Genomic DNA, 115,343 nt, shown 5'->3' with positions numbered 1-115,343 from the left:
GGGTCTCGACGATCGATGCCGCCGGCAATGCCAATCTGGCGCCGTTCTCGTTCTTCACCGTGGCAAGCGTCAATCCACCGGTGCTGGCCTTCAGCCCGCTGCGCAACGGCGAAGGGCGTACCAAGGACACTCTCGACAACCTCGGACAGGTGGCGGAATGTGTCATCCATATCGGGGGCGAGGCCATGAGCGAGGCACTCAATCTCACCAGTGCCAGCCTCGCGGCCAGCGAGGATGAATTCGCCCACGCCGGCTTGAACAAGCTAGCCATGCCGCCGCTGCAGGTCCCCCGCGTGGACGGCGCGCCGATCGCCTTCGGTTGCCGACTCCGCGACATCATCCATCTGGGAGACCAGCCCCTGTCCGGCTCACTGGTGCTCGCCGAGGTCGTGGTGGTCCATGCAGACCCCGAGGTCTGGGATGGCCGCCATGTCGACAATGAGGTGCTGCGCGCCATCGGGCGCATGGCCGGCAGCGATTATGCGCGCACCGACAGTCTCTTCAGCCTTGAGCGACCTGCCTGATCAGCCTTGAGCGACCTGCCTGATCAGCCTTGAGCGGGCCGAAACGCAGAGCGGGCCTGTCTGATGACAGGCCCGCTCAAGATGCTCTCGTGACTCTGGTGACTCACCTATCCCGCATCATTGCCCCAGAGGATTGACGGTGGCGGGGAAGCTTCAGCGCAACCCCGGCAGCAGGTACTTGTCGAGTGCCTGACGCACCGAAGGCAGCAGGATATCGGAGTGCATCACCAGCTCGCGCACCAGCTCCTGCAAGCCGGGCACCCCGACTTCCACATGCTTTCTCAACGCCATGCGCGCACAGGTGTCCGCGCAGGCATGTTCGGAAATCTGCACGCCCAGTGCCACCAGCCGCTCACGAAAGTCTTCGTGATCAATCAGCTCCACGATCATCATCGTCATTCTCCTTGCTCGCGGACGGCGGGCATTGTCATTGGTATTGACCCACTCTGTTCTGAGCATGGCCCTTCTGAGGATAGCCGAAACGTGCGGCGAGCCGTCTCCGACATTCTGGTCAGACCGAGGCACGCCCTGCGTATCCGCCAGCGCCACTGCCATAGGCATTTGCGCCAGACGGGCCCTGCCCTTTCCTTTCCTTTCCTTTCCCTCCTCTCACCTACCCTCGCGTTCAGGTGTCCAGACTGGCCGAAGCAGATTCGGCTCTGGCCAGGCGGCAGGCGGCGTACTTGAACTCGGGGATCTTGCCCACCGGGTCCAGCGCCGGATTGGTCAGCAGGTTGGCGGCGGCCTCGGCGTAGCAGAATGGCACGAAGACCATGCCGGCCGGCGTCAGCGGGTCCGCGCGGGTGGCCAGCGTGATCTGACCGCGCCGCGTGGTGATCGAGAGCGCCTCCCCCGCCGCGATCCCCAGTCGCTCCAGCTCGACGGGGTTGAGCGTGGCCACGGCGGCAGGTTCCAGACTGTCGAGCACGTACGCGCGGCGCGTCATCGAGCCGGTATGCCAGTGCTCCAGCTGACGGCCGGTGGTCAGTACCGTCGGATAGTCGTCATCCAGCGTCTCATCCGGCGGCGTGGGCCAGGTCGGCACGAATCGGGCCCGACCGCTGGCGCGCGGGAAGCCATCGCCGAACACCACATCCTCACCCTCGCCTCCCGGCGTCAGGCACGGGTAGGTCACCGAGTTCTCCTCGGACAGCCGCGCCCAGTCGATGTTGTCGAGGGAATCCATGCCCTGCTGCATCTCGGCGTAGATCTCCTGCGGCCCGGCGTAATCCCAGGCAAGCCCCATGCGCCGCGCCAGCTGCTGGGTGATCCACCAGTCCGGCTTGGCCTCGCCCGGGGCACGCAGTGCCGCCCGCCCGCGCTGCACCTGGCGATTGGTGTTGGTGACGCTGCCGTCCTTCTCCGGCCAGGCGTACGAGGGCAGCACCACATCGGCGAACTGCGCCGTCTCGGTGACGAAGATGTCCTGCACCACCAGATGCTCGAGATGCGCCAGCGCGCTGCGCGCGTGATCGAGATCCGGGTCCGACATCGCCGGATTCTCGCCGAGGATGTACATGCCGCGAATCTGATCGGCATGGATGGCGTGCATGATCTCCACCACCGTCAGGCCCGGTGTGGCCGAGAGCGGCGTATCCCACAGCGCTTCCAGTCGCGCGCGCGCCGCCGTGTCACCCACCGGCTGATAATCCGGGAAGACCATCGGAATCATCCCGGCATCCGAGGCGCCCTGGACATTGTTCTGCCCGCGCAGCGGGTGCAGGCCGGTGCCCTCCCGCCCGACATGGCCACACACCAGCGCCAGCGCGATCAGACAGCGGGCATTGTCGGTGCCGTGGGTGTGCTGCGAGATGCCCATGCCCCAGAAGATCATCGCGCGCTCGGCCGTCGCGTACTCACGGGCCACGGCGCGAATCTCCTCGGCCGCCACGCCGCACAGTGGCGACATCGCCTCCGGCGTCAATGCCGTGACGTGCTCCGCCAGGGCAGCGAAGTCCTCGGTATGCGCCTCGATATAGGCCTGATTGGCCAGCCCTTCGGTGATGATGACGTTGAGCATGGCATTGAACAGCGCCACGTCCGCCCCCGGCGTGAACTGGATCGAGCGATGCGCATGACGCCGCAGCGCCAGCGCGCGCGGGTCGATCACCACGATGCGCGTGCCTCGCCTGGCGGCGCGCTTGAAGAAGGTGGCGGCCACCGGATGATTGACGCCCGGGTTGCAGCCGGTCAGCACGATGAGGTCGGACTGCTCGGCCTGCATGAAGGAGGCGCTCACGCCGCCCGAGCCAACGCCTTCCATCAGCGCCGCCACTGAACTTGCATGACACAGCCGCGTGCAGTGATCGACATGATTGGAGCCGAAGCCGGTGCGCACCAGCTTCTGGAACAGCCACGCCTCCTCGTTGGTGCACTTGGCGCTGCCGAAGCCCGCCAGGCTATCGGGGCCATGCGTTCGCTTGAGGCGCATGAGCCCCTCGGCCGCGACCTCGAGGGCCTCGTCCCAGCTGGCCTCACGGAAGTGGGTCAGCGGGTGGGCGGGGTCAAAGTTCGCATCCAGCCCCTTGGCCACGCCGTCACGGCGGATCAGAGGGCGAATCAGGCGCTCCGGATGACGCGGATAATCGAAGCCGAAGCGTCCCTTCACGCACAGGCGTCCGTGATTGGAGGGGCCATCACGACCACTGACCGCGATGATGTTGTCGAGCCGCGCATCCGCGACCGGCTGACGGTGGCTGGTCGCTTCGCGAGTGATCGCGTCTGAGGGCGCACTGAGCTCTCGGACATCCGCCAGCGTCGCGGCCTGCTGGCCTTCGCCGACCAACGCCCCGCCGCTGCCACGACTGACCTGATACTCCAGCTGACAGCCCACGCCGCAGTACGGGCAGACGGAGGCGACGCGCGCATCGACGGCGGCGCTGTCGCCATGGCCTTGCTCATCCACCTGGGCGGCAGGCATCAGAGCACCGGTCGGGCAGGCCTGCACGCACTCGCCACAGGCGACGCAGGTGCTGTCGCCCATCGGGTCCTCGAGATCGAACACGATGCGCGTATTGCTGCCGCGCCCCGCCAGCCCGATCACGTCATTGACCTGCACCTCGCGACAGGCGCGTACGCACAGGCCGCAGCTGATGCAGGCGTCATGATTGACCGCCATCGCGGCATGGGAGTGATCGAGAGCGCTGGCCGGCGTCGGCAGCCACTCTTCAACCGTATCCCCCAGCCACTCACGGACCGTCTCGCGGGCACCGCCCAGCGTCTCGCGAGCGTGCCCGACATCCACCGCCAGCAGCTCGGCCATCGCCATGAAGTGACTGCTGACATCGGGGTTATGGGCCTCGGCTGGCATGTCGGCGGCGAGCAGTTCCACCACCATCGCGCGCGCCGCACCCGCCCGCTCAGAGCTGGTACTGCGCACCACCATGCCCGCGCGCGCCTCGCGGATGCAGCTGGCGGCGAGGGTGCGCTCGCCGACGATCTCGACCATGCAGGCGCGACAGTTGCCATCGCCGCGATACTCCGGCGCTTCGCTGTAGCAGAGGTGGGGAATCGTCTCGCCGGCACGCCTGGCGATCGTCCACAGCGTCTCGCCGGGATAGGCCGTCACCTCGGCACCATCCAGGGTGATGGTGAAGCCATCCTCGCGCAGCGGCTGATCATCCGAAGGCGAGTTGCCGAGTCCTGTCAGCGCATTCATGCCTCACCTCCCGTGGCGTCAGCCGCATGGCTCGTGGCGATCAAGCGCACCCCGCTGCTGGCGAGGGTCTCCCGGAAATCCTTGAGCAGGCCGAGTACCGGATTGGGCGCGGCCTGCCCCAGCCCGCAGATCGAGGCGTCCATCATCACCTGCGACAAGCGCGTCAGCAGCGCCTCGTCCCATTCATCGCCACTGAGCGCCGCCAGCATCTGGCGCGTGCCGACGCGACACGGCGTGCACTGGCCGCAGGACTCGTCCATGAAGAAGCTCATCAGATTGCGTGCCACCGCCGCCAGGTCATCCTGGTCCGACAGCACCACCACTGCGGCCGAGCCGATGAAGCAGCCATGGGCCTGCAGGGTGTCGAAGTCCAACGGCAGGTCCGCCTTGCTGGCCGGCAGAATGCCGCCGGAGGCCCCACCGGGCAGATAGGCCCGCAGGCGATGGCCCTCGGCCATGCCGCCGCCGTATTCCTCGACCAATTCATTGAGCGTGATGCCGGCCGGTGCCAGGTACATGCCCGGGCGTCTGACGCGCCCGGAGAGCGAGAAGCTGCGCAGCCCCTGACGCCCCTGGCGTCCGGCTGCCACGTATGGCGCGTGCCCTTCGCGATGGAGCCGCGCGATCCAGTAGACCGTCTCGACGTTGTTGACCAGGGTCGGGCGTCCGAACAGCCCGCACTGGGCCACGAAGGGCGGACGCTGGCGCGGCTTGCCGGGCTTGCCTTCCAGCGACTCGATCAGTGCCGATTCCTCGCCGCAGATATAGGCACCGGCGCCACGCCGCAGATGGATGAAGCCGGGCGCGACGAGGCCTGCGGCTTCCAGCTCCGCGATGCACTCGCGCAGCACGTCATTCAGGGTCGGGTACTCGTCGCGCAGGTAAAGGTAGAGCGCCTCGGCCTCGATGGCATGCGCACTGGCCAGCGCGCCCTCGAGGAAGGTGTGCGGCTCACGCTCCAGATAGCAGCGGTCCTTGAAGGTGCCGGGCTCGCCTTCATCGGCATTGATCACGCAATAGCGCGGCCCTGTCTCGGCACGCACGAAGCCCCACTTGCGAAACGTCGGGAAGCCCGCTCCGCCCAGGCCACGCAGACCGGCCTGTTCGATCATCTGCGCCAGGTCATCGATGCTGACCTCACCGCCCTCCAGCGCGGCGAGCAGCCCATAGCCGCCACTGGCGCGATATTCCGCCAGCCGCGGATAGTCGAGACTCGCGGCCGGCGCGGCATGCACATGGCCCTCGGCGATCGCCGCCGTGACACCTTCCACGCTGGCATGGCCGAGATGGCAATGCCCGACCTCCGCCACCGGCGCACTGTCGCAGCGCCCCATGCAGGGTGCCCGCAGCACGCGCACCTGTGCGGGGTCCAGACCCGAGGCGAGACCGGCGCGCAGGGCCTCGGAGCCGGCCAGCTGACAGGACAGCGAATCACAGACGCGCACGGTCAGTGCCGCAGGCGGCATCTCGCCATCGCGCACCACGGTGAAATGGGCATAGAAGGTGGCCGTCTCGTAGACCTCGGCCATCGGCAGGCGCATCCACTCGGCCAGCGCACGCAGATGGGCCAGCGTCAGATAGCCGACCTCATCATTGAGCACGTGAAGATATTCGAGCAGAAGGTCACGCTGCGCCGGGGCATCGCCCAGCAGGCGCTGCACCTCGGCCCAGGCCTCGGCATCCAGCGGGCGGCCGCGCAACTGGCTGCGCGAACGGCGACGAGCGACGGGGGTCGGCTCGGTCAGGGTCTCAGGCGTCATGGCGGCACCACATTGTTATCGTTATGAACTGGCGGAGCGTGCGGTCGAGACAACGGCCTGGCTGGACCGTAGACGCGTCTGTGTGAAGGTGGACGCTGTCCGGCAGGTCCGTCACGCCGGGCAGGTTCCTTCACTGTAGATCGCAATCTACAAAGCGGGCAGAGCCGCGACAACCGCCTCCCCCGCCGAATCGCCTCGCATGTCAGTCACGCACATGTCGGCGTCGTATCCAGCTAACTCGCCCTCGCCCAGCCCTCACACAATCACCGAGGCCCGACGGCGACCTGTCCCGCAGTCAGACTCGCCACCGCGCTCTGAATTGCCACTCCACCCCCTTCCCTCATCGCAGCCACGGGAGACACCCGCGACAACGCCTCGACTCGCCCCACCCGCCCTGCTCGGATGGCGACACCAATAACAACATGAGGTCACCACATGTCATCGAATCCGTATGACACGGACTACGAGATCGGCCAGGACAATGTCCAGGTCATGGGTCTCGATGTGCATAACCCCGTCTTCGCGATCAGCGCCGTGCTGATCGTCAGCTTCATCCTGTTTGCCATCGTCTTCCCCGCGGGCGCGGAAAGTGCCCTGGGCGGCGCCAAGGCCTGGTCCATCGCACATGGCGACTGGCTGTTCATGCTGGCCGGCAACCTCTTCGTGCTGTTCTGCCTGCTGCTGATCGTGCATCCGGTGGGCAAGCTGCGCCTGGGCGGCCAGAAGGCGACTCCGGAGTTCTCGACGCATTCGTGGTTCGCGATGCTGTTCGCCGCCGGCATGGGCATCGGTCTGATGTTCTGGAGCGTCGCCGAGCCGGTGGCCTATTACACCAACTGGTACGGCACGCCGCTGAATGCGCCTGCCGGCACGCCGGAGGGCGCACGCGCCGCGCTGGGCGCCACCATGTATCACTGGGGCCTGCATCCCTGGGCCATCTACGCCGTGGTGGGTCTGTCACTGGCCTTCTTCACCTACAACAAGGGCCTGCCGCTGACCATCCGCTCGGCGTTCTACCCGATACTCGGTGAGCGCACCTGGGGCTGGATGGGGCATGTCGTCGACATTCTGGCCGTGCTGGCGACCATCTTCGGGCTGGCGACGTCGCTGGGGCTGGGCTCCGCCCAGGCGGCATCTGGGCTGGATTACCTGTTCGGCATCGGCGATGGCCTGCCGACCCAGATCGCGATCATCATCCTGGTGACCCTGGTCGCCATCTACTCGGTCAGTCGTGGCCTGGACGGCGGGGTGAAGCTGCTCTCCAACATCAACATGATCATCGCCGCCGTGCTGATCATCTTCATCCTCATCTTCGGGCCGACGCTGGCCATCCTCACGGGACTTGGCACCACGACACTCAGCTATGTGCAATACCTGCTGCCGCTGTCCAACTGGATCGATCGCCCGGACGAGAGCTGGTTCCACGGCTGGACCGTCTTCTACTGGGCGTGGTGGATTTCCTGGTCGCCGTTCGTCGGCATGTTCATCGCGCGTGTCTCGCGCGGCCGCACGGTGCGCGAATTCGTCACCGCCGTGCTGCTGGTACCGACACTCGTCACCATCGTGTGGATGTCCGTCTTCGGGGGCACGGCGCTGGAACAGGCCATCAATGGGGTCGGCGCGCTGGCCAACGGCATCGATTCCGTGTCACTGGCCATGTTCCAGATGCTCGACAACCTGCCGCTGTCCGGCGTGGCGTCCTTCATCGCCATCCTGCTGGTGCTGGTGTTCTTCGTCACGTCCTCGGATTCCGGCTCACTGGTGATCGACTCGATCACTGCCGGCGGCAAGGTGGATGCGCCGGTCAGCCAGCGAGTCTTCTGGGCGGCGATGGAGGGACTGATTGCCGGTGCCCTGCTGTACGGCGGGGGAAGTGCCGCACTCGGCTCATTGCAAGCCGGTGCCATCGCGACAGGCTTGCCGTTCACGCTGGTACTGCTGGTGATGTGCTATTCGCTGTTCCGTGGTCTGATGCAGGAAAGGAAGGCGCAGGACGCGCTCGCCCGACCGGTCACCGGCGCCTGACATGCGGCGCTGACGGATCATGAGCACAAAAAAACGCCGCCCCCGGCAACCGGGGGCGGCGTTTTCATTGGATGACCCGAACGTCATCCAGGCAAGATCAGGAGTTTTCCTGAGCCAGCTTCTGCACCTTCTTCATCAGGTCCGGGTTGTTCTGCACCGCTTGACCGATGGAGTTGAAGGTCGCGACTTCCAGACCGGAGTCCTCGACCGCGCTGACCATCTCGTCATTGGCTTCCTGACGGACGCTCTGCTTTTCGGTCTCGTCGTCAGCTTCCTGCAGCTTGCCGGCGAAATCCTGGGAAATGCGTGCGATCTCCTGAGAGGCAGCAGCGAACTGTTCCAACTGCGCATCGCTGAAGTCACCGGCCTGAGCCTGTGTCGCCTGAGCAGGAGCCTGACCCTGGGCCGGTGCGTCAGCAGCGAACGCCGGCGCAGACATCATGCCCGCAGAGATCAGGGCAGCCGTCATGTATGCAGTCATCCGTTTCATTGCAACCTCCAGTCGTTCATTGATCATCAAAAAGTGATTACACCAACTCAGACGGACACCACGGCCGGATGTTCAATCTTTCGTGTAACTGTTTGAAAAACATTCGGATAACTCTGGATACAACTGTCGCAAACGAGCAACGAAAAGACCACCAAGCCCCGCATGGCAGGCCTCCTGCGAGCTGGACACCCATACAAGCACCGAGTTGCCCGAGAAAGATCGGGCAGACACTTTCCGTCATCTGGCAGCCATCCTGTCAGACAGCAGGCGTCATGTCCGTGCAGTTACCGCTGATATATCCCCCCGTGCAGTACCACACAAACCGCCTGCACAAGGTCGGCAAACTGGTGCAGACTGACATAACCTGACATCAGGCCCCTGCGTTGCGGTCCCATGCCGGACTGTCCTGCATTCTTGCCCCACGCCGCCGGAGGACTGTCATGTCCCGATATACGCCGTCTTCGCCCTCGCGCCGCTCGTTGCCGCGCCACATCGCTGTCCGGGCAGCATTCGCCCGAGGAGTGAGTCTGTGCCTGCTGGCCGGACTGTTCACGAGTCTCCCCGCCCAGGCCCTCAGCCTGCTGGATGAGAATCCGCAGCTGAATGCGCCCGCCGAGACTTCCGCAGGTGCACCGCCACCGCCCTCTCCTCCAGACACGGTAGACACCACCATGACCGCCGCCAACGTCGACCCCGCCGCCAATCCGCTGCTGGGCGAGACCTGGAACCGTCGCTCGCTGGTACTGATCGCGCCGGATGAACAGGACCGTGAGCTGGAGCGCCAGCGTGATGAGCTGCGCGCCACGCGTGGCGAGATGCAGCAGCGCGATGTCACGCTCTATACGCTGATGGGCACGCGCGGCATCCACGATGGCGTGCCGATGAGCTTCGAGGAGGTTCGTGCCCTGCGTGATGCCATGCAGCTGCGCGAGGGCGCGCCCTTCACCGTCATCCTGATCGGCAAGGACGGTGGCAAGAAGATGCAGCTGGAGGGGTTCGTCGCACCGGACCAGATCTATCAGGTGATCGACAGCATGCCGATGCGCCAGCGCGAAGCCGGCGAGGCCACCCGTCAGACCTCCTCGGGCAGCGAGGAACATACCTCGCCCGCGCCGTTGGATGACGAGGATTGGCAGTGGGATGAATGACACGCCTGAACGACGAAACGCCCCTGCCAGCCGAGCTGACAGGGGCGTTTTCATGTCTGCGCAGCTTCAGCGCAGCACGCCTTCCTCGCGCAGCAGCTTGAGGATTTCCGCTGCGCCCTCCTCCGCACTCACGCCATCCAGACGCTTGCCGCTGCCACCCTCGGCCTTGGCGGCCGCGGCCTTGAAGCGGTCCCGCGCGCTGGTCGCCTTGATGCGCTTCAAGCGCTTGGGTCGCTTGCGAGCCGGCGCGATGGCAAAGGCCTCCGCCACCGCGTCATGGGCAAGCTCACCGCTTGCCAGTGAGGCAAGTTCACCCCGCCGCGCCTGCGCGAAGGCCGACTGACGTGCCGCCGGCGCGGCGGCATCGACGCTGACAAGTGCCGGCAGCTTCACCCGCAGTCGCCGCCGCTGACCACGCGGCAAGGCCTGCAAGGCGGTGAGATGCGCGCCATCGCAGCTCTCGATCGCGACGATACCCTCCACCAGCGGCCAGCCGAGGCTCTCCGCCAGCAGATGCGGCAGCAGGCCACTGCCCTCGCCGGTCTCACTCTGGCCACCGCACACCACCAGCTGCGGTGCCGCCTGCTTGAGGCGCGTCACCAGCAGCGGCCAGACATCGATGACCGGTTGATCGGCAGCCGCCGCCTGCGGATCGACAGCCGTGAGCGGTTCAGCTTGAAGAGAGTCAGGCGTCACCAGCGTCAACGACTCCAGCCCCATGCCCAGATAGCCACGCAGCGCCTGGTCCTGCTCGCTGCCGGGCGCGATCTTGCTGCCACTGGCGTGCCAGGCGCTGAGGCTGACGGCACCGGGTGCCGACCGGCGCTCCAATGCCAGACACAGCTCCAGGGCGCGGGCGTCCTGCTCGGCGCGCCGCAGACGCCCCGAGACCGGGTGCTGCCCCAGCGATACCAGACTCACGACCTCAAGCGGTTCCGAGGCCTGCTGCGCAATGGACGAATGATCTGCCTTCATGTCCTTCTCCTTTCTCCTGTCGCAGGCGCGAGTTCAGGCCGCGTCGGCGGCAAGCGTAGCGGATGACGGGCTGGATGACGGGTTGGAGGACGGGTTGGAGGACATAGCGGGCGCAGTAGACGACTGACCCGCCGCCGAGGCACCACCTGCCGCCTGGGCGTCACCACCGGCACCGCGTTCGGCCTCGAGCTGCTGACAGAGCCTGGCGAGGATCGCCCCGGCATCGCCGATCACCGACAGATCCGCGCGCTTGACCATGTCACAGCCGCCATCGAGATTGATCGCCACCACCTTGTCGCAGCGCTGGATGCCCTGCAGATGCTGGATGGCCCCCGAGATGCCCACCGCCACGTACACCCGCGCCGTCACCCAGGTACCGGTGGCACCGACCTGACGGGCACGCGGCATGAAGCCGTCATCCACCGCCACCCGCGAGGCGCCTTCGGTGGCGCCCAGCAGACTGGCGGCACGGTGGAAGCCATCCCAGTCGCGAATGCCGTTGCCCGCCGAGAGAATGAATTCGGCCTCGCCCAGCGCGATCGCGGAGGGATCGACCGCTACCGGGCCAAGATCCTCGATCACGTCTGGCACGGCGTGCGCGGTGCTGGCTGCCTCCCACTCAAGCGGCAGCGCGGCGTGGCGCACATCTTCCACCGGCTCGGCGCATTCCGCCTCGCACAGCAGGATACGGGTCAGCGCGCGGGTCAGGTCCTGCTGACCATTGCCGCTGCGCCCGGTGACGTTCACCTCGGCAAGCTCGCCACGCCCGATGGCCGCAAGCTCGCCCTCGAGTTGATAGACATTGCCGCTGGGCCGCGCCAGCGCATCGCCCGTGCACAGCAGGCGCGCCCCGAGACGTCGGCCACGCTCACCGCCGCCAGTGCGGGATTCCGGCAGCAACCACAGCCGTGGTGCCAGGCGTGTATCAATGGCCTCAAGCTCCGCCAGCTGGGCCAGCGGCGCGTAACCATCGTGGACACTGTCGGCAAAGTGCAGCCAGCGATCGGCACCTGCCGCGCCGAGTCCGACACTGTCGGCGGCGTCACCCTCCTCACGCAGCGTGCCGAAGGTGACGGCCAGCACCGCGCCCTGATGGGCGGGGTCGGCATCAGCGATCTGACGCGCCAACCCCAGCACATCGCGGTCGTGGCTCGAGAGTCGCCCGCCGGTCATGTCCGGCACCACCGCGATCAGGAAGGCAGGTGATGCGATCTCGACCAGCGGCAGCACGCGCGCCTTGGCAACGACGGCGGCCTGACCGGCACCTGCCGCGACAGGCCCGGAGCGGCCACTGCGATCGATGCGTTTGCGGCCATTGGCGGCGATGAAGTGGCCGACGTGGGGATTGCGACGCATCACGCCCTTCGGGCCCATCCAGCGTTCCTGAGGAGTGGCCGCGCCTCGGCCCAGCGCCTGCAGCGCGCTGAGATGCTCCGGGTGCAGACGATTGCGTGCCTGCTGCTCCAGGCGCGGGTCACGGCGTGGCAGTGGCTCGCGCTCGGATGCGTGTGGATGCTCGGTTGCTTGTGGATCGACGGGGATCGTCATGCCGCCACCTCCGCGTCAGTGGGCTGCGTGGTCGACGTCGCCAAGCCCTGCGTGGACGTATCCGCTACCAGCGCCCGCGCCATCAGTTCCGCCAGATCCAGCACCTGGGGTTCGGCTTCACCAGCCGGCGCCACCACGCCTTCCAGCATCGCGGTGCACTGCGGGCAGCCGACCGCCACTACCTCGGCGCCGGTCTCGCGCACGTCACCCATGCGCATGTCGGGGATACGCTGCTTGCCGGGGATGTCCGTCACCGGCGCGCCACCGCCGCCACCACAGCAGCGTGAGCGGAAGCCGGAGCGCTGCATCTCGCGCACTTCAAGACCCAGCGCCGCCAGCAAGGTGCGCGGCGCCTCGAATTCCCCGTTGTAGCGGCCCAGATAGCAGGGGTCATGCCAGGTGACCGAGCCGAGCGTGGCCAGTCTGGTGGCATCGAGACTCAGACGACCTGCCGCCAGCAGCTCGTTCATGTAGCTGGTGTGGTGATTGACGAGGTAGTCGCCACGGAAGGCGGCATATTCACGTCCCAGCACATGGAAGCTGTGAGGATCACAGGTGATGATGCGCGCGAAGCGATACTTCGACAGGGTGGCGATATTGCGGGTGGCCAGCGACTGGAAGGTCGCCTCGTCACCCAGACGGCGTGCCACGTCGCCACTGTCACGCTCCTCGGCACCGAGGATGGCGAAATCGACCCTGGCCGCGCGCAGCACCTGCACGAAGGCGCGCAGCGTGCGCTGGTTGCGCATGTCGAAGGCACCATCGCCCAGCCACAGCAGCGCTTCCACCGGACGCGGATCACGCGCCGCCTCGCGGGCGGCCTGAACCTCGGCGATGCGCGGCAGGTCGAGATCCGCCGCCCAGTGCAGCCGCGCCTCGAGCGCAAAGCCGCCCGGGTTGTCGGTGGCGATCAGATTGTCGAGCACCTCGACGCCCTTGCCCGGGGTCGCGCCCTGCTCCAGCGTCATGTGGCGCCGCATGTCGACGATGGCATCGACGTGCTCGATCATCATCGGGCACTCCTCGACGCAGGCACGACAGGTGGTGCAGGCCCACAGGGTTTCCGGCTCGACCAGTACCGTGAATTCGTGGATCAGCTTGTCGGCGTCTGCCGGCTTGCCCGCAGCGCCCTGCGCCGCCTTGATCTGGATCGGCCCGGATGACGCTGCCTGACCTGCCGGGCGAGCATGCGGAGAGGCCCCGACGATGGCCTGCTGCGGGCCGCCGCCATGCTGACCGGGCGTGCGCTTCGGCTCATCGCCCGGATAGGGTGAACCGGCGTAGGCGGCATCGCTGCCCCCCGCCATGCCCACCACCATGTCCTGAATCAGCTTCTTGGGATTGAGCGGCTGACCGGCCGCGAACGCCGGACACACCGCTTCACAGCGCCCGCATTGCACGCAGGCATCGAAGCCCAGCAGCTGACGCCAGTTGAAGTCGGCAGGCTTGCCGACGCCCAGCGGCGCCTCGGGGTTGGAAAGATCCAGCGGCAGCAGCGCGCTGTCGCGGATGCCGGCGCTGTCACGGGTGCTGAAACGCCCCGGACGCCGATGGAAGGCCAGATGCAGCGCGCCCGCGAAGGCATGCTTCATCGGCCCGGTGATGCGCGAGCCGCCACCGGTCATGCCGACGATCATCTCGAGCAGCCCCCAGGCGATCCCCGCCACCAGCACCAGCCCGAGGATACCGCCGGAGATCATGCCGCCGACGCCTTCCGGCAGCACCAGTGACAGACTCATCACGAACAGACTGGCAGAGAACACCAGCAGGCTCTTGGGCAGACGCATCCACGGACCACGCGACAGGCGTGCCGGCGGGTCGAGACGACGACGACGCACGAACAGCGCACCAGCGAACATCGCGCCACTGGCCAGCAGCAGCAAGACGCCCAGCCAGGCGGAGTCGATGCCGAAGCCGTAGACCACCACCATCAGCAGCGCCGCGGCCACGAAGCCACCGCCGGTGGCGACGTGGGTATTGGCCATGTAGCGGTCGCGCGCGACCACGTGGTGGAGGTCCACCCCGTAGCGGCGCGGCACCTTGGCCAGGCTCGCGATCAGCTCTCCCACGCGCATGGACGTGGCATCCGCCCGCCCCTGGCGCCACAGGCCGATGCGCTTGACCGCACCGATGGCGGCCAGCGCCAAGGCGGCGAAGATCAACACCGACAACACTGTTTCGTTCATAGCCAAACCTCCCACCGATGTGTCAGACGCGATCAGAAATCCTTGCACAGGCGCAGGGCGTCATAGATGGCGGCGTGGGTGTTGCGCGGTGCATTGCAGTCGCCGAGACGGAACAGCAGGTAATCATCCCCGTCGGTGGCCTGACTCAGGCACGGCTGCGGCTTGATGGCGTAGAGCGACTCGACGTCGATCTGGCCCTTGTTGAGCGAGCCGTCCTTGAAGGCGTAGTAGAGCGCTTCATCGGGGCGCACGCCGTTCTCGACCACGATCTGGTCGACGACGCGTTCTTCCAGCGTGCCGGTGTATTCATTCTCGAGCACCGCCACCAGCCCCTCGCCTTCGCGGTAGACCTCATGCAGCACCATGTCGGAGGTCATCACCACTTCCTTGGCATACAGGCTGCGGTAATAGGTCGGGAAGGTGGTGCCGCCGACCGCCGCCCCCGGCTTGATGTCATCGGTGACGATCTCGACCCTGGCGCCCTTGGTGGCCAGATAATCGGCCACCGAGACACCGGAGAATTCGCAGATGCTGTCGTAGATCAGCACGTTGCTGCCCGGCGCGACACGCCCGTCCAGCACGTCCCAGGAAGAGACGATCAGGCTCTTGGCCGGGTCCTCGTCGTAGCCCCAGGATTCGAACTGCTCCATGAACGGACGGCCGCCCACCGCGAGGATCACCACGTCAGCGCGCAGGTCACGGATGGTCGCTTCATCGGCGCGGGTGCCCAGGCGCAGATCGACCTTCAGACGCGCCAGCTCCAGCTGATACCAGCGCGTGATACCGGCGATCTGGTCACGCTGCGGCGCCTTGGAAGCCGTGGTGATCTGGCCACCCAGCTCTTCCTTCGCCTCGAACAGTGTCACGGCATGGCCACGCTCGGCACACACACGCGCCGCTTCCATGCCGGCCGGACCGCCGCCGACGATGACGACCTTGCGCACCGGACCGCTGGTCTTCTCGATCTCGTGCGGCAGGCCCATGTATTCGCGTGACGTCGCGGCATTCTGGATGCACAGCACATCCAGGCCCTGATACTGACGGTCGATGCAGTAGTTGGCACCGACGCACTGCTTGATCTGGTCGAGCTGGCCCATCTTGATCTTGGCGATGATGTGCGGGTCGGCGATGTGCGCGCGGGTCATGCCGACCATGTCGACATAGCCGCCTTCCAGGATGCGCTCGGCCTGATTGGGGTCCTTGATGTTCTGGGCGTGGATCACCGGAATCTTGACCACTTCCTTGATGCCGGAGGCCAGATGCAGGAAGGGTTCCGGCGGGTAGGACATGTTGGGAATGACGTTGGCGAGGCTGTTGTGGGTATCACAGCCGGAGCCGATCACGCCGAAGAAGTCGAGCAGGCCGGTGGCGTCGTAATAGGCCGCGATCTGCTTCATGTCGTCATGCGACAGGCCATCGGGATGGAATTCATCACCACAGATGCGCATGCCGACCACGAAGTCATCACCGACCTCGGCACGCACCGCCTTGAGCACCTCGATACCGAACTTCATGCGACCCTCGAAGCTGCCGCCCCACTCATCGGTGCGCTTGTTGACGCGCGGGCTCCAGAACTGGTCGATCAGGTGCTGATGCACGGCGGACAGCTCGACGCCATCCAGGCCGCCTTCCTTGGCACGTCGCGCCGCCTGGGCGAAGTCGGCGATGATGCGCTGGATCTCTTCGACTTCGATGGTCTTGCAGGTGGAGCGGTGTACCGGCTCGCGGATGCCGGACGGCGACATCAGCGAGGTCCAGTCGAAGCCGTCCCAGCGTGAGCGACGGCCCATGTGGGTAATCTGGATCATGATCTTGCCGCCATGCTTGTGCACGGCATCGGCCAGATTCTGGAAATGCGGAATGATGCGGTCGGTCGACAGATTGACGGAGCTCCACCAGCCCTGCGGGCTGTCGATGGAGACCACCGAGGAGCCACCACAGATGCACAGGCCACACCCACCCTTGGCCTTCTCTTCGTAGTAGCGCACGTAGCGCTCGGTGGTCATGCCGCCATCGGTGGCATACACCTCGGCATGGGCGGTACTGACGACGCGGTTGCGGATGGTCAGCTTGCCGATCTCGATCGGCTGGAAGAGTGCGTCGAATGCCATGGTGAAAGCTCCTCGCCGGGGAGAGCGCCGCCTTGTCACGCCGGCCTGGCCTGCCCGCCGCCACGAGTCGGGACTCGTGGCGGCGGGCGGCGTCAGGCGTCTTGCATGTCAGGAAAGGCGGCGCTCAGGCGTTGCGTTGTCGTTGTTGTGTGTGTGGTGAGTGTCGTGACAGAGAGAGGATCGGGCAGCCGGCTTTTGCCTTTTGCCTTTTACGTGGGCCGGGCCTGGGCCTTGACCCGAGCCATGGAGTAGAGAGTGGCGGATCTGAAAACGTCACACTGTTCCGGGAGCGACCTCGAAATACCCCACATCACAGCCTTCCTCACCGCCGCTCTGGGTCTGGACGGCGACGGTGCGCAGCTCGCTGCCACGCGCGGCCAGAATCTGGTCCATCGCGCCGGCGAACCAGCCGGTGAACATGTACTCAAGCCTGGTGCCGGTCTTGCCCTGCTGATAGACGAAGCAGGAGTGCTCCAGGCGCACCTTGCAGGTACCGCGCTCCAGATCGATCTCCTCGGTGATGAACAGGCCCCAGCCGCGCTGCGACAGACGCTTCATGTAGTGCTCGAAGACTTCCACGCCGACCAGGCCGTGCAGCTCGGCTTCCTTCTCGCACCAGTGCCAGGCGCTCTTGTAGCCGGCGTGGTAGAGAATCTCGGCGTACTTCTCCACGCCCAGCGCCTCTTCCACCGCGACATGGTTGTTGATGAAGAAGTGACGCGGCACGTACAGCATCGGCAGTGCGTCGGAGGTCCAGACGCCGGTCTCGCTATCCACCTCGATCGGCAGTTCAGGGGCCATCTTGCTCATGTCGGTGTCCTCAAAAGGGGCTGAAAGGGAGATGCAAAAGAGAGTTCAAGAAAGAGCGAACCAGAAAAGGCCCAGGCAGGCAGACTCAGCCGCCCCAGACGTTTTCCAGCGTGCGCAGCCAGTTCTCGCCCATGATCTTGCGCACCTGGTGCTCGCTCATGCCGCGACGCAGCAGCGCCTCGGTCAGATTGGGGAACTCGCCGATGGTGCGGATGCCTTCCGGATTGACGATCTTGCCGAAGTTGGTGAGACGACGGGCGTAGCCCTTGTCGTGGGTCAGCCACTCGAAGAAGTCCTGACCGTGACCCTGGGTGAAATCGGTGCCGATGCCGATGGCATCCTCGCCGACCAGGTTCATCACGTATTCGATGGCCTCGACGTAGTCATCGACGGTGGCGTTGACGCCGGCCCGGAGGAAGGGAGTGAACATGGTGACGCCGACGAAGCCGCCGTGTTCGGCGATGAAGCGCAGCTCGGCATCGGACTTGTTGCGCGGGTGGTCCTTGAGACCGGCCGGCGCGCAGTGGGAGTAGCAGACAGGGACTTTCGATTCGAGGATGACTTCCTCGGAGGTCTTCGAGCCGACGTGGGACAGGTCACACATCACACCGACGCGGTTCATCTCGGCGACCATCTCGCGCCCGAAGCCGGACAGGCCGCCATCGCGCTCGTAACAGCCGGTACCGACCAGATTCTGGGTGTTGTAGCACATCTGCACGATGCCCACGCCGAGCTGCTTGAAGACATCGACATAGCCGATCTGGTCTTCATAGGCGTTGGCATTCTGGAAGCCGTAGATGATGCCGGTCTTGCCCGCGGCCTTGGCGGCGCGGATGTCGGCGGCGGTGCGCGCCACGCAGACCAGGTCACTGCTCTCGGCGATCAGCTGGTTGCTCTTGACGATGTTGTTGACGGTCGCCTGGAAGCCTTCCCAGACCGAGACGGTGCAGTTGGCCGCACTCAGACCGCCCTTGCGCATGTCCTCGAACAGCTCGCGCTGCCACTTGGCGATCACCAGACCATCGATGACGATGCTGTCATCGTGCAGGGCGCGGGCCGCATCGGACCCACCGAAGGAGGAGGAGAATTCGGACATCATGTCGCTCCGGCGCTGGGCAGGCGGCTCTGGAAGTCAGGTCACTGCCCGTACCCGGCGGACAGGGTCTGCCGGAACACGATCTCCAGCAGGCTGTGCCAGCATAGTCCTGCCCTCTTCCCCCTCTGACGCCAGATGCGACGCGTGGCTACCGAATCGCGTCAGGACTGTCGTTTCTGAAACGACGACGCCCCGACTCGAGAGAGCCGGGGCGTCGTGGGACAGCCGATGGTGTAGCGTCAAGCCGGTCAGTGCGCGGGGGACAGCTCCTTCAGCGAAGGCAGCAGGTCCCAGCTCAACCAGCCACGCGGCTGTTCCAGCCGCTTGAGATAGCCCATGCCGAGATTGTTCATCTGGCGCCGTGTCCAGCTGGCACGCCGCTGGATATAGGCCGAGGGCTTGCCGGCATTGAAGCGGATCGGATTGGGCAGTACCGCCGCCAGCAGGCTGGCCTGGTAGGCGGACAGGCTGGCGGCATCGGTATTGAAGTGATGTACGGCCGCGGCCTCGACACCGAACACCCCCGGCCCCCACTCGGCGACGTTCAGATAGACCTCGAGAATGCGCTCCTTGGGCCAGATCACCTCGATCAGGATGGTGAACCAGACCTCCAGCCCCTTGCGCACCCAGCTGCGCCCGTTCCACAGGAAGACATTCTTGGCGGTCTGCTGGCTGATGGTGCTGGCCCCGCGCAGCCGTTCACCGGCCAGGCGCGCATCGATGGCCTTGACGATCTGATCGACATCGAAGCCGTAGTGATCGGGAAATTTCTGGTCTTCCGAGGCGATCACCGCCAGCCGGGCATTGCGGGAAATCTCCTCCATCGGCACCCAGTCATGCTGGAGCGCCATCGGCGCCCCCGAGACCAGGCTGTAGCCCCACTTCTCCAGCATCACCATCGACACCGGCAATGGCACGAAGCGCAGCAACACCACCAGGCCGACACAGGCCACCATCCAGCAGGCGACGATCTTGAATGCCCACACCGCCAGCCAGCGCAGACGCTCCATCGGGCGCATCTTCACGGACGCCGCCGGCCTGCGTGTCGCGCCGCGGCGTGCCGATTGCCCATCGCGGGTCTTCTGCCCCTGTGTTCGTGCCATCCCTCGCCGTCCCCTGTCGCGCGTGTCGTGGCTGATCACGACGGGTCATCCCGTCTCCCAGCCCTTGTTGTCAGCTACTGCCTCATGCAGCGCTCGAGTGTACCAGAGCCCGCCGATGGCTCCTGTGAAAACCAAGATGCCCCGGCCGAAGGGCAGGGGCATCGAGGGGTCATCCCGTCACGCAGGTGTATGGCGATCAGAGCCTGACGCTTGCGTAGGTTGGCTCGCCACGCGCATTGGCTAGCGCCAGGATCGCCGAGGACACCGGCGATTCGGCGGCGGTATGCAGCGGCGAGGAGGCAGTCGTCTGGCTCAGCGACTGATGGATGGCACCATGCAGTACGCCTTCCAGACTGGCCACGCCGTGCAGCTGATGATCGACATCGGCACGACACGGCACGTCAGACACGCCGGGCTGACGCTCACCACCGATACGCTCATCGCGCGGCGGCATGCCGAAGTACTCGCGGTAGCATTTGGAGAAGTGCGGCGTGGAGACGAAGCCACAGGCCGAGGCCACCTCGATGATCGACAGCGCCGTCTGCTTGAGCAGTTGACGCGCCCGCGTCAGGCGCAGCTTGAGGTAGTAGCGCGACGGTGAGCAGTGCAGATAGCGCTGGAACAGGCGCTCCAGCTGACGGCGGGAGACATCCACGTAGTGGGCCAGCTCGTCCAGACCGATGGGCTCCTCCAGATTGGCCTCCATCAGCGCGACGATTTCCAGAAGCTTGGGCTGGGTGGTGCCCAGCACGTGCTTGAGCGGTACACGCTGCTGGTCCTGCTCGCCGCGCACGCGGTCACAGATGAACATCTCGGAGATGCCCGCCGCCAGCTCGCGGCCATGCTCGCGGGCGATCATGGTCAATACCATGTCCATCGGCGCGGTGCCGCCCGAGGCGGTGGCACGCTGCTGGTCGATGGAGAACAGTCGCGTGGTCAGCGGTACGCGCGGGAAGGCCTCCTGCATGGCCGCCAGACACTCCCAGTGAATGCTGGTCTCGTGACCTTCCAGCAGCCCGGCCTGCGCCAGCGCCCAGCTGCCGGTACACACGGCGCCCAGCTGACGGCCAGCGCGCGCCTGGGCCTGCAGCCAGCTGACATGCGGGCGCTGCACCGCCCGCTGGATACCGACGCCGCCACAGACGATGGCCATGTCCAGCGCCGGGCAGGTCTCGGCCGACACATCCGGCGTGACCTGCAGACCATCGCTGGCACGCACGGGCATGCCTTCCAGGGTCACGGTGTACCAGCGATACAGCTCACGTCCGGCCAGCTGATTGGCCATGCGCAGCGGTTCCACCGCCGAGGCCAGCGAGATGAGCGTGAAGCTGTCGAGCAACAGGAAGCCGATGGTCTGCGGCTGGCGTGTCTCACCGGCCTGAGGGCCCAGCGAGCGAGCCCCCGCCCGGCGGGAATCGGAGGAAAAGCCGGATGTCATGTGAGAGCGATCGTGCGGGCGATCAATGCGGCCACTGGTCAGTGCCATGGGGAACTCCTTCTTGCTATCTGCCTGAGTTGCAGACCGGAGCATGAATGCCCTCACCCGGATCAGTCGGCGATCAGGGGGTCCGCGATATTGTCGTTGTTGGCACTCAGCAGGGAATCGACCGGAAGGCTGGCGATTCCAGCAGTGATGACAGCCATCATCGTGATCTCTCGCTTGAGCGACTCGGGATGCGACCCGAAGGAGTCCGATAACGTCAGGGGTGTCGTGAATCACTGCTTGGACGTCGTGCGTTGTCCACCTCTCGACAGTAAACCATCGCCCTGATACCGCGCAGCGATTAAATCGCCGCTGCACGGCAAATCATCGTTGCTGTACGGCACAGAATAACGCCGTGATTGGCTGACATCGGCGCGATATAACCGCGAGCCACAAAAACTGTTCTTCATAGCGAAAGGTTCTGAAAGGCGGTGTCGCTCATGACGGAAAAACGACAGCCCCGACATCCTATGATGGATGCCGGGGCTGTCGTTTCTGTCTTTCACGCAGGTTCTCTGCTCGGGGAGCGATCCCCTGTGGCTGGCAATGTCACATCACAGCTCGAGGCTTCAGGCTCACCTCAAGAAAGAAGGTGTTTCGCATGCCTTTTCATCTCTACCGGCCACCACACTCACACCTCAAAGGAGGTGTTTCGCATGGTAGGTCAGATGCTCATCGATGAAGCTGGCCATGAAGAAGTAGCTGTGATCATAGCCGGGCTGGCGACGCAGGATCAGCGGGTGGTCCTGCTCGGCGCAGACCGCCTCCAGACGCTCCGGCTTGAGCTGCTCTTCCAGGAACTGGTCATTCTCGCCCTGCTCGACGAACAGCTCCTGACGCGCGGCACCGCTGTTACCCGCCTGCTTGACCAGCTCGCAGGTATCCCACTGCGCCCACTGGGTGCGGTCATCGCCGAGATAGCCGCTGAAGGCCTTCTCGCCCCACGGACAGGCCATCGGATTGGCGATCGGCGCGAAGGCGGAGACCGAGCGATAACGTCCCGGATTCTTCAGCGCGCAGATCAGCGCACCATGGCCGCCCATGGAGTGGCCGGAGATGGACTCGCGTTCGCCATCCACCGGGAAGTGACGCTTGACGAGCGCCGGCAGCTCCTCGGTGACGTAGTCGTACATGCGGTAATGGCGCGCCCACGGCTCGCGGGTGGCATTGACGTAGAAGCCGGCACCGCTGCCGAAGTCATAGCTCTCGTCTTCGCCGGGCAGGTCCACGCCACGCGGGCTGGTGTCCGGGCAGATCAGGGCGATGCCCAGCTCGGCTGCCTTGCGCTGCGCGCCGGCCTTCTGCATGAAGTTCTCGTCAGTGCAGGTCAGCCCCGACAGCCACCACAGCATGGGCACCGGGCCCTGTTCGGCCTGCGGCGGCAGGTAGATGGCGAACACCATGTCGCAATCCAGACTGCCGCTGCGATGACGGTAACGCTTGAGCCAGCCACCATGCACCTTGTTGGCGCTGACCAGCTCGAGTTGTTCGGTCGCGGTCATCATGCTCTCCCTTGTGATATCGCCTCATGAAGACGGCGTCGGCAAGCCGACGCCGTTTCACGCTCCGAGCCCGCCCAGGCATCACGCTTGCCTGCCCGGCCCGGAGGCGTTTCAGCCAAAGATCGCTCGCGGATCAGAAGCTCAGCACGGTACGGATCGACTTGCCTTCATGCAGCAGGTCGAAGGCCTCGTTGATCTTCTCGAACGGCATCTGGTGGGTGACGAAGTCGTCGAGGTTGATCGCGCCATCCATGTAGCGCTCGACGTAGCCCGGAAGCTCGGTACGGCCCTTGACGCCACCGAAGGCGGAGCCTTTCCAGACACGCCCGGTCACCAGCTGGAAGGGGCGGGTGGCGATCTCTTCACCGGCACCGGCGACGCCGATGATGATGGATTCGCCCCAGCCCTTGTGCGCGCACTCGAGCGCGGCACGCATGACCTTGACGTTGCCGATGCACTCGAAGGAGTAATCGACGCCGCCGTCGGTCATGTCGACGATGGCTTCCTGGACCGGCACGGACAGCTTGCTCGGGTTGACGAAGTCGGTGGCGCCGAACTTGCGGGCCAGATCGAACTTGTCCTCATTGATATCGATGGCGATGATGCGCGACGCCTTGGCCATCACCGCGCCCTGGATGGCGGCCAGACCGATGGCGCCGAGACCGAAGATGGCCACGGTGGCACCCGGCTCGACCTTGGCGGTATTCATCACCGCACCGATACCGGTGGTGACGCCACAGCCCAGCAGGCAGATCTTGTCCAGCGGCGCTTCCTTGGACACCTTGGCCAGCGAGACTTCCGGCACCACGGTGTACTCGGAGAAGGTAGACGTGCCCATGTAGTGGTGCAGCATCTTGCCGTCCAGCGAGAAGCGCGAGGTGCCATCCGGCATCAGGCCACGGCCCTGGGTGGCACGCACGGCGCTGCACAGGTTGGTCTTGCCGGAGAGGCAGAACTTGCACTTGCCGCATTCGGCGGTATAGAGCGGGATGACGTGGTCGCCCGGCACCAGACCGGTGACACCCTCGCCCACTTCCTCGACGATACCCGCGCCTTCATGGCCCAGCACGGACGGGAACAGGCCTTCGGGGTCTGCGCCGGACAGGGTGTAGGCATCGGTGTGGCAGACGGCGGTATTGACGATGCGTACCAGCACCTCGCCGGCCTTCGGTCCTTCGACATCGATCTCGACCAGCTCCAGCGGCTTGCCGGCTTCCAGCGCAATCGCAGCACGTGATTTCATTAATATCTCCTCGGAGCAACAATGGCGGTAGACTGATCCGTGGCATTCTCCCGGCGAGCCTGCCGGTGCCCCCTTGCTCACAAGGGGCTCACGCGGGGGGACAGGCAAGGAGCAATGCATTGCCGCAACGCGTGCGGTGCCATCAGTATGCAACACAGTCTACGCAGTGACCTTGGCGGGATTAAGCCGTCAGCACTCAGATGATTATTGTCACTCAACAACAATGATGAGGAGCGGGCATGCAGCGTTGGGACCGCATCGAAGCCTTTGTGGAAGTCGTCAGAATCGGCTCGTTTTCCGGTGCCGCCCGTCATCTCGGGGTCTCCAGCTCACATGTCAGTCGCCTGATCAGCCAGCTGGAAGCCCAGCTTGATACCCAGTTGCTCTATCGCACGACCCGTCAGACGCGTCTCACCGATGCCGGACAGGTGTATTACGAGCACTGCCATCACCTCTTCGATGGCTTCCGCGCCGCCGAACAGGCCATCGGCGACTTCCACGCCCGTCCCAGCGGCGTGCTCAAGCTGACCAGCGCTACCACCTTCGGTGAGCGCTACGTCGCGCCACTGGTCAACGACTTCCAGCTGATGCACCCGCAGCTGGAAGTGCAGATGCATTTCACCAATCGTCCAGTGGAATTGATCGACGAGGGCTTTGACGTCGCCATTCGCATGGGCGTGCTCAAGGACTCCTCGCTGATCGCGCGGCGACTGGTGGACCGCCAGGAGTATGTCGTCGCCTCGCATGACTATTTTCAGCGTGCGCCGCGCCCGCACACGTTGGCGGAGCTCTCCAGCCACCGCTGCCTGGCGGGCTCCAAGCGTGAATGGCTGTTCGAGGTCGAGGGCCAGCGACGCGAGGTGCGCATCTCCGGCAGCTGGCAGGCCAATTCCGGGCCGGCACTGCTGGACGCCACGCTCAAGGGCCTCGGGCTTGCCCAGATTCCCGACTATTACGTCGCGCCTCACCTGGCCAGTGGCCAGCTGATCTCGGTGCTGGATGAGTATCAGGTGCGCGATACCGGGGTGTGGATCGTCTATCCCCGCCACCGCCATCTCTCGCCCAAGGTGCGCCAGTTCGTCGACTTCATGGTCGAGCGCTTCGAGGGCGGCATCCCCGGCCTGGTGGACTGACGGCCAGGGCGCGAAGGCCTCAACCGGCTATCACTTCCCCTTGCCACGACGACAGACGGGCTGCCGATGGGCAGCCCGTCTGTCGTTGCACGTGACGTTGCGTTGCGAGCTATCCGCCAGCGGCATCAGGCACGCTGCGCGCCGCCACCCGGTATCGCCTCCGGCAGATGCACCGGCGGTGCCTTGACCAGCAGCTTGCTGGCCACGAAGTAGACCAGCGCCCCCAGCAGCGAGCCGGTGAACCAGCCGTAGTCGTAGAACCAGGAAAGCCCGGGCTGCGAGAAGCTGATCACCGTCAGCCCCACCGGCACGAAGAAGGCGATGAAGCCCGCTGGATTGAAGGCCGGGTAGGTGCTGCCATCCAGATAGAGCGCCGGCAGATCGAAGGACTGACGACGGATCACGAAGTAGTCGACGATCATGATCCCCGCGATCGGCCCCAGCAGACTCGAATAGCCCAGCAGCCAGTTGGAATAGAGGCTCTCGAGGCTCACGTCGGAGACGATCCAGCCCATCTTCTTGATCAGCTCGAAGCCCATCAGCAGCACCCCGACCAGCCCGGTGAGCAGCACGCCGCGCGTCTGGTTGATGAATTTCGGCGCGATGTTCTGGAAATCATTGGTCGGCGAGACGATGTTGGCGGCGGTGTTGGTGGAGAGCGTCGCGATGATGATCAGCACCATGGCGATGGCGACCCAGCCGGGGCTGTCGATGCGACCGATCAGGTTGACCGGGTCGGAGATGGTCTCCCCCACCAGCGAGCTGGAAGCGGCCGTCAGCACCACGCCGAGCGCCGCGAAGAAGAACATCGTCAGCGGCAGGCCGATGATCTGACCGACGATCTGATCCTTCTGGCTCTTCGCGTAACGGCTGAAGTCAGGAATGTTCAGCGACAGCGTCGCCCAGAAGCCGACCATCGCGGTCAGGCCCGCCATGAAGTAGCTGGCCACGCCATCGCCTTCGGGACGATTGGGCGGCTGGGCCAGCAGTTCGCTGATCGAGGTATGCGGCAGCGCCCACACCATCAGGCCGACCCCCACCGCCAGCAGCAAGGGCGCGGAGAGCGTCTCCAGCCACTTGATGGATTCCGCGCCGCGAATCACCACGAACAGGTTGAGCGCCCAGAACACGAAGAAGCCGATGACCTCGCCCACCCCGCCCAGCGCCTTCCAGTCGGCCGAGAGGCTCGAGAGCAGCAGGTGAATCGCCAGGCCGCCGAACATCGTCTGGATACCGAACCAGCCACAGGCGACCACCGCCCGAATCATGCACGGCACGTTGGAGCCGATGATCCCGAACGATGAACGCAGCACTACCGGAAAGGGAATCCCGAAACGCGTGCCGGGGAAGGCGTTCAGCGTCAGTGGAATCAGTACCACCAGATTGGCGACCAGAATCGTGATCAGCGCCTCGCCGACACTCAATCCGAAGTAGGCAGTGAGCACGCCGCCCAGGGTATAGGTCGGCACGCAGATCGACATGCCGACCCACAGTGCGGCGATGTTCCAGCGCGACCAGGTGCGCTCGGCACTCCTGGTCGGCGCGATATCCTCGTTGTAGCGCGGGCTGCGGGCGACGTCCTGCGCCACCACCAGCTCGATCATTTCCTCATTGCTGCGCACCATGTGCGAGCGAGTCTGTGTCGGGGCCATGAGTCCTCACCTGTTCAGCTGTTGTTATTGTTGAGGGTGATGCATGTCGCTTGTCCTGGCTTTGCGCTCTGTGGCGCGTCTTGCCGTCTTTGAAGATCCGTCCCTTCCTTCACCCTCCTGATTCACTTTTCACCCTGTTTCAGCCAAGGGATGCTCGAATTACCCATCATCATGAAGCGGTACCTTTCATGGGCAAATCGCATGCCGATGGCGGCATTATTGCCGTCAAATCAAACCTGTCACGCAAGACAACTTGAGAGGCAATGGCGCGGGTTTGACCGTCTGATGCCCATCAGGTGGCGACACGCCGTGTTCGCGCCAATTGTCAGTATGGTCAGGTTCCAAGCTGGTGCAAGGCGGTCTTGCACAGGGCCCATACAGACGGTCACAAGCCACTGATGTGCATTGAGTTTTCCTTTTAATATCGCGTGAACCACGCTGATTCTTCTGGCACCACAATGGTGAATTCATGCGAAATCTTGACCGAAAATCCTTTTATAACAACAAGATAAATTCACGATACTTTATTTGACACTTCGTCTTGCCGAACGCGGGAACACTGTCTAATGTTCATTAAGCTGACTGGTGAGACAGGATCTGCATCGGACCTTCCCTGACCCACGATACCTGCCGCGGGCATGCAGACTTTCCGGACAGGCGGAGTGCTTTTCCAGGACCCATTTCGCGCCATCCCGGCTCACCCGCTCTGCCCACCAGCACTCATTGAAGACAACAACAACCGGCGCCAAGCGCCCGATGAGGATGACATGTCGAACGACTCCCGCATCTCCTACCGCGAGGATGCCGGCAAGCTGCGCTGCGCCGTCATCCAGATGGGACTCAACGTCTCCACCGACCTCGAGCCCGCACAGATCCGCGATGCCATGAACGAGGCCCACCTGCCGCTGATCGACCAGGCCGGTGAGGCAGGCGTCAAGATCCTGTGCTTCCAGGAAGTCTTCAATCAGCCCTATTTCTGCCCGAGCCAGGATGCCAAGTGGTATGCCGCCGCCGAGCGCGTGCCCGACGGCCCCACCGTCACCCTGATGCAGCAGTACGCGAAGAAGCATCAGATGGTGATCATCGTGCCCCTCTACGAGGAAGTGCAGCCGGGGGTGTACTACAACACCGCCGCCGTCATCGATGCCGACGGCAGCTATCTGGGCAAGTATCACAAGACCCACATCCCGCAGGTGGCGGGCTTCTGGGAGAAATTCTTCTTCAAGCCCGGCAAGTCCGACTGGCCGGTCTTCGACACCGCCTACGGGCGCATCGGCGTCTACATCTGCTATGACCGCCACTTCCCGGAAGGCTGGCGCGCATTGGCGCTCAACGGCGCCGAGATCATCTTCAATCCCTCCGCCACCGTCGCCGGCCTCTCCCAGTATCTGTGGGAGCTGGAACAGCCCGCCTCCGCCGCCGCCAATGGCTGCTACATCGCCGCCATCAACCGTGTCGGCCATGAACAACCCTGGGATATCGGCGAGTTCTACGGTTCCTCCTACTTCGTGAATCCACGCGGCCAGATCGAAGCCCAGGCCAGTGCCACCGAGGACGAGCTGTTGATCCACGACCTCGACATGTCGATGGTGCGCGAGGTGCGCAACAACTGGCAGTTCTTCCGCGACCGCCGTCCGGACGCCTATACCCGCCTCACCGATGGTGAATGACGGCCAGCACGATAACGACAACGACAACGACAACACGACCTGACACTCAATGCCGGACAAGGCCGCGCGATGCGGCCGGGAGAGATTCATGGCAATCCTGATCAAGGGCGGCAGCATCCAGACCCACGAAGAGCGCTACACCGCCGATGTGCTGTGTGACGGCGAGACCATCACCGCCATCGGCACCGACCTCGAGGTACCGGACGACTGCGAGGTGATCGACGCCAGCGGCTGTCTGGTGATGCCCGGCGGCATCGACCCGCACACCCACATGCAGCTGCCCTTCATGGGCACCGTGGCCAGCGAGGATTTCCAGAGCGGCACCGCCGCGGCGCTGGCCGGCGGTACCACCATGATCATCGATTTCGTGATTCCCTCCCCCCAGCAACCGCTGATGGAGGCCTATCACACCTGGCGCGAGTGGGCCGAGAAGTCGTGCTGCGACTACAGCTTCCACGTCGCCGTCACCTGGTGGGACGAGAGCGTCAGCCAGGACATGCAGACGCTGGTCTCCGATTACGGGGTCAACAGCTTCAAGCACTTCATGGCCTACAAGAACGCCATCATGGCGCCGGACGACACCCTCGTCTCGAGCTTCGCGCGCTGTCTGGAGCTGGGCGCGATTCCCACCGTGCATGCCGAGAACGGCGAGCTGGTCTACCACCTGCAGCAGAAGCTGCTGGCCGATGGCATTACCGGGCCCGAGGCACATCCGCTGTCGCGTCCGCCGCAGGTCGAGGGCGAAGCCGCCAGCCGCGCCATCCGCATCGCCGGCACTCTGGGCACGCCGGTGTATCTGGTGCACGTCTCCACCGCCGATGCGCTGGAGGAAATCCGCTACGCCCGCGAGCACGGCCAGCCGGTCTACGGCGAGGTGCTGGCAGGCCATCTGCTGATCGATGAAGCGGTCTATCAGAACAAGAGCTGGGAATTCGCGGCAGGCCACGTGATGAGCCCGCCGTTCCGCTCGCTGGAGCACCGCCAGGCACTGTGGGGCGGCATCCAATCCGGTGACCTGCAGACCACCGCCACCGATCACTGCTGCTTCTGCGCCGAGCAGAAGGAGATGGGCAAGGACGACTTCTCGAAGATTCCCAACGGCACCGCCGGGGTCGAGGATCGCATGGCGATGCTGTGGCACGAGGGCGTCAACACCGGGCGCTTCTCCGCCGAGGACTTCGTCGGCCTGACCTCCACCAACGCCGCCAAGATCTTCAATCTGTACCCGCGCAAGGGCGCGATCCGGGTCGGCAGCGACGCCGACATCGTGGTCTGGGACCCCAACGCCGAACGCACCATCTCGGCGAAGACTCACCACCAGAACATCGACTTCAACATCTTCGAAGGCCGCACCGTCAAGGGTATCCCGCGTCACACCATCAGCCGCGGCGACTGGGCATGGCGCGATGGCGAGCTGCATGCCAAGCGCGGTCACGGCCAATACGTCGAACGCCCGCCCTACCCCAGTGTCTTCGACCAGCTCAAGGCCCGCGCCGAGAGCAATGTCGTCACCGCCGTGGATCGCAGCTGACGGCCGACGAACGACTCGAACAAGACAAGACCGGCACGACTGAACGACACGACTGAACGACGGCCTGGCAGCGCACCTGACGCGCTGCCGGTCCCGAAGCGCTGCCAATCAAGGCGTTGCCAATCAAGGCGTTGCCAACCAAGCCGCGCAACCTGACTCGCCTGCAAGACCAACAACAACGACCCCGCGCCTGAGCGCGGGCAGGAGCCACACCGTGACGACATCCTCCACTCCTTCCCACTGGGCCCCGTCCGGGCTCGCGGAAGAGGCGCTGAGTGCGCGCTTCACTGATCTGCATCCGGCGCTCACCAAGCGCCAGGCCTTCATCGAGAGTTCGCGTTGCCTGTATTGCTATGACGCGCCCTGCATCAAGGCCTGCCCGACCAGCATCGACATCCCGACCTTCATCCGCCGTATCCACGATGACAATCTCGACGGCGCCGCCAGCGAGATTCTCGATGCCAATATCCTCGGTGGCAGCTGCGCCCGCGTCTGCCCCACCGAGATCCTCTGTGAGCAGTCCTGCGTGCGCAATCAGGGCGATGAGTGCCAGCCGGTGCTGATCGGTCTGCTGCAGCGCCATGCGCTGGACAACGCCCAGTTCGAAGCCCATCCGTTCACGCGGGCAGCCAGCACCGGCCGGCGTATCGCGGTGGTCGGCGCCGGGCCTGCCGGGCTTTCCTGCGCCCATCGCCTGGCGCGTTTCGGCCACGACGTGGTGATCTTCGAGGCCGAGGAAAAGGCCGGTGGCCTGAATGAATACGGCATCGCCCGCTACAAGCTGACCGATGACTTCGCCGCCCGCGAAGTCGAATTCCTGCTCGAGATCGGCGGCATCGAGATCCGCCACGGCCAGCGCCTCGGCGACAACCTGGCGCTGGCCGCCCTGACACGCGAGTTCGACAGCGTCTTCCTGGGCCTGGGCCTTGGCACCAGCCATGCTCTCGGCCTGACCGGCGAGGATGCCAGCGGCCTGATGGCGGCCACCGACTTCATCAAGGTGCTGCGTCAGAGCGGCGAACTGAACGCGCTGGCAGTGCCGAGGCACGCGGTGGTGATCGGCGCCGGCAACACCGCCATCGACATCGCCGTGCAGGCCAAACGCTTGGGCGCGCAGACGGTGGACCTGGTCTATCGGCGTGGCGAGGAGCAGATGTCCGCCACCCATCACGAGCAGGAAATCGCGCGGGCCAATGGCGTGATGATCCACACCTGGGCGCGTCCGCTGGCCATCGATGTGGCAAGCGACAGTGAGGATGGTGGTGACGCCGCGCTCAATGCGATGCAGTTCGCGCGCACACGGGTCGAGGATGGCCGACTCGTCGATACCGGCGAGACCTTCACGCTGGCCTGCGATGGGGTCTTCACCGCCATCGGTCAGGGCTTCGATGACGCGAGCCTGAGCGATGCGCATGCCGCGGGGCTGGCCCGCGAGGGGGCGAAGATAGAGGTGGACGAGATGCTGCGCACCAGTCTGCCGGGCGTCTATGCCGGCGGTGACTGCATCGCTCGCGGACAGGATCTCACCGTTCAAGCCGTCGCCCACGGCAAGCTGGCCGCCGAGGCCATCCATCACGATCTGATGCTCAAGGTGGAGGCCGCCTGATGACCATTCATACCCCGCTCAATGATGACAACGCGCGTCCGGCAGGCGCTGGCTCAAGTGCTGGAGCAAGTGGCGATCACGTCGCCAGCTACAAGGCCGATCTGTCGGTCAACTTCGCCGGCATCCGTGCCCCCAACCCCTTCTGGCTGGCCAGCGCCCCGCCCACCGACAAGGCCTACAACGTGGTACGCGCCTTCGAGGCCGGCTGGGGTGGCGTGGTCTGGAAGACGTTGGGGGAAGACCCGGCGGCAGTGAACGTCTCCTCGCGCTATTCGGCGCACTATGGCCCGAATGGCGAGGTCAGCGGCTTCAACAACATCGAGCTGATCACCGACCGCTCGCTGGAGATCAACCTGCGCGAGATCACCCAGGTCAAGAAGGACTGGCCGGACCGCGCGCTGATCGTCTCGCTGATGGTGCCGTGCGAGGAAGAGGCCTGGAAGACCATCCTGCCGCAGGTCGAGGCTACCGGCTGTGACGGCATCGAGCTCAACTTCGGCTGCCCCCATGGCATGCCGGAACGCGGCATGGGCGCGGCGGTGGGCCAGGTGCCGGAGTATGTCGAGCAGGTCACGCGCTGGTGCAAGACCTACAGCTCGCTGCCGGTGATCGTCAAGCTGACCCCCAACATCACCGACGTGCGCGAACCGGCCAAGGCGGCCTGGCGTGGCGGCGCAGATGCCGTCTCGCTGATCAACACCATCAACTCCATCACCCATCTGGACCTCGACCGCATGGTCGCGCATCCCATCGTCGGCGACCGCAGCACCCATGGCGGCTACTGCGGCAGCGCCGTGAAGCCCATCGCGCTGAACATGGTGGCCGAGATCGCGCGCACGCCGGAAACCGCCAACCTGCCGATCTCGGGTATCGGCGGCATCTCCAACTGGGAAGATGCCGCCGAATTCATCGCCCTCGGCGCGGGCAGCGTGCAGGTGTGCACCGCGGCGATGCTGCACGGCTTCCGTATCGTCGAGGAGATGAAGGACGGCCTGGGGCGTTGGATGGACAGCAAGGGCTATCAGCGGATCGAGGAGTTCTCCCGCGCGGCGGTGCCCAACACCACCGACTGGAAGCAGCTGGACATGAACTACCAGGTGATCGCGCGGATCGACCAGGACAAGTGCATCGGCTGCGGACGCTGCTACATCGCCTGCGAGGACACCTCGCACCAGGCCATCCTGCATCTGGCCAGGGACAACGGCACCGCCCGCTATGAGGTGAAGGACGCCGACTGCGTGGGCTGCAACCTGTGCGAGATCACCTGCCCGGTCGAGGACTGCATCACCATGGAAGTGCAGGACACCGGCAAGCCGTACATGAACTGGATGGAGGACCCGCGCAACCCGCATCGCGCGGCGTGACCCTGACGTTGCGGACAAGATCTGGATGATCCGCACAGATTCCAGCGCATGACGCCACGTTCAGTGGCGTGAAAACAGAAAGGGGCTGCCAGCAATGGCAGCCCCTTTTCAATGGTCTCATGATCCATCAATGATGATCATTGTTAGCCTTAGGGTAATATAATAATGACATCACCTGATGGCTCAGGCGGACAAGCCAACGCCCTTCAGCAGCACCCGCGTGACGTTCTGCACCGCCTGCTCGAATTCGCGATCACTCAGCGCCTTGCCCTGATTGAGCACCGCGATCTGGTGGTCGAAGTCGGCGTAGTGCTGGGTGCTGGCCCAGATCATGTACAGGTAGGCGGAAGCATCGACGTTGTCGATGCGCCCCTCACTGATCCACTGGCGCAGGCGTGACTTCTTCATCTCGGCCCACTCGTCGAGCCACACCGTCAGCTCCTCGCCCAGCACCGGCGCGCCCTGCATGATCTCGCTGGCCCATACCTTGGAGCCATACGGACGCTGGCGCGAGTGCATCATCTTGGCGCGAATGTAGGTGGAGAGCACCAGCTGCGGGTCGTCATAGGCTTCGAAGCACAGCGCATCTTCCTTCCACAGCGCCAGCAGACCATCGAGGACCGCGCGATACAGCGCTTCCTTGGTGCTGAAGTAGTAATGCAGATTGGACTTGGGCAGCTCTACCTCGGCGGCAATATCGACCATGCTGGCGCCGACATAGCCCTTGAGAGCGAAGATCTTTTCGGCGGCGAGCAGGATGCGGCCGACATTATCCTTGCGAATCTGAGACTTGCGAGTGGTCATGCGATCCCCTGACGCGGTGCTGGCAGTGGGATGAGAATATCATAACCGCACTGCCAACATGCCTGAGCCGACAGGTTTCGCGCTCGCGGGCGTCTCTTCTCTACCCCCTCGCCTCTAGCCTCTCGCCTCTTGACTCGCTTCCCACTGCTCATCCCTCGGCTTGTCGCCTCACGCTTCAGCGCGCGCCAGCGGTGTCATTCGAAGACCGCCCCATCGATGAAGCCATCCGCCGGCATCGGCACCTGCCCTGCCTCGCCGCTCAGCCACCAGGGCGCCGGATGCGTGCCTTCACTGCGCTCATCCGCCACCGGCACCACCATGCCCAGCTTGCGGGCTGCGCTGCGGTAGAGGTCCGGGCGTACGCAGCGTGCCAGGGTCGCTTCGAGGTCATTGTCGCTGACTCCCTCGAGATGCCCCCAGCGCTGCATCTGGGCGGCATACCAGCGGGTCTGCGAGCGCCACGGGAAGTTGGCCGCGTAGCGATGGAAGATGGTCCAGCCGGGATTTTCCCGCTGGAACGCCTCCCCCGACTGCTCGACATCCACGTCGCGCAGTCCACGCGCCACCACCGAAAGCGGCACTTCCTGCATGCCTTCATCATGCAGCCACTGCGCGGCCTGCTCACGGTTGCCCGGGCGGTCCAGCCAGGCACAGGCCTTGAGCAGCGCGCGAATCAGCGCCTGATGCGCCAGCGGGTGCTGCTCCGCCCAGTCCTCGCGCACGCCCAGCACCTTTTCCTGTCCGAAGCGCCAGATATCATGACTGCCCGCCACCACCTGCCCCATGCCCTGCACGGCGGCCAGACTGTTCCAGGGCTCTCCGACACAGAAGCCGTCCAGCGCGCCACTTGCCAGCTGGGCGGCCATCAACGGCGGGGCCACCGCACGCATCTCGATGTCGCGATTCGGGTCGATCCCGCCGGCCGCCAGCCAGTAACGCAGCAGATAGCGGTGCGAGGAGAAGGGATGCACGCTGGCAAGCTTGAGCGCCGCCTCCCCACGCTCGCGGCGCGCCTGCACGTGCGCCGCCAGCGCCCGAGACACCGCCAGCGGAGAGCCCAGGTCATGCCCCTCCTCGGCCAGCGCCGCCATCAGGGCCCGCGACAGGGTGATGGAGTTGCCGCCCAGATTGAGCGTCATCGCGCTGATCACCGGTGTGGCGCGGCCATCCAGCCCCAGGGTCGAGGTCAGCGGCATCAGCGCCAGCATCTGCGCGCCCTGCAACACGCCGGTCTGCAGGTCATCGCGCAGTGCCGCCCACGACGGCTGCCACTTGAGCGTCACGGCCAGCCCCTCCTCACGGAAGAACCCCTGACGCTCCGCCACCACCAGAGGTGCCGCGTCATTGAGCGGCATCAACCCCAGCGTCAACTGATGGCCATTGAGAAGAGAATCACTGAGCATCACATCCACCTTTTGAACGATCGAAAGAGAAGGACATCACGAGACTCGGCTCAGTGCCGACGCGACGCCTTGAGCAGCTCATCGGCCAGCTCGTGCAATGCCAGACGCCGATTCATCGCGGTCTTGCGCAGGTATTGGTAGGCCGCATCCTCCCCCAAACCGCGACTCTCCATCACCAGCGCCTTGGCGCGATCCACGCTGCGCCGCTGTATCAGAGTGGTCTGGGTGCGATTGAGCTCGCCCTTGAGCGCACGGTGAGCCTCGAAGCTGGTGATGGCCACCTCGACCATGCTGCGCACCATCGCCGGCATGACGTGATCCACCACGTAGGCGGACACGCCGGCGCCAGCCGCCTGGCGCACCAGGTCCGGCGCGTCCTCACTGGCCAGCATGATCATCGGCTTGGGATAGTGACGCCCCAGCTGGCCGAGGTGCTCGAGGGTGTCACGGCTGGGCAGGTCGGCGTCGATGATCACGGCATCCGGCTGATGGTGCTGCACCAGCGCATGCAGGTCCTCGTGTTCATCGACCCGCAGCGCCACCTCGAAGCCGGCGCTCAACAGCGCCTGCTCCAGAGCGGCGGAACGCTCGCTGCGCACATCGACGATCAACACGGTCACGGGCATATCAGGCTTCCTTGGCAGTGTGTCAGGCGGTGGTGCCGGGGTGTCAGGCGACGCCTCGAGCGATCAGGCACCGACGTCCGAGATCAAGGACGACGGCGTCTCCGCAAGCGGGAGTCAGGATGGCGTCACGCCTCTGACACTGCAGGATTCATGCCACAAACTGGTGCAGCGCTGGCCAGAAAGGCCTTCCGCAGTGCGCAAGGGCGCGCCCGGCTGCACAGCAATGATGCATGGCGTGATCTGGCGATCTCTCGCCCGCCACGTGCGCCAGACTGGATCATCCTCACCCCGCCGCGCACCGCCACTGGGCATCGCCCTGCTTACTCCCCACTGCTGTCTTGCCCGACATGATGATTCCAAGCCCTTGATATGACGGGGGTTGGACGCACAACACCCCCGCAAGTGGCGCGCTACTTGCTTTGAGTCAGGCAATGGCAGACAAGCGTGCCATGCATCATCCATGACGTGGACCAGGCTCCCGGGAGTACGAGTGCGTCGAACCAGGCCCCTCAATGACGAGGCGCCCCGCTGTCGTTCACAGCTGTTCGACCACCCGTCGTGCGCCGAGACCCTGGCGTCCGGCACCGACGCTGTACCAGGAGCCCACTCATGGATATTCGCAACAAGGCCAGCCGTATCCGGCTGTTCAGCTTCAATACCCCGCAGATGCGCGCCTTCCACATGTCGTGGTTCGCCTTCCACGTCTGCTTCTTCGGCTGGTTTGGCATCGCGCCCTTGATGGCCGTGGTGCGCGATGACCTCGGCCTGACCAAGACCCAGATCGGCAACACCATCATCGCCTCCGTCGCCATCACGGTGATCGTGCGACTTGCCATCGGCGTGCTGTGTGATCGCATCGGGCCACGCAAGGCCTACACCTGGCTGCTGTGCCTCGGCTCTCTGCCGGTGATGTGCATCGGCTTCGCCGACAGCTTCGAATCCTTCTTCCTCGCCCGTCTGGCCATCGGTGCCATCGGCGCGTCCTTCGTCATCACCCAGTACCATACCTCCGTGATGTTCGGCCCCAACGTGGTCGGCACCGCCAATGCCACCACCGCCGGCTGGGGCAACCTGGGCGGCGGCACCACCCAGATGCTGATGCCGCTGGTGATGGCCGGCCTTCTGATGCTGGGCGTCGAGCAGACCCTGGGCTGGCGTCTGGCGATGGTCGTGCCGGGCATCGTGCTGTTCCTCACCGGGATCGCCTACTACTTCTTCACCCAGGATGCGCCGGACGGCAACTTCAGCGAGCTGCGTGAGCGTGGTGAGCTGCCCAAGGCCGAGAAGGAATACAGCATGCGCGCCACTTTCGGCGCGGCGGCACGCGACATCCGTGTCTGGGCCCTGTTCCTCGTCTACGGCGCCTGCTTCGGGGTCGAGCTGACCATCAACAACGTCGCCGCCATCTACTTCTTCGATCACTTCGACCTCGATCTCGCCACCGCCGGCCTCATCGCGGGCCTGTTCGGCCTGATGAACCTGTTCGCGCGCACCCTGGGCGGCGTCTTCTCCGACCTGTTCGCCCGTCAGTCCGGCCTCAAGGGTCGCGTGCGCTGGCTGTTCATCGCGCTGCTGTGTGAAGGCGTGGCGCTGGTCGGCTTCGCCCAGATGGAAACCCTCGCGGTGGCCATCGGCATCATGCTGGTGTTCAGCCTGTTCGTGCAGATGGCGGAAGGCGCCACCTTCGGGATCGTGCCCTTCGTCAATCGCAAGGCACTGGGCGCGGTGGCCGGTATCGTCGGCGCGGGTGGCAACGCGGGGGCTGTCGCCGCGGGTTTCCTGTTCCGCAGTGAAGAACTGACCTACCAGGAAGGCCTGATGTATCTGGGCATGGGCGTGATCGTGATCTCGCTGTTCGCCCTGCTGGTGCGCTTCAGCGCCGCCACCGAGGCCGAGGAAGGCCGCGCCTATGAAGCCGCCGTCGCGGAACGCAAGCAGCAGAGCGACCAGCAGCCCGTGTCTGTCTGAGCCTGTCTCTTCCTGAGACTTTCTCAAACCTCTGACACATGCAGCCCTGATATACGGAGCCCTGTTACACGGAGCCCTGACATGCAAAGGCCCCGCCTCATGAGAGGCGGGGCCTTTGTGCATTCACACCTTGCGGTTCGCCGTGCTCGCGAGCGAGTCACGGCCAGCCATCAGCTGTCGGTAGCGTTCTCGACGCTGTCACCGGCGTCTTCCACGGCATTGTCCATCTTCTCGCCAGCCTTCTCCATCGGGCCCTCGTCCTCGCAACCGGCGAGTGACAGGCCACCGAGACCCAGCATGGCAATCATCAGCGAACTACCCAGAGTCTTGAGCTTCATGATGTCTCTCCTTGAATCATCGGTCGGGATAACGCCCCGGCCTGCACACCAGTACAGACAACAGCGCGGGGATACACAGGACATGGAGCGGGTGTCGCGCGGTTTCAAGGGTGGCGCAACGCCGAGTTGCAAGGGGATGACCGAGTGACGAGGCACACCACAGGGCAAGCCCCTTCGAGGAGCCCGGCTCAGAGCGCGAATCTGCGCTCGAGCCAGAGGCCCAGGTCAGAGGCCCAGGTCAGAGAAACCATGGTCGAACAGCACCTCACCTCCCAGCCCCGCCAGATAGTCCGGCACCAGCTCGATGGCCACGAAGGCGCCAGGCACATCCTCGTGATGGCAATAAAGGCCGTAATGGCGCGCCGGATGAAAGCCCAGATGGGCATAGAATTCGGCATGACCCGCCGCCACCACGGCGCCCGCTCCCAGCAGTCGACAACGCTTGACCGCCGAGATCACCAGCCGCTTGCCGATGCCATGACGCTGGTGCTGGGGCAACACCGCCAGAGGCGCCAATGCCATCAGCACGCGCCCCGGACAGCCGGAGAGTTCCACGCGCGAGGCCATCACATGCCCCAGCAGCCCTCCTTCGCCTTCACTGAGGTGACGCCCGCTTTCCGGGTCAGAGAAGCGCTCGGCCACCAGCGAGATCTGCGCCAGATCACTGCGACGCAGTCTGTCGCCCAGGCGAGCCTCCCGGTGGCCGGCAAACACGGATTCATGGATGCGGTAGATGCGCTCATGATCGATGAGACGTTCTTCACGGATGCGAAGATTATCGGCGGGATTGTCAGTCATCACGAGTTACCGGTTCAGCGCCCTGTCGATCAGGGCCGTCACCCCCAAGCTTAGCCACCGCCGTCATGGCCCGCGAGAGTCAATCTACTGCTCAAAAAGCACGATGCCCGCCGAAGTGGCGGGCATCGAATGACGTGATGACAAGGTCGTGATCCAGATGAGAGACGTGGGACCTGCCATGTCACTCCTCTGCTGATTTCCACGCCATCAGGCGTGCGCCCCTGTCAGCTCTTGAGGCGACGCGCGCGGAAGGAACGCCCCTTGAGCTTGCCGTTCATCAGCTGTGTCAGCGCGGCCTTGGCGACATCGCGCTCCACGGCCACGTAGGTGGTGCGGGCCAGTACCTTGATCTTGCCGATCTGGCTGCCCGGCAGCCCGCCATCGCCCGTCAGGGCACCGAGGATGTCGCCGGGACGCAGCTTGTCCTTCTTGCCGCCATCGATCTGCAGCGTCGCCATGCGCGCGCGGAAGGGTTCACGGGTCAGCATGCTCTTCGCCGGCAGCGGCTCGGCTTCCAGCGTCTGCTCGAGGAAATCTCCCAGCTTGGCCAGGCGATAGTCTTCCTTCTCGGTGTACAGCGTACAGGCGATACCGGAGCTGCCCGCGCGACCGGTACGCCCGACACGGTGGACGTGGGCATCGAGGTCCCGGGCGATCTGGTAATTGAAGACCGCATCCAGCGCGTCGATATCCAGCCCGCGTGCCGCGACGTCCGTGGCCACCAGAATCGAGGTGCTCTTGTTGGCGAACATCACCAGCGTCTGATCACGCTCGCGCTGCTCCAGATCACCGTGCAGGGCCATGGCACTGAAACCGTGCTCATTGAGGGCATCGCTGACCTCCTGTGCCTCGCGCTTGGTGTTGCAGAACACCACGCTGGTGTCAGGACGATACTTGAGCAGCAGAATACGCAGCGCCTCGAAACGCGCCTCTTCATCCGCTACCCGGTGAAACAGCTGACGGATACTGCTGTCATCGTGGGTGGAGGCGACCTCGATGCTGACCGGCTCCCGCAGGATGCGCTCGGCGATCGGGCGCACGCCATCGGCGAAGGTCGCGCTGAACAGCAGCGTCTGACGCGCTTCCGGGGTCTCGGCGATGATGGCATCCAACACCTCGGCGAAGCCCATGTCGAGCATGCGGTCGGCCTCGTCCAGCACCAGGGTATTGAGCTCGGCAAGGCTCAGGCTGCCCTTGCGCAGGTGCTCGTCCACACGGCCCGGCGTGCCGACGATGATATGCGCGCCGTGTTCCAGCGAGCCCAGCTGCGGGCCGAAGGGCGCACCGCCACACAGCGTCAGCACCTTGACGTTGTGCAGACCGCGCGCCAGACGGCGAATCTCGCCGGCGACCTGATCGGCCAGCTCACGCGTGGGGCACAGCACCAGCGACTGGACACGAAAGCGCGAGACCTTGAGGCGCGACAACAGGCCGAGGCCGAAGGCGGCGGTCTTGCCGGAGCCCGTCTGGCCCTGGGCGATGACATCGCGCCCTTCCAGCATCGGCGGCAGGCTCTGCGCCTGAATCGGCGTCATGGTGTGATAGTCGAGCGTCTCCAGGTTGGTGAGCAGCTCGGGCGCCAGCGCCAGAGAGGCAAAGGCAGGGGTGGCGGTGGCGTCAGTCACGAGGACATTCCTTCAGTCGATGAACAGGCACGAGCCGAACAGGCATGCGTGCGGGCGCAGAGCATAGCAGAGCCAGCGCTCGCTCGCCTGCACGCCTCCACCTGCGAGTTCACATGTCTGCGGGTTCCTGCCAGCGCGCCGGCCGCGTTCACGTTTGCCATCCTTTCCAACGACACGACAGCTGATCGACTGCTGGTTGTCAGTCCCTTCCTCGCACCAGTCGATAATCCCCTCGCATGAGGCAAACGATATCGCATTAATGGCAATGAATGATTTTCGTCATCAGCCGTTTTCAATCCTGATTCAGGTCATTTATTAATCCTGCCCGATTCACCAGAATACCTGTTGACGTTCCTGTCATTTCCCACGTCTTGCGCCACGCCACGAGTGATCGTGCGCGTGTGAGAATTGATTGTCATCGATACCTATCGCCATGCCTCAAGCGTTGCATCACGGTTGCGGACCTCAACGAAAAAGGCACGCACCGGTATCGAGTCTCGTCACTGATCATCGTCTGCATCATCTGTGCAACATCCATGTCCCGTCATGAGAGCATCACCGCATCATCACGCCAATTACTCCGCTATCTTGTTGATTAAATTGATATCAATGAGAAATATCAATGCCTTTTCATGAAGGCATGACAGCCCGAACACGCTCATACCCTCCGCGTGGGCCAGGGCCGACGACGCCAATGACGCCTTCACCAGCCAGCACAGACTGGCGCTGAATGGCCACGATCTTCTTGAGGAACAGGGGCTCCACTGGTCAGGAGAAGCACCCCGTCATCAAGACAGTTTCAGGACGCAGCGAACCACAAAGGGAGCAGAACCTGATGAAGGATATTTCACGAATCACCGCTTACGGATGTGTCGTGGCCGGTGTTGGCCCAGCGGGCATGGGGTTTCTATTCAATGCCTTGAAAACCGGGAAACTGGCGCAACTCGCACACCATGGGCTGCTGATACTGGATGCCGGAGGCATTCATCGGGATGCGCCTCTGGGGGCCGGACGGCTGGGCGAATATCGCATCACGGCCAACTCGGTGGGGGACGTCTTTCTCGATTGCCTGAGAGACCCGGCCCTCGCGGAGGTCTTCGCTCCGCTGGAAGGCGATCCGTGCCTGGAGAACATCCGCGCCCAGGCCTTCACCGCCCCGGCGCTCAGCGAAGTGGGCGCCCTGCTGGAAGCGGCGTCCCGGCTGGTGCTGGAACACGCCACCCGCCTTGCCGGCGTGGAGCTGTGGTGCGGCACGAGTCTCGATGAGGTTGAGCGTATCGAGGATGACAATCTGCTGACGCTGACTCACACACCGGAACACGCGTCTCGTCCGACACGGATCCGCACCTCCAATCTGGTGCTCAATCTCGGCGGCTATCAATGCCCGGAACACCTGACCCAGGACCTCTCGCGCCAGGGACTGTCCCTGTCACCGCGTGCGCGCATCTACAGCGGTGATGAACTGCTGCGCATGCCGGAAGGTCAGCTGCGCAGCCTCTTGCTGCCGCGCCTGCGGCGTGGTGGGCGTGTCTGCGTGGTGGGTGGCTCCCACAGCGCCTTCTCGATGCTGGATCTGCTCGCCAGCGCATTCCACAAGACGCGCATCGACGAGATCACCCTGCTCCACCGCTCGCCTGTCCGGCTGTTCTTCGAGAACGCCGAAGAGGCCAAGGCCGCGGGCTATTCCTATGATGCCGAGCGCGATGTCTGCCCCATCAGCGGACGCATCAATCGCTCCGGCGGGCTGCGCTACCGTGCCCTGAGCATCGGCCAGCAAGTGCTTTCCAGCGGTCGGATAGCAGACTGCGGCATGCAGGTCAGGCTCATCCAGACCGGTCCCGGCCCTCAGCAACGCCTGCTCGCGGCCAGCGAAGCTCTGGCCGACGCGCCGGTAGTGGTGCAGTGCAACGGCTATCAGCCGATTCTGCCGCGCCTGCTGGATGCGACGCGTCAGCCGCTGCCGCTCAGCCAGGTGAAGGGCGGACTGGATTCCGATGCCACCGGCAATCCCCGAGACCTCTCAGGCAACCTCCTTGAGGGCCTCTACCTGTTCGGACTCGGCGCCGGACTGGCGGCAGACCCCACCCTGGGCAGTGAAGCCGCCTTCGATGGCCGCATCTACGGCGTCTGGCAATTCCACAACAACGCAAGCCTGCCAGCGCTGGAGACCATCCTCGCACGCCTGGAAACGCAGCATGTGGCAGCACCGGTGACGGACCCGCTGTCCGCCGCCACCCAGATGGCCAAGCAGGCAGCGCCATCCTCTGGCGCACAACGCGTGAAGGAGGCCGAACGCGAGCTGACCACGGCGCTGAACACGCTGAGCGAGACTCTGTCCTCGCCACTGCGCTCCAGCATCGCCTGACCTGCATCGCCTGACATGCATCGCCTGACATGCATCGACAAGGCATGCACCGACAAGGCATGAGGGCCCATGCCACGCCTTGCATCAGATCTTACGTAATGATCTGGCGTCGTTATGAATACGCCAACAAGGCGCTGACAACCTCAACAACGTCATCATGATTATCACAAAGATAACAATAACGAGAAATGGCACTCTGACACACTAGGCTAAAGACACACACGACACCCTGCAGCAAGCACATGAAAGGCCCGGCCATGCATCGCATGACCGGGCCTTTTGGCTACTGGCGCTTGCTGTCAGCGCACGGGCAACGAGTGACTCACGAATCGCCTGAGCGCAACTGCCCTCAGGCGAGCGCATTCACGAACCCGCGATTCAGCCGGCCTGGGTCTGTGCTTGCGCGAGACGTGCCTGCTTGCCGCCGAGGGTGAAGCAGGTATCGATTTCCCGCAGCAGGAACAGCGCCACACAGGCGGCCAGCATCGGCCAGGCGGCGAAGAACAGCAGGTGCTCCCACGGCGCGAGATACTGATTGAAGGCAGACAGCGTGGAGCCGGCATGCAGCACCAGCACCAGCCCATAGGTGAGGGTCTTCTTCACGCCTGCCAGGAACATCAGCAACAGCACCATCTCGATGGCGGCGATCACGATGACGATGCCTTCGCCGACACCCCCGATGGAATAGAACTTCTCGAAGATGGCCGCGGCGTGACCGGGATTGAAGAACTTGTCCAACGTCCACATTGTCATCACGAGGAAGACCCCGAGGCGCAGCAGCAGCAGGGAAATGCGGATTCGATCGGCGTACTTCGTCATGTCAATTCTCTCCAGAGGAAATGGGCCTGTCAGGCAGTCAGCGCCGCCTCGTGCCGGGCACGTCTTCCTGTGTACGCACACCATTGAGGTCTGGTTGCATCCAGATCGACTTTTTTCTCGCGAAATGAACCACTTGGCAGTCCATCACGCGATTGCGCTCTTCGGCGCAAGTCACTGCTGCGTCAGCGGTGATGCCGCCTCATCTCTGCCCTCCTGCCGCGACTGACAACGCTTGAATGCCTGTCCATCCTCAAGACACCTGTAGCACTGGCGCTTGCACACTGGAGTTATCCACATGGCCTCTCAACCAGACACGCCGACATCCGGCGCACCGCTGCGCCGCTGGCAGGCACCCCGCGACGCTTCTGCCCACCCGCCGTGCACATCTCCCTCCCACCTGCCGCCTGCGATTGCCCAGGCACGCTTTCCCGCCCTGAGCGCAAGGCTGCTGGAGCATGCCGCGCGTATACAGGCCGAGCGTGAACGCGGCGAGATACTGGACGCCGCCTGCGCCATGAGTGCCGTGCCGACCGTGATGCAGGAGATCTGGTCTACCAGTGGGGAGCTTGAGACATTCGCATTACATCACGCCATGCAGATCGAGACGCTTACGGAGCTGCTGGGCGAGCACACCAGAGCCCTCAGCCCTGATGATTCGCCAGCGGTAGCCCCGCGTGACACCTTTGACTGGCTGCATCTGGCACTGGAATGCCTGCTGAGAACACATGAGGATAACCAACGTTTACACTCGAACTGATGTAACCCGGGCCCAAAACTCGTATGGTGAAGTGACGGGCCCGGTTGACGACAGTCCATGTCTCGCCGCCGCCCTCGTGGCAGATGCACGCGCACGACGACCAGGAGCACGTCTGGAACGGACTTCCGGTACGAGAAACAACGCAAGACATCAAGCACAGCAAGCGGAGCAGAACATCACGATCGATCATTGAAACGACCAGCCGAGGAGGTTCACATGAAGGTCTACAAACCTGAATGGCGCTGCACGCTCGACGTGACGGAAGGCCCCGACCCCACCGCCCGCTGGAAAACACGGCTTGCCTGGCGCCTGCGCGCCCTCGCCGACCGCTTTGATGGCGGTAGTCGTACGATGAAGATTGACTGCAATGTCACCCCGGCGCTCAGTCGCGAAGAGGTCGACACCTGTCTGGGCAAGGGCTTCGCCCTCAGCCAGAATCTGATGCTGCAACTGGCCAACCACAGCGCCTGCGAAGATGTCCTACGCGACGCCAAGGCCGAGCTCTACGAAGAAGAGCAACACCCGATGTAAGACGATGATCTCAGTAGAAACCCGCAGATCATCCATCGGTGAACGTAGTCCGCAAGACGCATGAAAAAGCCCTCCCGGCGATGCCGGGAGGGCTTTTTATTACAATCCAATAAATATTCAGAATATTTAAACCACCAAAGACTATAGACTCAATCAAGCTAAATCAAAGCACAGAACCAGGACAATCAAAAATCACATCAACATGCCTGCTAATTGCTTATAGAATGTGGCAGCATTTTTTATTGAACCGATTTGGAGCCTTATTTGCTTCCCAACGGTTATCTTAAACAATTTATTTATTTGATTGGCATCATTTTCCAATATACTCGAAGCCCCAATACCATGTACGAAAGCATTTCTTCTTGAATAAAGCCAGTCAGCGTAACCACATATTGAGTGCGGGATTTTCTTATTTTGAATTTTAAAGCTGTCAACAATTCTGCCTGTGGATGTATTTACTCTTGGATGAGTCCATACCTTATTATCGTGAGATAGAGCTTCAAGTAAAAAAGATAGCTTTTTAGAATGCCTTTCTCTCAGAACACCCATGGATAGAGAACTTCGCAAACGCCCTTCTATAACATCCTGAATTGTATCAGCCTTTAACAGGAGCTTGAGTAAATCTCCTTCAGTAATCTCACCTGACATTGATTTTATTGCTTTTTCAAACAATACTTCTTCTTTACAATTATCTAAAATAGCATTATCAATCATCGCATCAAAACGATTCACTAAGTTAGTATACACCAACTTCTGTAAATGCTTCCTATGTTGATCCTGAAGGCTCTCTAGCTCTAATGTGGCCGGCAATATTTCCTTGTCAACATATTTAACAAATTCAGATATAGTAGTTGTTTTCAATTTAACTCTCCTAAAATGTAAGTTAACAACACCTATAATCAATCATAATAAGTGCCGCCAAAAAACCTTACAAATTTATCTTTTCTGTAGGATTTCACCAATCCCTTTCTCTCTCCATGGTTGAACTTAATTAAATGCCAAACATATTCTCCGCCAAAATCAAAATACACGTGTTTGGTCGAACCTATCCACTTATGGAAAAGTTTTCCCCTGCCAAACCAAGTAATCTCATGTAAACATGGGTCATCAGAGTTGGACGCGCTCAAACCTTGATTAAAAATGAAGAGATCAGATTGTCTTTTGGCACCATTTACTACCCATATCATTTTTTTATAGAAGCTCTCACGAGCATTCATTTCTTGAGGTGATATTGCATAACTTTGAAACTCAATGACAACTCCCTTGCTAGAAAACACATCTGCAACATGCCTTTCTCCTGTTTCCGTATCAGTAAAAATATACTCTTGATTAGATACTGGGAAATAAGATTTCCAATGTCTATGCCATTCTGACTCATTATCCCACCAAGGATCACAGTGTACTTTCGACTTATGTGCCCAATGATGAACTTTAAAGTTTCCACATTTAGCAATAACATCACTATTACAACACAAGCATGATCCGTGAAGGCCCTTTTCAGGCTCGCACTTTTTCCCATTTATAAGCGCATATCTCACTGGAAAACCTCTTATCAAATAACCTGTCTATATAAAAGCAAACTCTACCACTACTAAATGGTAAGCTACACGATACTTAACAACTACTATACTTAAGAGATACTAGCTTTTCTGTAAAAAAGATATAAATTTAACACAAACAATATAACACTAAATAACCTAACGAATTAAGTCGGTAGGTTGTTCACAACACATAGCTCTAAAAAGGCTAGTCTCGACATAACCCTCAGTTATAAACAATAGAAATATTAGCTCTTCATCAACAGCATAGTTTATTGTAAAAAATTTCGTTGTGCATAGCCCCAAGCCTAGCCTTATCATCACAATATAACCATTTTCTTCTACAGATAAATTTTATCCATGTTGGGGCCCGCCTTCCTCCGATCCGACATTCGCTCTTCTCACAACTACGATGCTGCAGCGTGGGTGAGACTTTATTTATCCGCTATCGTCCCCCCTCACCCTGTACAATGGCTCCCTCAAGCCGCCTCTCCCAACCTCAGGCCTTCCATGTCCATTTCCGCGCGTCCTTCCAAGCTGAGCCTGCCGCAGGTCAATCCCGGTGTGACGACGGTGCTGGAGTATCTGCTGCTCAAGTTTCCGGCGATTGCCGAGTCACGCTGGCGTGAGCGCATGGCCGAGGGCAAGGTGCATCGCGATGAGGACATGCAGGTCATCGCGATGGGGCAAGTAGTTATCTAGCCAAAGCGCAGCAGAACTATAGATATGACAGCTTTTCAAAAGCCGTGGCTACTCTGCCACGGCTTGTTTTGTTGTCAGCCTTTACCCACAGCTTGGCTCACACTGGCGTGATGCCTGATTGGCAGTGCTGCTGATGGCGCCACACACCGGGGCGGGGGTGACGGCGTCGGGGTCCAGCAGTGCGGCGACGACGGATTTCACCTGGCGGTAGCCGGTGCGCATCAGGAAGGTGGGTGCGCGACCGTAGCTCTTGATGCCGAGGATATAGAGGCCGGGTTCCGCGTGGGTCAGTTCGGCGGCGCCGTGTTCCGGCACGGAGCCACAGCTGTGCTGGTTGGGGTCGATCAGCGGTGCGAGGCGCGCCGGGCTCTGGGTGGCGGGGTCGAGCGAGACACGCAGCTCCGAGAGCAGCGCGAGATCCGGGCGGAAGCCGGTGGCGGAGATGATGCGGTCCACCGCCGGCAGGCGCTGGCCACCGCTTTCCACCACGAGGCGAGCACCCTGCTCTTCCTGTGGATGAATCGCCTCGATGGCGAGATTGGTCACCACCTCGAATCTGCCGTCTTCCAGCCATTGCTGGATACGCACTTCCAGTGCCCGGCGCTCCTGCAGCTCATCGTCCTTCGGTGAGCGGATGACGTTGTCCAGCGTGGCGGAGCGCACGCCCCACAGGATGCGCGTGTCCGGATTCTGCTCGGCCAGGCTGACCAGATCCTGCAGCGCGTTGAAGGCCGAATGCCCGCCCCCGACCACCAGCACCGTCTTGCCGGCATAGTCTTCCCGCGCCTTGCCGGTGATATCCGGCACGCCGTAGGCGATCCGCTCTGCCGCCGCGAGTTCCCCCAGTGCAGGAATGCCATGCGCCCCGATGCCATTGGGGCACTGGAAGGTACCGGAGGCATCGATCACCGACCGTGCCAGCACGTCGCGCTCGCCATCCGGCCCCGAGACACGCAGCACGAAGGGTGCCTCCTCTCGCCCTTGCGAGCGCAGCACATCATGCTGCAGGCGACTGACATGCGTGACCCGTGTCGCGGTATACAGGCGGGAGGCAATCTCCGGCAGCGCGGCCAGCGGCTGGAGGTAGTCGGCGAGCAGCTCCGCGCCGGTGGGGAAGGCATCCGCTCGTGGCGCCTGCCAGCCGGTGGGCGTGAGCCATTCGGCTGCCACGGGGTCCACGTTGTAGGACCACGGCGAGAACATGCGCACATGCCCCCAGCGAGCCAGATGCTCCCCGACCTGCTCGCCTGATTCGAAGATGATGGGCTCTAGGCCCGCTGCCAGCAGATTGACCGCAGCGCTCAGCCCTATCGGGCCTGCCCCGATGATGGCAATCGGCAGGTGGCTGTTGGCATCTTGCATCGCGTCTTCGCTCCAGTCGTGGGGGGTGGGGATGAAAGCCTCGTCATGCGTGGCTTTCAGCGTAAGACGACAAGGCTTATTTGGCTATTTTCTTCTAAAGACAACCCGCATATCCCCAGCCACAGGCCGCGCTGGTCGCCTCGGCAAGCCTCTCGCACGCATCGCTCCACTCCCGCGCCAACCTCTCGCAAGGCCATCTGCCCCGACAGCCATGCGTCGCTCGGTTACACTGGGCCATCGCCATGAGGGTGAGGCTTGCTCGCCCCACGCTCGCCCTTTCTTCTCGCCACCGTGATGCCTTCCATGTCCATTTCCGCCCGCCCCTCCAAGCTGAGCCTGCCGCAGATCAACCCCGGCGTGGCAACGGTACTGGAATATCTGCTGCAGAAGTTTCCGGCCATCGATGAGGCCACCTGGCGCGAGCGCATGGCCACCGGCAAGGTGCATCGCGAGGATGGCGCATTGATCACCCCGCAGACGCCCTACCAGCCACATCTGCGCGTCTTCTATTACCGTGAGGTGGCGCGCGAGCCGAGCATCCCCTTCGCGGAGCGGATTCTCCATCAGGATGAGCACATTCTGGTGGCCTACAAACCACATTTTCTGCCGGTGACGCCCGGTGGCCTGTACGTGAACGAGTGCCTGCAGCAGCGCCTGCGCGACAGTACCGGAATAGAGGCGCTGCAGGCGGTGCATCGCCTGGACAGGGCCACCGCCGGGCTGGTGCTTTGCTCACTGAATCCCGAATCGCGCCACCGCTATCATGAGCTGTTCAAGTCGCGGAATATCCACAAGACCTATCAGGCCATTGCCGAAACCCACAGCGATGAGTCTCTGGTGGGCCAGCAGTGGGAGGTGAAGAACCGCCTTGAACAGGCCGAGCAACGCTTTCGCTTTCAGGTCTCCGAAGGCGAGCCCAACAGCCACTCGTTCATCCGCTGTGTTGCGCAACGCGGTAGCCGGGCGCTGTTCGAGCTGCACCCCATCACCGGGCGTCGCCATCAACTGCGGGCGCACATGCAGTCGCTGGGCTGGCCGATCCTGAATGACCGCTACTACCCCGAGCTGCAACCGCTCTCGCCGGATGACTACGCGCGCCCCCTGCAGCTTCTCTCCAAGGGATTCGAGTTCATTGATCCCGTCAGCGGCGAGGAAAGGTGCTTCGAATACGACGGTAATCTGACGCTGGCGTGAGGCGCGAGATAGCCAGTGGTTGTCGTCGCCAGCCGACGCGCAGCCCACGGCATGTGCACAAAGAATTCATCTGGCGAAGGCTTCCTGCTCGACGTCAGGCGGGCTAAGGTTTTCTTCCTGTCCCCGGAAAATAGGCCCATCGATGTCCCGACGTCTCGCAGTGACCGGAGGAGCCGCGCTGGCCGCGCTCCTGTCCTTCCCCGTCCTTGCACAACAAGGGCACGACGGGCCGCCGCCCGATCACGATGGCCCGCCGCCGATGTCAGCGGAAGACCAGGCCCTGAGCGAGGCGCTGCGCGCGCGCATGGGCGATACCAGCACCCTGATGCAGAGCGTGCCGATCCCCGAGAGCGCCGCCGAATGTGGTGATACGCCCGGCTACGAGCGCATGCTGTGCCTGATTGATCTGCTCAAGGCCGATATCTCCGACGATGACATCCTCAAGAACCTGCAGCATGACTACTCCCTCGCAGAGGCCGAGAACTGGAGCAACCTGCCCGCTGGCGCCTTCCCGAAACGTCCCGGCGTGCTGTTGGGCGAGTTGAACATCAAGCAGCGCGGCCTCGTCAAGGCCATCATGCTGGAAGCCACCGGCCACGCGCCGGATGAAGGCTTCGACGAGATGATTCAGACGCTCAATGCCGACGACTACATCAACACCGTCAGCACCGACTACAAGGCCGGTTACTCCTCCTACAACACCAAGTTTGCCTTCCTCGGCACACCGGGTGAGAGCGGCACCTGGGAGCTGTACTACGGCGGCCATCACATGGCCTTCGCCAACACCTACACCGACGGCAAGCTGGCCGGGGCCACGCCCTCCTTCCGTGGTGTGGAACCCTTCCCGTATTTCGAGATGAACGGGCGCGTGAACGAGCCGCTGACCCAGGAACGCGATGCCTTCGCCACCCTGCTCAGCTCGCTCTCCGAGGATCAACAGGCCGAAGCGACACTGGAAGGCACCTACCGTGACATCCTCGCTGGCCCCCAGGCCGACGATGCCATCCCCGAATGCTATGAAGGCATTCCCGTCTCCGAGCTGGATGACGACCAGCAAGCGCTGCTGCTGACGGCCATCGAGACCTACGTGGACGACATCTCCGCGCCGGAGGCCAAGGCCTACATGGCGAAGTACACCGCAGAGCTTCCGGATACCTACCTCGGCTTCTCCGGCACGCCGCAGGTCAGCGCCGAGAACGATTACGTGCGTATCCACGGCCCCTCGCTGTGGATCGAATTCTCGTTGCAGTCGAACAAGTCCACCGACAAGGTCGGCAACCATCCCCACTCGGTATGGCGGGATCGCACCGACGACTACGGCGGCCAGACCGAATGAGCCGGCGCGCTTCCTGGCGCACCGCCCTGCTCGCCCTTGCCGTGATCTCCCTCGGCAATGGGGCCAGCGGGGCGGGAGGCGGCCTCATCGAGACGGCTCACGCCCACGCCCTGCCCGGCAGCGTGCTGACATTCGAGCAGCAACCGCAGCACACGCTGCACCTCACGCTCCAGTTCCCGCGTGAAGACCTGCTGATCGCCGCGCCGGAACTGGCAGCCCTTGGTGACGCCAAGCCCGGCGCTCCATTGGCGCAGGCGCTGACAGATCAACTCGGCGACTATCTCAATCAGCATCTGGCGCTCTCCAAGGACGGCGACGCACTGCCGCTGACGCTCACCGAGGCGCATCTCGCATCCACCTATCAACCACAACTCGGCGACTACGTGCTGGTCATCACCGAATGGAACGTGACGACCGAAAAAGCCGAACCGGACTCCCTGCTGCTGAAATACGACGCGGTAATGCACGAAGTCCGCAATCACCGCGCCGATGTCTATTGGCAGACGTTTGACGGCGAGACCCGCCCGCTGGCCGGCTTCGGCTTCTTCCACTCCGCCCACGGCGTCCGGCTGAACCTGCAGAAAGCCAGGCAGGAGCCAGCCGAACAGGAGTGATCCGGACTGCAGCAAGCAAGGCGGTCAGCGTTCCCTGAATCGTGCCCACAAAAAAAGCCCTTCCGGCCAATGGCCAGAAGGGCTTTTTACTTGCTGCGTTCTTGTCTTGATCAGCTCAAGAGGTCGTCAAGACACAACGCTACCTCAGCTCAGCGAGGGGGGATCGTCAGGCGATCATTCCCACTCGATGGTGGCCGGCGGCTTGCTGCTGACGTCATAGGTGACGCGCGAGACGTGCTCCAGCTCGTTGATGATGCGGTTGGAGACCTTCTCCAGCAGCTCATACGGCAGGTGCGCCCAGCGGGCCGTCATGAAGTCGACGGTCTCGACGGCACGGATACCGATGACCCACTCGTAACGACGGCCATCGCCGACGACACCGACGGACTTGACCGGCAGGAAGACGGCGAACGCCTGGCTGGTCTTGTGGTACCAGTCGAAGTTGTGCAGTTCTTCGATGAAGATGGCGTCGGCTTCACGCAGGATATCCGCGTATTCCTTCTTCACTTCACCGAGGATACGCACGCCCAGACCCGGCCCCGGGAAGGGGTGACGGTAGACCATGTCGTACGGCAGGCCGAGTTCGAGGCCGACCTTGCGGACTTCGTCCTTGAACAGTTCGCGCAGCGGCTCGACCAGTTCCATCTTCATGTCGTCCGGCAGGCCGCCGACATTGTGGTGGGACTTGATGACGTGGGACTTGCCGGTCTTGCTGGCAGCGGATTCGATCACGTCCGGGTAGATGGTGCCCTGGGCGAGGAAGTCGACGTCCTTGAGCTTGGCGGCTTCGGCATCGAACACTTCGATGAAGGTGTTGCCGATGGCCTTGCGCTTGGCTTCCGGGTCACTGACACCCTTGAGCTTGCCGAGGAAGAGGTCTTCGGCGTCCACACGGATGACCTTGACGCCCATGTGGCGAGAGAAGGTTTCCATGACCTGGTCGCCTTCGTTCTTGCGTAGCAGGCCGTTGTCGACGAAGACGCAGGTCAGCTGGTCACCGATGGCCTTGTGCAGCAGCGCCGCGACCACGGAGGAGTCGACGCCACCGGAGAGGCCGAGCAGCACCTTGCGGTCACCGACCTGGGCGCGAACGCGATCGGTCAGGTCTTCGATGATCTTGGCCGGGGTCCACAGGCGCTCGGACTGGCAGATCTCGATCACGAAGTGCTCGAGGATGCGCTGGCCCTGCAGGGTGTGGGTGACTTCCGGGTGGAACTGCACGCCGTAGAACTGCTTCTCTTCCCACGCCATGGCGGCGATCGGGCAGCTCGGGGTGGAGGCGGTGACGGTGAAGGTCTCCGGCACCTTCGCGACCTTGTCACCGTGGCTCATCCAGACGTCGAGCAGCGGGCGGCCTTCGTCGTCCAGGTGGTCCTTGATGTCCTTGAACAGCGCGGACTCACCATCGACACGAATCTGGGCATAGCCGAATTCGCGCACGTTGGAGCCTTCGACCTTGCCGCCGAGCTGCTCGGCCATGGTCTGCATGCCGTAGCAGATGCCGAACACCGGCAGACCCATCTCGAACACGCACTGCGGCGCACGCGGCGAGTCCAGCTCGGTCACGGATTCCGGGCCACCGGCCAGGATGATGCCGTTGGGGTTGTACTCGCGGATCTCTTCCTCGGTGATGTCAAAGGCACGCACCTCGGAGAACACGCCCAGCTCACGCACGCGACGTGCGATCAGCTGAGTGTACTGGGAGCCGAAATCGAGGATCAGGATCTTGTGGGAATGGATGTCTTGCATCTTCAGTCTCTCATTGGGGAGTCATGTGACCCGCTTCGGAGCTGCGAGGGAGCGCGGGGTCGACACAATCTGGCGCCGAGAATAGCCGAGACCAGAAGTTTCTTCGACCTAAGCAAAGCGGGAACCCGTGTAGGGCTCCCGCTTTGCATCGCGCTTCGCTATGTCTCAGTCGCGCCGATAGTTGGGCGCTTCCTTGGTGATCTGCACGTCGTGGACGTGGGATTCGGCGAAGCCGGCACCGGTGATCTGCACGAATTGCGGCTTGGTGCGCATCTCTTCGATGGTCTGGCTGCCGGTGTAGCCCATGGAGGCACGCAGGCCGCCCATCAGCTGGTGCACGATGGCGCTCATCATGCCCTTGTAGGGCACGCGGCCTTCGATGCCTTCCGGTACCAGCTTCTCGACGCCGGCGTTCTTGTCCTGGAAGTAACGATCGCTGGAACCCTGGGTCTGGGACATGGCGCCCATGGAACCCATGCCGCGATACGCCTTGTAGGTACGGCCCTGGAACAGCTCGACTTCACCCGGCGCTTCCTCGGTACCGGCGAGCAGGCCGCCGATCATGACGATGCTGGCGCCTGCGGCGATGGCCTTGGCGATGTCACCGGAGAAGCGGATACCGCCATCGGCGATGACCGGCACGTCGTACTTGGCCATGGCGGCCGCGACGTTGGCGACGGCGCTCATCTGCGGCACGCCGACACCGGCGACGATGCGCGTGGTGCAGATGGAACCCGGGCCGATGCCGACCTTGACGCCGTCCGCGCCGGCTTCTGCCAGGGCGATGGCGGCTTCGGCGGTCGCGATGTTGCCACCGATGACCTGAATCTTCGGATGATGCTCCTTCACCCAGGCGACGCGGTCGATCACGCCCTTGGAGTGACCGTGAGCGGTGTCGACGACGATGACGTCAACGCCGGCTTCGGCGAGAGCCGCGACGCGGTCCGGGGTTTCCGGGCCGGTGCCGACGGCGGCGCCGACCAGCAGGCTGCCGTTGCTGTCCTTCGCCGCGTTCGGGTAGGTCTTGACCTTCTCGATGTCGCGAACGGTGACGAGACCGCGCAGGCGGAATTCGTCATCGACGATCGGCATCTTCTCGATGCGGCTTTCCTGCAGCTTGGCCTTGATCTGTTCCAGCGGCGTGCCTTCCAGCACGGTGACCAGCTTGTCGCGGCCGGTCATGATGCCGGCGACGGTATCGCTGAAGTCAGGCTGGAAGCGCATGTCGCGACCGGTCACGATGCCGACCAGGTATTCACCCTCGACCACCGGGAAGCCGGAGTAGCCATGCTCCTCGGACATCGCCAGCAGATCCTGGATCTTGGCCTTCGGGCTGACAGTGACCGGGTCACGCACGATGACGCTCTCGTGCTTCTTGACCTTGCGGACTTCCGCGGCCTGCTGGGCAATGCTCATGCTCTTGTGGATGATGCCGACACCACCTTCCTGCGCCATGGCGATGGCCAGGCGAGCTTCGGTGACGGTATCCATCGCAGAGGAGATGAGCGGGATATTGACGCTGATGTCGCGTGTGAGACGTGATCTCAGGCTGACGTCCTTGGGGAGGACCTCGGAGTAGCCGGGGACGAGAAGAACGTCATCAAACGTCAGAGCTTCTTGCGCTATACGTAGCATGTCGAACGCCCAGTAGCAGTTTATGAGGGATGCGCGAAAGCCGCAGTGCAGGGCCCGATGGACGGGCGCCATGACTACGGTTCTAGCGGTTGCTGCGAGGTAATCACCCATGATAACCCATTCGCCCCACTCGAGACAAACGTCGCAGGCTATCAATCTCGCGATTTCGCCCCCCCTGATATTAACCATCTGGTCAACTAGAGCCCCGTACGACGTGGCCTGCGGCGGGATACGCCGGCGGATGCGCTGGCGTAAGGGGGTCGGCGTACCGCCGGAGTAGGCATCGAACCAGCGGTCGAGAAAATCATGACGACGCGCCGTGTCCAGCATGCTCAGAATCGAGGCGTCCAGAGGCTGCGGGTAGAGCCGCTGGCCGACCTGATCCCGCAGCGACTGGGCGGTGTAGGGGCCGGTGATATCCGTGCGGATGCTGTAGAGCGGTGTCTCGCCCGCCAGCACATGCTGCCCTTGCCGTCCGATGAGGAAATCCATGAAGGTTCGCGCAGCCTCCGGATGCGGAGCATCGCGGTGGATGAAGGCGGTGCGCATGGAGATCAACGCATAGTCAGTGGGCATCTGCACGATGACCTCAGGGTGGGACTGTGCCCAGCGGATGGCGTAGGACCCCAGCAGGTTGTACCCCAGCCAGTAGCGGCCATCGCTCAGGCCTTCCAGCATGCGCTGCGTGCTGGTCTCGAGAGTGGTGTCAACCTGTCCGAGCGCCGCGACCAGTTTCCAGAAGCGTCCTGAATAGTAGGAATCCTGAAGATGGAGCGCGTATCCCAGTGCGCTCTTCGAGGGCGAATAGGCCACGACTCGCCCCGTCAGTGTCTCGGCATGCTCCGTCAGCAGGTTCAGTACGTCGGCATGCGAGGATGGCGGCATCATTCTGGTCGCGAGATCCAGCCGGTAGGCCATCACGATGGGCTCGAAGGTGAAGGCGAAGATTTCATCGCGCCACTTGGCCCACTCGGGCCATTGCCTTGCAGCCTCGCTGTCCAGTCGCTGGGCCAGTCCTTGATTGACCAGCGCCACCTGCCAGGGCATCGCCGAGCTGATGATGATATCGGCCCCCGCGTCGTCCTGAACGGCCAGTGCATTGAGCGTCATCGTCGTGCGATCGTGATAGACGATCTCGATGGCGGGATACTGGCGCGCGAAGGCTGCCAGCAAGGGCGCCGCGACCTGGCGATCCATTGCCGCTTCAATGACCAGGCGGTCCTGTGCCGCCATGACTGGCCTGGCAGCCAGGAGGATGGCGAGACCTGCCCACAGGGCCAGCACCAGGCAACTCGTGACTCGGCGGGCCCCTGGGGTGGCGCGCAGCCTGTCAGACATGAGGTTCATGACGGCCACCTCGGAAAGCGGATGCGAATGCACAGCCCTCCCACATCGCGATTGGTGACCTGCAAGTCAGCCTGATGGCGCAGGGCAATCGTCTCGACGATCGCCAACCCAAGTCCCGAACCGTCGGTGTCCTGACGCCCTGCGCGCTCGAAGGGCTGACAGAGTCGGTCCAGCATCTCCTTCGGCACACCGGGGCCGTTGTCCTCGATGCTGAGCAGCACGCTATCGTCATGGGCGGCAAGGCGCAGGGTGATCTCGCTGCCGGGTGGGGTATAGCGCAACGCATTCTCGATCAGATTGCCGATCAGTTCGCGCAGCGCCCACGACTCGCCAATCACGCAGAGCGGCTGTGCAGGCAGTTCGGCCAGCCCCAGGTCATGCAGGCGCGCGAGATCGTGATCAACCCATTCCAGCACCACGCCGCGAAGCAGTTCACCGAGATCCAGCGCATCCTGCTCGGTGGGCAATGCCAGGTGACGCAGCCGCGTCAGGTTCAACAACTGCCCCGCCAGGCGACTGGTGCGTGCAGCGCTGGCGTGGATATCCCCGAGCGCTGCGCGCCATTCGTCAGGTGATGAGCTCGTCAGCGCGAACTCCGCCAGGTTCTGCACTCCCGCCAGCGGCGTGCGCAGCTGGTGGCTGGCATCGGCGGTAAAACGCAGCAACGCATCGCGGGATTCTCCCTGGCGGTGGAAAAGCTGCTCCAGCGTCTCGACCAGCTCGCGCATCTCTTCCGGCATGGTGCCCTCCAGCGGCGTGGCATCCTGCGGCTGACGCCGACGCAACTGATGCCGCAGACGCTTGAGCGGTGTCAGCGCCAGCCTCAGCGTGATCAGGATCATCACCACCGCCAGCACCCCCATGATGAGCATGCGGCCCGTGGCCCGAATCATCAGCTCGCGCGCCAGCTGCCGGCGCCCTTCGGTGGTATGTCCGACCCAGAGCTGCACACGAAATTGCCGCTCCCAGCCTGCGGAACGCACGCTGCGCGCGTGCAGCCGCCACGTGACGCCCTGATAACGGATGTCCTGCCAGACATCCCTTTCTCCAGCCTCGCGCAGCATCTGCGGGGTTAGCGGGATCTCGAGGTTGCTGGCCAGTACTTGCCCCTGATCATCCAGCAGGCGGTAGAAGACACGTTCCTGATGTCGTGTGGAGAGAATCTTGAGGGCAGCCGGCGGCATCATGATGCGCGGCTTGTCATCCTGCCACTGGATGGCTTCTGACATGGCCAGCAGCGCATCCTCGAGCTGATTGTCGAAGGCGCGCTGGGCCGAGCGCTGACTGGTGACCCAGGCATCGATCAACACGAGCCCGCCGACGATGAGCATCATGCTCAGCATCCACCCCAGCAGGCGATTGCGCAGCTTACCGTGGATGATCATCCGGCGTCTGTCATCTCGAGACGATAGCCCAGCCCACGCAGGGTACGGATCTGTATCTCACTGCCTGCCAGGCGCTTGCGCAGCCGACTGATGTAGACCTCCAACGCATTCGAGCCCACCTCGCCATAGCCGAATACCTTGCCTTCGATCACCTCCCGCGACACCACCTTGCCGGCGTGCAGCATCAGGCTTTCCAGCAGCAGACGCTCCCGTGGTGGCAGATCCAGCGTCGCGCCCACCAGCGTGAAAGTGCCGCTGCGGGTCGACATGGCAAGCGGACCGAAGCGAAGCGTATTGTCACTGCGCCCCTGACTGCGCCGCAGCAAGGCCCGCACACGGGCTTCCATCTCCACCAGCGAGAACGGCTTGGCCAGGTAATCATCTGCACCAAGATCCAGTCCACGCACCCGGTCGTCCACCCCATCCCGCGCCGTGATGATCAGCACCGGCGTCAGGTCATTGCGCTGACGCAACTCCGACAGCAGGTCCATGCCCTGCCCATCCGGCAGGCCGAGATCAAGCAGGATCAGATCAAAGCCGCCCTGGCGCGCCGCGTCCCGTGCAGGTGCCAGAGTATCGAAGACATCGATGGCATAGCCCAGCGTCGACAGACTGCGCTGCAGGGTGCGGGAAATGAGGGGATCATCCTCGACGACGAGCAGGCGCATGCATCCAAAGTCTCAGTAAGGGGAAGGGAAAGTGACAGGTTGATGAAAGGTCGCGCTCCTACCATGCCGGTATCGCAACTACCGCTGCGATATACCGATCAGACAGCGCCACCCTGTCGCCATGAACATAAAGCAAAAGGCGCTGTGAAGACAAAAACAACAGCCATCAGGAGCACACCATGCGCCAGTCCAGACGCCTGCCCTCTTCCCTTCGCGACATCACGCCGTTGCGCCTCGCCGCCGCCATGGCAGCGCCGCTCGCGCTGGCCGCGGCAAGCCTGGTCGCCATGCCCGCCGCCGCGGCCGACAAGAGCGAATGCATCGCCCCGGCCAAGCCCGGCGGTGGCTACGACCTCACCTGCCGCCTGGCCGCCAATGGCCTGCTGGAAACCGGCATCATCGACTCGCCGATGATGGTCACCTACATGCCGGGCGGTATCGGCGCGGTCGCCTACAACCACGTCATCGGGGTACGCAGTGATGACCCCAATCTGGTCGTGGCCGCCAGCACCGGTGCCGCCGTCAATCTGGCGCTGGGCAAGTTCGGCAAGTTCAGCGCCGATGACGTCCGCTGGGTTGGCGCACTGGGGGTCGACTATGGCGCGGTGGTCGTCAATGCAGACGCCCCGTGGCAGACCCTCGATGAACTGATGCAGGACCTCAAGGCACACCCCAGCGAGATTCCCTTCGGCGCCGGCGGCACCATCGGCAGCCAGGACTGGATGAAGGCCGCGCTGATCGCCAAGTCCATCGATGTCTCGCCGCGCAAGCTGCGTTACGTGTCCTTCGAGGGCGGCGGTGAAGCGCTGGCGGCACTGCTGGGCAATCACATCAAGGTCTATACCGGTGATCTGTCCGAGCTCAAGTCCCAGCTTTCCAGCGGCAAGATTCGCGTACTGGCCGCGCTGTCCGAAGAACGCATGGACGGCGCCTTCGCCGAGATTCCCACTGCTGCCGAACAGGGCTATGACGTGACCTGGCCGATCTGGCGTGGTTACTACATGGGCAAGGACGTCAGCGATGCCGACTACGACGCCTGGGTCGAACGCCTCAAGCAGTTGAGCGAAAAACCGGAATTCGCCGAGATCCGTGAAGCGCGCGGTCTGTTCCCGATCCAGAAGTTCGGCGCGGATTTTGACGATTACGTGAAAGGCCAGGTCGCCGACTTCAAGACCCTCGCCAAGGAAGTGGGACTGACAAAATGAGACTCGCCGCCGATCGCATCCTGGGCTTCGCCCTGATGGGACTGGCGGCGTTCATCGTCGCCCAGTCCCTGAGTATCGAAGTGCCCTTCGCCTACGACCCGGTAGGCCCCAAGGCCTTTCCCATCGGCCTCTCGATCCTGATGGCCATCTTCTCGCTGGTGCTGATCCTGCGCCCCGGCCCGGAAGGTGACTGGCCATCCGCCAGCGTGATGCTGCAACTGGGGCTGGTGATGGTGATCCTGATCGCCTTCGCCTTCTTCTTCGTGCGCCTCGGCTACCCCATCACGGCCGTCGCCGCCATCACCGCCATCGCCCGCCTGTTCGGTGCCCGCTGGCGCGCTGCCTGCGTGACCGGGGTGCTGATGGCCGGCGCAAGCTACGTGCTGTTCACCGCCGTGCTGGAAATCTCGCTGCCGACCGGGCTGTGGTTTTCCTGATTCCGAGAGGGCTTTCTCATGTTTGATTTCATCGTCCAGGGCTTTGGCGTCGCACTGACGCCACTCAACCTTGGCCTGGCCTTCAGTGGCGCACTGCTGGGCACCTTGTTCGGTGCCTTGCCGGGCATCGGCCCCATCAACGGCATCGCCATTCTGATGCCGCTGGCCTATACCCTCGGCCTGCCGGCGGAATCGGCACTGATCCTGCTCGCAGGTATCTATACCGGTGCCGAATACGGCGGCCGGATGTCGAGCATTCTGCTCAACGTACCGGGGGATGCCGGCGCCGTGATGACCACCCTCGACGGCTATCCGCTGGCCAAGCAGGGCCTGGCGGGACCGGCACTGGGCATCTCGGCGATCAGCTCCTTCGTCGGTGCCAGCATCGCGATCCTGGGTCTGACCCTGTTCGCCCCGCTGCTGGCCAAGGTGGCCGTGCAGTTCGGTCCGGCGGAACTGTTCACCATGATGGTGTTCGCCTTCGCGTCCATGTCGGTGATGATGGGCAAGGACCCGGTCAAGACGGCGCTGGGCGCCATTCTCGGCGTGCTGATCGGCACCGTCGGCGTCGATTCCGGCACCGGTATCCAGCGCTTCACCTTCGATATCCCCGACCTCTACGACGGCATCGACTTCGTGGTGCTGATCATCGGCATGTTCGCGATCAGTGAAATCCTGCTGATGCTGGAAAGCCGCCTGCAGCATGGCAAGACCGGCGCTCTGCCTGTCATCGGCCGCGTCTTCGTGACGATGAAGGAAATCCTCTACTGCAAGGGCGCCATGCTGCGCTCCGGCCTGCTCGGCTTTTTGATCGGTGTGCTGCCGGGTACCGGCGCTTCGGTGGCGGGGGCCGTCTCCTACACCACCGAGAAACGTGTCAGCGACAAGAACAATACCTTCGGTACCGGCGACATGCGTGGCCTGGCCGCGCCGGAAGCCGCCAACAACGCGTCCGCAGCGGGCTCCTTCGTGCCGATGCTGACCCTGGGCATTCCGGGCTCCGGCACCACCGCCGTTCTGCTGGGCGCGCTGATGCTCTACAACATCACGCCCGGCCCAATGATGTTCAGCGAGCATCCCAAGGTCGCGGGCGGCCTGATCGCCTCGCTGTACATCGGCAACATCGTGCTGTTGCTGCTCAACCTGCCGCTGGCCGGCTTCTTCGCTCGCGTGCTGACCATCCCGCGCTGGGCGCTGGTGCCGGGCATCGTCATCCTGTCCTTCGTCGGGGTCTATCAGCTGCATTCCGACATGGGGGCCATCTATCTGATGCTGGGCATCGGCGTGCTGGGCTACCTGTTGCGCAAGCTGAACTTCTCGCTGGCCACCATCGTGCTGGGCTTCGTGCTCGGCGGACTGATGGAAGAGAATCTGCGTCGTGCCCTGGCCATCAGCGGTGGCGACAGCAGTATCCTGTGGCAATCGGGCATCTCGCAGGGCCTGTGGCTGGCCTCGCTGTTGCTGCTGCTCGGGCCTTTCCTGCTGTCACGACTCGGCAAGCGCAAGACGCGTACAGCCTGATCAAGGCACCCCGTGTGGCAAACCCCAAGCCCCCGTTCTCCCTCAGGAGTCCGGGGGCTTCTTGGTGGCAGGCTCCCCGCCTGTGGCATCATGGCCCTCTCCATCTACCAGACAAGCTCCGCCACGGATTCCCCCACAAGCCCTCACACAAGGATTGCCGCGTGTTCGAAACATCGCCTGCCGCCGATGCCATCAGCGTCACCCAGCTGAATCGTGAGTCCAAGCGCCTGCTGGAGCGAGGCTTGGGGGAGCTCTGGATCGAGGGGGAAATCTCGGGTTTCTCGCAGCCACGCTCTGGCCACTGCTACTTCACGCTCAAGGATGACAACGCCCAGGTGCGTTGTGCGCTGTTCAAGAGCCGTGCCCAGTTTCTGCGCGAGAAGCCCAAGGATGGCGACCGGGTGCGGGTGCGCGCCAAGGTGTCGCTGTTCGAGGCGCGTGGCGACTATCAGCTGATCATCGAGGCGCTGCAGCAGGCGGGGCTGGGGGAGTGGCTGGCGCGTCTGGCACGCCTCAAGGAGCAGCTGGCAGCCGAGGGCGTGTTCGCCAATCAGCGCGCCCTGCCCCACCCGCCGCGCCATCTGGGGGTGATCACCTCCGCGACCGGCGCGGCGCTGCAGGACGTGATCGCGGTGACCCGCAAGCGCTGGCCGCAGGCACACCTGAGCGTGCTGCCGGTGGCGGTGCAGGGGCCACAGGCGGTACCCCAGCTGATTCGTGCGGTGGCGATGGCCAATCGCGACAGCGATTGCGATGCGCTGCTGATCACGCGGGGAGGCGGCAGTCTCGAGGACCTGTGGGCCTTCAATGACCAGCATCTGGCGCGCGCGATCTTCCACTCGCGCCTGCCGGTGGTGGCGGCCATCGGCCACGAGACTGACACCACACTGGCGGAACTGGCCGCCGACCTGCGCGCGCCCACGCCATCCGCCGCCGCCGAGGCGCTGTATCCGGATCAACGTGCCCAGGTGCAGCAGCTGGCTACCCTCACGCAGCGACTGTGGCGCGCTCAGCGCGGACGGCTCGATCAGGCGGCACAGCGACTGGATCACGCCCGCTCGCGCCTGCGCCATCCGGCGCGCGAGCTGCAGGCCCAGCGCCAGCAAGCCCGTGAACTGGAGCGCCGCCTGCACGCCGCAGTGCGCATGCGCATGACCAGTGAGCAGCAGAAGGCCGACCAGCTGACCCGCCGCCTGCAGCAGGCCAGCCCCGCACGTGACATCCAGCGCCATCGCCAGCAGCTGGCGATGCTGACACCACGCCTCGACAATGCCCTGCCGCGCCGGCTGGCAGCGGATCGTGAGCGACTGGAAGGCGCGATGCGCGCACTGAACGCGGTCAGCCCGCTCAACGTGCTCAACCGCGGCTATGCCATCGTCGAGCGCGTCGGCGGCAGCCAGACGCCGGCAGCGGACGACAGCAAGGTGATCCGCGCCGCCCATCAGACCCAGCCCGGCGAGATGCTCTCGATCCGCCTCGGCGAGGGCCGTCTGGCCGTCGAGGTCAAGCGCCGCTACAAGCCCAGGCCCTGAGTACCTGATCGGCACTGATGCGCCGCCAGACCGAAAAAAGCCCCGCTACCGAAACCGGTAACGGGGCTTTTTCATGGGCGGTTCACGTCAGATACACCGAACCGCTCTTGATCACTCGCCTTGCGCACCACTCACACTGACACGCGTGAACGGCTACACAGGTCTTGACCCTGGTCTTTCGCGTGACTTCGGACGCGCTGGATCGCTTTTGACCTTACGCCTTTCGCGCAGCTTCGGGCGCGCTGGATCAAAAATCAGGCGGACCCTGCTCGGCGCCCGGCTTGAAGGCGCCCGGCTCCAGATCATGACGTCCCAGCAGCTTGTAGAAGTCGGTGCGGTTGCGCCCGGCGATCCGCGCGGCCTGGGTCACGTTGCCTTCGGTGATCTTGAGCACCTTGATCAGATAGCTGCGCTCGAAACCGGCACGCGCCTCGGAGAAGGACGGCAAGGCGTTCTCTTCCGCGGCCAGCGCCTGGGAGACCAGCGCTTCCGGAATCATCGAGGAGCTGGTGAGCGCGACACACTGCTCGACCACGTTGACCAGCTGACGCACGTTGCCCGGCCAGGCACTGGAGGCCAGCAGATTGAGCGCTTCCGGCGAGAAGCCCTTCACGAACGGCTTGTGGCGGGCAGCCGCCTGGCTGATCAGGTACTTGGCCAGCAGCGGCACATCTTCGGCACGCTCGCGCAGGGCGGGCAGCTTCAGATTGACCACGTTGAGGCGGTAGTAGAGATCTTCGCGGAAGTCGCCGTCATGCATCGCCTTGTCGAGGTTGCGGTGCGTGGCGGAGATGATGCGCACATCGATGGGCACTGACGTCGTGGAGCCCAGCGGGCGGATCTGACGCTCCTGCAGCGCACGCAGCAGCTTGACCTGCAACGCCAGCGGCATGTCGCCGATCTCATCGAGGAACAGGGTACCGCCATCCGCCGCCTGGAACAGGCCCTGGTGCGCGCTGACCGCACCGGTGAAGGAGCCCTTGGCGTGACCGAACAGCTCGCTTTCCAGCAGTTGCTCCGGCAGCGCGCCGCAGTTGATAGCGACGAAGGGACGCGAGGCACGCGGGCTGGCGTTGTGGATGGCCTTGGCCATCAGCTCCTTGCCGGAGCCGGACGGGCCGGTGACCAGCACGCTGACATCGGAAGCCGCGACCATGCGTGCCTGCTCGAGAATCTGCTCCATCTGCGGGGAACGCGTGATGATGCCGGCACGCCAGGCATCGTCACCCTCCTTTACGGGCGGCGCCTGGGCCAGCGCCTCGTCGATGGCCGCGAACAGCTCATCCTTGTCGACGGGCTTGGTCAGGAAGCTGAACACGCCCTGACGAGTGGCACTGACGGCGTCCGGGATCGAGCCATGCGCCGTGAGCAGGATGACCGGCATGCCCGGCTGACGCTTCTGCAGCTCGCCGAACAGCGCCATGCCATCCATCTCGTCCATGCGCAGGTCAGACAGCACCAGGTCAGGACGCGCCGCCTCCAGACGGCTGAGCGCCTCACGGCCGCTACTGGCGGTGGTGACCTTGAAGCCACGGCTTTCGAGACGCATGCCGAGCAGCTTGAGCAGACTTGCATCGTCATCCACGAGCAGAATATGCGCTTGAGCGTATTTCACACTAACTCTCCTTGCGGGCCTGTCGCTCGGAAATCCCTCCGACGTCAGTCCCGCACAGTCTTGCGTCATGCAGCCGGTTGGGCCAATGACAGTTCGTGGCCAGACACGCCCGGCATCGGATTCAGGGCGTGGTCTGACGGCGAGAATTGATGGCTTCCTCGATGGCGGTCAGCGCCTCGAGCTTCTTGCTGAGCTGGGCGTTCTCGGCACTCAGCTTGCGGCGGACGCCTTCGCTCTTGTCGCGATCCGCGATCAGGCCGCGACGCTCCTCCAGCCCGTTGAGCCACTGGCGCAGCAGCGGCTGCAGACGACTCGGCGCGGTGGGCAGGTCCGCCTTGTAGAGGTCAGAGGCCAGTTCCCAATCGGACTCGTCTCCCCAGCTGAGCACGATGGCACGCGCCAGACGACGGTCATGGCGGTTGCCTTCCAGCTGCATCAGGGTGCTGTCGCGCCACTGATCGTTGCCGCGTTGAGCCTGCAGCGCAAAGGCGACCCACTCATCCAGCAGGCAGTTTCCTTCCTTGAAATCGGGCAGATCGCCCGCCCCATGACAGCTGTCCTGAACGCTGGGAGTATCGGCGACGTGTTCGTTGCCCGGCAAGGTGATATTCGACAGGGCGCCACAGGCACTGAGCAAGCTGACCAGCATGCCGGTGGTGATTCCCGTCAACAGTCGTTGACCCTTCATCACTTCTCTTCCTTGCGTGTCTGATGGCACTCTCGGGTGCCATTTCATGTGGTATGGGGTGCACTGTCACCCCCCAGCAGGACCTGCTCACCTTCCTGACCAGAGGAGGGTGAGCGGCTGGGGGTCGGCAAGGTCAGGCGGAAACAGACGTCGGCCTTGGCGTCCTCCACCAGCGCCAGTTGACCAAACTGGGCGCGAGCACTGTCGGCGGCCACCGAAAGACCGATACCGGAGCCCTTGAGCGGCCCCTTGCGCTTCACCGCGCCCTGATAGAAGGGCTGGAACAGGTGATCGCGGTCCTTCGGGGCAATCGGTTCGCCGCTGTTGGCGACCTCGATCACCAGCTGGCGACGCTCCTTGCGCGCCCTCAGCCATAGATCGCCGCCATCTTCCCCATAGGCGATGGCGTTGGAGATCAGGTTGTCGAGAATCCGGCCGGTACGTGGACGATCCGCCTCCCAGCTGAGGCTGGCGGGTGGCAGGTGCACGCGCATGCCCTTCTTCTCCAGTGCCAGGCGGTGCTTTGACAGCACTTCCTTGAAGACTTCGTGCACATCGAAGCGGCTACGTTCGAGCCCCTGATTGTGTTGCAGCAGATTGTAGTCCAGGAGCTGCTCGATCAGCTTTTGCAATTCCTTGCTGGAGTCATCCAGCAGGCCAAGAATTTCCATCTGATGCGGACTGAGCGGACCGGCGACCTCATCGATCAACAGGCCAGTGCCTTCACGGATGCTGGCCAGCGGTGTCTTGAGCTCATGCGACATGTGACGCAGGAACTGCTGCTTCTGCTCTTCCAGCTCATCCAGACGCGCCGCCAGCCAGTCGAGACGCTCACCCAGCTGGACCAGCTCGGCGGGCCCCTTGATGAGCGGACCCTCTCGGTCGGTGCCGCTGCCGAGACCATTGATGCGCCGCTCCAGCTGACGGATGGGACGAATGATCAGCCAGGTGAAGAACAGCATCAGCAACAGGCTGATGGAGACGAGCGCGGCCGTCTGCCACCACAGTTGAGTCTTCACCTGGGAGGCGCGCGCACGAATGCCCTCGATGCGGGCATCGACGAGTTCACGGGTGGAGTTCAGAAGGCCGCTGGCCTGGATGGAGAAGGGACCGAAGTCCTCGAGATGACTGCTGACCTGCGCCACGCTCATCTCCGGCATGCGCTCGAGTTGCGACAGCGAGCCCTTGAGTTCGCTGACGCGCGGGTCTCCCTCGCCCAGCAGGCGCGCCTGCTCGTCCAGCAGCTCGCGGAAGGCACTGGCCTTGTCAGCGTAGATCTTCATCAGATCCGGATTTTCCAGCACCGCGTACTGGCGTGCGCTGCGCTCCATCTCGACGGCGAGATTGGTCAGGGTGCGGGCTCGGCGAGTCTGGTCAACCGCCTGGCGAGCGCTGACATCGGCCAGCTCCGAGAGCTCGGAGAGTGCCTGACCCGCCTGGAACATCAGCACTGCAATCGGCAGCATCACCACCATGAATGCCATCAATACCAATTGAAGCAGAGAGCGGGGGCGCCAGTGCCGTGTCACCTTGGAGGCCATTGAAAGAACTCTATGCAGGAAAGGGGTGGTCATCATCGAATCACGTCTTCCAAGGATACCAGAGTTCGCCAGCGCCCATCGCGGTTGCCAGTTCGTTAATCAATATGATTCTGATTTAATTCATCCCCGCTCGACGACAGAAACCGCGCCCGGGCAGGTGTCGTGGATGATTCACTTGACCCATCCTCGTGAAACGCACAAAAAGAGGGCCGGCAAGAGCCGGCCCAAGTACGCAGGGAACTGAAGGGTCAGTCATCACGACGAATGCCTGTTACCTGGAGAGCAGACCTCCATCGTGATTGCTGGGCCTGACAGGTGGTCTGCCTGTCGCTGGCCCGGGAGTCGCCAGTGCCACCTGGTGGTCGTTCCAGGTCAGTTGACACTCGCCTCGGACAGGGTCCGAGCTCCCTATCGGATACATCACAGGGGGGCGATGCATCGCAATGCTTGCGGCGCTCGCCGGGCACTTCCCGGCGCTCACCTGAATTCCGGGGATGGCGGTGACGGATCAAGCATCACCGCATCCAGTATCGGGCATCCATGCCCGGGCATCCTTGCCCTAAAGATACTTTCCATGCCCTCTGGGGGCCGTACCTGTCTCATCGCAACCTGAAGTCACACATCGCGTGGAGCAGACGCTTGGCCTGTCAGCGATCACGGAGCGCACAGGGTAGTGAGTACCGTCATCGCTGCAAGGCCGGAGAGAATGTCCATTTTCATGGGCACTCCCTCGTGCTCAACATGACTATTGCCAATGCCGTGCCAATAATCGAAAAACATATTCAAAAACAATGACTTGTAAAGATTCAAAAACCGGCATCGGCGTGGATTCCCACGCACGAGGCGTGAAACGATGAAATACACGTCCTTTTCGTCGCAAAATGCCAACAGTTATCGTTGGTATCCGATTTTCTCCTTCCATATCAATCAATTGAAACGTCTCCTTTGCAAGACATCGCGCCATTCACTGATCCAGAAGTGCGACATCGATCCAGAAGCGCGGCATCGATCCAGAAGCGCGGCATCGATCAAAAAGTGCGATATCGAGCCAGAAGCGCGGCATCGATCCAGAAGTGCGACATCTTGCCGGAATTTCCCGCGCATCATGCGCAAGACCCCCGTCAGTCACCTGAAGCGTTCAGGCGGCTGACGGGGGTCGAGAGTCTTGAGGGCGACGGCAAGCGCCTTGAGCGCCACGTGCTTGGGTCGTGACTAGAGCGCCTTGATCAGCACCTTGGAATTGCGCGCGGAGTTGTAGATCTCTCGGCGCATCGGCGGGAGGTCATCCAGGCCGGCCGACACGAAGCCGTGCTCGATGAACCAATGCAGGGTATGCGTGGTCAGCGCGAACAGATGCGTGAGGCCACCACGCCGTGCACGCACCTCGATCTCGGCCAGCAGCTGCTCACCCCGCTGGCCACGCCGGTAGTCATCATGCACGGCCACGCAGGCCAGCTCACCCATGGCAGCGTCACGACTGACATGCAGGGCTGCACAGCCGATGATCATGCCGTCACGCTCGAGCACGACATAGTCGTCGATCTCGTGCTCAAGGCGTTCACGCGAGCGAGCGACGAGGATACCGCGCTGCTCCAGCGGCCCCAGCAATGCCAGCAATCCTCCGACATCCTCCAGGCGTGCCTTGCGCAGCTGTTCGTAGCCCTGGCGGGTGATCATGGTGCCGATCCCGTCGCGGGTGAACAGCTCGCCCAGCAACGCATCGCGATCCCGCCAGCTGAGCAGGTGAGTGCGACCGACGCCGCGCCGCGCCGCACCACAGGCCGCGGCCAGATGACGAGACAGTTCGCTGTCATCCTCACGTGGCGGTGCCAGGGCGGCGGCCTGTTCAGGGTTGAGCTGACGCAACAGTACGCCATGCTCATCGAACAGTCCCTCCCCTTCTCCCAGCAGGATCAGCTTGTCGGCGGCCAGCGCCACGGCCGCGTGCTCGGCCACCTCGGCCGCATCGAGGTCGAAGACTTCGCCGGTGCTGGAGAAGCCCAGCGGCGGCAGCACCACGATGGCCTGCTGGGAAAGCAGCCCCTGGATGGCCTCGCTGCGCACCCGACGCACCTCGCCACCGTGCAGGAAGTCGACGCCCTCTCGCACGCCCAGCGGCTTGGCCATCACCAGATTGCCCGACACGGCGGAGAGCTCGACACCATGCAGCGGGGTATTGGGCAGCCCCAGCGACAGGCTGGCCTCCAGGCGCAGGCGCAGCGTGGCGACCTGCTGCTCCAGATGCGCGAGGATGTCACGGGTGACGACCCAACGCCCCTGATGACGCTCGGCCTCGATTCCTACTCCCTCCAGTGCTTCCCTGACCTGCGGACGCACGCCGAACACCACCACCAGTCGCACGCCGAGGGTGTGCAGCAACGCCAGATCCTGAATCAACTGCGTTCGTCGTGAGGAAGACAGCGCATCGCCTTCGATCAGAATGACGAAGGTGCGCCCACGGTGAGCGTTGATGTAGGGAGAGGAATTGCGAAACCAGTCCGCGAAGGGAAAACGCGTGTTCAAGAGCCAGCTCCGTGCAGGAGGGAGGAAAATGACATGTCAGGCATGCCCATGAATCATCATATCAGCGCCGCAGCCTGCACGGCGAGCGACGCCCCTGACATCCATGCGGCCTAAACGAGAAAGGCGACCCGAAGGTCGCCTTTCTCGTTTTTCAAAAACGTTTTTTCAAAAACGTTTTTCAAGTGCGTCTTGCCAATGCATCTTGCCAATGCATCTTGTCGATGCGTCATGCCAATGCATCTTGCGTGTTTCTCTCATGCAGCGCCCTGTCGCAAACCCGTCGCAAGCCCGGGCGCTGAGGCAGATGTCGGCTTAGCCGAACATGCCCTTGAACATGAAGAAGAACAGGATCGACAGGATCGCGCCGGCCGGCAGAGTGATCAGCCAGGACATCACGATGGTACCGATCACGCGCAGGTTGAGCGCTGCCATGCCGCGTGCCAGACCTACCCCCAGCACCGCACCGACGAGGGTGTGGGTGGTGGAGATCGGCAGGCCGGTGCCGGAGGCCAGCACCACGGTGGAGGCCGCCGCCAGGGTGGCCGCGAAGCCACGAGACGGGGTCAGCTCGGTGATGCCGGTACCGACGGTGGCGATGACGCGGCGACCATAGGTGACCAGGCCGACGACGATACCGCCGCCACCCAGCACCAGCACCCACCAGGGCATGCTGGCCTTGGCGCCGATCTGACCGGCGGAATCGACGACACTGATGATGGCTGCCAGCGGACCGACCGCGTTGGCCACGTCGTTGGAGCCGTGGGCGAAGGCCATGGCACAGGCGGTGAACATCATCAGCAGGCCGAAGACCTTCTCGACGCCGCTGAAGTCGAAATCATCACCGGTGGCGCGATTCTTCTCCTTGAGGCGAGAACGCGCGACCTTGCGCTCCATCAGCACGCCGATCCCCATCACGATGGCACCGATGACGACGGCCAGCAGCAGGCTGGACTCGAAGCTCAGGTGCAGCCCGACATGCTTGAGGCCCTTGACCATGGTCACCATCGAGATGATGAAGCCGACCAGGAACATGTACATCGGGACATAGCGCTTGGCGGCCGCGAACGGGTCTTCATTGTCGAAGATCAGCGTCTGCACGGACTTGAACAGCACGAAGGCGATGGAGCCCGCCAGCAGCGGCGAGACCAGCCAGGAGGCCGCGATCTGACCGACCTTGGGCCACTCGACCGCATCCACGCCTAGACCCGCCGCCGCGAAGCCGACGATGGCACCGACGATGGAGTGGGTCGTGGAGACCGGCCAGCCCTTCATGGACGCGATCAGCAGCCAGATACCGGCGGCCAGCAGTGATGCCAGCATGCCGTAGACCAGGAACTGCGGATTCTGGATCAGCAGTGACGGGTCGATGATGCCCTTGCGGATGGTATCGGTGACTTCACCACCAGCCAGCCAGGCACCGAGGAATTCGAAGATCACGGCGATGACGATCGCCTGCTTGATGGTAATGGCCTTGGAACCAACCGAGGTACCCATGGCATTGGCGACATCGTTCGCGCCTACACCCCACGCCATGAAGAAACCGAATACGCAGGCAAGGATGACGAGCACATCGCCGTATTGAGCAATGATGGACATTAGGGAACTCTTGAGCAGATGGCAGGACGTCCTGACAGCGCTTAGCGCGCCATCAGGATCTGCAGTCGGGTACCGACCTTTTCAGCTTGATCGGCAACATCGCCGACCCAGTCGATAATCTTGTAGAGGAAGATCACGTCGACCGGTGGCAGAGCGGCTTCCAGCGAGAACAGGGTCTGGCGAATCGCGATCTGCTGTTCGTCGGACTGCTTCTCGAGCTCATGCAGCTCATTGATCAGCTTGTCGACCAGCTCGCTCATGTTGCGCCCGAAGCCGGACTCGACAAGATCTTCCAGCTCGCCCAGCGCACGGCGCGCCTGGCAGACCGATTCGACCGCAGTCTTCAGATACTCACGCATGGCGGGCACCAGCGCGGTGGGTATCTGCATGTGGCGACCCAGCATGATGCCGGCGATATCCTTGGTGACGTTCGCGATGGAATCCTGGACATGGATCAGCTCGAGAAGGTCGGAACGGGATACCGGCAGGAACAGCGAATTGGGCAGATTGAGACGCAGCTGCGTCTTCAGTTCGTCCGCTTCACGCTCCAGCTTGCTGATGGTCTGACGAATGCTGGCCGCCTGATCCCAATCACCCTGTTCGCAGGCGTCGAAGAAGGTCAGCAAGTGCTGGGCACAGTCGTCTGTCTTGATGATGTGGGTGTGCAGCGCCTTGAAAGGCGAGCGCCCGAACATCGAAGAGAAAGGGTTGGTCGTTACCATAGTGGCCGTCGGCGTTAAGGATTGACGCGCGGAGTGTAGCAAAGCCTTTGTGACGATCACATAACTTTCATCGTAACGACACGATACCGCCATGCTGTTGTACTTCACGCAACATCAGCGGCAGTCGGGGGGGAACTCGAAGGATTCCAGAGGAGAGATTGTCATGTAGCGACAGGACGCGGGGTCGCTGACTGATTACATTGTTCATAATATAACCAAGGAGTTGGCGGCAGGCAATTCATGTCACACAAATGTCACGATACTGTCATATCACTGTGATTCTGCTGACGGATCACCTGCCGTGGGAAGGCTGGCGACACGCTCTGCGCTTGCCTTGGCAAGGGACAGGCGCGAGCATGAAGCCGCCGGGGGCTGCCTGTCCCGGGATCTCGGACAGGCCGCCAGCGTCCTCGTATCGCTGTCATCATCCATGCCCGGCCATCTTCATTTTTCATCTTCTCGTACAGGGAGTGCCGTCGTCATGGCGCAGGAAATCGAACTCAAGCTGGCGCTGACCCACAGCGGCCTCGGACGCACGGCGATTCTGGAACGTCTTGCGGACATCGCGGAACTGGCTGGCACCACGCCCCGTCGTCGCTGGCTGGCCAATACCTATTTCGACACGCCTGAGCATGCGCTGGAACGCGCCAAGATGGCATTGCGCCTGCGCCGCAGTGGAGAGGATGCCGACAGTCCGGGCCCCTTGCGCCAGACCCTCAAGACCAGTGGCGAAAGCCATGGCGGCCTGCATTCGCGGGGCGAGTGGGAATGGGCGCTGCCCGACGGCCAGACAGGCCTCGATCTCGATGGCCTGCGCGGCCTTCCCCCTCTGCAGGCGCTTGAGGAAGGTCCGCGTGAGCACCTGCTCGGCGCCCTCGCCCCTACCTTCAGCACGGATTTCGAACGTCATGCCTGGCAGCTGGAGCTGACGGTGACGGTGACGCAGGATGGCCAGACAGCGGGTGTCGGCGTCGAGATGGCGCTGGATCTCGGCCACGTGAAGGCAGCAGGTCGGGAGACGCACATCCGCGAGATCGAACTGGAACTCACTGGCGGTGACGACCTGAGCGCCGAGCAGCGCGAAGGGGTGCTGTGGACGCTGGCGGAATCCCTGGCCAGCCGACTGGCCCTGCGCCCGGCAGATGCCAGCAAGGCACGCCGCGGTGCCGCACTCAGAGATGGCGAATGGCACGAGAAGACGCTGGATACCACCGACACGAATGCCCTGCTCGCCGCGGCCATCGATGCCCTGGATGCACATGCCGACCGCCAGCAGCAAGATGACATGCGCTGGCACGATCACGCCCTGGCCGCCTTCTCGGCCCTGGCCTCGCGCCTGGCCGCCAGTCAGCATCCCGGTCATGTCCATGCGGTGGCGCTGACGGAGGCGCTGAGCGAATCCCGTGAGCAGGGCACGCCAGACAGCTGGATGACAGCGGTCTTCGGTCAGCACAGCCTGTCGCTGCTGGCGGCATTGCGCAGCCGAGGCCAGTGAGACAGCTCATTAGAATGCTCGGTGAGACAGCTCATTGAGAGACCCCGGTGAAATCGCTCGCTGAGCGCCTGGCCATCGCGCCCTCACCTGCCCTGCCCCCACCATCGCGTCGCAGCCCGCCCCGGCGCTGCGACGCCAGTCAAGGAAGCCCGCATGCCTGAACGCCAAGGGCCGGCCAACGAATACGGCAGTACATCACAATCCGCCACCGCCCCCCCTCGCTCCAGCGATTTCGAGCCGGCCAGCGGCAGGCTGCGTGCCCGGCTGTTCCACTGGATCTTCGAGTCCGACACCAAGGCGGCCAAGGCCTTCGATATCGCGCTGGTCGCGATGATTCTCGCCAGCGTCGCCGTGGTGATGCTCGATAGCGTGCCGTCGCTGAATGCCCGCCATGGGGAGCTGTTCCGTATCCTGGAATGGACCTTCACCCTGCTGTTCACGCTGGAATACGCAGTACGCCTCTATTGCCTCAAACACCCCGGCACCTGGGCGAAGGGCTTCTACGGCGTGCTCGACCTGCTGTCGATCGCCCCGACCTGGCTCTCGCTGCTGATTCCGGGGGCGCAGGCACTGCTGGTGGTGCGCGTGCTGCGTGTGCTGCGGCTGTTCCGCGTGCTGCGCCTGATGGCCTTCGTCGGCGAAGGTCGCATGCTGGTCGAGGCTCTCGCGCGCAGTCGTCGCAAGATCCTGCTGTTCTTCATCACCGTACTCAGCATCATCACGGTGTTCGGCGCCCTGATCTATCTGATCGAACCCCCGGAAGCCGGCTTCACCTCCATCCCCAAGGCGCTCTACTGGGCGGTGGTGACGCTGACCACGGTGGGCTACGGCGATATCGCCCCCATCACGCCCTTGGGCCAGTTCATCTCGGCGATGATGATGATACTGGGCTATTCGATTCTCGCCGTGCCCACCGGCGTGTTCTCGGCCGAGGTGCTCAACGGCCTGCGCATGCAGCAGACCAGCGATGAAGCCTGCCCCGGCTGTGGCCGTGAGGGCCATGATCGCAATGCCAAGTACTGCAAGTTCTGCGGCACCTGGCTGGATGAAGACACGCGTGACCCACGCGAGCCAGAGCCTGAGACTGAGACTGAGACAGACCCAGAACCCGAACCTGGACCTGAGCCCGACGCCGAGCCGCCAGCGAAGGAGGAAACCGCCTCCCCAGGCGACGACTCCCCCGACCGCGATCGCAGCTGACGAGGCCGAGTGTCACTCGGCACACGACAACGCCTCGGAAATGACAACGCCCCCGAGACCGCAAGGTCCGGGGGCGTTGTCATTCAGCCGGAAGCCGGCAAGGGCTAGCGGTCAGAGAAGGGCTTGTCCCAGGCGGTCAGCGTGGCCTCACTCCAGCTGCCGTAGGAGGCATTCGGCAACATGATCCAATCCTTGCCGAAATGCTGCGCCTGCTCCGCGACGAGCGCCTTCTGCTGCTCGGGCGTCTTGTCGGAGAAGTCATCCGCGAAATCATGCAGGCTGTCGCCCAGCTGCATCACGATGTCGTGATCCTTCGCGATCGCCTGACGACGCACCGACTTGCTCGGCCCCAGCAGGCGCACATGGGCGTCATCGACACCGGGCAGACCCAGGGCTTTCAGCGTGGTGACCGTGGCGTCCTTGTTCTCCTCGTAGCGATCCGACACGTAGTAGATCGCCACGCCACGCGATGCGGCAAGTTCGAGGAACTCCCTGGCACCCGGAATCAGGGTCGGCTTGCCCTCTCGTTCCCACGCCTTCCAGGTGTCCCAGCCCGTGAAGTCATGACAGGCCTTCAGGTCACGCACCAGCAGCGCGGAGTTGTCGATCACGGTTTCATCAAGGTCGGTCATGATCGCGGCAGGTTTCTCGTCATCACGAGATGCCAGCAGTGTCTCCAGCTGACGTGTCGCCAGCGCATAGCTCTGACGCTGCAGGGCCGCGACTTCCGCCGATTGCTGCTGATAGCGCAGTGCCATGGCATATGCTGCCGGCGGACACTGCGCTGCCTCGGGTGTCTCGGCCGCCGGACTGACGGGAGCGACTCCCAGGCCCATGATTCCTGCCAGTGTCGCGACCCTGGTGGCTCTCGCCAGCAACGAGACACGCGCTTGAGATGAAGACGTGATCGGCATCGATGATCCTCTGTGCATGATAGGTATGTCGTTGAGTTATCAAGACGGCAGAATATTAACACTCAGCGTTATTGAATTCCTGTTCAACGACCTCGCCTGCCATGTCACCATCCGCTTCTCGTCGTCATGAGCAACTCGTCATGAGCATCTCGCCACGCGCGTCATGCGGCGTGCCTCACTCGACGAAGTTCGAGATGTCGCCTCGTCCTTCACGCACGATGACGGGCGGCAGGTCGCGCAGGTCCACCACGCTGGTGGCCTCCAGGCGGCAGGCCCCACCATCGATGATCAGATCCAGCGCATGCCCGAAGCGCTGACGGATCTCTTCCGGGTCCGTCATCGGCAGCTCCTCGCCCGGCGGAATCAGCGTCACGCTCATCAGCGGCTCGTGATGTGCCTCCAGCAGGGCATGCGTGATGGCATGGTCCGGCACGCGCACGCCGATGGAGCGACGCTTGGGATGCAACAGCAGGCGTGGCACTTCGGTGGTCGCGTGGAGGATGAAGGTGAAGGCTCCGGGCGTGTGGCTCTTGAGCAGCCGGAAGACGGCATTGTCCACCTTGGCGTAGGTGCCGATTTCCGACAGATCCGAGCACATCAGGGTGAAGTTGTGCTTGTCATCGAGTTCACGCAGACGCTTGATGCGCTCGATGGCTTTCTTCTCGCCCAGGTGGCAACCCAGTGCATAGCCGGAATCGGTCGGGTAGGCGATCACGCCCCCCTGCCGAATGATGGCAACCGCTTGATCAATAAGACGTTTCTGCGGGTTTTCAGGGTGTATCTGGAAAAACTGTCCCATGCGGCGCTCCTTGCGTCAGCACAGTGCGCCGGACACTGGCGCACTGATCTCGGCGAACTCTCGACAAATTCTCGGCGAACTCTCGGCAAATTCTCGGCGAACTCTCGACAAGACCGGCCTGACAAGACGCGACACGTCAGCCAGGCCGGTCCAGCCATCTCTATCACATGGTGGCGGTGGCGGCCGCAAAAAAGGGTGCGAGGCGCGGATGACACCAGACGGGCGGCACCCTGGTGCGCGGTGGCGGACTCATGCTGCCGGGTGCCAGCGGCCCCCCGGGGAAGTGGAAATCACTGCCGACGGAAGCATAGAGGCCCAGTTCATCCAGCTGACGCGCCAGGTCACGCGCACGGTCGATGTTCTGGAAGCCGCTGACCAGCTCGGCGGCCTCACCGCCGGCACAGATGAAGTCCCGCAGCAGCTCACCGCGCTTGGTGCGGGTCAGCTTGTAGCGCATCGGGTGCGCCATCACCGCGACACCGCCATCAGCACGTATCCATCCCACCGCCTCTTCCATCTCGGGCCAGTGTGCCTTGACGTCGCCCTTCTGGCCGGAGCCCAGGTGACGCTTGAAGGCATCCTGAAGATCACGGGCCAGTCCCGCCTCCACCAGCGCGCGCGCGAAGTCCGGCCGCGACAGGGGGCGGTCTCCCGACCCGCTGAGCGTGGCCTGCTCACGGGCACGCTGCATGGCATCACTCAGTCCCAGCTTCTCCATGCGCGCGGCGATCTCGTGACTGCGCCGCTCACGTGCATCATGTTGCTGCCTGAGGCCGGCGCTCAACGCGTCTCCGGCGCCCTCGGGCATCAGCGCCACCAGGTGGATGGTCTGATTGCGCCAGCGCACGGACAGCTCGCAGCCCGGCAGCAGGGTGACGCCATGGGCGCTCGCCGCCTGCTGAGCCTCGAAGATGCCTTCCATGCTGTCGTGATCGGTCAGTGACATGCGCGAGACGCCGCGCCGCGCGACCAGCGCGACCAGCTCTGCCGGTGCCATGCCGCCATCGGAGGCGGTCGAGTGCATGTGCAGGTCGATGTCCGGCACCTCGATGTCCGTCTCGAAACGCTGGGGCAGCGCGCGGGGGACCGGACGGGCAGGCGGTGGCGATGATGGCTGGTGAGCGGGCGACTCGGATGTCGGCGGATGGTCGGACAGGACGTCGGACACGGGAAAACCTCTCGGGATGAACGTCCAGAGCCTAGAGTTGCCGATCATGCTGGCAAGCCCTCGGCAAGGACGTCAGGGGCAGTGTTGACTGCCGTATATGTCTGGAAGCCACATGGGCTTTGTCAGCAGGCAGCAATGGCGGCAGAATGAACGCATGCAGGCAAGGGTGCGCCGCTGGTTGCCAAAGGATACCACTCGCACAAGCCCTTGCCTTCCCGACGGCACCGCCGTCGTGTCCAGGAGTGTGTGTTTCTCATGAAGATGTTGCTCGACTTTCTGCCGATCGTGATTTTCTTCGCCGTCTACAAGACGACTGGCGACATGATCATGGCCACGGCCGTACTGATCCCTGCCACCCTCGCCCAGGTGCTCTACATCTACTGGCGTCACAAGCGCGTCGAGAAGATGCAGCTGGTCACGCTGGCGCTGGTCGTCGTGCTGGGTGGCGCGACCGTGCTGTTCGGCAACAGCGCCTTCATCCAGTGGAAGCCGACCGTGGTCAACTGGCTGTTTGCCGTCGCCTTCCTGCTCTCGCCGCTGTTCGGCGGCAAGCCGCTGGTGGAGCGCATGATGGAGAAGGCGATCCAGCTGCCGCGTGCCATCTGGCACCGCCTCAACCTGGCGTGGGTGGTATTCTTCCTCGCCATGGGCGGCCTCAACATCTATGTCTTCAGCCACTATTCGGAAGACATCTGGGTCGATTTCAAGCTGTTCGGCATGCTTGGCCTGACACTGCTGTTCGTCATCGTTCAGGGCGTCTATCTGTCCCGTCACATGGTGCAGGCCCCTCAGGAAGGGTCTTCCTCTTCCACCTCTTCACATAAGGATGATTCGTGATGCTGTATTCCATTGTCTGTCAGGATGTCGAAGGTAGTCTCGAAGCGCGCATGGCAGCACGACCGCCACATCTGGCACGTCTTGAGGCCCTGAATGCCGCAGGCCGTCTGGTCATCGCCGGCCCCAACCCGGCCATCGACAGCGAAGCACCGGGAGACGCCGGCTTCAGCGGCAGCGTCATCATCGCCGAGTTCGATTCCCTCGAAGAGGCCCAGAAGTGGGCCGATGCCGATCCCTTCGTCATCGCCGGTGTCTATGCAAGCGCCGAAGTGAAGCCGTTCAAGCAGACACTGCCCTAGTCCTGACTGCCGCTCGGCCGGTGACCGGCGGCTTCGCCCCCTGACGACGGACAGCCTGGCTGTCCGTCGTCTGCGTTGGAGACGTTGCCCGGCCACTGCCCTGATGCCCTGCTCTCCCGCTCGACCTCCTGCCAGGAATGCCCGTGAACGATCGTCCCTCCTCCCCCCGCCAGCCCGCTTCCGCCACGCCTGAGCCGTCCGCATCGTCAGTGTCCGACGCGGCGCCGAAGGGCAGGCCGAACGCCATGACACGCAAGCCTGCGACGACGCCACCGAGCGCGATCGACCCTGTCACGGCCCCCGGCGTGGTGCCGGAGGTCCCGCTGGCACCGCTGGCCGCGCTGGAAGAGGCACGCCTTGAATGGGATGACGCGGCCCCACAGGCCATGGATTACGGGGATGTGTACTTCTCGATCCACGATGGCCGCGCCGAGACCGTACACGTCTTCCTCGACAGCAACCGGCTGAGCGAGCGCTTCCGTGACTGGCGGGAAGCGCGCCCCTTCGTGATCGGCGAGACCGGCTTCGGCACCGGCCTCAACATCCTGTGCGCCGCCCAGCGCTTTCTGGCCACGGCACCCGCCGAGGCACGCCTGCATGTCGTCTCGGTGGAAAAGCATCCGATGCGTGCCGCGGATCTCGAACGCGCGCTGTCCGCCTGGCCGGATCTCGCCTCATTGGCGAAACCGCTGGTGGCACAATGGCCGGCTGCGGTACTCGGCGTGCATCGTCTGTGGCTGGATGAGCGCATCACGCTGGATCTGCACTTCGGCGATGCCGTCGAGCGCCTGTCACGCCTCGAAGGAGGCGTGGATGCCTGGTTCCTCGATGGCTTCTCGCCGTCGAAGAATCCGGAAATGTGGTCACCGGCGCTGTTCGCGGCCATGGCCGGCATCTCGCATCCCGAGGCGACCTTCGCCACCTTCACCGCCGCGGGCTTCGTGCGGCGCGGCCTGCGGGCGGCAGGCTTCGCCTGGCGCAAGGTGCCCGGCCATGGCATGAAGCGCGAGATGATCTGCGGCGAGCTGGACGCTGCCACCTCGGCGGCGCGCGCCGAGCTGATGGGGCTTGCCGAAAGGCAGGAACAGCATGACCAGCCCCGGCCCTCGCTGACATCGCCCGCACAGCGCGGGGTGCTTCATCCGCTGCGCCGGGAACAGCCCTGGACGCAGCCGCCCCAGCCGGCGCCCATCTCCCGCGAGACACACGTCGCGGTACTTGGCGCTGGCATCGCCGGCACCAGCTGCGCCGAGGCGCTGGCGCGGCGTGGCGTGAAGGTCACGCTGATCGACGCCGAAGCCCCCGGTGCGCGGGCCTCCGGCAATACCCAGGGGGCGCTCTACGTGAAGCTGGCCGCCGAGACCAACCCTGCCAGCCGCTTACAGCTGGCCGCGTTGCAATACAGCCGGCGCTGGCTGGCAAGCCTCGACCCCGAGCAGACCCTGTGGTCCGCCAGCGGCGTGCTGCAGCTGGCCACCAGCGAGCGTGAGCGCAAGCGCCAACAGCGCTTCGCGAACAATCACCCGCTGCCCGAGGCGCTGCTTAGGCCGGTCACTGCCGACCAGGCCAGCCAGATCGCCGGCAGCGAGATCACCTTCGATGGCCTCTTCTATCCCGTCGCGGGCTGGGTGCGTCCGAAGGCGCTGTGTCAGCACCTCGCCGCCACGCCGGGCATCAGCTTTCGGCAGGCGCGCATCGAGGCCATTCAGTCGCTGGGGGCCGAGGAAGGCAGAGAGGAAGGCGGAAAGACAGGCAACAACGCACCAACGCCGCGTTGGCAGCTGCAAGCCAGCGACGGCAGCTGTCTGGAAGTGGATCAGCTGATCGTCGCGCTGGGGGAGCAGACACACCTGCCCGAGCCGCTCGCGCATCTGCCGCTGCAGCCGATTCGTGGTCAGGTCAGCGAGATCACGGTGCCGCCCGAACAGGCAGCAGGGCTGCCCATGCTCGACAGCGTGGTGTGTGCCGGTGGCTATGTCTCGCCCTGTCAGCGTCACGCCGACGGCAGCGTGACGCTCAGCTTCGGCGCGACCTTCGCCCCGCGCGATGAGGATGAGGCGGTCCGCGAGGCGGATCACATCGCCAATGTCGCCGAGCTGCGCAGTGCGCTGCCCGCCTTCGTCGCTGCCTGGGAGCGGGCGCGTGGCGTCAGGCTGGAAGACGATGCCTGGCAGGGGCGTGTCGCCTGGCGCGCCGCCAGCCCCGACAAGAGCCCGCTGGCCGGCCCGGCACCGGACGCCGCGCAATGGCGTGAGGATTACGCCGCCATGGCCTTCGATGCGAAAAAGCGCGTGCCATCACTGAGCGGCGCACATCTACCGGGATTGTGGCTCTCCACCGCGCATGGCTCACGCGGCTTCACCACCGCACCGCTGTGTGCGGAGCTGATCGCCTCACAGCTGTGCGGCGAGCCGCTGCCGCTGGAGCGCGAACTGGCCGAGCACCTGCACCCGGGACGCCGCCTGATCCGCGATATCGTGCAGCGGCGCTGAGGCATTGGCGGACATTGGCAGACATGGGTGGACACTGGCAGACATGGGTGGACACCGGCAGACATGGGTGGACACCGGCTGAGGCAGAGGGCTCGCCATCCTTCAGGGGAGCCGGCACTGCCTGGCAAGCGCCTGACGATCGATGACCTGATAGGTGAAGGAGGGGCGGCCTATCTGGCCGTAGTGGAAGGCCTCGCTGAGCATGCCGCAGGCCGCCAGATGGCGCAGGTACTTGCGGATGGTCACGCGCGACATGCCCGTGGCGCTCAGCAACGCATCGCTGGTGAAACTGTCTTCATCGCGTGGCAGTGCCTGGATGGCACCGGCGACCAGCGCCAGGGACGCCGCCGTCACGCCCTTGGGCAGGCGGCCATCAGACACCGCCCCCACCGCGCCACTGACTGCCATGTGCGAGCCGAACAGCTGGTCCAGCTGCTGCTGACTGACCTCCCCCTCGAGACTCTCCAGCTGCTGGCGACCACGCCGTGCCAGTGCCAGTGCCTGCTGGAAGCGGGCGAAGCTGAAGGGTTTGACCAGATAATCGCAAACCCCGAGCGCATGCGCGCTGCGCACCGTGTCCGCCTCACTGGCGGCGGTGATCAGGATCACCTGGATGTCAGGGGCGGCATGGCGTCTCAACCAGCGCAATACCTCCAGACCGCTGCGGCTGCGCAGATAGACATCCAGCAGCACCAGGTCCACCGCCTCCTGCGCCAGCACCTCCAGCGCCGCGGCGACATCCTCGCACTGGGCGACCAGGCGCATGCCATCGATACGATTGAGGTATTCGACATTGAGACGCATGACCATGGGGTCGTCTTCGACTATCAGCACACGCATGCGCTCAGGCTCCTTGATCATGCGGGGTCTTGGACGGCAGCCGTCCAACGATGTGAAATGCTCTCAGGGCGCCGCAGTGGGCGACCGCTGGCAGGGCAAGGTCAGCTCGACCAGGGTGCCGCCGCCCGGGGGCGAGTAGAAGTGCCAGTCTCCCGCGCGCGCGGTCACGATCTCCTGTACCAGCGACAGCCCCAGCCCGCGACCTTCACCACGACTGCTTACCCCCGCCGCGCGCGCCGTCTCCATGAGCTCCGCCGGCATGCCGGGACCGTTGTCTGCCACGCTGATCGACAACTGGGCCTCTGACGCCTCACCCACGGATTCCAGCATCAGGCTCAGAGTGACGGCCGGGGCGTGTGTGGCATCGTCCATCTCTTCCAGCGCTTCGAAGGCATTGTCGAGCAGATTGCCGATCACGCTGACCAGATCATGGCTCAAGCTGCGCTCCAGCACCGGCAGCACGGCCTGAGACAGCTCGGCCTGAGACAACTCGGACTGAGACAGCGCTGCGCCGGGCATCACCCGGTGCTCGGGCCGTGCATGATGCCATTCGACGTCCAGCTCGACATTGAGCGCGATGCCCCGCTCGCGAGCCTCACTGTGCTTGCCGATCAGCAATCCTGCCAGCAGAGGGTCCGCGATGCGCTCGGCGGCCGCGGCATCCGCTGGCAGCTCCCGCTCCACCAGCAATGCCAGGTAATCTCGCAGGCCGTCGAGGTCCTGCATCTGCGTCAGCCCTGACAACACATGCAACCGATTGCGAAACTCATGGCGCGCGGCACGCAGTGACTCTGCCTGTCGGCGAACGCCGGTCAGCTCCTCGGCAAGGCGCTGCATGCGGTCGTGCTCACGCAATACCAGCACGCCGCCCATGAGATGCTCGCCATCATGCACCCGCTGGCAACGCACCCACAATCGCCGCCCGTCATGGGTGACCTGACGCAGGCGAGCCGCGTCCTGCTCCGCCACCGGCGAGTGCGCGGCTAGACACTCGTGCATGCCGGTATCGGGCAACCACGCCTCAAGGCATTCTCCCGGTTCGGGGGCCGTCCCCAGCAGCTCGCGCGCCGCGGCATTCACCAGGGTGACATGCCCCTCGGGGTCGACCACGATGATGCCCTCTTCCAGGCTGGCCAGCACCGCCTGATGCTCTTCCACCAGACGCGCGATGGCCGCCGGCTCCAGCCCCTTGAGCTGTCTGCGCAGATAGCGTGCCAGTCCCAGCGCCCCCAGCGTGCCGAACAGCATCAGGATGCCCAGCCCGATCAGCAGCTGACGCTTCTCATCGGCCAGCCGCCGCCCCAGCGAATCCAGCGTGATGCCGATGGCAACGGCGCCGATGACGGAACGCGCTTCGCCATCGGATGCAGAGGCCATCACCGGGGCAAAGCTGCGCAGGCTTTCGCCGAGCGTACCGCGGGATTCGGAGAGATAGGCCGCGCCTCCGAGCGCACGTTGCTCGTCTCCCCCCTGAAACGGCTGGCCGATCCGCGCGGGCTCCGGGTGACTGAGTCGCACGCCGTCCGGACGCATCACCACGATGAAGTCGACGGCATTCTCGCGGCGCAGCCGCTCGATGCGTGCCGCCAGGCGGCTATCCGCGGCGGGAGGCGCTGCCTGCGAGGCGTTGGCTTCGCTCAAGGTGGCGCGCACCTCAGGCAGCCGCGCGATGCGTTGCGCGAGGGCGGCGATGCGCTGTCCCTGTATCTCATGCTGGGTCCGCTCCAGCTGCGCACTGAAGAGCCAGGCCGCGACCAGCAGGCTGACGATCACCATGCCGGCAGCCAGCAGCGAGGTCAGCGCGCTCAGTCCGGGTTGAGAAGAATGCAACACGCCAGACAGTCCACGTGCCCCCTTGGTGGCATGGCCAATTCGCCCAGCACGTGAGCGAGCCGCGCCATGCGGTTTCATAAGTTTCAAAAGGCTTTCTTTAATTCGCAAAACTTGGCCCTCGAAAGCCACATCGTAAGCTCCCTGTGACGCGCATCCACTGCGCGGACATGATGTCCCACCTTGTCCCAACCGATCCCGCGATGCCACGCCAGCGCATCCGGACATGACAACAGGTCCTGCAACGACAGAGTGCAGGACAAGGAGCCTGCATGACACATTCCTCGCAGACCGCCACGGCCACGCCTGCCGACGAGTCGCCTTACCTGAAGACACGCATCTTCGGCATGTCCCTGCCGATCTTCGCCCTGTCGTTTCTGGTCCTGATCGCCGCCATCGCCACCGATACCCTGCCGGCCGGCATGATCGGCGCCCTGATGGTCATGATGGTCCTCGGTGAGCTGCTGGGCTTTCTGGGTGATCGCCTGCCGATCATCAACAGCTACCTGGGAGGCGGAGCGATTCTCGCCATCTTCGGTGCCGCAGCGCTGGTCTATAGCGGCTGGCTGCCACAGGATGTCACGGCCAGCGTCAGCGAGTTCATGAAGGCCGGCGGCTTTCTGAATTTCTACATCGCGGCACTGATCACCGGCAGCATTCTCGGCATGGACTCCCGCGTGCTGGTCAAGGTCGGGGCACGCTTCGCGCTGCCGCTGCTGTGCTCGGTGCTGTTCGCGGCACTCTTCGCGATGCTGGTCGGCTGGATCATGGGCTTCTCGCCCAAGGATGCCGTCATGGTCATCGCCCTGCCCATCATGGGCGGTGGCATGGGGGCAGGCGCCGTGCCGATGAGCCAGATCTACGAGCAACTGCTGGGACAGCCGGCCAGCTATTACATCTCGATCCTGGTACCGGCGCTGGCGCTGGGCAATGTCTTCGCCATCATCATCGCCGGGCTGCTCAACGGGCTTGGCAAGCGCTTCCCGTCACTGACCGGCGGCGGCCAGATGATGCCGGGTGTCGATGTCCGTGAAGAGAAGAGCGCGCCTGATCTCTCCCAGCTGGGCATCGGCATGGTCATCGCCCTGAGCTTCTTCGTCGCCAGCCAGATTCTCGGCAAGGTCATCCCGCTGCACCCCTACGCGTTGATGATCATCGCGGTTGCCGTACTCAAGTGCGCCAACCTGGTGCCGGAAAGCATCAACCAGGCCGCCGCTCAATGGTTCCGTTTCGTCGCGGGCAACTGGACCTTCGCGCTGCTGTTCGGCATCGGCGTGGCCTACACCGACCTGGGCCAGGTGATCGACGCCATCACCATCACCTACGTGGTGATCGTCTTCGGTGTCGTCGCCGGTGCCGCCTTCGGTGCAGGGCTGGTGGGCAAGCTGGTCGGCTTCTATCCCATCGAGTCCGCCATCACCGCTGGCCTGTGCATGGCCAACATGGGCGGCACGGGTGACGTCGCGGTCCTCTCGGCGGCCAATCGCATGCAGCTGATGCCCTTCGCGCAGATTTCCTCGCGCCTGGGCGGAGCCTTGATCCTGCTGATCTCGAGTCTGGTCGTGCCGATGTGGTTCGCATGATCCGGCCTCGGTTCGCATGATCCGGCCTCGATTCGCATGATCCGCCCTCGATAGGAGCACCGACGCCAGGTGCCTCGACAGACGCGGCAGGAACGACGACGCCCCCGGCCTGTGCCGGGGGCGTCGTCGTTTCCAGGGTCAGGAGCAAGGTCAGGGCTTCGCCAACGGATCATGACCGCTGGCCGGGCTCAGTCGCCCTCTTCCTCATCGTCTGCCAGCTGGCGACCGAAGGACTGCCATTGCTCCAGCGTCATCACCTCGGTGGATTCGGTGCCGATGTCATGGACGATCAACAGCTTGCCGCGTGACAACTGGCCTTCCAGCTCCGCGACCCAGCCAGCCATGCCTTCGCCGACATCGGTGGTGTCATAGCCCTGACGGGTGACGAAGGTCTCCAGCAGGGCACGACGCGTGTCGGCGGGCAGCATGGTCTGCGGCACCTCGATGAAGCGATCCTTCGGGTCCATCTGGTCAAGCGGCATCTGACTCATGGGTAGCTCCTGTTCATCCGTGGAACGTGACGCAGCCATTGGCGCCTGCGGTGCATCGTTCAGCGTGTCCGTACTCATGCATCCTCTCCTGCACTGTCTTGCGCATCGGCTTTCTGCGCGTCCGAATCTGAGCCTGGATCTGAATCTGAGCCTGAAACTGAGTCGGTGCCGGCTTCCCACTCGGCCAGACGCGCCACGAAGGCCGCTTCATCCAGCACCGTGAGCCCCAGCTGCATGGCTTTCTCGAGCTTGCTGCCCGCCGCCTCCCCGGCGACGACACCAGCGGTCTTCTTCGAGACACTGCCCGCCACCTTGGCGCCCAGCGCCTGCAGGCGCGCCTTGCCTTCATCACGCGTCATGCTGTCGAGACTCCCCGTCAGCACCCAGGTCTGGCCTGCCAGCGGCTGGGGCCGCTCGCCGATCTCGACCTCTTCCCAGCGCAGACCACAGGCGAGAAGCGCCTCCAGCGTCTCGTTGTTGGTCGCTTGCTGGAAGAAGGTATGGATATGCGTCGCGACGATGGGGCCGACATCTTCCACGGCTTCCAGCGCGGCTTGATCCGCCGCACGCAGCGCTTCAAGCGTGCCGAAGTGCGTGGCCAGATTCGCCGCGGTGGCTTCGCCGACTTCCCGGATACCGAGGGCATAGATGAAGCGCGCCAGGGTGGTGTGGCGGCTCTTGTCCAGCGAGGCGACCAGATTGGCGGCGGACTTCTCGCCCATGCGCGGCAGCTCGGCCAGCGTGGCAGCGTCGAGATGGAACAGATCCGCCGGTGTCTTGACCAGCTCACGCTCGATCAGCTGCTCGATCAGCTTCTCGCCGAGGCCATCGACATCCAGCGCCTTGCGGCTGGAGAAGTGCTTGAGAGCTTCCTTGCGCTGGGCGGCGCAGATCAGTCCGCCCGCGCAGCGTGCCACCACCTCGCCTTCGAGACGTTCGATCTCGGAGCCGCACACCGGGCAGCCGTCCGGCAGCACGATGGCTTCACGGCTGGCACCTTCGCTGGCGACCCGCACCACCTGCGGGATGACATCGCCGGCCCGCCGGATGATCACGCTGTCGCCGATCTGCACGCCGAGACGTTCCACCTCATCCATGTTGTGCAGCGTGGCATTGGAGACCACCACCCCGGCGACCTGCACCGGTGCCAGCCGGGCGACCGGTGTCAGCGCGCCAGTCCGTCCGACCTGGAAATCGACGCCTTCAAGAGTGGTTTCCTGCTCCTGCGCGGGATACTTGAAGGCGATGGCCCAGCGCGGCGCGCGCGCCACGAAGCCCAGCTCGCGCTGCAGACGCAACGCATCCAGCTTGATGACCGCGCCATCGATGTCGTGATCAAGCCCTTCGCGCTGCTCGCCGAGACGGCGGGTGTAGTCGATGATGCCCTGAGCACCGCGCACCACCTCAAGCTGCGGGCTGGTGCGGAAGCCATAGTCATTGAGCAGCGCCATCAGGCTGGAATGATTCTGACCGACCTCCGTGGCCAGCAGCGCCTCATCGAGGCGCGCGACCTGATAGGCACAGAACTCCAGCGGGCGCGAGGCAGCGATGCTGGAATCCAGCTGACGCAGACTGCCGGCGGCGGCATTGCGCGGATTGGCGAACACCTTGCCATCCTCGTCGCGGCCGCGCGCGTTCAGCGCCTCGAAGCCGGCGTGACTCATGTAGACCTCGCCGCGCACTTCAAGCAGCGCCGGCAGATCATCCCCCCGCAGCCTGAGCGGGATCGAGCGGATGGTGCGCAGATTGGTGGTGATGCCTTCCCCGGTACGTCCATCGCCGCGCGTCACGCCCTGCACCAGCACGCCATTCTCGTAGATGAGCGACACGGCCAGGCCATCGAGCTTGGGTTCACAGCAGAAGCTCAATGCCTCGCCTGCGTCTTCCGCATCGCCCAACTCCAGGGTTTTCGCCGCACGCTGCACGAAGGCACGCAGCTCATCGTCATCGAAGGCATTGTTGAGCGACAGCATCGGTACCGCATGCTGCACTTCCTCGAAACCGCTGGCCGGTGCGGCCCCGACACGCTGGGTGGGGGACTCCGACGTGATCAGCTGGGGGTAGTCGGCTTCCAGTGCCTCGAGACGGCGCAGACGCGTGTCGTAGTCGGCATCGGTCAGCGTCGGGTCATCCAGCACGTAATAGCGGTGGCTGGCCTCGAGCAGCTCGCGATGCAGCTGCGCGACCTCCTCCATGACCTTGGCAGGCACACCTTCCACCGCAGCCGGGGCAGCGGACTGAGGAACGCTCGAGGCGCTGGAATCATCGGCAGGGGCCGAAAACAGATCATCCTGGGCTGACATGACACTCACTCGAAACGGTGGCCTCATCAGCAGTGCCCAAAGGGCTGCGCTGATCGACCGGAAAGCGGGTGGCGACAGGTCCTCCGGCCTGAATCGCAGGGCCGGGGGTCGCCATGATGCCGTCATTGTACTCAAAGCGCTCGATGGACCCCACTCCCGGCAGAGAGGAAAGGCCGCAGATGACACATGGCATCAGGCGCTTCAGAACGAGGACGGAGAATCGCATGAACCACAAACGCCAACGGCGACCCGAAGGTCGCCGTTGGCGTTTGGCATGACGTCTCGACTCGGAGAATGGCTGGGGAGTCGATCAGTTGGCCTGGTAGCGATGCAGACGATTGCGACGCTCGAACTCGTGCACCTGCTGGCGCTTGAACTCGATGGTCTGGGCCGTCATCACGCTGTGGTTCTCGTCCTTGAGCTCACCGCCCAGGCGACGCACCAGCAGCATGGCGATCTCGACCATGGTCTCGAAGGCGGCGGAGGTGTCGTCCGCGCCCGGCAGCGGCATCAGGAAGGTGACGCCATCCAGCTGACTGTCCACCATCTCGGCCGGCGTGAAGATCCCCGGCTTGACCACGTTGGCCATCGCGAACTGCAAGGGACTGTCGTCATCATCTTCCTCATGGCGCAGGAACAGCCCCATCTCGGAATGGCGCAGACCACAGGCCAGCGAGATGCCCAGCACGTCTTCACCGCTGAAGCCTTCCTCGCCACGCGCCATCACCGAGATGATGATGACTTCACTGGCATCAGCCAGGGTGTCACGGGCGAGCTGGTCATCGACCTGATTGCGCTCGGCACGCAGCACCAGCGGATGGCGATCATCCTCGGAGACTGTCGTGTCGGCTGCAGGCACGGCGGCCGCTTCCAGCGAAGGTTCCTTGCGCTCGGAAGCCGCGTGCTCGTCATCGGCCTGCTGGCCAGCGGAGGACGCTTCGGCCTTCACATCCTGACCTTCCTCGATCTCGGCCATCGGCTCGAGATCATCGGCCTGGGTGGAGGAGACGCTGATGCTGTCGTCCTCGGCGGTGATCACCGGCTTCTCATGGAAGTCCTCTTCGCGCGCCGTCTCTGACTGCTCGCTGGAGGCGGTGCCGAGCACAGGCTCGCGATGCGCCTCGTCATGCTCGTCGTCGCGCCGCGCGCCCAGACTGGCGGTCACGTCGCGCATCGACTGGCTGGCACGCGCCCCGAAGGCCGCCGCACGCTCGCCGAAGCCCTTGCGCTCCGGCGCTTCACGGCGCTCCATGGGCTGTGCCGGACGACTCGGTTGCGTCACCCGTGAGGCCTTGATGCCATGGGCATTGTCGAGCACGGCATCCTGCTCCGCCTCGACCTGCGCTTCGGCATCGCCAACCACCCGGTAGCCGCCATTCGGCAGCTCCCAGTTGTCACGTTCTTCCTCTTCTTCCACCGCGGAAACACCCGCCTCTTCGGTGGAATCTTCCGTACCCGCTCGATCCAGTCGGGGTACTCGACGTTGACGTTGGAGCCTGCGCACACCGTCAACGACGATGATTGCGACCAGCACCAACCCCAACAAGATGAGCCACTCTCTCAATTCCATGGGTCATTAGCCTGTTTGCTTGGGCACCATGCACGTGAACAGCATAGCGCGATTGCAGAAAAAGGGGACATTTTTCGAATGTCAATCCTGTGGTGGTGACCTGCGCAATCGCCCTTCAATTATCCCTGACTGACACTATGACGCAAACTCGTAGTGCTTTCGATCTCTATGTGCAACTCGATTTTGCCAACTTGGCCGCAAAGACGGCCGCTGGCTACCGCGCACAAGGATGACCTTGGCCTCCTGCACGGCTTTTCACTCACGCTTCAGCCAGTACCGCCGCTTCTTCGATCCCTACAGAGACAAGACGCGAGACGCCCGGTTCCTGCATGGTGACGCCCATCAACCGATCCGCCGCCTCCATGGCGATCTTGTTATGGGTGATATAGATGAACTGTACGCTTTCCGACATCTCTTTCACCAGCCTTGCATAACGCCCGACGTTGGCATCATCCAGCGGCGCATCCACCTCATCGAGCATGCAGAACGGGGCCGGATTGAGCTGGAAGATGGCGAAGACCAGCGCCAGCGCCGTCAGAGCCTTCTCCCCGCCTGACAGAAGATGAATGGTCGAGTTTTTCTTGCCCGGCGGGCGTGCCATGATCGCCACGCCCGTCTCGAGCAAATCATCGCCTGTCAGTGTCAACCACGCGGTTCCGCCACCGAAGATCTTCGGGAAAAGCGTCTGGATTCCGGCGTTGACCTTGTCGAAGGTGTCCTTGAAACGCACCCGCGTTTCCTGATCTATCTTGCGTATCGCACGCTCAAGGGTCTCCAGCGCCTCGGCCAGCTCCGCATGCTGGGCTTCCAGGTAGTTGCGACGCTCGGCCTGCTGGTCGTACTCCTCGATGGCGGCCAGGTTGATGGCCCCCAGCCGCTTGATGCGCTCACCGACCTGCTCCAGATTGTGGCTCCAGGCCGATTCGGTGGCGTTCGGGTCCAGCTCGTCCTCCAGCAGCGTGATCGCCGCCTCGTCATAGCCCAGCTCCAGCAGCTGCTCATCCTGCGCATCCGCTTTCAAGGTCAAGGCCTGCACCTGCATGCGCCCTTCCTCGAGGCGCTGACGAATGCCCTCGAGATTGCGTTCATGGGTCTGGCGCGACTGTTCCGCCTGGCGCATCTGTTCGACCAATTCATGAGTCTTGTCACGACAGGCATTCAGCTTGGTTTCCTGATAGAGGCGTGTCTCGAGCAACATCTCGAGCTGTTCGCGCTCTTCTTCCTGCGGCAGCGAGGCTTCTTCACGGCTGGCCTCGAGCAGCTCGATGCGCTCGGCGAGCTTCTCGCGCTGCTCGACGGCTCGCATGCGCTGGCCCTGCATGCCATCGCGCTCTGTCACCAGGCGCTGACGCTCCATGTCGAGACGGCTGACCTGCTCCCGCGCGGGCGCCAACTGGGTACGCAGCCCGGCCAGCGCCTCCTGATGCTCGCGCCGTGAGCGCTCCAGCGACTCACGCGACTGGGCATTGTTCTCCACTGACTCCAGCGCCTGCTGCCAGCGCTCACGCGCCTCCTCAAGCGTCAGGGCATGATTCTCGCGGGCCTCCGCCAGCTGCTCGAGCTCTTCCTCAAGCTCGCGGGCGCGACCATCGACGTGCTCGAGTCGGCTGGCGAGCCCCGCCTCCTTGAGGCTCAGCTCACGCTGACGCTCGCCAAGCTCCCGCTCTTCGACCCGCAGATGCTCGAGCTGTTGCTCGGCGCCGGCAATCTGTTCATCAGCGGCAGCCAGCCGCGCCTCGATATCGTCGAGTCGCGACTCCAGCGCTTCCAGTTCCAGCACGACCTGCTCGAGACGCGCGCGCTGGCCGATCACGCTGTCGGCACGCTCGCCCGCTATCTGACGCCGACTCCAGCCACGTCCCAACCACAGGCCGTCCGGTGTCAGCACGCTTTCATGGGCGGCCAGCGTATCGCGCCGGCCCCAGGCGGCGGCCTGTGACTCGACGCAGTGAATGCTGGATAGCCAGCCCGTCAGCGCCGGAGCACCGGTGATCCGCGCCGCCAGCGTGCCTTCAGGGGCCGTGGCATTCGTCTCCCCGGCAGCATCGACCAGCAACAACTCGCCTCCGGGCAACTCACTCATCAGGGCAGCCGTCGCATCCGACTCTGCACGGGACATGCGTGCCTTGAGGAAGGGCCCCAGCACCCAGGCACTGACGGACTCCCAGCCCTCGGCGACCTCGAGCCCCTCGGCCAGCGCCGGGGCCTGCGCGAGACCATGTCGGTCCAGATGCGTCGCCAGGCTGTCATCGTCATCCCGCAGCGCGGCATCGATCAGCGCCTGAAGCGAGGCCTGCTCGCCCTGCAGCAAGTTGCGACGCTGGCGCAGTTGGTCACGCTCACCGTCCAGCGCCAGACGATCCGTCTGTGCCTGCTCACGGGATTCACTGGCCTGCTCGCGGCGCGACTCCAGCGATTCGCTGCCGAGCGTCAGCTCGTCGAGCTGCTCGCGCAGTTCCTCACGGCTTTCGCGCAGTTCGGCGACATCCGGCAGCTCCGCCAGCTGCTGACGGCGGCGCTCGCGCTGAGTCTCGGCGTCACGAATGGCATTCTCGATGCGCTGGATCTCGCTCTGGGCACGCTCGGCCCCGCGCTGGGATTCGTTGTCAGCCTGGCTGAAGCGCTCCCACTCGCTCTGGCTGTCCTGGCGGCGCTCTTCGGCCTCTTCCAGCGAAAGCTCAAGGCCTTCCAGCGTCTCACGCGCCAGCTCCAGTTCCGGCGCGATATCTTCCAGACGCGCCTCGATCATCTCGAGACGCTCGCCGTCCTCGCCCTCGACGCGCTGGATGTCGCTCAGTTCACGCCGCGCGATCTCGAGATCCGCCGCCAACTGCTGCTCACGGATTCGGGCGTGCTCGAGACTCTGCTCGAGACGGGCGATCTGGGCACCGGTCTCATAGAAGGCGGCCTGGTGCGTTTCCAGCTCACCGGCCAGCTCGTCGTGCTGATAGCGCTGCTCTTCCAGCTGGCTCTCACACTGACGCTGACCGAGAATCTCGCGCTCGACACCGGTTTCCAGCTCCGCGACACGTGACTGCTGCTCACGCTGCTGCGCGCGCAGGCCACGCCGACGCAGCACGGCCAGCTCGCCCTTGAGGCGGTATTCGTCCTGCTTGAGGGTCTGGTAGCGCTTGGCGGCTTCGGCCTGACGCTTGAGGCGCTCGAGCTGCTTGTCGAGTTCCTCGCGCAGATCATCCAGGCGTTCCATGTTCTCCTGGGTGCGCTTCATGCGGTTCTCGGTCTCGCGGCGGCGCTCCTTGTACTTGGAGATGCCGGCGGCTTCCTCGAGGGTGCTGCGCAGATCATCCGGACGCGCCTCGATCAGCTGCGAGATCATGCCCTGACCGATGATGGAGTAGGAACGCGGGCCGAGTCCGGTGCCGAGGAAGACATCGGAGATGTCACGTCGGCGACATTTCTGGCCATTGAGGAAGTAGCCGGACTGGCCGTCACGCGTCACCAGACGCTTGACGGCGATCTCGGCGTACTCGGACCAGGCGCCACCGAGGCTGCCGTCGGCATTGTCGAAGGTCAGCTCGATAGAGGCCTGCCCCACCGGCTTGCGCCCGGTGGAGCCATTGAAGATGACGTCCGTCATCGACTCGCCGCGCAGGTTCTTGGCGCTGGACTCGCCCATGACCCAGCGCACAGCATCGATGACGTTGGATTTCCCGCAGCCGTTGGGGCCGAGAATCGCCGTCATGTTGCTGTCGAAGGGCACGGTGACCGGATCGACGAAGGATTTGAAGCCGACCAGCTTGATCGATTTGAGCCGCATTGCGCCTGGCGCGTCCTTGAGTCTGGAGGAAGAAGAGCTGAAGCAGGAAAACCTGAACCGCCGCGGTCTCTCAGGTCTCCCGGTGGAGAGCCCGCGCCGCCGCAGGGTAAACATGTCCTAACGACGAAGCAGCCGCTCATCGAGGGCATTTCGAAAAACCAGCGCGCAGTCTACCCAAAAGCGGCGATGGCCCCAACCGGCGCAATGATGATCCACGTGATCAGATCGTCGAGTCGGGGCACATCGCGACTCACCGTGCGACGCGGTGATCGATACGCAGTGCCAGCGGTGCGTCCGAAGCCTCGTGGCTGACATCAGCATCGGCCTCGGTGCTGCGAGTAACGATGACATTCTCGAGCTTGCCTTCAAGGTCCCCCGACTGCGCCGCCGGCTGACCGGAAGCGGAGATGCGCGCGACGAGAGTGACGCGCTCCGCCATCGAGAGCCGCGCCATCGGGGCCATGGCATCATCATCCGAGAGCGTGACCGTCAACGGCAGCGTGTCTGCGGTGGTACGCACCACCGCCAGCGGCGGCAACTTGCCTTCGGCATCACGCGCCACGATGAACAGGGTCGCCTCGTCAGCACTCACCGGCATCGCCGCCAGCTGCGCCTCGAGTGCGGGGTCCAGCGACACCTTGAGGGTCAGACGTGCAGTGCCTGCCTGACTGTCCTGAGCAGCAGCCATTGCCGGGCTGTCCAGCGCCACCGAGGCATCGACTTCACCGGCACTCGCCATGCGCTGACGCGCGGCCGCGATGCCTTCACGCAGGGCCTTGGCGGCATCGGGGTTCTCGAAACCGGCAATCGCCTTGCGCCAGTAGTCGATGGCCTCGGGATAGCGGGCTTGCTCGAACGCCTCGATCCCCAACAGGCCGAGCACGGTGGGCTGACGCGGGTCGGCTGTCAGCACCTCGTCGACCAGCCCCTGCACCTCATCGGTCAGCGTGCGCTGCGCGGCGAAGAACTTGAGCTGTGCCAGCTGCGCGACCAGCGCGGGCACCCGACCTTCGAGCGCGATCAACGCCTCGAGAGACTGCATCGCCTCATCGAGGCGTCCGGCATCACGATAGAGCGGAAACAGTGCCATCCACACCTTGGCGTTGTCCGGCTGTGCCTCGGCCTCGGCGCGCAGACGCGCGATGCGCGCATTGAAGCTGGCGGCATCATGGATCGGCGTGGCGGCAATCGCCTGCGCCAGCGCCAGATCACCGCTCGCCCCTTCGCGCTGATACCAGTAGAGCGAGCCCGCCACCATCACCACCAGCAACACGGGCACCAGCACACGACCACTGCCGGCCGCCTTGAGCGGGGAGCGCCTCAAAGCCTCGGCATCCTCCAGCAGACTGCGTTCCAGCTCGACACGCCCTTCCGCCAGCGCCGTGTCATCCAGCTCGCCGCGCGCATGGCCGCGCTCCAGCGAGGCCAGTCGACGTCGATAGACACGCACATTCTCGGCGCCGAGGCTGTCGTTGTCCTCGAAGGCCTGCTGGGCGGCATGCACACGGCGCGCGCGGCGCAGTGGCAGCAACAGCAGCCAACCGGCGGGAAGCAGCAGCACGGCGATCGCCAGCCATAACAGAATCATGAGCGCTCCTTGGCGTCTTGCGGTGCATTGCCGGCATCGCGATGCCTGTCGAGCAGCGCCGACAGGCGTGCCTGCTCATCATCGTCCAGCGCACGCACCCGTGCCCGTCGCCGAGCCCGCACGATCAAGGCCACGATGAGCAGTCCGAGCGCGATCAGGGCCGCCGGGCCGCCCCACAACAGCCAGGTACGCCCATCGAGGCGCGGATTGTAGAGCACGTACTCGCCGAAACGCGCGACCATGAAATTCTGGATCTCGCTGTCACTGCGACCGTCATTGAGCAGATCCGCCACGTTCTGGCGCATGTCACCGGCGATGGGGGAATCCGAGTCACCGATCGCCTGGTTCTGACACTTGGGGCAGCGCAGCGCGGCCGTCAGGCTATCGTAGCGCTTCTGCAGCACAGGATTGTCGAACTGATGCACCTCGATGGCAGCCTGCGCCTTGCCAGCCGCCAGCCACGAGAGAAACAGCAGCACGACCAGCGCCTGCACCAGCGGGATGGCGACACTCTTGAGCACGGACTTCATGAGCTGGCCTCCTCGCCGGCGGCACCAGTCGCAGGTTCCGCGATCCGCTCCAGTGTCGGCAGGATGACATCACGGACATCCTCGGGGCGGATGTAGCCGGTGTGGTGATAGCGGATCACGCCCTCGGCATCGACCAGGAAGGTTTCCGGTGCTCCATAGACGCCGAGATCAAACCCCAGGGTGCCGTCCGGGTCGAAGAGATTGACGCTGAACGGGTCACCGAATTCCTCCAGGAACTGCCGGCCCTTGGCACGCGTGTCCTTGTAGTCGACCCCGACCATGTGCACACCGCGATTCGCGAGATCCAGCAGCTGCGGCATCTCGTGCTTGCAGGTCGGGCACCACTCGCCCCAGACGTTGACGAGGCTGACCTGGCCCTTGAGCAGCGAGGCATCGAGGCTTGCCTGCGGGTCACCCAGGGTACTGAGCGAGAATGCGGGGAAGGGGCGCGACAGCAGCGCGGAATCCCGTGCATAGGGGTCATCATCGAGGCGCTGATAGAGAAAAGCGCCCAGCCCCACCACGACCACCAACGGCAAGAACAGCACCAGACGACGAAGATTCATGGGTGAGCCTCCTGCGCGGTGAGTGAGGGATTGTCGCTCACCGTGCTGGCCTCGACACGCCGACGATAACGGCGATCCAGCACGGCGATCACACCGCCCGCGCCCATCAGCAAGGCGCCCAGCCACAGCCAGCGCACGAAGGGTTTGACCTGGATGCGTACTGCCCAGCTATCGTCATCGAGCTTCTCGCCCATGGCGACGTAGAGGTCACGCGTGAAGCCGGCATCCAGCGCGGTTTCGGTCATCGGCATGCCGCTGGCCAGGAACAGGCGCTTCTCGGGGTGCAGCGTCGTCACCGCCTCGCCATCACGACTGACCTCCACCGTGGCGCGGTCGGACAGGTAGTTGGGGCCGCGATACTCGCCAAGTTCGGTCATGCGGAATTGATAGCCGCCCACGCTGACTTCCTTGCCCTGCACCATGCGCACGTTCTCGGCGACCTCGGTATTGGAGACCAGCGTCACGCCGACGATGGTCACCGCCAGGCCCAGATGCGCCAGCTGCATGCCCCAGTAGCTGGGCGTGAGGCGCTTGAGACCTGCCCAGCGCCCTGCCCTGGAGGCACTCTTGTCCCACAGGTCGCGCAGCAGCGGCAGCACCACCCACAGCGCGATGACCAGCCCGAGCGCCACCGAGAGACTCCACTCGATATCCAGCAACAGCGGCAGCAGCCCGCCGATGATGAGTGCCGCGCCGCCGGAAAGTGCCAGACGGCGTGCGAGCTCGCGCCCCGGCATCTGCTTCCAGCGCGAGGCCGGCCCGAGCCCCATGAAGACGCACAGCAGCGTGGTCAGCGGCACGAACAGCGCATTGAAGTACGGCGGGCCCACCGAGATCTTGCCCAGCCCCAGCGAATCCAGCACCAGCGGATAGAGAGTGCCCAGCAGCACGGTGACCATCATCACCAGCAGCACGAGGTTGTTGACCAGCAGGAAGGCATCCCGCGACAGCCAGTGGAAGCCGAGCGTCGAGCGCACGCGCGGTGCGCGCAGCGCGAACAGCAACAGCGAGCCACCGACGGTGATACCGAGCAGCACGAGGATGAACAGCCCGCGGTCCGGGTCACTGGCGAAGGCGTGCACCGAGGTCAGCACGCCGGAGCGCACCAGGAAGGTCCCCAGCAGTGACAGCGAGAAGGCGAAGATCGACAGCAGCACCGTCCAGCTCTTGAAGGCACCGCGCTTCTCGGTGACCGCCAGTGAGTGGATCAGGGCGGTCCCGGCCAGCCACGGCATCAGGGAGGCGTTCTCCACCGGGTCCCAGAACCACCAGCCGCCCCAGCCCAGCTCGTAGTAGGCCCACCAGCTGCCCAGCGCGATGCCGACGGTCAGGAACGCCCAGGCGATGTTGGTCCAGGGGCGCGCCCAGCGTGCCCATGCCGCATCGAGGCGCCCGCCCAGCAGGGCCGCCATCGCGAACGAGAATGCCACCGAGAAACCGACATAGCCCATGTAGAGCATCGGCGGATGGATGATCAGCCCGATGTCCTGCAACAGCGGATTGAGATCCGCGCCATCTGCCGGCATGTCCGGCAGCAGACGTGCGAAGGGATTGGAGGTCAGCAGCACGAAGGCCATGAAACCGGTGGAGATCAATCCCATGATGCCCAGTACCCGCGCCAGCATGTCGCGCGGCAGATCGCGCGCACCCAGCGAGACGGCAAAGCCCCAGCCCGCCAGTATCAGGCTCCACAGCAGCACCGAACCCTCGTGACTGCCCCACACGGCACTGAACTTGAAGTACCACGGCAGCTGGCTGTTGGAGTTGTTGGCGATGTAGGCGACGCTGAAGTCATCCAGCAGGAAGCTCGCGGTCAGGCAGGCATAGGCGATCAGCACGAACAGGAACTGCCCCCAGGCCATCGGCTGGGCGAAACTCATCCACAGCGGGCGACGCGTGGCGGCTCCCGCCAGCGGCACCACCGCCTGCACACAGGCCAGACAGGCCCCCAGAATCAGCGCGAAATGGCCGATTTCCGGCAACAGTTGCGTCACCATCACTGCGCCTCCTGAGGTGTTTTCTCTGTCATCCCGGTGTCTATCCTGTCATCCGTCCTGTTGCCAGAGACATCACGTCCGGACGCCTTGAGAGCATCAGACACCTCCGGCGGCATGTACTTCTCGTCATGCTTGGCGAGCACTTCGCTGGCCTCGAGATGCTCACCATCGAAGGTGCCCATCACCACCACGCCCTGCCCTTCACGGAACAGGTCCGGCAGGATGCCCTGATAATGCACCGTCACGTCATGATCGAAATCGGTGACGGTGAAGATGGCATCCAGCGTCTCGTTGTCACGCCTGACACTGCCATCGCGCACCATGCCGCCTGCGCGAATCTGACGCCCCTGGGGCGCCTCGCCACTGGCGATCTGGGTCGGGGTGTAGAAGGCATTGATGTTGGCGCGCAGGGCATAGAGCGTGAGGCCCACCGCGAGGGCGGCCAGCAGCACGATGGCCGTGACGAGATACAGGCGCTGCTTGCGTTTGGGGGTCATGGTCAGGGCTCGATCAGGGCAAGGGACGATCATGCCTCTCGCGACCAGCGGGACGACTGGCACGGGAGGTCGAGAATGGATTCAGGAACGGGCGGATTCCCGACGCAGGCGGCGGCGGATATCGGCCTCCACCGCGCGACGGGACAGCCGCGTGGCGATCACCAGCCCCGCGAGGCATGCCGCCGTCAGCCCCCAGGCGGACCACACATAGAGGGCGTGCCCTCCCATGGCGAAGAACTCGCTGACACTCGAGAAGGCGACATCGGGCAAGCTCATCAGTGATCACCCTCTGTGGAAACGGGGCCTGCAGGCGAATTCTGGCCGGGGCGTGAGTCCGAGTGCGGGCTCAGCAGGTCACGCACCCATTGCTTGCGACTCTCACGCCTCAGCACCTCGACCCGCGTGCGCATCAGCACCAGCGCACCGAACAGGGCGTAGAAGCCGATGACCATCAGCAGCAGCGGAATCCACATGCTGGCCGGCATCGGCGGTGCTTCACTCAGCGTGAAGGTGGCAGGTTGATGCAGTGTGCTCCACCAATCCACCGAATACTTGATGATCGGGATATTGACCATGCCGACCAGCGCCAGAATCGAGGCGGCACGCGAGCCGCTGTCACGACTGGCGAAGGAACCACGCAGCACGATCACGCCCAGATACAGGAACAGCTGGATCAGCATCGACGTCAGCCGGGCATCCCAGATCCACCAGGTGCCCCAGGTGGGAATGCCCCATACCGAGCCGGAAAACAGTGCCAGCGCCGTCATCAAGGCGCCGACGGGGGCGGCGGCCGTGGCGACCATGTCCGCCAGCTTGATCTTCCAGACAAGGAAAATGAGTGCGCATGTCGCCAGCAGCATGAAGCAGGACTGGGCGAGAATCGCCGCCGGCACATGCACGTAGATGATGCGGAAGCTGTTGCCCTGCTGGTAATCCGCCGGCGCGAAGGCCAGTCCCCAGGCACTGCCGGCCACCAGCGCGAGGATCGCCACGGCCCATAGCCACGGCAGCCAGCGCTGGCTGGCCGCGAAGAAGGTCGCCGGTGTGCCCAAGCGATGCAGCCATGGCCACAGCCCGCCCTTGCGCGGGCGAACCTTGCGAGCAGGCGCTTGATGAGAGTCGGAATCGGCGTTCACACGAGCCTCTTGTCAGGGGCGAAAGGATATCTGGCGAAGTGCTGGCGGCACTCAGGCCACCCTCTGCCAGCCGGCAGGGAGCAGGGACTAGCCATTGATGCTCAACCTCAGACCGGCGGCGATGGCAAGCGGCGCCAGCAACAGTGCCAGCGCCAGCATCGCACCCAGCATGGCCAGGTGGGCGGCGCTGGGCATGCCGGTGACGGCGCTCTGCACCGCGCCGGCGCCGAAGATCAGCACGGGAATGTACAGCGGCAGGATGATCAGCGAGAGCAGCACGCCGCCGCGCCGCAGCCCGACCGTCAGCGCCGCGCCGATCGCGCCGATCAGCGACAGGCTGAGACTGCCCAGCGCCAGCGAGGCGATCAGCACCCCGAAGGCGCCGCTCGGCAGCCCCAGCATCACGCCCAGCAGCGGTGCCATCAGCGCCAGCGGCAGACCGGTCAACAGCCAGTGCCCCGCCACCTTGGCCAGCACCAGCAATGGCAACGACTGGGGGGTCAGCAGCAGTTGCTCAAGGCTACCGTCGTCGAGGTCCTGCCGGAACAGCCCCTCAAGTGACAGCAACGTGGCCAGCAAGGCCGCCACCCACAGCAGCCCCGGCGCCAGTGTCGCCAGCAGCGCCTTGTCCGGCGAGATCCCCAGCGGAAACAGCGTGATCACCAAGGCGAAGAATACCAGCGGGTTGATCAGCTCACTGCGCCGGCGCAACGCCTGACGTAGGTCGCGTCGAAGTGTCGCCTTGAGTGCTCCACCCAACGAGCAGGCAACGGGAGACTCGGACAATGGTGTCAGAGGATCATGTCTCATGCCCAGGCGCCCTCCCTCGACTCCGCGCCAGCGCGTTGCCCAAGGCCTATTCGGCGCAATCTTGAGACATCCGAGAAGCGATGGTGGGTCGTCATCACCACGCTGCCACCCCGCTCGGCATGCGCCAACAACAGCGCCTCCAGCGCCTGGACGCCATCGATGTCGATGGCGGTGAACGGCTCGTCGAGCACCCACAGTCGACGCGGTGTCAGATGCAATCGCGCCAGGGCGATGCGCCGCTGCTGACCAGCCGACAGCTGCTGGGCCGGGACATCCTCGAAGCCGGCAAGCCCCACGGCGTCCAGCGCTGCCCAGGCGAGCGAGCGTCGCTCCGCGGCGTTTCGAGAAGATGCGGCGTCACCGAGCGCCTGATACCAGGCAAGATTTTCCAATGCCGTCAGCGTGCCCTTGATGCCGGGCTGGTGACCCAGATAGAGCAATGATCCCAGAAAGTCGTCGCGCACCCGCGAGACAGGCTGCCCCTGCCAGAGCACTTCGCCTTCGTGATCATGGAACTGCCCGGACAGAATCTTGAGCAGGGTGGTCTTGCCACTGCCATTGGGGCCTTCGATCTGCAGGATCTCGCCCGCCGCGAGGCTGAAGTCGAGCGTCTGGAACAGCCAGCGCTCATCGCGCTCACACCCAAGCGCCCGCACCGCCAGCAAGGGCGGCACGCAACGGGCTTCATCGCTGACTGGCTGGATCGACATCCCGACATCTCGCGGCTGGTCAGTCGCGGAGCGCGACATCAGAGGCTGGTCCCGAGGGATCCAATCGCGTCATTCTACGAGCTGAAGCCGGCACTGACCACCGGTCGCCCGAATGACGCGACCCGCACGCGTCGAGTCTTGCGCGGGAGTCAAGTTCTCGTGCGTTCCATCAGCAAAGCATGGTGCACATTCATACGACACACCCATCGCCTGATTGGCATCGACGACCGACTCACCCCTTGCCACCTCGCGCTGGCTTGCTATGATGCAGGCACTGTATACAAAAACAGTACTCATACAGTATCGTCATCGCATGCCTGGCATTGCCCGGGCAGCAGACCGAACGGGTCGGCTCTCATCGCGTTGTCATCATGTTCGCAGAGCCTATCAGGCCGCAGATGAACTCAGCCTGACGACCTTTCACGCTGCATCGCAGGTCGGCTCCCTCTGCCGACCGCACAGCATCAGGGGATAGCTCATGTCACGTCTTCACGCTCCACACTACCTTCAGCGCCTTCACAATCTGCCGCTCAATGACGAGGCCTGGCAGGAAATCACTGCCAGCGACATGATGGATATCCCGTTGCTCGGCAACATCACCGCCGGCATGCCCATCGAAGCCATCGCCGACTGCGGCACGATCGCCGTGCCGACGCGCATGGTGCGACGCAACACCTACGCCCTGCGCGTTCGCGGCCACTCGATGATCAACTGCAACATCCATGATGGCGACATCATCATCATCGAGCGCAGTGAAAGTGCCGAGAACGGTGAGACCGCCGTGGTGATGATCAACCAGCAGGAAGTGACGCTGAAGAAGCTGTATATCGAGAAGAGCGGTGTACGCCTGCAACCGGCCAACGACAGCATGGCCCCCATCTACCTCAAGAATGCCGATATCGAAGTGCTGGGCATGGTGATGGGGGTCGTACGCGGCAACGCCGTCACTCATTGAGGGCGCCGCTTTGCTAAGATGGCACGATGAGCTATCAGATACCTGCACTGGCGCCAGAGGCGCATCACGAGCACAGCATCGAGATCGAGAAGAGCCGCTTCATCGCCTGGCTGGCCCACGCTCCGACACCAGATGCCATGACGCGGCTGCTGGAACAGGCGCATCTCGCCCACCCCAATGCACGTCATCACTGCACGGCATTCATCGCGGGTGCGCCGAATGAGCAGAATGCCATCGGCTTCTCCGATGACGGAGAGCCGGGCGGTACCGCCGGCAGGCCGATGTATCAGGTACTGGAAGGCAGCGGCGTGGGGCAGATCGCCTGCGTGGTGATCCGCTACTTCGGCGGCATCAAGCTGGGCACCGGTGGTCTGGCTCGCGCGTACAGTCGTGCCGTGCTCGACGCCCTCGAGCGACTGCCCACCACCACCTTCACGCCGCGTACACCCAGACGCCTCAAGGTCGGATTCGCTCATGAGGCCGACGTGCGTCACTGGCTGAACGGCTACGATGTACCGGTGGATGCCAGCGACTATGCCGCCGATGGCGTGGTGTTGACGGCGGGCTGGCCGCAAGGCGGCGCTCAGCCGCCGCTGGAAGAGCTGCATGCGCGCCTCAAGGGCGCACTGGAAGTGCTCGAAGACCAAGACTGAACGTTTCCGGCCACTGACTCCTCCCCCAGTGACCTCTGCTTCCCGATAGCACAAACGCCACCGCCGCTCCTCTCAGAGCGGCGGTGGCGTTTTCATTCATCATGCTCAACCAATGTGACTCAGCTACGGCAGATACACCGGGTCAGAGAGCATCTACGTAGTTGGCGATGCCTGTCCTGGCCTCTGACAGAGCTCCCACCTTTGGCTCATCGCCCATGTTGAGGCCTTCAGCGTATACGAAGTGCTGATCCGTGATGCCCATCAGCCCGAGCATGGATGTGAGATGCGGCGTCTGGGAATCCAGGTCACTGCCTGCATACATCCCGCCACGTGCTGCCAGCACCAGTGCCTGCTTGCCTTCCAGCAGACCTACCGGCCCCTTCTCGGTATAGCGGAAGGTCTCGCCGGCACGCAGCACCCGGTCGAACCACGCCTTCATCTGGGTCGGCAGGCCTAGATTGTAGAGCGGTGCCGCGATGACCAGCAGATCTGCCGCTCTCAGCTCGGCCAGGAAACCATCAGACAGCTCGGCGAGCTTGCGTTGCTCGGCGCTTCGCTCATCCGCCGGCGTCATCCATGCCTGCATCTCGGCGGCACCCAGGTGCGGAAGGTCGCGCTCGACCAGATCATGATGCGTCAACTGATGCTCGTGACCGGACGCCTGCAAGGCATCCACGAACGCGGAAGCCAGTTCACGAGAGTTGCCTTTTTCTCCGAACAGGGAAGATGAGACCAGCAGAACATTGAGCGGTGTGGCAGACATGGCAGGTTCTCCGCAGACAGAAAGGACGATTTCCCATCACGAGCCAGGCTTGGCATCCGTTGCCCGTGATGGAGAGCTGCCCGCCATGATAGATGAACTCCGTGGCACAAAAAGCGATAAAGATCGCACCAACCATTCGAAAAAATCGACGAAAAAAACGTCATGTCAGGGGAGGTATGCCTCTCCACAGCCACTCAGATCTCGAGATTCTCCTCCTTTTCGCGTCAGAGTCAGCTCGGAGGTCAGCGGATACGGGGTACCTTGCATGGTGTCGAAGCAGGCACCCGGCGTCAGGCTCAGTTTCAGCCACCCCCTGCCGACTGAAGCGTGCGGCAAGCGCGCCGACAGCACCTTGCCATGCTTGCCGTCGTCATTGACCCGATAGGGTAACGTCAACTGACTGAGCGACGATGACTCCTGCTCCTGCTTGCCGCTCTCGTTCCCGGCAACGCCAGAGCTGCTGTCATCGGTGCCTGTAGCGTCCTGCGACACCCGCGCCTTGCCTTGCACGGCACCCAACAGGTCGGGCGATGCCGTCACCGTCATCCGGTTATGCGCTCGATCCAGACTGATACGCCACTCAGGCTCGTGACCCTGTGCCACCAGCAGCGGCTGGTCATCGGGGATCTGGATGGTGCGCTGATCATCCTGAACGCACTCAAGATTGCCGCGCGCATTGTGCAGCGTGGCTTCCCGCCCCTTGAACCAGACTTCCAGTTCACGGGCTCCCCCCTCGGCCTGTTGACGCTGCCGCTCGGAGACCGGGGCGTCATTGGCCCGATAACGGGCGCCGGAAGCACTCACCACATGCCCCAGGGAGTAGGCATGCTGACGCGACCATAGCCGCAGCCAGCCTTCAGCAGTCGCCTCCTGAGGGGTGTCCGTCGCCACAGAGACGGGAGGCCTGCCCCTCGCGTCCTGTCCATCACTGAAGGCCATCAACAGATCCTGCGCCGGCGTACAGCGCCAGACCTGATACTCGCTGGCCCCCCGAGGCGGCAGGAAGGTCGCGGGCAATGTCACCGCCGGCGCCTGACCCAGCGACTCGGCACTGGGTGCCCTGGGCTTGACTGGTTTCGTGGCAGGACGCACTTCAGGGATCTTCAGCGGTGCCGGCATCACCTGCGCACTCGGCGCATCACGCGATTCATCCGACAGCATGGAGCAGCCACTCAGCAGCGCCATCATCGACACGCACAGGAGATTGGCCGGTGCGCCTGTCGAGATACCTGTCGCAGTACAGGTCGAGATAGCGGCCACCTGACGCCCGCCACGACGAGGCGAGACATCTGGCGCCGAACAGGCAGCGGCCCTCGTATGATCCGGGCGCGAGTGAAACGGAAACATGAAAAGCCCTCCCTGGGCATGCCTGACGACAGAAAGTAACGCACCGCACTCCGCTGGAGGCGGCGACACAGCGTGATTTCAAGGCGTAGAGAGCAACGCCATCCTGGCGCATGAAGAAAGTCTATCAAGCGCAGCCAGCCTTGTGGGCCTCGATTCACGGCAATTCCCATGAGGTGCCGTCATCGTGAAGACACTGGCACTGCCTGCATGAGACGCCTCCCTCTGCGATGGCCATGCCGAGATCCATCAGGCTCAGGGGGAATGCCCAACGGAGCTCATTGACGCTTCCTCGCACAGCAGCGATTGACCTGCGCAGCACTTCGCCCAAGAATTGAATGAAAATGAACTGTTCACTCATCCAAATGAGCAAAACTCATCATGCTCGAACTACGCCATCTCCGCACGCTGCTGGCACTGCGTGATGCCGGCTCGCTGGTCGAGGCTGCCGAGCGCATCCACCTCACCCAGTCCGCCCTCTCACATCAACTGAAGGACCTGGAAGAGCGCCTGGGCACGCCGCTGTTCATTCGCAAGACGCGCCCGGTCGAGTTCACCCGTGCAGGGCAACGCCTGCTGTCACTGGCAGAACAGGTACTGCCGCAATTTCGCATGGCAGAGCGTGACATCGCGCGCATGGCAGGCAGTGAGCAAGGACGGCTGCATATGGCCATCGAATGCCACAGCTGCTTCCAATGGCTGATGCCGACGGTGGATCGCTTCCGGGATCACTGGCCGGAGATCGAGGTCGACATTCCTTCGGGCCATAGCTTCTCTCCCCTCCAGGCGCTGGGTCGCGAGCAGCTGGACCTGGTCATCACGGCCAATCCGGTGGAGATGACCGGTATCCAGTACCTGCCGCTGTTCCGCTACGAAGTCATGCTGGCCGTGGCACGCCAGCATGCACTGGCTCTCAAGGGCCGTGTGGAACCGGAAGACCTGCGGGAAGAAGTGCTGATCATCTACCCTGTCGAGCATGACCGACTGGACGTGTTCACCCAGTTCCTCGAGCCCGCCAACATCAGCCCTCGCGAGATCCGCCATGCCGAGATGACGGTCATGATGATGCAGCTTGTCGCCAGCGGTCGCGGCGTGACGGCACTGCCCAACTGGGCATTGGCCGAATACCTGACCCGCGATTACGTTCGCGGCCTGCCTCTGGGCGACGGAATCTGGGCGACACTCTATGCCGCAGTGCGAGAGGATCTGCTGGGCACTCCCTGGATGGATGATTTCCTGCTCACTGCCCGCGAGACCTCCTTTGAGGTGCTCAGCGGCGTGAAGCCAGCCTGAGCCAATGCCCCAGGGCATCTCCGGACAACCACTTGAACGACAAGAGCCCCGTCCCATTGCACGAGAAGCGCAGTGGGGCGGGGCTCTTGTTCATGGCATGCCCCTGCGGGGCGTACCAGGTCACCGATACTGCATTTTTCACGCACACAAACAGAAGCGCCCCAGCATGAGCTGGGGCGCTTCTAGACATCTATCATCTCACACGGAACGAATTCCGCAGCGAGTGATGATCAGTCGATAGCCTTGACGTTGGCTGCCTGCAGGCCTTTCTGGCCCTGAGTCACGTCGAAGGAGACCTGCTGGCCGTCCTGCAGGGTCTTGAAGCCTTCTGCCTGGACTTCGGAGAAGTGAACGAACAGATCGTCACCGCCGTCAGCCGGAGCAATGAAACCAAAACCTTTCGCGTCGTTGAACCACTTAACTGTACCAGTTGCCATGAGAAATTCCTCTCTGATTAGCATGTTTGAAATAACGGGCATTACCCGAAGAGCGTGGGCAAAGCAAAACCATGCATCAAATCAGCGAGGCATTTCGGGGCGCTCAAGGCGTTTTACCGAGCAGCACAGGCGACTGAGTGGTGCGTCTTGCTATCCAACAGGGGTTACCTTGCACCTTAAGCCATGATCCCGTCAAGCCTTTTCGGTAATGATGTCATCTATCATGAAGGCGCTGCCAGGCAAGCCAGGTGGTATAGCCCCCTGCAGGCAGCTGAAGATTGGGCGCGTCCGTGCCCAGCAGCAGTGACTCTCCGGTGAGCTGGACTCGCCGCGCCAGCGTCACGCCACTCCAGTCCGCGATGCTCGCGACGTCTACCTGATGACGGACCTCCTGACGCCGCTCATCCCAGCACCAGCGCCCACAATAGGCAAAGCCCTGCCGAAAGGCCGCCATCAATTGATCATCAGTGGGCGCCACCCCAAGAGGCTCACGCTCACGAGCCGCCAGCTGAACGCTCATGAAGCCATTGGGGAGATAGTGCAGCTGACCCGCACACCTCCCCAATGGCTCCCATTCACGCCCATCCGGCCAGGCATACCAGAAGCGTTGCAGCTCCCAGGAGCCGATCAATGCGTCATGCAGAGCCCCGACGTCACGGCTCGCATCTTGCAGATTCATCCACTTGCCCTCCTCGCTGATGACATCGCTTCGCACCACTGCGTATCACGATAGAGTAGCATCGCTCAGGTGCGCTGCCCGTCATCCCCCTCCCCGGGGGTCACGGGTGGCAAGGAAGGAGGCGCCTCACGTCCCAGCTTGCTGCTGGACAAGGGCAGCAGCAGGCTGAAACGTGCCCCTTTCAGGGCGATGCCCCGATCGACCACCACGCTTCCGCCATGAGAGTGCATGATCTTCTGCACGATGGAGAGCCCCAGACCATAGCCACCTGAAGATCGCGTGCGTGAATCATCCAGTCGCGCGAATGGCTTGAAGACCTTCTTGCGGTCCTCCTCGCCCACGCCGGGGCCATCATCCTCGACATCGATGCGCACCACCTGCGGGTCTCTGGAGATGCGCACCAGCACACGTGAATCTGCATGCCGACAGGCATTCGAGACCAGATTCTGCAGCGCACGCTGCAGATAGCGTGCCTCCGCCTCCACATCAAAGGCACCGCCTTCAATGCTCAGCAGCAGCTCAGGATGCAGTGGCGCCAGGGTTTCACAGACCTGCTCCGCCACTTCCCGACAGTCCACCGCCCCCAGATCCAGCTGAACCCCGGCGGCGTCATTGAGGCGTGCATAGGTCAGGATCTCGTCGATCAGCTTGTCGAGCTCCTCGATGTCACCATCGGCGCCCTTGATCTGCCGGAGCACGAAGTCATCATCCACCATGTCCTCGATCATCTGCAGCGCGAAGCGGATACGTGCCACCGGGGTACGCAGCTCGTGGGAGACGGCGCGAATCATGTCCTGCTGGGCTCCCAGCAATCCCTGCACGCGTTCGGCCATGCCATTGAAGGCCATGCCGAGACGGCCAAGAAAGTCATTGGTCTCGATCCTGACCCGCGTATCGAGGTAGCCGCCGGCAATCCGGGTCGCCGCCTTCTCCAGTCGAGTCAACCGTGCCTCCAGCGAACGCACGACCAGATAGATGACACCCCCCAACAGGCTGATGACGGCCAGAATCATGGCAACGATCAATGCCGCCGGGGTCGTCTCGAAGACCTGCAGCGGCCCGACCTTGATCAGGTTGTGACCCTCCAGGCGGGTATAGAGCGCCAGCGCCTGTCCATGGCTTGCCATGTTGAGCACCACTCGCTGGTCGTTGATCCGCCCGACCTGTTGCGCATCCAGCCCGTTGGGCATGTCAGGCAATTGAGCGAAGGCCAGCCCGGAGGCATCCTGCAGCTCCGACAACAGAGCGACACGCTGCTCCGGTGCCATGGGCAACAAGGTTTCCCGCAGCAACGACATCAATCCCCGCAACTGTCGCTCAGCCAGATGCAGCAGCCTGAGCTCCAGCACCTGCTCCTCGCCCGGCACCTGCATCAGTAGCTGCCAGCCAGCATCCTGATGCTCATGCACCAGAGGCCGGCCGGCCGCCAGACGGCGCTTCTCCCACCAGTTGAGGTCGAATACCTCGACAGGCGCCAGCATCAGCCGCGCATCCAGCAGGCGCGAGGAGCGCTCCAGCAGGCTCGACCTTTCGGCAGGAGGCGCCTCGGCCACCTGCCGGGTCAGCAGCAGCATCGGCGCCGCCCCCAGGCGGGTCTGGTAGGCCTCGAGGCGGACGGCGTTGGTCAGCTGATAACCGCCCAACGCCACGCCCAGCGTCAGGAGCAACGCCAGCAGCAGCACCACGTAGACGCGCAGGAAGATACTGTCAGACAGCGCACGCCGCATGAATCAGAGGTCCTTGACGAACAGGTAACCCTTGCTGCGTACCGTCTTTATCCGCTCAGGGTGATTGGGGTCATCACCGATCTTGGGCCGGATGCGCGAGACGCGCACGTCAATGGAGCGATCCTGGCCGTCATACTTGATGCCACGCAGCGCCGAGAAGATCTCTTCACGAGTCAGCACGCGCCCGGCATTGGAAGACAGCAGCCACAGCAGATCGAACTCGGCACTGGTCAGCTCGATACGCTCACGCGCCAGCCAGGCTTCACGGGTAGCGTTGTCGATCTCCAGGTCATTGAAGACGAGACGCGTCTCGCCTGCCGCCTCTTCCGGGCCGTCGGCCCGCCTGAGCAAGGCACGCATGCGCGCCAACAACACGCGAGGCTGCACCGGCTTGGGCACGTAGTCATCGGCGCCCATCTCGAGGCCCAGCACCTGATCCATGTCATCAGTACGTGCCGTCAGCATCAGAATGGGGCCGGAGAACTGGGGCCGCACGCGACGACAGATGGACAGGCCATCCTCGCCCGGCAGCATCAGATCGAGAATCACGATGTCGGGGCGCAGGCTGATGATCAGGTCCACTGCCCGGCCGCCATCGTGTTCGACGCTGACGCGGAAGTTGTTGGCTTCGAGATACTCACGCGTCAATGTCGCCAGACGCTCGTCATCCTCGACAATCAGTACATGTTCTTGCGCATTGGTATCCAAGGGCATTCCATCCGCATCGTTGGGTCGGCGTGGCCAGCGGCTCACAGGGAGTTACCGTCCTGTGCCACGTCGTAACCTTTTCAGGGTGATTTGTCACGAATGATACGCCAATTTGGGGATTTACGCGCCAGCTGTCCCGCACACATGCGCACTGACGAGGGGCAAAGAAATTAACACGCAATGTCTTGACATCCCCGGGCGGCAGGCACGGATTTTCAACCACACCTTACCCACAAGTTATCCACTTGCACGACCCCAAAAACAACACTATCTTGTGTCCAAATTCAGCTCACACCCCATATGTAGGGTTTTGGCGACGTCCGCACCCATAAGCCGGAAAGGCAATTTTCAAGCCTCAAGTCAAGCCCGAAAGAGATGATTCAGCAGATGGCGCGGCAACGCATGATCTGCCGCGACCAAGCTGTCATCGGTACCGAATTTCCTGTCTGACCGCCTTTCAGTGGCCTGACGGGTCATGCCAGCCGAGACAGCGAACAGACGATATGTCAGCCAGCCGTACGTGATGGCACGCCCCACCGGGTGCCTCGCCGGCAGTGACACACGCTTTGCCCACGGGCCCTCGCCGGGCAACGATTCACCTTCAGACGATTCAGGAAGGCGTCATGGATTCCACTTTCAGCACCGATCAGGCGGCAGTCGACGTGACCGCACCCCAGCGCCTGCGCGTCATCAAGCGCACTGGCGATGTTGCGCCCTTCGATGCCAGCAAGATCTCCGTCGCACTCTCCAAGGCGTTCATCGCCGTGGAAGGTGATCAGGTCGAGTCCAGCTCGCGCATCCGCGATCTGGTCCAGCAGCTGACCAGCCAGATCACCGATGCCTTCCAGCGTCGCATGCCTGATGGTGGCACTCTGCATATCGAAGACATCCAGGACCAGGTCGAACTGGCCCTGATGCGCTCCGGCGAGCACAAGGTGGCCCGCGCCTACGTTCTCTACCGTGACGAGCACGCCCGTGCCCGCAGCGCGCAGAACGACGGCATCGCCAAGCCGCACCCGACCATCAATGTCACGCACCTCGACGGCAGCGTGCGTCCGCTGGATCTGGGCCGTATCGAGACACTCGTGTTCGATGCCTGCGCCGAGCTGTCCAACGTCGACGCCCAGAAGATCGTCGATGACTCGCTGAAGAACCTGTACGACGGCGTGCCGGTCGATGGCGTGTCCACCGCGCTGATGATGACCGCGCGCACGCTGGTCGAGAAGGACCCGAACTACACCTACGTCACCGCCCGCCTGCTGCAGGACAACCTGCGCCGCGAAGCCCTGAGCTTCCTCAAGGTCGCTGACGAGGCCACCTTCGGCGAGATGAAGGACCACTACCCGGTCGCCTTCAAGGCCTACATCGAGAGCGGCATCGCCTTCGAGCAGCTGGATGAGCAACTGGCCACCTTCGATCTGGATCGCCTCGGCGCCGCCATCGATCACACACGTGACAACCAGTTCACCTATCTCGGCCTGCAGACTCTGTACGACCGCTACTTCCTGCACCAGAACGACGTGCGCTATGAGCTGCCGCAGGTCATGTTCATGCGTGTCGCCATGGGTCTGTCCCTGAACGAGGAAGACCGCGAAGGTCGCGCCATCGAGTTCTACGAGCTGCTGTCCAGCTTCGACTACATGGCCTCCACGCCGACCCTGTTCAACGCCGGTACCCGTCGCAGCCAGCTGTCCAGCTGCTACCTGACCACCGTGCCGGATGCCCTCGACGGTATCTACGGTGCCATCCGCGACAACGCCATGCTCTCCAAGTGGGCCGGCGGTCTCGGCAATGACTGGACGCCGGTGCGCGCACTGGGGTCCTACATCAAGGGCACCAACGGCAAGTCCCAGGGCGTCGTGCCCTTCCTGAAGGTCGTCAACGACACCGCCGTTGCCGTCAACCAGGGTGGCAAGCGCAAGGGCGCCGTCTGTGCCTACCTGGAAACCTGGCACATGGACGTCGAGGAATTCCTCGACCTGCGCAAGAACACCGGTGATGACCGTCGTCGTACCCACGACATGAACACCGCCAACTGGGTGCCGGACCTGTTCATGAAGCGTGTCTTCGATGACACCGAGTGGACCCTGTTCTCGCCGTCCGACTGCCCGGACCTCCACGACCTGTACGGCGCGGCCTTCCAGGCGCGTTACGAGCAGTACGAGGAGATGACCCGTCAGGGCCAGCTGAAGCTGTTCAAGCGCGTCAAGGCGCGTGATCTGTGGCGCAAGATGCTCTCCATGCTGTTCGAGACCGGCCACCCGTGGATCACCTTCAAGGACCCGTGCAACCTGCGCAGCCCGCAGCAGCACGCCGGTGTCGTGCACTCGTCCAACCTGTGCACCGAGATCACCCTCAACACCTCCGAGGATGAGATCGCGGTCTGCAACCTGGGCTCGATCAACCTGGCGCAGCACGTCATCGACGGCAAGCTGGATGGCGACAAGCTCAAGAAGTCGGTACGTACCGCCGTGCGCATGCTCGACAACGTCATCGACATCAACTACTACGCCGTTCCGCAGGCGCGTCGCTCCAACATGCGTCACCGTCCGGTCGGCCTCGGCATCATGGGCTTCCAGGACGCGCTCTATGCGCAGTCCATCGCCTATGCCTCCGAAGAAGCCGTGACCTTCGCCGACGAATCCATGGAACTCGTCAGCTATCACGCCATCGAAGCTTCCAGTGATCTGGCGGCCGAGCGTGGCCGTTACGAGAGCTTCGACGGCTCTCTGTGGAGTCAGGGCATCCTGCCGATCGATTCCATCGAGAAGCTCAAGACCGAGCGTGGCGCCGACTACATCGAGATGGACGAAAGCCAGACTCAGGACTGGGACTACATCCGCGAGAAGGTCCGCACCCAGGGCATGCGCAACTCCAACGTGATGGCGATCGCGCCGACCGCGACGATCTCCAACATCTGTGGCGTCTCGCAGTCCATCGAGCCGACTTACCAGAACCTGTTCGTCAAATCGAACCTGTCTGGCGAGTTCACCGTGGTCAACGCCTACATGGTCAACGACCTCAAGGCGCGCGGCCTGTGGGATGAGGTCATGATCAACGACCTCAAGTACTACGACGGCAGCGTCCAGCCGATCGAGCGCATTCCGGAAGACCTCAAGGCGCTGTACGCCAACGCCTTCGAAGTCGAGCCGAAGTGGATCGTCGAAGCCGCCTCGCGTCGCCAGAAGTGGATCGACCAGGCGCAGTCCCTGAACCTGTACATCCAGGGCGTGTCCGGCAAGAAACTGGACGTGACCTACCGCATGGCATGGTTCCGTGGCCTCAAGACCACCTATTACCTCCGTGCTCTGGGTGCAACCGCCGTGGAGAAGTCCACCGTCGATCGCAGCAAGCACAACGCCGTCGGCAACGCACCGACTCCGGCTCCTGCTCCCGCGCCGACCCCGGCACCGGAAGCCAAGCCGGAACCGCGTGGCATCGAAGACTTCCTGCAAGGCAAGAGCGGTCAGCGTGCCCCCTCCGCCAGCAACATCGATGAGCTGGGCTGTGAGGCCTGTCAGTAAGCGATTGCGCAAGACTCGAGTCAGGCCCTGCCTGACTCCCCGCCTGCGATGACATCCCCGGCAGGCGGGCTGCGGCACTTTCTCAAGACCGAGCCTGGCTCGGTCTTGTGCCGACACAACAATCACTGCCTCCTGACATTGTCTCGAAACACGGCCCGGGCCTGACCTTCCCTCTCGGCAGATCACGCCTCTCGATGGCGCCAGCGTCGCAGGACGCACCGCCAACGCCTTCTTGTCACGCTGATTGCCCGCGTGACCACTACGAACACGAGGAACGCAACATGTTGAACTGGGACGATTTCCACGAAGACGAAGCCCCCGCTGCCGAGAAGCCGGCCGCTGCCAAACCGGCGCCGCAGGCCGAAGCCCCGGCGGCTGCCCCGGCGGCTGAAGTTGCCGTCGCGAGCGAGAACAGCGAAGGCTACGCGGTCAGCGAAGCGGAACGCATCGCCCGCGCCCAGCAGGCGCTGGACGATCTTGACGTGGCCAAGGGTCTGGAAGAACTGGAAATGGGTGCCCAGCGCATTCAGGTCGACGAGAAGCGCATGATCAATGCCCGCGCCGACGTCAACCAGCTGGTGCCCTTCAAGTACGACTGGGCATGGCAGAAGTACCTCGACGGCTCCGCGAACCACTGGATGCCGCAGGAAGTGAACATGAACGCGGACATCGCGCTCTGGAAGAGCCAGGACGGCCTGACCGAAGACGAGCGTCTGATCGTGATGCGCTCGCTGGGTTACTTCTCCACTGCCGACTCGCTGGTCGCCAACAACCTGGTGCTGGCCGTCTACAAGAACATCACCAACCCGGAGTGCCGCCAGTACCTGCTGCGTCAGGCCTTCGAAGAGGCGATCCACACCCACGCCTACCAGTACTGCATCGAGTCCCTGGGCATGGACGAAGGCGAAGTCTTCAACATGTACCGTGAAGTGGACTCCGTGGCGCGCAAGTCCGCCTGGAGCCTCAAGCACACCCAGGCACTGGCGCGTGCCGACTTCCACACCGGCACCCCGGAAGCGGACCAGGAATTCCTGCGCAACCTGATCGGCTTCTACGCCGTCACCGAAGGCATCTTCTTCTACTGCGGCTTCTCCCAGATCCTGTCCATGGGTCGTCGCAACAAGATGACCGGCGTCGCCGAGCAGTTCCAGTACATCCTGCGTGACGAGTCCATGCACCTGAACTTCGGCATCGACGTGATCAACCAGATCAAGGTCGAGAACCCGCACCTGTGGACCGCCGAATTCCAGGACGAAGTCACCCAGATGATTCTGGAAGGCACCCAGCTCGAGATCGAATACGCGCGTGACACCATGCCGCGCGGCGTTCTGGGCATGAACGCGGCCATCATGGAGGAATACCTCCACTTCATCTGCAACCGTCGCCTCGCGCAGCTGGGCCTCAAGGAGCAGTTCCCGGGCGCCAAGAACCCGTTCCCGTGGATGTCCGAGATCATCGACCTGCGCAAGGAGAAGAACTTCTTCGAGACGCGCGTCACCGAATATCAGGTCGGCGGTGCCCTGAGCTGGGATTGATCGCTGATCGCTCCCTCTCCCGGAGACAGGCACGCGACTGACGCCTGTCTCCGCTGAGCACCCCAACGGGCCATGTCATTGATATGGCCCGTTTTTGCGTCCAGCGCCCGCACAGGGTAGGCTTCGCGCCGTCCCGACTCTCCCCGGCTTCACGTGAAAGGAACGAACATGCAACTCGGTATCATCGGACTCGGCCGCATGGGCGGCAACATCGCCCGCCGCCTGATGCGCAATGGCCACGAAGTGGTCGCCCATGACCGTGACGAGGCGATTGCCCAGTCACTGGTCGCTGACGGCGCGACCCACGTCGACAATCTCGCGGCGCTGGTCCAGCAGCTGAAGGCACCGCGTGCCGTGTGGGTCATGTTGCCGGCGGGCGAGATCACCGAGCAGACCATCAGCGCACTGGCCGAGCTGATGGAAGCCGGCGACACCATCATCGATGGCGGCAACACCTTCTACAAGGACGACATCCGTCGTGCTGCCACGCTGAAGGACAAGGGTCTGAACTACGTGGACGTGGGCACCTCCGGTGGCGTGTGGGGCCTGGAGCGCGGCTACTGCATGATGATCGGCGCCGAGAAGGCCGTGTTCGATCATCTCGAGCCGCTGTTCGACACCCTCGCCCCCGGCTATGGCAACCTTGAGCGCACCAAGGGTCGCAATGCCCCGGATGAGCGCGCGGAACGTGGCTATATCCACGCAGGCCCGGTCGGTGCCGGCCACTACG

92 protein-coding genes and 1 pseudogene (2 of these 93 cut by a window edge) are annotated in these 115,343 nt (G+C 63.6%); 33 read left to right on the top strand and 60 right to left on the bottom strand.

The window, feature by feature from the left end; translation table 11 throughout:
* A protein-coding gene (locus tag OW493_RS04600; RefSeq protein ID WP_271302393.1) for a flavin reductase family protein crosses the window boundary here: on the top strand, positions 1-524 show its 3' portion. The gene continues 115 nt to the left of window position 1, outside the view; 524 of the gene's 639 nt are visible here — the last part of the coding sequence; its start codon lies off the left edge, out of view; its stop codon occupies positions 522-524.
* A 153-nt stretch (positions 525-677) separates the two neighbouring features.
* On the opposite strand, the gene OW493_RS04595 is transcribed toward OW493_RS04600, so the two are convergent.
* The 3 genes from OW493_RS04595 to OW493_RS04585 form a co-directional block, all read right to left on the bottom strand.
* Positions 678-917, bottom strand: coding sequence for a hypothetical protein (locus OW493_RS04595; protein WP_077379069.1), 240 nt, complete (start codon positions 915-917; stop codon positions 678-680).
* A gap of 232 nt (positions 918-1,149) precedes the next feature.
* A complete protein-coding gene (locus OW493_RS04590; protein ID WP_289863383.1) occupies positions 1,150-4,182 on the bottom strand; it encodes a molybdopterin-dependent oxidoreductase in 3,033 nt (1,010 codons plus the stop codon).
* Positions 4,179-5,942 carry an NADH-ubiquinone oxidoreductase-F iron-sulfur binding region domain-containing protein gene (locus OW493_RS04585; protein WP_289863382.1) on the bottom strand — a complete coding sequence of 588 codons (1,764 nt, stop codon included), beginning with the start codon at positions 5,940-5,942 and terminating at the stop codon, positions 4,179-4,181. The genes OW493_RS04590 and OW493_RS04585 overlap by 4 nt, the downstream gene beginning before the upstream one ends.
* Before the next feature lie 435 nt (positions 5,943-6,377).
* Between OW493_RS04585 and OW493_RS04580 the strand changes: the two genes are divergently transcribed.
* On the top strand, positions 6,378-7,967 hold the full coding sequence (locus tag OW493_RS04580; protein ID WP_289863381.1) for a BCCT family transporter: 1,590 nt from the start codon (positions 6,378-6,380) through the stop codon (positions 7,965-7,967).
* A 97-nt stretch (positions 7,968-8,064) separates the two neighbouring features.
* Here the strand turns inward: OW493_RS04580 and OW493_RS04575 are convergent, their stop codons facing one another.
* Complete coding sequence (locus OW493_RS04575) at positions 8,065-8,457, bottom strand: DUF4168 domain-containing protein (protein WP_077379061.1); 393 nt, start codon at positions 8,455-8,457, stop codon at positions 8,065-8,067.
* Positions 8,458-8,897: 440 nt separating this feature from the next.
* Between OW493_RS04575 and OW493_RS04570 the strand changes: the two genes are divergently transcribed.
* A complete protein-coding gene (locus tag OW493_RS04570) occupies positions 8,898-9,605 on the top strand; it encodes a DUF4174 domain-containing protein (protein ID WP_289863380.1) in 708 nt (235 codons plus the stop codon).
* 66 nt (positions 9,606-9,671) lie between these two features.
* Here the strand turns inward: OW493_RS04570 and OW493_RS04565 are convergent, their stop codons facing one another.
* The 10 genes from OW493_RS04565 to OW493_RS04520 all read right to left on the bottom strand — a co-directional run bounded on the left by OW493_RS04565 (position 9,672) and on the right by OW493_RS04520 (position 23,662).
* Positions 9,672-10,580, bottom strand: a complete 909-nt coding sequence (locus OW493_RS04565; RefSeq protein WP_289863379.1) for an electron transfer flavoprotein subunit beta — start codon at positions 10,578-10,580, stop codon at positions 9,672-9,674.
* 33 nt (positions 10,581-10,613) lie between these two features.
* Positions 10,614-12,128, bottom strand: a complete 1,515-nt coding sequence (locus tag OW493_RS04560; protein WP_289863378.1) for an electron transfer flavoprotein subunit alpha/FixB family protein — start codon at positions 12,126-12,128, stop codon at positions 10,614-10,616.
* Positions 12,125-14,314, bottom strand: a complete 2,190-nt coding sequence (locus tag OW493_RS04555) for a (Fe-S)-binding protein (protein ID WP_289863377.1) — start codon at positions 14,312-14,314, stop codon at positions 12,125-12,127. Before OW493_RS04555 ends, OW493_RS04560 begins: the two co-directional genes overlap by 4 nt.
* Before the next feature lie 32 nt (positions 14,315-14,346).
* Positions 14,347-16,425: a dimethylglycine demethylation protein DgcA gene (gene dgcA / locus OW493_RS04550; RefSeq protein ID WP_077379051.1), complete on the bottom strand. Its 2,079-nt coding sequence runs from the start codon at positions 16,423-16,425 to the stop codon at positions 14,347-14,349.
* 273 nt (positions 16,426-16,698) lie between these two features.
* Positions 16,699-17,235, bottom strand: a complete 537-nt coding sequence (locus tag OW493_RS04545) for a DUF5943 domain-containing protein (protein ID WP_107335564.1) — start codon at positions 17,233-17,235, stop codon at positions 16,699-16,701.
* 85 nt (positions 17,236-17,320) lie between these two features.
* Positions 17,321-18,331 carry a dipeptidase gene (locus tag OW493_RS04540; protein ID WP_077379049.1) on the bottom strand — a complete coding sequence of 337 codons (1,011 nt, stop codon included), beginning with the start codon at positions 18,329-18,331 and terminating at the stop codon, positions 17,321-17,323.
* Between the two features lie 248 nt (positions 18,332-18,579).
* Positions 18,580-19,434: a monofunctional biosynthetic peptidoglycan transglycosylase gene (gene mtgA, locus OW493_RS04535; protein WP_289863376.1), complete on the bottom strand. Its 855-nt coding sequence runs from the start codon at positions 19,432-19,434 to the stop codon at positions 18,580-18,582.
* A 196-nt stretch (positions 19,435-19,630) separates the two neighbouring features.
* The gene (locus tag OW493_RS04530; protein WP_240499605.1) at positions 19,631-20,920 is read right to left on the bottom strand and encodes a GlxA family transcriptional regulator; all 1,290 of its coding nucleotides are present in this window, start codon (positions 20,918-20,920) and stop codon (positions 19,631-19,633) included.
* A gap of 635 nt (positions 20,921-21,555) precedes the next feature.
* Positions 21,556-22,419 carry an S-formylglutathione hydrolase gene (fghA, locus tag OW493_RS04525; RefSeq protein WP_084209355.1) on the bottom strand — a complete coding sequence of 288 codons (864 nt, stop codon included), beginning with the start codon at positions 22,417-22,419 and terminating at the stop codon, positions 21,556-21,558.
* Between the two features lie 133 nt (positions 22,420-22,552).
* A complete protein-coding gene (locus OW493_RS04520; protein WP_077379043.1) occupies positions 22,553-23,662 on the bottom strand; it encodes an S-(hydroxymethyl)glutathione dehydrogenase/class III alcohol dehydrogenase in 1,110 nt (369 codons plus the stop codon).
* A gap of 239 nt (positions 23,663-23,901) precedes the next feature.
* Here OW493_RS04520 and OW493_RS04515 point away from each other — a divergent pair, with 239 nt between their 5' ends.
* Entirely contained in the window at positions 23,902-24,795 is an 894-nt protein-coding gene (locus tag OW493_RS04515) for a LysR family transcriptional regulator (protein WP_289863375.1), read from the top strand.
* A gap of 125 nt (positions 24,796-24,920) precedes the next feature.
* Here the strand turns inward: OW493_RS04515 and OW493_RS04510 are convergent, their stop codons facing one another.
* The gene (locus tag OW493_RS04510) at positions 24,921-26,399 is read right to left on the bottom strand and encodes an NCS1 family nucleobase:cation symporter-1 (protein ID WP_289863466.1); all 1,479 of its coding nucleotides are present in this window, start codon (positions 26,397-26,399) and stop codon (positions 24,921-24,923) included.
* An 815-nt stretch (positions 26,400-27,214) separates the two neighbouring features.
* Between OW493_RS04510 and OW493_RS04505 the strand changes: the two genes are divergently transcribed.
* From OW493_RS04505 to preA, 4 genes are all read left to right on the top strand, one after another.
* On the top strand, positions 27,215-28,117 hold the full coding sequence (locus OW493_RS04505; protein WP_084209357.1) for a nitrilase-related carbon-nitrogen hydrolase: 903 nt from the start codon (positions 27,215-27,217) through the stop codon (positions 28,115-28,117).
* An 88-nt stretch (positions 28,118-28,205) separates the two neighbouring features.
* Complete coding sequence (hydA, locus tag OW493_RS04500; protein WP_077379037.1) at positions 28,206-29,648, top strand: dihydropyrimidinase; 1,443 nt, start codon at positions 28,206-28,208, stop codon at positions 29,646-29,648.
* 214 nt (positions 29,649-29,862) lie between these two features.
* Entirely contained in the window at positions 29,863-31,254 is a 1,392-nt protein-coding gene (locus OW493_RS04495; protein ID WP_289863374.1) for an NAD(P)-dependent oxidoreductase, read from the top strand.
* The gene (gene preA, locus OW493_RS04490) at positions 31,254-32,618 is read left to right on the top strand and encodes an NAD-dependent dihydropyrimidine dehydrogenase subunit PreA (protein WP_176493663.1); all 1,365 of its coding nucleotides are present in this window, start codon (positions 31,254-31,256) and stop codon (positions 32,616-32,618) included. Before OW493_RS04495 ends, preA begins: the two co-directional genes overlap by 1 nt.
* 183 nt (positions 32,619-32,801) lie before the next feature.
* Here the strand turns inward: preA and OW493_RS04485 are convergent, their stop codons facing one another.
* The 3 genes from OW493_RS04485 to OW493_RS04475 all read right to left on the bottom strand — a co-directional run bounded on the left by OW493_RS04485 (position 32,802) and on the right by OW493_RS04475 (position 35,451).
* Complete coding sequence (locus OW493_RS04485) at positions 32,802-33,422, bottom strand: TetR/AcrR family transcriptional regulator (RefSeq protein WP_077379030.1); 621 nt, start codon at positions 33,420-33,422, stop codon at positions 32,802-32,804.
* 194 nt (positions 33,423-33,616) lie between these two features.
* Positions 33,617-34,825 carry a CmpA/NrtA family ABC transporter substrate-binding protein gene (locus OW493_RS04480; RefSeq protein WP_289863373.1) on the bottom strand — a complete coding sequence of 403 codons (1,209 nt, stop codon included), beginning with the start codon at positions 34,823-34,825 and terminating at the stop codon, positions 33,617-33,619.
* 50 nt (positions 34,826-34,875) lie between these two features.
* The gene (locus OW493_RS04475; RefSeq protein WP_077379026.1) at positions 34,876-35,451 is read right to left on the bottom strand and encodes an ANTAR domain-containing protein; all 576 of its coding nucleotides are present in this window, start codon (positions 35,449-35,451) and stop codon (positions 34,876-34,878) included.
* A gap of 609 nt (positions 35,452-36,060) precedes the next feature.
* On the opposite strand from OW493_RS04475, the gene OW493_RS04470 reads away from it, so the two are divergent.
* On the top strand, positions 36,061-37,419 hold the full coding sequence (locus OW493_RS04470) for a NarK family nitrate/nitrite MFS transporter (RefSeq protein WP_077379024.1): 1,359 nt from the start codon (positions 36,061-36,063) through the stop codon (positions 37,417-37,419).
* Positions 37,420-37,589: 170 nt separating this feature from the next.
* Here the strand turns inward: OW493_RS04470 and OW493_RS04465 are convergent, their stop codons facing one another.
* The 3 genes from OW493_RS04465 to dbpA form a co-directional block, all read right to left on the bottom strand.
* Positions 37,590-37,757, bottom strand: coding sequence for a hypothetical protein (locus OW493_RS04465; protein WP_164850377.1), 168 nt, complete (start codon positions 37,755-37,757; stop codon positions 37,590-37,592).
* Between the two features lie 225 nt (positions 37,758-37,982).
* A complete protein-coding gene (locus OW493_RS04460) occupies positions 37,983-38,555 on the bottom strand; it encodes an N-acetyltransferase (protein WP_077379022.1) in 573 nt (190 codons plus the stop codon).
* 224 nt (positions 38,556-38,779) lie between these two features.
* Positions 38,780-40,180: an ATP-dependent RNA helicase DbpA gene (gene dbpA, locus OW493_RS04455; RefSeq protein ID WP_077379020.1), complete on the bottom strand. Its 1,401-nt coding sequence runs from the start codon at positions 40,178-40,180 to the stop codon at positions 38,780-38,782.
* Positions 40,181-41,015: 835 nt separating this feature from the next.
* Here dbpA and OW493_RS04450 point away from each other — a divergent pair.
* Positions 41,016-42,545, top strand: coding sequence for a hypothetical protein (locus OW493_RS04450; protein WP_289863372.1), 1,530 nt, complete (start codon positions 41,016-41,018; stop codon positions 42,543-42,545).
* A 378-nt stretch (positions 42,546-42,923) separates the two neighbouring features.
* Here OW493_RS04450 and OW493_RS04445 read toward each other — a convergent pair whose 3' ends face one another.
* Entirely contained in the window at positions 42,924-43,364 is a 441-nt protein-coding gene (locus OW493_RS04445; RefSeq protein ID WP_077379019.1) for a hypothetical protein, read from the bottom strand.
* A gap of 295 nt (positions 43,365-43,659) precedes the next feature.
* On the opposite strand from OW493_RS04445, the gene OW493_RS04440 reads away from it, so the two are divergent.
* Positions 43,660-44,121, top strand: coding sequence for a hypothetical protein (locus OW493_RS04440; RefSeq protein WP_176502997.1), 462 nt, complete (start codon positions 43,660-43,662; stop codon positions 44,119-44,121).
* 216 nt (positions 44,122-44,337) lie between these two features.
* Complete coding sequence (locus OW493_RS04435) at positions 44,338-44,652, top strand: hypothetical protein (protein WP_077379015.1); 315 nt, start codon at positions 44,338-44,340, stop codon at positions 44,650-44,652.
* 192 nt (positions 44,653-44,844) lie between these two features.
* Here OW493_RS04435 and OW493_RS04430 read toward each other — a convergent pair whose 3' ends face one another.
* Entirely contained in the window at positions 44,845-45,513 is a 669-nt protein-coding gene (locus OW493_RS04430; RefSeq protein WP_279855909.1) for a hypothetical protein, read from the bottom strand.
* A gap of 38 nt (positions 45,514-45,551) precedes the next feature.
* A complete protein-coding gene (locus tag OW493_RS04425) occupies positions 45,552-46,127 on the bottom strand; it encodes a competence protein CoiA family protein (RefSeq protein WP_279855908.1) in 576 nt (191 codons plus the stop codon).
* 573 nt (positions 46,128-46,700) lie between these two features.
* On the opposite strand from OW493_RS04425, the gene OW493_RS04420 reads away from it, so the two are divergent.
* Positions 46,701-46,892, top strand: a complete 192-nt coding sequence (locus OW493_RS04420) for a hypothetical protein (protein ID WP_279855907.1) — start codon at positions 46,701-46,703, stop codon at positions 46,890-46,892.
* Between the two features lie 81 nt (positions 46,893-46,973).
* Here OW493_RS04420 and OW493_RS04415 read toward each other — a convergent pair whose 3' ends face one another.
* The gene (locus OW493_RS04415; RefSeq protein WP_289863371.1) at positions 46,974-48,254 is read right to left on the bottom strand and encodes an NAD(P)-binding domain-containing protein; all 1,281 of its coding nucleotides are present in this window, start codon (positions 48,252-48,254) and stop codon (positions 46,974-46,976) included.
* 303 nt (positions 48,255-48,557) lie between these two features.
* On the opposite strand from OW493_RS04415, the gene OW493_RS04410 reads away from it, so the two are divergent.
* From OW493_RS04410 to OW493_RS04400, 3 genes are all read left to right on the top strand, one after another.
* The gene (locus OW493_RS04410; RefSeq protein WP_289863370.1) at positions 48,558-49,448 is read left to right on the top strand and encodes a pseudouridine synthase; all 891 of its coding nucleotides are present in this window, start codon (positions 48,558-48,560) and stop codon (positions 49,446-49,448) included.
* A gap of 142 nt (positions 49,449-49,590) precedes the next feature.
* Complete coding sequence (locus OW493_RS04405; protein ID WP_289863369.1) at positions 49,591-50,784, top strand: DUF3500 domain-containing protein; 1,194 nt, start codon at positions 49,591-49,593, stop codon at positions 50,782-50,784.
* Positions 50,781-51,398 carry a hypothetical protein gene (locus OW493_RS04400; RefSeq protein WP_289863368.1) on the top strand — a complete coding sequence of 206 codons (618 nt, stop codon included), beginning with the start codon at positions 50,781-50,783 and terminating at the stop codon, positions 51,396-51,398. Before OW493_RS04405 ends, OW493_RS04400 begins: the two co-directional genes overlap by 4 nt.
* A 174-nt stretch (positions 51,399-51,572) precedes the next feature.
* Here the strand turns inward: OW493_RS04400 and guaA are convergent, their stop codons facing one another.
* The 5 genes and pseudogenes from guaA to OW493_RS04375 form a co-directional block, all read right to left on the bottom strand.
* Positions 51,573-53,147 carry a glutamine-hydrolyzing GMP synthase gene (guaA, locus tag OW493_RS04395; protein ID WP_077379004.1) on the bottom strand — a complete coding sequence of 525 codons (1,575 nt, stop codon included), beginning with the start codon at positions 53,145-53,147 and terminating at the stop codon, positions 51,573-51,575.
* A gap of 165 nt (positions 53,148-53,312) precedes the next feature.
* Positions 53,313-54,782: an IMP dehydrogenase gene (gene guaB, locus OW493_RS04390; protein ID WP_077379374.1), complete on the bottom strand. Its 1,470-nt coding sequence runs from the start codon at positions 54,780-54,782 to the stop codon at positions 53,313-53,315.
* 471 nt (positions 54,783-55,253) lie between these two features.
* Positions 55,254-55,979: pseudogene (locus tag OW493_RS04385) on the bottom strand (ABC transporter substrate-binding protein); the annotation flags it as partial.
* Positions 55,980-56,125: 146 nt separating this feature from the next.
* Positions 56,126-57,514 (bottom strand): sensor histidine kinase, encoded by a 1,389-nt coding sequence (locus OW493_RS04380; protein WP_289863367.1) that lies wholly within the window; start codon positions 57,512-57,514, stop codon positions 56,126-56,128.
* The gene (locus tag OW493_RS04375; RefSeq protein ID WP_077378999.1) at positions 57,511-58,182 is read right to left on the bottom strand and encodes a response regulator; all 672 of its coding nucleotides are present in this window, start codon (positions 58,180-58,182) and stop codon (positions 57,511-57,513) included. Before OW493_RS04375 ends, OW493_RS04380 begins: the two co-directional genes overlap by 4 nt.
* A 179-nt stretch (positions 58,183-58,361) precedes the next feature.
* Between OW493_RS04375 and OW493_RS04370 the strand changes: the two genes are divergently transcribed.
* The 4 genes from OW493_RS04370 to xseA all read left to right on the top strand — a co-directional run bounded on the left by OW493_RS04370 (position 58,362) and on the right by xseA (position 62,877).
* Positions 58,362-59,387, top strand: a complete 1,026-nt coding sequence (locus OW493_RS04370) for a tripartite tricarboxylate transporter substrate binding protein (protein ID WP_255304463.1) — start codon at positions 58,362-58,364, stop codon at positions 59,385-59,387.
* Positions 59,384-59,824: a tripartite tricarboxylate transporter TctB family protein gene (locus OW493_RS04365; protein WP_077378995.1), complete on the top strand. Its 441-nt coding sequence runs from the start codon at positions 59,384-59,386 to the stop codon at positions 59,822-59,824. Before OW493_RS04370 ends, OW493_RS04365 begins: the two co-directional genes overlap by 4 nt.
* A gap of 18 nt (positions 59,825-59,842) precedes the next feature.
* Positions 59,843-61,345, top strand: a complete 1,503-nt coding sequence (locus OW493_RS04360) for a tripartite tricarboxylate transporter permease (RefSeq protein WP_289863366.1) — start codon at positions 59,843-59,845, stop codon at positions 61,343-61,345.
* 161 nt (positions 61,346-61,506) lie between these two features.
* Positions 61,507-62,877, top strand: coding sequence for an exodeoxyribonuclease VII large subunit (gene xseA, locus OW493_RS04355; protein WP_289863365.1), 1,371 nt, complete (start codon positions 61,507-61,509; stop codon positions 62,875-62,877).
* 247 nt (positions 62,878-63,124) lie between these two features.
* Here the strand turns inward: xseA and glrR are convergent, their stop codons facing one another.
* From glrR to OW493_RS04340, 3 genes are all read right to left on the bottom strand, one after another.
* Positions 63,125-64,492 carry a two-component system response regulator GlrR gene (gene glrR, locus OW493_RS04350; RefSeq protein ID WP_127736341.1) on the bottom strand — a complete coding sequence of 456 codons (1,368 nt, stop codon included), beginning with the start codon at positions 64,490-64,492 and terminating at the stop codon, positions 63,125-63,127.
* A gap of 121 nt (positions 64,493-64,613) precedes the next feature.
* Positions 64,614-65,180, bottom strand: coding sequence for a hypothetical protein (locus OW493_RS04345; protein WP_077378987.1), 567 nt, complete (start codon positions 65,178-65,180; stop codon positions 64,614-64,616).
* A 44-nt stretch (positions 65,181-65,224) separates the two neighbouring features.
* Positions 65,225-66,721, bottom strand: coding sequence for a HAMP domain-containing sensor histidine kinase (locus OW493_RS04340; protein WP_077378985.1), 1,497 nt, complete (start codon positions 66,719-66,721; stop codon positions 65,225-65,227).
* 853 nt (positions 66,722-67,574) lie between these two features.
* On the opposite strand from OW493_RS04340, the gene OW493_RS04335 reads away from it, so the two are divergent.
* Positions 67,575-67,871, top strand: coding sequence for a hypothetical protein (locus OW493_RS04335; RefSeq protein WP_289863364.1), 297 nt, complete (start codon positions 67,575-67,577; stop codon positions 67,869-67,871).
* Between the two features lie 62 nt (positions 67,872-67,933).
* Here OW493_RS04335 and argA read toward each other — a convergent pair whose 3' ends face one another.
* The 3 genes from argA to OW493_RS04320 all read right to left on the bottom strand — a co-directional run bounded on the left by argA (position 67,934) and on the right by OW493_RS04320 (position 71,562).
* Positions 67,934-69,244 (bottom strand): amino-acid N-acetyltransferase, encoded by a 1,311-nt coding sequence (gene argA / locus OW493_RS04330; RefSeq protein WP_077378983.1) that lies wholly within the window; start codon positions 69,242-69,244, stop codon positions 67,934-67,936.
* Positions 69,245-69,556: 312 nt separating this feature from the next.
* Entirely contained in the window at positions 69,557-70,840 is a 1,284-nt protein-coding gene (locus OW493_RS04325; RefSeq protein WP_077378980.1) for an inorganic phosphate transporter, read from the bottom strand.
* 41 nt (positions 70,841-70,881) lie between these two features.
* Positions 70,882-71,562, bottom strand: coding sequence for a TIGR00153 family protein (locus tag OW493_RS04320; protein ID WP_077378976.1), 681 nt, complete (start codon positions 71,560-71,562; stop codon positions 70,882-70,884).
* A 481-nt stretch (positions 71,563-72,043) separates the two neighbouring features.
* On the opposite strand from OW493_RS04320, the gene OW493_RS04315 reads away from it, so the two are divergent.
* Both OW493_RS04315 and OW493_RS04310 read left to right on the top strand, forming a co-directional pair.
* Positions 72,044-73,057 carry a CYTH domain-containing protein gene (locus tag OW493_RS04315; RefSeq protein ID WP_289863363.1) on the top strand — a complete coding sequence of 338 codons (1,014 nt, stop codon included), beginning with the start codon at positions 72,044-72,046 and terminating at the stop codon, positions 73,055-73,057.
* Between the two features lie 153 nt (positions 73,058-73,210).
* A complete protein-coding gene (locus OW493_RS04310; RefSeq protein WP_289863362.1) occupies positions 73,211-74,257 on the top strand; it encodes an ion transporter in 1,047 nt (348 codons plus the stop codon).
* Between the two features lie 104 nt (positions 74,258-74,361).
* On the opposite strand, the gene OW493_RS04305 is transcribed toward OW493_RS04310, so the two are convergent.
* From OW493_RS04305 to OW493_RS04295, 3 genes are all read right to left on the bottom strand, one after another.
* The gene (locus OW493_RS04305) at positions 74,362-75,171 is read right to left on the bottom strand and encodes a 5'-nucleotidase, lipoprotein e(P4) family (protein ID WP_289863361.1); all 810 of its coding nucleotides are present in this window, start codon (positions 75,169-75,171) and stop codon (positions 74,362-74,364) included.
* Between the two features lie 175 nt (positions 75,172-75,346).
* Positions 75,347-75,970 (bottom strand): L-threonylcarbamoyladenylate synthase, encoded by a 624-nt coding sequence (locus OW493_RS04300; RefSeq protein ID WP_077378966.1) that lies wholly within the window; start codon positions 75,968-75,970, stop codon positions 75,347-75,349.
* Between the two features lie 163 nt (positions 75,971-76,133).
* On the bottom strand, positions 76,134-77,138 hold the full coding sequence (locus OW493_RS04295; protein ID WP_289863360.1) for a PHP domain-containing protein: 1,005 nt from the start codon (positions 77,136-77,138) through the stop codon (positions 76,134-76,136).
* A 255-nt stretch (positions 77,139-77,393) separates the two neighbouring features.
* On the opposite strand from OW493_RS04295, the gene OW493_RS04290 reads away from it, so the two are divergent.
* The 3 genes from OW493_RS04290 (at position 77,394) to mnmC (ending at position 80,766) form a co-directional block, all read left to right on the top strand.
* Positions 77,394-77,975 (top strand): septation protein A, encoded by a 582-nt coding sequence (locus OW493_RS04290; protein WP_289863359.1) that lies wholly within the window; start codon positions 77,394-77,396, stop codon positions 77,973-77,975.
* Positions 77,975-78,274: a YciI family protein gene (locus OW493_RS04285; RefSeq protein ID WP_077378958.1), complete on the top strand. Its 300-nt coding sequence runs from the start codon at positions 77,975-77,977 to the stop codon at positions 78,272-78,274. The genes OW493_RS04290 and OW493_RS04285 overlap by 1 nt, the downstream gene beginning before the upstream one ends.
* Positions 78,275-78,417: 143 nt before the next feature.
* A complete protein-coding gene (gene mnmC / locus OW493_RS04280) occupies positions 78,418-80,766 on the top strand; it encodes an FAD-dependent 5-carboxymethylaminomethyl-2-thiouridine(34) oxidoreductase MnmC (RefSeq protein WP_354670129.1) in 2,349 nt (782 codons plus the stop codon).
* Between the two features lie 102 nt (positions 80,767-80,868).
* Here mnmC and OW493_RS04275 read toward each other — a convergent pair whose 3' ends face one another.
* Complete coding sequence (locus OW493_RS04275) at positions 80,869-81,606, bottom strand: response regulator (protein ID WP_289863358.1); 738 nt, start codon at positions 81,604-81,606, stop codon at positions 80,869-80,871.
* A gap of 63 nt (positions 81,607-81,669) precedes the next feature.
* Positions 81,670-83,439 carry a sensor histidine kinase gene (locus OW493_RS04270; RefSeq protein ID WP_289863357.1) on the bottom strand — a complete coding sequence of 590 codons (1,770 nt, stop codon included), beginning with the start codon at positions 83,437-83,439 and terminating at the stop codon, positions 81,670-81,672.
* A 269-nt stretch (positions 83,440-83,708) separates the two neighbouring features.
* Between OW493_RS04270 and OW493_RS04265 the strand changes: the two genes are divergently transcribed.
* The gene (locus OW493_RS04265) at positions 83,709-85,019 is read left to right on the top strand and encodes a 2-hydroxycarboxylate transporter family protein (protein ID WP_084209380.1); all 1,311 of its coding nucleotides are present in this window, start codon (positions 83,709-83,711) and stop codon (positions 85,017-85,019) included.
* 188 nt (positions 85,020-85,207) lie between these two features.
* Here the strand turns inward: OW493_RS04265 and OW493_RS04260 are convergent, their stop codons facing one another.
* From OW493_RS04260 to ccmA, 13 genes are all read right to left on the bottom strand, one after another.
* The gene (locus OW493_RS04260; protein WP_240499610.1) at positions 85,208-85,510 is read right to left on the bottom strand and encodes a YheU family protein; all 303 of its coding nucleotides are present in this window, start codon (positions 85,508-85,510) and stop codon (positions 85,208-85,210) included.
* 74 nt (positions 85,511-85,584) lie between these two features.
* A complete protein-coding gene (gene ligA / locus OW493_RS04255) occupies positions 85,585-87,705 on the bottom strand; it encodes an NAD-dependent DNA ligase LigA (RefSeq protein WP_289863462.1) in 2,121 nt (706 codons plus the stop codon).
* A 418-nt stretch (positions 87,706-88,123) separates the two neighbouring features.
* Complete coding sequence (locus OW493_RS04250) at positions 88,124-89,383, bottom strand: cell division protein ZipA C-terminal FtsZ-binding domain-containing protein (protein ID WP_289863356.1); 1,260 nt, start codon at positions 89,381-89,383, stop codon at positions 88,124-88,126.
* A 259-nt stretch (positions 89,384-89,642) separates the two neighbouring features.
* Positions 89,643-93,161, bottom strand: coding sequence for a chromosome segregation protein SMC (gene smc / locus OW493_RS04245; RefSeq protein ID WP_289863355.1), 3,519 nt, complete (start codon positions 93,159-93,161; stop codon positions 89,643-89,645).
* Between the two features lie 250 nt (positions 93,162-93,411).
* Positions 93,412-94,749 (bottom strand): c-type cytochrome biogenesis protein CcmI, encoded by a 1,338-nt coding sequence (gene ccmI / locus OW493_RS04240; protein WP_289863354.1) that lies wholly within the window; start codon positions 94,747-94,749, stop codon positions 93,412-93,414.
* On the bottom strand, positions 94,746-95,279 hold the full coding sequence (locus OW493_RS04235) for a cytochrome c-type biogenesis protein (protein WP_103751472.1): 534 nt from the start codon (positions 95,277-95,279) through the stop codon (positions 94,746-94,748). The genes ccmI and OW493_RS04235 overlap by 4 nt, the downstream gene beginning before the upstream one ends.
* Complete coding sequence (locus tag OW493_RS04230) at positions 95,276-95,845, bottom strand: DsbE family thiol:disulfide interchange protein (RefSeq protein ID WP_289863353.1); 570 nt, start codon at positions 95,843-95,845, stop codon at positions 95,276-95,278. Before OW493_RS04230 ends, OW493_RS04235 begins: the two co-directional genes overlap by 4 nt.
* Complete coding sequence (locus OW493_RS04225) at positions 95,842-97,842, bottom strand: heme lyase CcmF/NrfE family subunit (RefSeq protein WP_289863352.1); 2,001 nt, start codon at positions 97,840-97,842, stop codon at positions 95,842-95,844. The genes OW493_RS04230 and OW493_RS04225 overlap by 4 nt, the downstream gene beginning before the upstream one ends.
* A complete protein-coding gene (gene ccmE / locus OW493_RS04220) occupies positions 97,842-98,339 on the bottom strand; it encodes a cytochrome c maturation protein CcmE (RefSeq protein ID WP_176493676.1) in 498 nt (165 codons plus the stop codon). Before ccmE ends, OW493_RS04225 begins: the two co-directional genes overlap by 1 nt.
* Before the next feature lie 81 nt (positions 98,340-98,420).
* Entirely contained in the window at positions 98,421-98,615 is a 195-nt protein-coding gene (ccmD, locus tag OW493_RS04215) for a heme exporter protein CcmD (protein WP_077378928.1), read from the bottom strand.
* Entirely contained in the window at positions 98,615-99,412 is a 798-nt protein-coding gene (locus OW493_RS04210) for a heme ABC transporter permease (protein WP_289863461.1), read from the bottom strand. Before OW493_RS04210 ends, ccmD begins: the two co-directional genes overlap by 1 nt.
* Before the next feature lie 150 nt (positions 99,413-99,562).
* Positions 99,563-100,285 carry a heme exporter protein CcmB gene (ccmB, locus tag OW493_RS04205; RefSeq protein ID WP_289863351.1) on the bottom strand — a complete coding sequence of 241 codons (723 nt, stop codon included), beginning with the start codon at positions 100,283-100,285 and terminating at the stop codon, positions 99,563-99,565.
* Positions 100,282-100,995, bottom strand: coding sequence for a cytochrome c biogenesis heme-transporting ATPase CcmA (gene ccmA / locus OW493_RS04200; protein WP_289863350.1), 714 nt, complete (start codon positions 100,993-100,995; stop codon positions 100,282-100,284). Before ccmA ends, ccmB begins: the two co-directional genes overlap by 4 nt.
* Before the next feature lie 478 nt (positions 100,996-101,473).
* Here ccmA and OW493_RS04195 point away from each other — a divergent pair, with 478 nt between their 5' ends.
* Together OW493_RS04195 and OW493_RS04190 are read left to right on the top strand one after the other, a co-directional pair.
* Complete coding sequence (locus tag OW493_RS04195) at positions 101,474-101,950, top strand: LexA family transcriptional regulator (RefSeq protein WP_077378921.1); 477 nt, start codon at positions 101,474-101,476, stop codon at positions 101,948-101,950.
* Positions 101,951-101,976: 26 nt separating this feature from the next.
* The gene (locus tag OW493_RS04190) at positions 101,977-102,603 is read left to right on the top strand and encodes a YigZ family protein (RefSeq protein WP_289863349.1); all 627 of its coding nucleotides are present in this window, start codon (positions 101,977-101,979) and stop codon (positions 102,601-102,603) included.
* Between the two features lie 142 nt (positions 102,604-102,745).
* Here the strand turns inward: OW493_RS04190 and OW493_RS04185 are convergent, their stop codons facing one another.
* The gene (locus OW493_RS04185; RefSeq protein ID WP_191236527.1) at positions 102,746-103,366 is read right to left on the bottom strand and encodes an NAD(P)H-dependent oxidoreductase; all 621 of its coding nucleotides are present in this window, start codon (positions 103,364-103,366) and stop codon (positions 102,746-102,748) included.
* Between the two features lie 165 nt (positions 103,367-103,531).
* On the bottom strand, positions 103,532-104,713 hold the full coding sequence (locus tag OW493_RS04180) for an MliC family protein (RefSeq protein WP_289863348.1): 1,182 nt from the start codon (positions 104,711-104,713) through the stop codon (positions 103,532-103,534).
* A 378-nt stretch (positions 104,714-105,091) separates the two neighbouring features.
* Here OW493_RS04180 and OW493_RS04175 point away from each other — a divergent pair, with 378 nt between their 5' ends.
* Entirely contained in the window at positions 105,092-106,003 is a 912-nt protein-coding gene (locus tag OW493_RS04175; RefSeq protein ID WP_289863347.1) for a LysR family transcriptional regulator, read from the top strand.
* A 230-nt stretch (positions 106,004-106,233) separates the two neighbouring features.
* On the opposite strand, the gene OW493_RS04170 is transcribed toward OW493_RS04175, so the two are convergent.
* From OW493_RS04170 to OW493_RS04155, 4 genes are all read right to left on the bottom strand, one after another.
* The gene (locus tag OW493_RS04170) at positions 106,234-106,440 is read right to left on the bottom strand and encodes a cold-shock protein (RefSeq protein WP_077378903.1); all 207 of its coding nucleotides are present in this window, start codon (positions 106,438-106,440) and stop codon (positions 106,234-106,236) included.
* A gap of 214 nt (positions 106,441-106,654) precedes the next feature.
* Positions 106,655-107,119, bottom strand: a complete 465-nt coding sequence (locus tag OW493_RS04165) for a lipocalin-like domain-containing protein (RefSeq protein WP_139345494.1) — start codon at positions 107,117-107,119, stop codon at positions 106,655-106,657.
* Between the two features lie 65 nt (positions 107,120-107,184).
* Complete coding sequence (locus tag OW493_RS04160) at positions 107,185-108,846, bottom strand: HAMP domain-containing histidine kinase (protein WP_077378898.1); 1,662 nt, start codon at positions 108,844-108,846, stop codon at positions 107,185-107,187.
* A 3-nt stretch (positions 108,847-108,849) separates the two neighbouring features.
* Complete coding sequence (locus OW493_RS04155) at positions 108,850-109,560, bottom strand: winged helix-turn-helix domain-containing protein (RefSeq protein WP_077378895.1); 711 nt, start codon at positions 109,558-109,560, stop codon at positions 108,850-108,852.
* Positions 109,561-110,177: 617 nt separating this feature from the next.
* On the opposite strand from OW493_RS04155, the gene OW493_RS04150 reads away from it, so the two are divergent.
* From OW493_RS04150 to gnd, 3 genes are all read left to right on the top strand, one after another.
* Positions 110,178-113,078, top strand: coding sequence for a ribonucleoside-diphosphate reductase subunit alpha (locus OW493_RS04150; protein ID WP_084209391.1), 2,901 nt, complete (start codon positions 110,178-110,180; stop codon positions 113,076-113,078).
* Between the two features lie 281 nt (positions 113,079-113,359).
* On the top strand, positions 113,360-114,613 hold the full coding sequence (locus OW493_RS04145; RefSeq protein WP_136939074.1) for a ribonucleotide-diphosphate reductase subunit beta: 1,254 nt from the start codon (positions 113,360-113,362) through the stop codon (positions 114,611-114,613).
* 168 nt (positions 114,614-114,781) lie between these two features.
* Positions 114,782-115,343: the 5' portion of a phosphogluconate dehydrogenase (NAD(+)-dependent, decarboxylating) gene (gene gnd, locus OW493_RS04140; RefSeq protein ID WP_077378886.1), read on the top strand. 422 nt of this gene lie beyond the right edge of the window; only the first 562 of its 984 coding nucleotides appear in the window; the start codon lies at positions 114,782-114,784; the stop codon falls past the right edge of the window.

Origin of the sequence: Cobetia sp. 14N.309.X.WAT.E.A4 (genome assembly GCF_030397495.1) — a bacterium.
Lineage (GTDB): Bacteria > Pseudomonadota > Gammaproteobacteria > Pseudomonadales > Halomonadaceae > Cobetia > Cobetia marina.
The sequence above is the reverse complement of the archived record's forward strand: the minus strand, read 5'-3'. Positions and strand labels throughout refer to the sequence as shown.

Bases quoted from the DNA above. Each gene is read 5' to 3' on its own strand.
- mtgA (WP_289863376.1), bottom strand. From the start codon at position 19,434: ATGGCACGAACACAGGGGCAGAAGACCCGCGATGGGCAATCGGCACGC.
- OW493_RS04545 (WP_107335564.1), bottom strand. From the start codon at position 17,235: ATGAGCAAGATGGCCCCTGAACTGCCGATCGAGGTGGATAGCGAGACC.
- ccmD (WP_077378928.1), bottom strand. From the start codon at position 98,615: ATGAGCTTGCCCGATGTCGCCTTCTCGAGTGTCAGCGAGTTCTTCGCC.
- OW493_RS04410 (WP_289863370.1), top strand. From the start codon at position 48,558: ATGTCCATTTCCGCCCGCCCCTCCAAGCTGAGCCTGCCGCAGATCAAC.
- OW493_RS04275 (WP_289863358.1), bottom strand. From the start codon at position 81,606: ATGCGTGTGCTGATAGTCGAAGACGACCCCATGGTCATGCGTCTCAAT.
- OW493_RS04160 (WP_077378898.1), bottom strand. From the start codon at position 108,846: ATGCGGCGTGCGCTGTCTGACAGTATCTTCCTGCGCGTCTACGTGGTG.
- OW493_RS04555 (WP_289863377.1), bottom strand. From the start codon at position 14,314: ATGAACGAAACAGTGTTGTCGGTGTTGATCTTCGCCGCCTTGGCGCTG.
- ccmB (WP_289863351.1), bottom strand. From the start codon at position 100,285: ATGAGACATGATCCTCTGACACCATTGTCCGAGTCTCCCGTTGCCTGC.
- OW493_RS04465 (WP_164850377.1), bottom strand. From the start codon at position 37,757: ATGAAGCTCAAGACTCTGGGTAGTTCGCTGATGATTGCCATGCTGGGT.
- OW493_RS04595 (WP_077379069.1), bottom strand. From the start codon at position 917: ATGATGATCGTGGAGCTGATTGATCACGAAGACTTTCGTGAGCGGCTG.
- OW493_RS04180 (WP_289863348.1), bottom strand. From the start codon at position 104,713: ATGTTTCCGTTTCACTCGCGCCCGGATCATACGAGGGCCGCTGCCTGT.
- OW493_RS04145 (WP_136939074.1), top strand. From the start codon at position 113,360: ATGTTGAACTGGGACGATTTCCACGAAGACGAAGCCCCCGCTGCCGAG.
- OW493_RS04305 (WP_289863361.1), bottom strand. From the start codon at position 75,171: ATGCCGATCACGTCTTCATCTCAAGCGCGTGTCTCGTTGCTGGCGAGA.
- OW493_RS04300 (WP_077378966.1), bottom strand. From the start codon at position 75,970: ATGGGACAGTTTTTCCAGATACACCCTGAAAACCCGCAGAAACGTCTT.
- OW493_RS04190 (WP_289863349.1), top strand. From the start codon at position 101,977: ATGAGCTATCAGATACCTGCACTGGCGCCAGAGGCGCATCACGAGCAC.
- OW493_RS04580 (WP_289863381.1), top strand. From the start codon at position 6,378: ATGTCATCGAATCCGTATGACACGGACTACGAGATCGGCCAGGACAAT.
- OW493_RS04445 (WP_077379019.1), bottom strand. From the start codon at position 43,364: ATGACGAAGTACGCCGATCGAATCCGCATTTCCCTGCTGCTGCTGCGC.
- OW493_RS04505 (WP_084209357.1), top strand. From the start codon at position 27,215: ATGTCGAACGACTCCCGCATCTCCTACCGCGAGGATGCCGGCAAGCTG.
- OW493_RS04460 (WP_077379022.1), bottom strand. From the start codon at position 38,555: ATGACTGACAATCCCGCCGATAATCTTCGCATCCGTGAAGAACGTCTC.
- OW493_RS04345 (WP_077378987.1), bottom strand. From the start codon at position 65,180: ATGAAGGGTCAACGACTGTTGACGGGAATCACCACCGGCATGCTGGTC.
- OW493_RS04480 (WP_289863373.1), bottom strand. From the start codon at position 34,825: ATGCTCAGTGATTCTCTTCTCAATGGCCATCAGTTGACGCTGGGGTTG.
- OW493_RS04170 (WP_077378903.1), bottom strand. From the start codon at position 106,440: ATGGCAACTGGTACAGTTAAGTGGTTCAACGACGCGAAAGGTTTTGGT.
- OW493_RS04230 (WP_289863353.1), bottom strand. From the start codon at position 95,845: ATGAATCTTCGTCGTCTGGTGCTGTTCTTGCCGTTGGTGGTCGTGGTG.
- ccmE (WP_176493676.1), bottom strand. From the start codon at position 98,339: ATGACCCCCAAACGCAAGCAGCGCCTGTATCTCGTCACGGCCATCGTG.
- OW493_RS04420 (WP_279855907.1), top strand. From the start codon at position 46,701: ATGTCCATTTCCGCGCGTCCTTCCAAGCTGAGCCTGCCGCAGGTCAAT.
- hydA (WP_077379037.1), top strand. From the start codon at position 28,206: ATGGCAATCCTGATCAAGGGCGGCAGCATCCAGACCCACGAAGAGCGC.
- OW493_RS04435 (WP_077379015.1), top strand. From the start codon at position 44,338: ATGAAGGTCTACAAACCTGAATGGCGCTGCACGCTCGACGTGACGGAA.
- OW493_RS04530 (WP_240499605.1), bottom strand. From the start codon at position 20,920: ATGGCACTGACCAGTGGCCGCATTGATCGCCCGCACGATCGCTCTCAC.
- OW493_RS04235 (WP_103751472.1), bottom strand. From the start codon at position 95,279: ATGAAGTCCGTGCTCAAGAGTGTCGCCATCCCGCTGGTGCAGGCGCTG.
- OW493_RS04360 (WP_289863366.1), top strand. From the start codon at position 59,843: ATGTTTGATTTCATCGTCCAGGGCTTTGGCGTCGCACTGACGCCACTC.
- OW493_RS04265 (WP_084209380.1), top strand. From the start codon at position 83,709: ATGACACATTCCTCGCAGACCGCCACGGCCACGCCTGCCGACGAGTCG.
- OW493_RS04375 (WP_077378999.1), bottom strand. From the start codon at position 58,182: ATGCGCCTGCTCGTCGTCGAGGATGATCCCCTCATTTCCCGCACCCTG.
- OW493_RS04155 (WP_077378895.1), bottom strand. From the start codon at position 109,560: ATGCCCTTGGATACCAATGCGCAAGAACATGTACTGATTGTCGAGGAT.
- OW493_RS04185 (WP_191236527.1), bottom strand. From the start codon at position 103,366: ATGTCTGCCACACCGCTCAATGTTCTGCTGGTCTCATCTTCCCTGTTC.
- OW493_RS04485 (WP_077379030.1), bottom strand. From the start codon at position 33,422: ATGACCACTCGCAAGTCTCAGATTCGCAAGGATAATGTCGGCCGCATC.
- OW493_RS04520 (WP_077379043.1), bottom strand. From the start codon at position 23,662: ATGAAATCACGTGCTGCGATTGCGCTGGAAGCCGGCAAGCCGCTGGAG.
- OW493_RS04165 (WP_139345494.1), bottom strand. From the start codon at position 107,119: ATGAATCTGCAAGATGCGAGCCGTGACGTCGGGGCTCTGCATGACGCA.
- OW493_RS04415 (WP_289863371.1), bottom strand. From the start codon at position 48,254: ATGCAAGATGCCAACAGCCACCTGCCGATTGCCATCATCGGGGCAGGC.
- OW493_RS04560 (WP_289863378.1), bottom strand. From the start codon at position 12,128: ATGACGATCCCCGTCGATCCACAAGCAACCGAGCATCCACACGCATCC.
- OW493_RS04570 (WP_289863380.1), top strand. From the start codon at position 8,898: ATGTCCCGATATACGCCGTCTTCGCCCTCGCGCCGCTCGTTGCCGCGC.
- ccmA (WP_289863350.1), bottom strand. From the start codon at position 100,995: ATGTCGATCCAGCCAGTCAGCGATGAAGCCCGTTGCGTGCCGCCCTTG.
- OW493_RS04565 (WP_289863379.1), bottom strand. From the start codon at position 10,580: ATGAAGGCAGATCATTCGTCCATTGCGCAGCAGGCCTCGGAACCGCTT.
- OW493_RS04310 (WP_289863362.1), top strand. From the start codon at position 73,211: ATGCCTGAACGCCAAGGGCCGGCCAACGAATACGGCAGTACATCACAA.
- OW493_RS04540 (WP_077379049.1), bottom strand. From the start codon at position 18,331: ATGTCCGAATTCTCCTCCTCCTTCGGTGGGTCCGATGCGGCCCGCGCC.
- smc (WP_289863355.1), bottom strand. From the start codon at position 93,161: ATGCGGCTCAAATCGATCAAGCTGGTCGGCTTCAAATCCTTCGTCGAT.
- dgcA (WP_077379051.1), bottom strand. From the start codon at position 16,425: ATGGCATTCGACGCACTCTTCCAGCCGATCGAGATCGGCAAGCTGACC.
- OW493_RS04175 (WP_289863347.1), top strand. From the start codon at position 105,092: ATGCTCGAACTACGCCATCTCCGCACGCTGCTGGCACTGCGTGATGCC.
- OW493_RS04285 (WP_077378958.1), top strand. From the start codon at position 77,975: ATGCTGTATTCCATTGTCTGTCAGGATGTCGAAGGTAGTCTCGAAGCG.
- ccmI (WP_289863354.1), bottom strand. From the start codon at position 94,749: ATGATTCTGTTATGGCTGGCGATCGCCGTGCTGCTGCTTCCCGCCGGT.
- guaA (WP_077379004.1), bottom strand. From the start codon at position 53,147: ATGCAAGACATCCATTCCCACAAGATCCTGATCCTCGATTTCGGCTCC.
- OW493_RS04470 (WP_077379024.1), top strand. From the start codon at position 36,061: ATGGATATTCGCAACAAGGCCAGCCGTATCCGGCTGTTCAGCTTCAAT.
- fghA (WP_084209355.1), bottom strand. From the start codon at position 22,419: ATGACCGCGACCGAACAACTCGAGCTGGTCAGCGCCAACAAGGTGCAT.
- OW493_RS04380 (WP_289863367.1), bottom strand. From the start codon at position 57,514: ATGATCATCCACGGTAAGCTGCGCAATCGCCTGCTGGGGTGGATGCTG.
- OW493_RS04225 (WP_289863352.1), bottom strand. From the start codon at position 97,842: ATGGTGACGCAACTGTTGCCGGAAATCGGCCATTTCGCGCTGATTCTG.
- OW493_RS04475 (WP_077379026.1), bottom strand. From the start codon at position 35,451: ATGCCCGTGACCGTGTTGATCGTCGATGTGCGCAGCGAGCGTTCCGCC.
- OW493_RS04365 (WP_077378995.1), top strand. From the start codon at position 59,384: ATGAGACTCGCCGCCGATCGCATCCTGGGCTTCGCCCTGATGGGACTG.
- OW493_RS04370 (WP_255304463.1), top strand. From the start codon at position 58,362: ATGCGCCAGTCCAGACGCCTGCCCTCTTCCCTTCGCGACATCACGCCG.
- OW493_RS04510 (WP_289863466.1), bottom strand. From the start codon at position 26,399: ATGATCGAGCTGGTGGTGGCGCAGGACGTCGCCCGCAGCCCGCGCTAC.
- OW493_RS04290 (WP_289863359.1), top strand. From the start codon at position 77,394: ATGAAGATGTTGCTCGACTTTCTGCCGATCGTGATTTTCTTCGCCGTC.
- preA (WP_176493663.1), top strand. From the start codon at position 31,254: ATGACCATTCATACCCCGCTCAATGATGACAACGCGCGTCCGGCAGGC.
- OW493_RS04515 (WP_289863375.1), top strand. From the start codon at position 23,902: ATGCAGCGTTGGGACCGCATCGAAGCCTTTGTGGAAGTCGTCAGAATC.
- OW493_RS04400 (WP_289863368.1), top strand. From the start codon at position 50,781: ATGAGCCGGCGCGCTTCCTGGCGCACCGCCCTGCTCGCCCTTGCCGTG.
- OW493_RS04405 (WP_289863369.1), top strand. From the start codon at position 49,591: ATGTCCCGACGTCTCGCAGTGACCGGAGGAGCCGCGCTGGCCGCGCTC.
- OW493_RS04440 (WP_176502997.1), top strand. From the start codon at position 43,660: ATGGCCTCTCAACCAGACACGCCGACATCCGGCGCACCGCTGCGCCGC.
- OW493_RS04340 (WP_077378985.1), bottom strand. From the start codon at position 66,721: ATGGCCTCCAAGGTGACACGGCACTGGCGCCCCCGCTCTCTGCTTCAA.
- OW493_RS04325 (WP_077378980.1), bottom strand. From the start codon at position 70,840: ATGTCCATCATTGCTCAATACGGCGATGTGCTCGTCATCCTTGCCTGC.
- guaB (WP_077379374.1), bottom strand. From the start codon at position 54,782: ATGCTACGTATAGCGCAAGAAGCTCTGACGTTTGATGACGTTCTTCTC.
- OW493_RS04585 (WP_289863382.1), bottom strand. From the start codon at position 5,942: ATGACGCCTGAGACCCTGACCGAGCCGACCCCCGTCGCTCGTCGCCGT.
- OW493_RS04335 (WP_289863364.1), top strand. From the start codon at position 67,575: ATGAAATACACGTCCTTTTCGTCGCAAAATGCCAACAGTTATCGTTGG.
- OW493_RS04315 (WP_289863363.1), top strand. From the start codon at position 72,044: ATGGCGCAGGAAATCGAACTCAAGCTGGCGCTGACCCACAGCGGCCTC.
- OW493_RS04590 (WP_289863383.1), bottom strand. From the start codon at position 4,182: ATGAATGCGCTGACAGGACTCGGCAACTCGCCTTCGGATGATCAGCCG.
- OW493_RS04320 (WP_077378976.1), bottom strand. From the start codon at position 71,562: ATGGTAACGACCAACCCTTTCTCTTCGATGTTCGGGCGCTCGCCTTTC.
- OW493_RS04260 (WP_240499610.1), bottom strand. From the start codon at position 85,510: ATGAGTCAGATGCCGCTTGACCAGATGGACCCGAAGGATCGCTTCATC.
- OW493_RS04450 (WP_289863372.1), top strand. From the start codon at position 41,016: ATGAAGGATATTTCACGAATCACCGCTTACGGATGTGTCGTGGCCGGT.
- OW493_RS04250 (WP_289863356.1), bottom strand. From the start codon at position 89,383: ATGGAATTGAGAGAGTGGCTCATCTTGTTGGGGTTGGTGCTGGTCGCA.
- OW493_RS04575 (WP_077379061.1), bottom strand. From the start codon at position 8,457: ATGAAACGGATGACTGCATACATGACGGCTGCCCTGATCTCTGCGGGC.
- OW493_RS04195 (WP_077378921.1), top strand. From the start codon at position 101,474: ATGTCACGTCTTCACGCTCCACACTACCTTCAGCGCCTTCACAATCTG.
- ligA (WP_289863462.1), bottom strand. From the start codon at position 87,705: ATGGAGGAGGTCGCGCAGCTGCATCGCGAGCTGCTCGAGGCCAGCCAC.
- OW493_RS04150 (WP_084209391.1), top strand. From the start codon at position 110,178: ATGGATTCCACTTTCAGCACCGATCAGGCGGCAGTCGACGTGACCGCA.